The organism is Streptomyces crystallinus, from assembly GCF_039521265.1.
In the GTDB taxonomy this organism is placed as follows: Bacteria; Actinomycetota; Actinomycetes; order Streptomycetales; family Streptomycetaceae; genus Streptomyces; species Streptomyces crystallinus.
In genome coordinates this window covers 56,862-169,746 of the sequence record NZ_BAAACA010000004.1, presented here as the reverse complement: position 1 = coordinate 169,746, position 112,885 = coordinate 56,862, and the positions used below count along the sequence as shown (strand labels likewise).

Below are 112,885 nucleotides of genomic sequence, written 5' to 3'. Positions count from 1 at the left end.
CGCTATTTGAGCCTGCGGCTGCGCCTGCCGGACCGGCCGGGGGCCCTCGCCGGGCTTCTCAGGTCGTTGTCAGTGGTCGACGCTAACGTCCTGGATGTGAGCCACGTACGGACCGACCCGCGGCTCGGACTCACCGAAGTGGAGGTGGAGTTGCACCTGGAGACGAAGGGGCCGGAGCACTGCCTGGAGGTCGGGGTGGCGCTGCGGGAAGAGGGGTACCAGGTCATCTCCTGACCATGGCGGCCCCCGCCCGCACCCAGCGTCGTCAAAGGTCGTCAAACCCCTTGAGTAAACGCGATACATCGCGTTAGTGTGTGTTCCGCGCCACAGCACCACCGGGCATCACCTGCCCGGCAAATCTAGGCTTTGTTGTACGAAACGACACCCGACTCTGGGGGTACCCAACATGCCAGGCGCCATCTATGCCGAAGGCCTGGTGAAGACGTTCGGCGACGTAAAGGCTCTGGACGGCGTGGACCTCGATGTCCCCGAGGGCACGGTTCTGGGCCTGCTCGGCCCCAACGGCGCCGGCAAGACCACCACCGTGCGCGTCCTGACCACCCTGCTCCGGCCCGACAGCGGCCGGGCCACGGTCGCGGGCATCGACGTGCTCAAACATCCCAACGAAGTGCGCCGCGCGATCGGTCTGTCCGGCCAGTTCGCGGCCGTCGACGAGTATCTGACCGGCCGTGAGAACCTCCAAATGGTGGGCCAGCTCTACCAGATGAAGGCCAGGGAGGCGAAGGCCAGGGCGGCCGAACTCCTGGAGAAGTTCAATCTGGCGGAGGCCGCCGACCGCCCCGCCAAGACGTACTCGGGCGGTATGCGCCGCCGCCTCGACCTGGCCGCCGCGCTGGTCGTCTCGCCGCCCGTGATGTTCATGGACGAGCCGACGACCGGCCTCGACCCGCGCAACCGCCAGCAGCTGTGGGAGGTCATCCAGGAGCTCGTCGCGGGCGGCACCACCCTGCTGCTCACCACGCAGTACCTGGAGGAGGCCGACCACCTCGCGCACGACATCTGCGTGGTCGACCACGGCCGGGTGATCGAGCGCGGCACCGCCGACCAGCTCAAGGCCCGCACCGGCGGCGAGCGCGTCGAGGTCGTGGTGCACCAGCACGAGGAGATAGAGCCCGCCCGCGCGGTGCTCGCCGGGTTCGGCAAGGGAGAGGTCTCCGTCGCCGAGCACACCCGCAAGCTCACCGTGCCGGTCACCGGCGGCGCCAAGCTGCTCGCCGAGGTCATCCGCGAGCTCGACAACCGCGGAGTGGAGATCGACGACATCGGGCTGCGCCGCCCGACCCTCGACGACGTCTTCATCTCCCTCACCGGCCATGTGGCCGAGCAGAAGGACGAGGACGAGAAGGAGGGCTCCAAGTGACCGCCGTCGTCGAATCCCCCCGGACAGCAGCCCCGCAGCCGCGCGGCGGCGTCGTCCAGTCGGTCAACGACTCCCTGGTCGTGGCCAAGCGCAATCTGATCCGGATGATGCGCATCCCCGAGATGATCATTTTCGGGCTGATCCAGCCGATCATGTTCGTGGTGCTGTTCAGCTACGTGTTCGGAGGCTCGGTCAGCATCGGCGGCTCACTGGACCCCAAGGGGTACCGCGAGTTCCTGATGGCGGGCATCTTCGCGCAGACCGTCACCTTCGCCACGGCAGGCGCGGGCGCGGGCATCGCGGACGACATGCACAAGGGGCTCATCGACCGCTTCCGGTCGCTGCCCATGGCCCGCGGCGCGGTCCTCACCGGCCGCACCCTGGCCGACCTGGTGCAGACCGCGCTGACCGTGGTGGTGCTCGCCGTGGTCGGCCTGCTGGTCGGCTGGCGCGTCCACCACGGCATACCCAAGGCGCTCGGCGCGTTCGCGCTGCTGCTTCTGCTGGGGTACGCGTTCTCCTGGATCGGCGCCCTGATCGGCCTCTCGGTGCGTACGCCGGAGGCGGCCACCTCGGGCGGGCTGATCTGGCTCTTCCCGGTGACGTTCGTGTCCAACGCCTTCGTCGCCACCTCCGGGATGACGCCGTGGCTGCGGCACGTGGCCGAGTGGAACCCGTTCAGCGCCACCGTCCAGGCCTGCCGTGACCTCTTCGGGAACCCGGGCGTGGTGCCGTCCGACGCCTGGCCGATGCAGCACCCGGTGATCGCCTCGCTGCTCTGGTCGCTGCTGATCATCGTGGTGTTCCGCACCCTGGCGGTGCGCAAGTACCGCTCGGCGACGGCCTGACACACAGGCCTGACACACAGGCCTGACACACAGGCCTGACTCCGGCGGATACGACGAAGCCCCCGACGGCCCTGGGAAGGGCGGCCGCCGGGGGCTCTCGACCTCGTACGGGAGCGGGCTCAGCCCGTGTACGGCGTGGCGGCGAGGATCTTCACCGAGGCCTTGCGGCCGTTCGGCAGCTCGTACTCGGCGTCCTCGCCGACCTTCTTGCCGTTGACGCCGGAACCCAGCGGGGACTGCGGGGAGTACGTCTCGATCTGCGTCGACGCGTACTCGCGCGAGGCGAGCAGGAACTCCAGGGTGTCGTCCTCGTCGCCGTCGAAGGCGATCGTGACGAGCATGCCGGGGGCCACCACGCCGTCCGCGGCGGGCGCCTCGCCGACCTTGGCGTGCTCCAGGAGCTGGGTCAGCTGGCGGACCCGGAGCTCCATCTTGCCCTGCTCCTCCTTGGCCGCGTGGTACCCGCCGTTCTCCCGGAGGTCACCCTCCTCGCGGGCCGCCGCGATCTTTACGGCGATCTCCGTGCGCGCGGGACCAGACAGGTACTCCAGCTCGGCCTTGAGCTGGTTGTACGCCTCCTGGGTCAGCCAGGTGACGTTGTCGCTGGTCTGGGTCACAGGTGCTCCTCGTCGGTACTGGGAATACAAGCGCATCGCCCTACCCAGAAGGATGTGCCTTCTCGGGCGGGCGAAACCACGAGCCTAACAATTCAGGGCGGGAAGGGGGAGGACGAAAACCGCAGGGAAATCGTCGGCGCAGGTCAGCGCGGATGAGCTGGGGGGTGGGCTGGGGGAGTCGGCCCGTGCCGGACCGGCCCCGTACCGGAGCGAGTGGCTCCGCCGGGTGGGCCGCCCGTGTCGCGCCCGTACCGGAGCGAGTGGCTCCGTCGGCCGGACCGCTCGTACCGGCGCCGGCTGCTGCGTCGGTCAGACCGACTTGCAGCCGACCAGGTCGACCGCGGTGGCCCGCGAGGTGGTCTGGACCGTGATCATCTCGTCGATCCGGCCCTTTCGCTGCTCGAAGCGCACGTCTTTGCGGCCGACCTCGTCGCCGTCGCGCTCCAGGGCGCGCAGGGTGCAGACACCCGTCTCGCCGCTGCCCTTGTGCACTTCCAGATGGACGTCGACGGCCTTCGCGGAGACCACCTTGAACGTGATGACCTGGGCGGACACGGACTGGCCGCCCACGTAGTCATAGCCGATCCAGCCGACCACACCGAGCAGCGCGACGCCCAGGACCGAGCCGATGATCTTGAGCTTACGGTCGGCCCGCTGGTCCGCGGTGCGCCCGTAGCGCCCCTCGGGAAGCGGTTGGCTTGCCGCGGCCATGGTCGTCCTCCTGCTGCTGGGGGTGCCGGAATTTTCCGCCCCCCGATTCGGTCACTATAGAAGCCGCCCATCGCGCCGGATCACAGAGGGCAACACCCAGGGCGCCGAATCACTGAGGATCTTGTCTTGACTGAGCAGCTGCGACTGATGGCCGTGCACGCCCACCCCGACGACGAGTCGAGCAAGGGCGCGGCCACCATGGCGAAGTACGTGTCCGAGGGGGTGGATGTGCTGGTGGTGACCTGCACGGGAGGCGAGCGCGGCTCCATCCTCAACCCGAAGCTCCAGGGCGACAAGTACATCGAGGAGCACATCCACGAGGTGCGCAAGAAGGAGATGGACGAGGCCCGCGAGATCCTGGGGATCAAGCAGGAGTGGCTCGGTTTCGTCGACTCGGGCCTGCCGGAGGGCGACCCGCTGCCTCCGCTGCCCGAGGGCTGCTTCGCCCTGGAGGACGTGGACAAGGCGGCGGGCGAGCTGGTCCGCAAGATCCGCGCCTTCCGTCCGCAGGTGATCACCACGTACGACGAGAACGGTGGCTACCCGCACCCGGACCACATCATGACCCACAAGATCTCCATGGTGGCGTTCGACGGGGCGGGTGACACGGAGAAGTTCCCCGAGGACGAGTTCGGCCCGGCCTACCGGCCGAGCAAGCTCTACTACAACCAGGGCTTCAACAAGCCGCGCACGCTGGCGCTGCACCACGCGCTGCTCGACCGTGGCATGGAGTCGCCGTACGGGGAGTGGCTGGAGCGCTGGAAGGAGTTCGAGCGGGTCGAGCGGACGCTGACCACGCACGTTCCCTGCGCGGACTTCTTCGAGATCCGCGACAAGGCGCTGATCGCGCACGCCACGCAGATCGACCCCGACGGCGGCTGGTTCCGGGTCCCGATGGAGATCCAGAAGGAGGTCTGGCCGACGGAGGAGTACGAGCTGGCGAAGTCGCTCGTGGACACTTCCCTCCCCGAGGACGACCTCTTCGCGGGCGTACGCGAGAATGCCTGATATGAGCGCAAGCCTGGCAATGACGCACTTGGTCCCGCTGGCCAAGGAGATCGACAACGACAAGGTGACGCCCGGGGTTCTCGGCTTCATCGTTTTCGCGGCGTTGGCCGTGGGGGTGTGGTTGCTGATGAAGTCCATGAACCGGCACATGGGGAAGGTCTCCTTCGAGGAGGCGCCGGAGTCCGGGCGGGACGCGGGCGCCTCCGGCGAGGGTGCGGCGAAGTAGGCCCGGTCTTTGGCTGCGGGTGCGTGGTGGGCTGGTCGCGCAGTTCCCCGCGCCCCCTAGGGGGTCGGGGTCGGGCTCGACGGGCAGTTGGCCCGGGCGCCCCTAGGGGGTCGGGGTCGGCCCTGGCGCAGGACCGGCCCCTACCGGCTTGACCGCGGTCAGCGTTCCGCGCCCACCGGGACCCCCATCACCTCCCGGGAGTGGCGGGTCGGGACCAGGCCCAGGGGCCAGGCCTGCCAGCCTGCCTCCAGTTCCACGCCGCGCTCCAGCATCAGCGCGTACGCCTCCGCGCAGTCCTCCAGCTTGCTGTCGCGGGTGGCGTGGTGGGCGCGGATCAGCTGGGCGAGCTCCTCCTGGGCCACCGCGACGCCGATCTCGGAGCCGCCCGCCGAGGCGTACGGCAGCAGGGTGCAGCGCAGGAAGCGGGCCCAGTCGCCGCCCCGGCGGTCCCCGTACGAGTCGAACAGCTCGACCGCCTCGTCGCACAGCCGCAGCGCCTGGGGCGCGCGGTTGTTGCCCGCGTCGATCAGGGCCAGCTCCAGACAGGTCCAGGCCTCGCCGTGGGCGACCCCGATGCGTTGGAAGTCGGCGCGGGCGTCGACCAGGAGCTGACGGGCGAAGCCGGAGTTGCGCAGGTTGCCGGTCTGGGCCGCGCGCTGGTCGCGGGTGACCCGGCCGGAGTGGTGGCGGGCGCAGGCCAGCCCGTACACGTCACGCATCCGCGAGAACATCGTCCGGGCCCGCTCCAGCTCGCGGACCGCCTGGTCGCGGTCGCCGCGCTCCTCCAGGGCCTGGCCCAGGTAGTACAGCGTCCACGCCTCGCCGCGCGCGTCCTCCTGGTCCCGGTGGCGGGACAGGGCCTGGCGCAGCCCGTCGACGGCCGGCGAGGGATCGCCGTCCACCAGGCGGGCGCGGGCCAGCTGGGTCAGCGCCCAGGCCTCGCCGCGGCCGTCGCGGGTGCGGCCGTACAGGTCGAGCGCGGTGCGCAGGGCCTCCTCGGCGCGCGGCACGTCGCCCATCCGCAGACACACCTGGCCCAGCTGGAAGTGCGTCCAGGCCTCGCCATGCAGGGACTCGCCCTCGCGGTGCAGGGCCAGCGCCGTGTCCAGCAGGGTCAGCGCCTCCGCCAGGTTCGCCCGGTCGCGCTCGACCGCCGCCAGCGCGTGCAGCGACCAGGCCCGGTCCTCGTCCTGCTCGGGCGCGGCCTGGAGGTCGATGGCCTCGCGCAGCTTCGCCGCCGCCTCGGTGAGGTTGCCCTGGTGGTGCAGGGTGATGCCGAGCGAGGCGAGCGCGAGCGCCGCGCCCGCGTCGTTCTGCGCCTCGCGGTAGAGGCCGACCACCGAGGTCAAGGTGGTGCGGGCGGTGTCCAGCTCGCCGAGCTGGCGGGCCGCGATGCCGGTGCGCCAGCGCACCGAACGCTCCAGCAGGCCCTGGTCGACGGCCTGGGACAGCTCGCTGATCTCGCCGAGGCGGTAGAGGTCGCCGCGCAGCAGGCAGTAGTCGCACAGTGCGCCCAGCAGGTTGAGCACCGCCTGCTGGTTGATGTCCTCGGCGTCGCGCAGCGCGGCCGTGATGAAGCTGGACTCGTCGTCCAGCCAGCGCAGGGCCGCGTCCAGCGAGGTGAAGCCGTGGCTGCCGAACTGCCCGGCGCGGGTGGAGAGTTTGCCGTCGACCATACGGATCACCGCGTCGGCGAGCTCGGCGTAGTTGCGGATCAGCCGCTCCTGGGCGGCGGTGCGCTCGGCGGCCTCCTCCTCGTCGAGGAGCCGGGCCCGCGCGAACGCCCGTACGGTGTCGTGGAGGCGGTAGCGGTCGGCGCGGACCCGGTCGACCAGGCCCGCCCGCGCCAGGTCCTCCAGCAGCCGGCCGCCCTCCGCCTCGCCGGTGGCGAGCAGCGCGGCCGCGGCCGCCGCGCCCAGCGAGGCCCGTCCGGCGAGCGCCAGGCGCCGCAGCAGCCGGCGCGGCTGCTCGCCCTGGTCGGTGTAGCGCAGCCACAGGGCGCGCTCGACGGGCGCGACCGGGCCGTACGCGCCGAGGTCGGCCGCCAGCGCGCGGGCGTCGCGGGAGCCCAGCGAGGAGCCCGCGACCCGCAGCGCGAGCGGCAGCCCGCCGCACAACTCCCGTACGAGCACGCTCGCCTCGCCGTCGTACGGTTCCTTGAAGTCCTCCTGGGCCGCCTCGCGCAGCAGCTCCTCCGCGCCCGCCTCGTCCAGCGGCTCCACCGCGAGCTGGTGCACCCACGCCGGGAAGTCCTCGGGCAGCTCCAGCGGCCGCGCGGCCGTCACCAGGACCAGGCTGTCGGAGCGCTCGGGCACCAGGGTGCGCACCTGCTCGGCGTCGACGGCGTCGTCCAGGACCACGGTGACCGGAAGACCCGTCAGATGCTGGTGGTAGAGCTCGGCGAGGCGGCGCACCTGCTGGTCGGCCGAGGACCGCTCACGGAACAGGAGCTGCTCACGCGGCGCGCCGAGCCGGTTGAGCAGGTGCAGCAGGGCGTCGCGGGTGGACAGCGGCGGCTGCGGGCCCTGGCCGCCGCCGCGCAGGTCCACCAGGCAGGCGCCCCGGAACTGGTCCCGCAGCTGGTGCGCCGCCCGCACCGCCAGCGTGGTGCGGCCCACGCCCGCCGGGCCGTGCAGCACCACCACGGTGGGGCGGGTCTCGGTCGCGGCGCGGGCCGAGTGCACCCACTGGGCGATCCGGGTGATCTCCGCGCGCCGCCCCGCGAACGGCCCGTGCGGCTCGGGCAGATGGCCGAACGACTGCTCCAGGACCGACCGGCGCCGGGCCGCCGCGCTCTTGTCCGTGCCGCGCAGCTGGGTGGGCACGGACGCGCTCGTCTTCTTGCCGGTACGGGCCGCCGGGGCCGTCATCCGCTGCTGGTCCAGGAACGGGCGGATGCCCCGTACGTCCAGGGCGGTCAGCCACTCCAGCCGCAGCTGCTCGGCGCCGCCCGGCCGGCCGAGCTCGCCCGCGCGCCGGTGGGCCGCGGGCCAGTGCGCGGCCGTCACCCGCAGGACGGTGGCCGCGGCCCCGGCGACGGCCACCGCCGCCCCGGCGCCGACCGCGGGCCCCGCGCCGGTGCCCAGCGCCGTGTCGGCGACGACCGCGGTGACCGCCGCGACGGCCGTCACCAGGAACGCCGTACCCGCCCTCTCCCGCGCGAACCGGGCGCCGAGCGTCGGCTGCCCGGCCTCCGCCTCGTCCAGCGCCCGGGTGTATGCCGCGTACTCCTCCTCGGCGCTCGCCGCCAGCGATTCCAGCGCGGAGCGCCCGCGTGTCAGCAGCGCCTGGGCGTCGGCCCGGCCACCCGAGCGCCGCACCTCCTCCTCCACCGCGCGCTCCAACAGCCGCTCGGCCTCCGCCCGATGGCCGTCCCGCATATGCGTCCCCCTCCGAGAGCGTCAGCCAAGCCTTGAGTCCTGGTCGAGTGTGCCGCCACTGTCAAGTGTCCTGCGCGGCGCGCGTCGGCGCGAGGGAGTCGGCGGATCATCGTGCGGGTGGGGGAGGATGGGCCCATGCCGAACCGCCTGGCCCATGAGACGTCCCCGTATCTGCTCCAGCACGCCGACAACCCCGTCGACTGGTGGCCCTGGTCGCCCGAGGCGTTCGCCGAGGCGCGCGAGCGCGGGCTCCCGGTGCTGCTCAGCGTCGGGTACAGCAGCTGCCACTGGTGCCACGTCATGGCCCACGAGTCCTTCGAGGACGAGACGACCGCCGCCTATCTCAACGAGCACTTCGTCAACGTGAAGGTCGACCGCGAGGAGCGGCCGGACGTCGACGCCGTCTACATGGAGGCGGTGCAGGCGGCGACCGGGCAGGGGGGCTGGCCGATGACCGTCTTTCTGACGCCGGACGCCGAGCCGTTCTACTTCGGGACCTACTTCCCGCCCGAGCCCCGGCACGGGATGCCCTCGTTCCCGCAGGTCCTGGAGGGGGTGCGGGCCGCCTGGGCGGACCGGCGCGAGGAGGTGGGCGAGGTCGCCGGGAAGATCGTGCGGGATCTGGCCGAGCGCGAGCTGGTGTACGGCGGGGGCGCGGGCGTGCCCGGCGAGGAGGAGCTGGCGGGGGCGCTGCTCGGGCTCACGCGCGACTACGACGAGCGGCACGGCGGGTTCGGCGGCGCGCCCAAGTTCCCGCCGTCGATGACACTGGAGTTCCTGCTGCGCCACCACGCCCGCACGGGCGCCGAGGGCGCGCTCCAGATGGCCGCCGACACCTGCGAGAAGATGGCGCGCGGAGGCATCTACGACCAGCTGGGCGGCGGCTTCGCCCGCTACTCGGTGGACCGCGAGTGGGTGGTGCCCCACTTCGAGAAGATGCTCTACGACAACGCGCTGCTGTGCCGCGTCTACGCCCACCTGTGGCGGGCCACCGGCTCGGAGCTGGCCCGCCGGGTGGCCCTGGAGACCGCCGACTTCATGGTGCGCGAGCTGCGCACCAACGAGGGCGGCTACGCCTCGGCCCTGGACGCCGACAGCGACGACGGCAGCGGCCGGCACGTCGAGGGCGCGTTCTACGTGTGGACGCCCGCGCAGCTCGCCGAGGCGCTGGGCGAGAAGGACGGCCAGGCCGCCGCCCGGCACTACGGGGTGACCGAGGAGGGCACCTTCGAGGAGGGCGCCTCGGTCCTCCAACTGCCCCCGGACGGCGGCCCGGTGGCCGCGGACGTACGGGAGCGGCTCTTCGCGGCCCGGGAGCGGCGGCCCCGCCCCGGCCGGGACGACAAGGTCGTCGCCGCCTGGAACGGGCTGGCGATCGCCGCGCTCGCGGAGACCGGCGCCTACTTCGACCGGCCCGACCTGGTCGAGCGGGCGACCGAGGCGGCGGACCTGCTGGTGCGCGTCCACATGGACGGCCGCGCGCGCCTGTCCCGTACGTCCAAGGACGGTCAGGTCGGCCCCAACGACGGCGTGCTGGAGGACTACGCCGACGTGGCGGAGGGCTTCCTGGCGCTCGCCGGGGTGACCGGGGAGGGGGCCTGGCTGGAGTTCGCCGGGTTCCTGCTCGACATCGTCCTGGACCAGTTCACCGCCGAGGGCGGGGTGCTCTACGACACCGCGCACGACGCCGAGAAGCTGATCCGGCGCCCGCAGGACCCCACCGACAGCGCCACGCCGTCGGGCTGGACGGCCGCCGCGGGCGCGCTGCTCTCGTACGCGGCGCACACCGGCTCCACCGCCCACCGCGCCGCCGCCGAGGGCGCGCTGGGCGTGGTGAAGGCGCTGGGCTCGCGCGCCCCGAGGTTCATCGGCTGGGGTCTGGCCACCGCCGAGGCGCTGCTCGACGGCCCCCGCGAGGTGGCCGTGGTGGGGCCCGCCGGGGGCGAGCTGCACCGGGCCGCGCTGCTCGGCCGGGCGCCGGGCGCGGTGGTGGCGGTGGGCGAGCCGGGCAGCGGGGAGTTCCCGCTGCTGGCGGACCGCCCGCTGGTCGACGGGGGCCCGGCGGCGTACGTGTGCCGCCACTTCACCTGTGACGCGCCGGTGACCGGCGCCGACGACCTGGCGAGGGCGCTGTCCTGAACGCGCGGAGGGGTTCCCCGTGCCCGTGCGGGGCGCGGGGAACCCCGGCGGCTCAGTTGTCGTTCTTGTAGATGCCGAGGTAGTACCAGTCACCGCGGTCCGGCGACATCCAGGCCGGGACCCACTCGTCCTGCGAGCCGAGCCACTTGCCGCCGCTCTGCCCGCAGTTCCTGTCGGTCCACTTGCTGAAGTGCATGGAGTCGCGCCACCACCAGCCGCCGAAGCGGGTCTCGTAGCCGGGCGTGGCCAGGCACGCGTGGGCGGGGCGGCCGTTCTGGTCGAAGCCGTCGATCTTGATGGACGCCACTCGGTGGGTCTCGTCGTGGATGACGATCTGCTGCCCGTTGGTGCCCGCGTACGCGGTCCCGCCCGTGGCGGCGACGCCGGCGACGGCCAGTGCGCCGGTGGCGGCGGCCATGGCGAACTTCTTGCCCATGTCCATGAGTTGCTCCCCCTTGGTCAAGCTTGGTCAAGCACGAATGATCTTGTGCCGGGAGATCGTACGACACGTCGGACACCGCTCGCGTGCAGAGGAAAGCGGTTGATCATTCAGTTATGATCACCGCACCGACGGTGGTCGACGGGGGAAACCGACGCCGTGGTGATGCGGGGAAACAGCTTCCACAGAACGGTCGTTCCGTGCTGCCCACCAGGGCGGTCAGACGGGCGGCCTTCGTCGGAATGCCTTGTTCCGCCATCAGGATTCACGCACCCCCGAGTCCCGAGCCCCGCTCACCAGAGAGAGAAACATGGCGGACGAGAAGGTCCTTGCTGCCCAGAAGTGGGTCAACTCCACCTATGCGGCCACCCCTGGCTACGTACGGTGCCCGGAGGACGGGCGCACCGGCTGGTCGACGATGTTCTCGCTGACCATGGCGCTCCAGGCCGAACTCGGCATCACGCCGCTGGTCGCGAGCTTCGGCCCGGGCACGCTCGCCAAGCTGGCGGCGCGTGGCGACATCAACGCCAACGAGCCGAACGTCAACATCAAGAAGATCGTCGAGCACGCCCTGTTCTGCAAGGGCTACTGGGGCGGCGACGGAACGGGCGCCTACGGGAGCGCCACCGGCGGTTCGGTCATGGCGCTGAAGAAGGACGCGGGCGTCGACGCGTCCAACGGCTGGGTCCAGCCCAAGATCTTCAAGGCGCTGCTGAGCATGGACGCCTACGTCTCGGTGCCCGGCGGCACGGACCGCGTCCGCGAGGTGCAGCGCTGGCTGAACAGCCGCTACTACACCCGCTCGTCGTTCTTCATCGGCCCCGCCGACGGCGTCTACTCGCGCGATGTGCAGAAGTCGCTGATGAAGGCCATCCAGTACGAGATAGGCATCGCCGACGACCAGGCCACCGGCTCCTTCGGCCCCGGCACCCAGGCGGGCCTGAAGGCGCACACGGTGAAGGAGGGCGACTCGGGCATCTTCGTCCAGCTCTTCTCCGCGGCCTGTGTGTTCAACTCGCCGATCGTCACCGGCACCAGCAACATCGAGACGACGTTCCGCGCCACCTTCGACTCCAAGCTCACCGAGTGGGTCAAGGCCTTCCAGTCGTTCTCCGAGCTCGACACCCGTGACGGCCGCGGCGACTACCGCACCTGGGCCCAGCTGCTCGTCTCGACCGGCGACCCGGACCGCGCGGCCTCCGCGTGCGACACCCGCTTCCGGATCACCCGCCCGCGCGCGGACGCCCTGTACAAGGCGGGCTACCGCCAGGTCGGGCGCTACCTCTTCGACCCGCCGGGCAGCACCCTCGACAAGGAGATCAAGGACGGTGAGCTGGCCGACATCTTCGCCGCCGGTCTGAGCGTCTTCCCGATCTACCAGGACAACGCCCGCCGGCTCGCCGACTTCACGTACAGCCAGGGCTTCGAGCACGCGCTCAACGCGCACGCCCGCGCCGAGGCCTACGGCTTCAACCGGGGCACCGTCATCTACTTCGCGGTGGACTACGACGCCACGGCGGAGGAGATCAGCTCCAACATCGTGCCGTACTTCCAGGGCGTGCAGGCCGGACTCGCCAACAAGGGCAAGCGGTACCTGCACGGCGTCTACGGCTCGCGGAACGTCTGCACCCAGGTCAGCAAGCACACCGACGCCCGCTACTCCTTCGTCTCCGGCATGTCCTGGGGCTTCTCCGGGAACCTCGGCTTCCCGCTGCCGCCGAACTGGGCGTTCAACCAGATCAAGGAGTTCAAGTTCATCTACAGCGGTGACTCGTTCGACCTGGACAACGACGCGCACCGCACCGGCAGCGACAACGGCCAGAACACCGTCCGCGCCAACTCCTACCCGGCGGACGACTTCATGCGGTACATGGAGACCGTCTACCCGCTCGCCGTCCAGTACCCCAAGGGCGACCCGAACGCGCACACCATGCAGTACGCCCGGCACGGGCGCTACAACACCGTGCAGTGGAAGGCGCTGATCGGCGGGGCCGACGAGGAGTTCATCGCGTTCGCCGAGAGCAAGGGCGCGTCGCTGCTCGACGAGTTCACCGACCCGGTCACGGGTCTCATGCTCGACAGCCAGCACCTGATGGCGGCCGCCAACGGCCACTACGCCAAGCCCCAGAGCGGCTCGAACATCCGGACCGTCGGCGCCGGCGACGTCACCGGCTGGGGCGGCGACCTCATGACGCTGTACGCGGAGTGGCGCCGGGACGTGAAGTCCTACCCGTCCGGCTACGGGTACTGCAAGGAGAAGTTCGCCAAGCTCGGGGTGAACTCCACCTTCCCGCTCAACGACCTCATCGAGGACGCGGACGGCTACCTCATCGGCAGGCGGGTGGAGCAGGGGCAGCACCTGGTCGGCGTGGTGCGCGAGCACTACGGCAAGGGCGAGCGCGAAGCCGGGGCCCTGACCCGCTTCCGGGACTTCTACGAGCAGCGGTTCGGCGGCAGCGTCGACAACGTCGTGGCGATGGCCAAGGGCATGCTGACGACGACGATCGACCCGGTCATCTCGGCCGGCCGCGCGTACCTCATCACGAGCATCGCGGGGGTGCTCACGACGATGCCGCAGGAGCTGCCCGAGCAGGAACTCCTGGACTTCTGCCGGGGCTTCGCCGAGGTGCTGAACGAGCGCGTCCAGCAGGAAGCCAAGGCCCAGGGCCACTAGGTCCGTCCGGTACGAGAGGGCGAGAGGGATCGAGAGGGATGAGGAACCGAACCATGAGTGATGTCCTGACGCAGTCGACGGGCCTGGGCCGCCGCCGCTTCCTGGTGGCCGGCGCGGGGGTCGCCGGTGGCGCGGCGCTGGTGGCCGGCGGGATGCCGGGGACTGCCGTCGCCGCCCCGGCTCCGGCCGTGCCCGCCGTACCCGCCGCCCCTGCGGCGAAGGAGTGGCAGGGCCGCACCTCCGCCAACGGCTGGCCGGTCGTCGGTACGGCACCGTCGCACCGGGTCGAGGGCGCGGGCGGGGTGAGCTTCGCCTCGCTGGACGGCGACGTCGCCACCGTGCTCACGCATGTGGTGCGCCGGTACCACTACGAGATCCACACGCTGGGTGTCCACGACCTCGCCGGCCACACCACCGGCCGTGCGGTGGCGGCGCCGTACGAGAGTAACTACCTCTCCGGTACGGCGGTCGCGATCCGGCCGCTGCTGTATCCGGTGCGGGCGCGGGACGGGTTCTTCCCGCACGAGCTGGTCGTCGTCCGGGACATCCTGGCGGATCTGGAGGGCGTGGTGAAGTGGGGTGGGGACCTGGCGGTCCCGAAGGAGTCGCACTTCCAGATCGATGTGCGGCCGGGTGACTCGGGGCTGCGGCGGGTCGCGGCGAAGCTGCGGGGGTGGGAGCTGAAGCCGGGGGAGGGGGCGGGGGCCGTCGATGCGCTCGCGCCGGGCCGCCTCAAGGCGGCGAAGGCCCTGGCGGCACGCCAGCGTTGACCGCCCCGGGGCCCGGGGCGCGCCCCCCGGACCCGTCCGCTTCCGGCCGCGGGCCGGTGGTGGTGCCCGGTCTTTGTCTGCGGGCCGGTGGCCGCTTCTCGCGCAGTTCCCCGCGCCCCTCAGGTAGTCCGCCGTGGCCTGGAAACCCAGCTCGGCCGCAGGCTTTTAGGGGCGCGGGGAACTGCGCGACCAGCCACCCACTCAGCCGCAGCCGACAAACCACCTAGGGGCGCGGGGAACTGCGCGAGAAGCGGCCACTCACCTGCAGACGAAGGCCGGGCGCAAACAGGGGCGCGAGTAAGCGGTCACTCACCCGCGGGCGAGGGCCGGGCCCCCTACAGCCCGTTCTGGACCGTGTGCAGGGCTCGTTCCAGCAGGTCCACCAGCTCGTCCTCGTGGTCGCGTTCCGCCCAGTACACCGTGGTCTCGTAGAGCGCTCCCAGGACCGACATGGAGAAGACCCGGACCTCCAGGTCGTTCTCCGTGCGGCCGGTGCGCTCGGCCAGGACCGTGCAGAGCAGCCGGCTGGTGAGGGCCATCGACTGCATCATGCGGGCGCGCAGCGCCGGCACCTGGACCAGCAGCGTCGTGCGCTGGATCATCTCGTCGGGCTCGTGCTCCAGGGCCAGCCGGGTCGCCTTGGCCACGACGTGGCGCAGCGAGTCCAGGACGGGCTCGTCCGCCGGGCGGGCGCGCAGCTCGGCGACCATGATCGGGTCGTACTCGTCCGTGAGGACGATGTCCTCCTTGGTCGGGAAGTAGCGGAACACCGTGGACGGCGACACCTCCGCCGCCTCGGCGATCTGCTCGACCGTGGTCGCCTCGTACCCCTGCTCGGCGATCAGCCGGTACGTGGCGCGCCGGATCGCGACGCGCGTCTTGAGCTTCTTGCGTTCGCGCAGCCCGAGCTGCGGCTGCATGTCCTCGGCGAGGGAGTCGAGGGACCGGGTGCGGTGCGTGGCGGGCATGTCGACATTCTCAGGCATCCAGGGGGGCCGGCGCGTCCACCGGCGCTCCCGCCGCGTCCCGCACGGCCGGTTCCGGCTCCTCGCGCCCCGGCAGCAGCGCCGCCGCGAGCAGCGCGGTGATCAGCGCCGCGACCCCGCAGACCAGCAGCACCGTGGTCATGCCGTGGACGTACGCGGAATCGGCCGAGGCCGCCAGCCCGGTGTCGCCCAGGCGTTCCGCGACCAGATGCGCGGCCACCACCGAGTCGCCCGCCCGGTCCGCGAGGGGGCCCGGCAGTCCGCCCGTGTCGAGGCGGTCGCTGAACACCCCCGCGAGCAGCGAGCCCAGCAGCGCGATCCCGATGGCGCTGCCCACCTGACGTACGGTCATCAGCAGCCCGGAGCCGCTGCCCGCGCGGTCGGGCGGCAGGGTGGCGAGCGCCGCCGTCATCGCGGGCACCATCGCGAAGCCGAAGCCGAGGCCGGTGAGGGTGAGCCACAGCGCGGTGAAGCCGTAGCCGCTGTCGACCGTCGTGCGGCTGCCCAGGAAGGCCGAGAAGGCCAGCACCACCAGGCCGGCGCTGATGGTGCCGCGCGGCCCGAACCGCGCCACCAGCGGCGCCCCGGCCCTGGCGGCGACCATCAGCCCGCCCATCAGGGGCAGCATCCGCAGCCCGGTGCCGAAGGCGTCGTTGCCGAGCACCGCCTGGAGGTACTGCGGCAGGACGAACATCAGCCCGGCGAGGATGAACATCACCAGGGTCGCGGCCAGGGTGTTCAGCAGGAACGGCCGGTGGGCGAGCAGCTTCATGTCGAGCATCGGCCGCGGCACCCGCCGCTCCCGTACGACCAGGGCGGCGAGCAGCAGCGCGCCGGCCGCGAGAGCGGCGAGCACCAGGGGGTCGCCCCAGCCCCGGGTCGGCGCCTCGATGATCCCGTAGATCAGGGAGCCGAGGCCCGCGGCGGTGAGCGCGGTGGAGAGCGCGTCGACGCGCGGCGAGGCCGGGTCGCGGGTCTCGGGGAGCAGGAAGGCGCAGGCGGCGATGCCGATCGCCACCATCGGCACGTTGATCAGGAAGACCGAGCCCCACCAGAAGTGGTTGAGCAGGAAGCCACCGATGATCGGGCCGAGCGGCAGGCCGAGCGCGGAGGAGGCGGTGACGAGCGAGACGGCCTTGGTGCGCTCCTCGGCGGGGAAGAGCGAGGGCAGTACGGCCAGCGCGAGCGGCATCACGAACGCGGCGCCCACGCCCATCACCGCACGGGCCGCGATGACCGCCCCGACGCTGGTGGTCAGCGCGCCTATGAGCGAGCCCGCGAGGAAGATCCCGAGGCCCGTGATCAGCATCCGGCGGCGGCCGAAGCGGTCGCCGAGCAGGCCCGCCGGGAGCATCAGGGCGGCGAAGACCACGACATAGGCGTCGGCCATCCACTGCTGCTGGCCGGTGGTGGCGCCGAGCTGCTGGGCCATGGTCGGCAGCGCCACGTTGAGGATGGTCATGTCGAAGCCGAGCACCAGCATGCTCGCGACCATCGCCCCCAGCGCCCACCAGCGCCGGGGATCGGGACCGGACACCTGCGTCATGGCACACCTCCGTAAGAGTTACTGTCAAGTGACAGTAACTCTCAAAAGAAGGTGACCGTCAAGCGTGGCGGTCGGGAGTGGCGGTCGGAAGTGACGGTCAGGCGTGCTGGTAGGCGACCAGGGAGATCCCCACGTAGTGGACGACGAACGCCGCCAGCGTCAGGGAGTGGAACACCTCGTGGAAGCCGAACCAGCGCGGCGAGGGGTTGGGGCGCTTGATGCCGTAGATCACGCCGCCCGCGCTGTAGAGCAGCCCGCCGACGATGACGAGCACGAGGACCGCGATGCCGCCGGTGCGCATGAAGTCGGGGAGGAAGAAGACCGCGGCCCAGCCCATCGCTATGTAGCAGGGCGTGTAGAGCCAGCGCGGCGCGCCCACCCAGAAGACGCGGAAGGCTATCCCGGCGAGCGCCGCCGCCCACACCGCCCAGAGCAGCGTCTGCCCCTTGGCGCCCGGGAGCAGCAGCAGGGTGAGGGGGGTGTAGGTGCCCGCGATGATCAGGAAGATGTTGGCGTGGTCGAGGCGGCGCAGGATCGCCTCGCCGCGCGGCCCCCACTCGCCCCGGTGGTAGAGCGCGCTCACACCGAAGAGCAGACAGGCGGTCAGGGCGTAGATCCCGCAGGCGACACGCCCGCGTGTGGAGTGCGCGAGCGCGGTGAGCACGAGGCCGGAGACGACCGCCGCCGGAAACATCCCGGCGTGCAGCCAGCCGCGCAGTTTGGGCTTCAGGGGCTTGGTCGGCAGGAGCGCCGTCACCTGATCAGTCATGTCCCGCATGCTACCTACGCCTCCGTAAGTTACGGATAGGGGCGGCCCGTAACCGTATGCCCCGACCCCGTTCCACGGAAGCGAACACACGATGACGAGTGGCGATGCTCACGTGAGAGTGCCTCTGGACATATGGGCGAACGGCACGGATGATCAGATGAGTGCGGTCGGCACCGGATGAGCGCCAGGTAACACCGAAGCGTCCGGGTCGCAGCCCCCACGGGGCAACGAACGAAGAGACCCTCACAAGGGAATCACCGAACCCCTCTACAAGGAGCGATCGTGGCGCGCGACATCGCGGCTCCCACCTCTGTCCCGACGAACCACCAGGAACTGATCTCCTGGGTAGACGAGATCGCAGCCATCACGCAGCCGGACCGGGTGGTCTGGTGCGACGGTTCCGAGGCCGAGTACGAGCGCCTGTGCGAGGAGCTCGTCGCCAAGGGGACGTTCAAGAAGCTCGACCCGATCAAGCGCCCGAACTCGTACTACGCAGCGTCCGACCCGACCGATGTCGCACGGGTCGAGGACCGCACCTTCATCTGCTCCGAGAAGGAGGAGGACGCGGGGCCGACCAACCACTGGAAGGCCCCGGCCGAGATGAAGGAGATCTTCGCGGGGGAGAAGGGGATCTTCCGGGGGTCGATGCGCGGCCGCACCATGTACGTCGTGCCCTTCTGCATGGGCCCGCTCGGCTCGGACCTCTCCGCCATCGGCGTCGAGATCACCGACTCCGCGTACGTCGCCGTCTCCATGCGCACCATGACCCGGATGGGGCAGCCGGTCCTCGACGAGCTCGGCACCGACGGCTTCTTCGTCAGGGCCGTCCACACGCTGGGCGCTCCGCTGGCCGAGGGCGAGGCCGACGTGCCCTGGCCCTGCAACTCCACCAAGTACATCTCGCACTTCCCGGAGTCCCGCGAGATCTGGTCGTACGGCTCGGGCTACGGCGGCAACGCCCTGCTCGGCAAGAAGTGCTACGCGCTGCGCATCGCCTCCGTCATGGCGCGCGACGAGGGCTGGCTCGCCGAGCACATGCTCATCCTCAAGCTGACCCCGCCGCAGGGCGAGTCCAAGTACGTCGCCGCGGCCTTCCCGTCCGCCTGCGGCAAGACCAACCTGGCCATGCTGGAGCCCACGATCTCCGGCTGGACCGTGGAGACCATCGGCGACGACATCGCGTGGATGCGGTTCGGCGAGGACGGCCGGCTGTACGCGATCAACCCCGAGGCCGGGTTCTTCGGCGTCGCGCCCGGCACCGGTGAGCACACCAACGCCAACGCGATGAAGACCCTGTGGGGCAACTCCGTCTTCACCAACGTCGCCCTCACCGAGGACGGCGACGTGTGGTGGGAGGGCATGACCGAGGAGGCGCCCGCGCGTCTGACGGACTGGAAGGGCAACGCCTGGACGCCCGAGTCCGACACCCCGGCCGCGCACCCCAACGCCCGGTTCACCGTCCCGGCCGGCCAGTGCCCGACGATCGCGCCCGAGTGGGAGGACCCCAAGGGCGTCCCGATCTCCGCGATCCTCTTCGGCGGCCGCCGCGCCTCCGCCGTACCGCTGGTGACCGAGTCCTTCGACTGGAACCACGGCGTTTTCCTCGGCGCCAACGTGGCCTCCGAGAAGACCGCCGCCGCCGAGGGCAAGGTCGGCGAGCTGCGCCGCGACCCCTTCGCCATGCTGCCGTTCTGCGGCTACAACATGGGCGACTACATGGCGCACTGGGTCAAGGTCGGCGCCACCGCCGACGCCGCCAAGCTGCCCAAGATCTACTACGTGAACTGGTTCCGAAAGAACGACGCGGGCAAGTTCGTGTGGCCCGGCTTCGGCGAGAACAGCCGTGTCCTGAAGTGGATCGTGGAGCGCCTCGAAGGCAAGGCCGAGGGCGTCGAGACGCCGATCGGCATCCTGCCGACCAAGGAGTCCCTGGACACCGACGGCCTGGAACTGGCCGAGGCGGACCTGGAGTTCCTGCTCAAGGTCGACACCGAGGTCTGGCGCGAGGAGGCGGCGCTGATCCCCGAGCACCTCAACACCTTCGGCGACCACACGCCCAAGGAGCTGTGGGACGAGTACCGCGCGCTGGTGGCCCGCCTGGGCTGACCCGCCCGCCCGAGACTCGTGGCGGGCTGCCCCGAACACCGCCCTGACCAGTGGGGTCACGACGGTCCGCCACGTTCGCGTCCGGCCCCCGGAGCCCCCTCACGGCTCCGGGGGCCGGACGCATTCCCGGGACTTCCGCCGACAGCCGTTCCGTGACCTTTCCCGGGACTGTTTTTCGCCAGGGCGGCTGTCTGGGGCGCGCGTTCGCGGGACACTCGGACCCGGAGCGCGTTGGCCGAGTGAGGGGGCGCGAAGCGTGCGCACACCGGTGAGTGATCCGATGCGGGTGGGTCCGTACCGCATCGAGGGGCGGCTGGGGTCCGGCGGGATGGGCTGGGTGTATCTGGGGCGCTCGCCCGCGGGCCGGGCCGTCGCGGTCAAGGTCGTGCGTCCCGAGCACGCCGCCGACGAGGAGTTCCGGCGGCGCTTCGCCCGCGAGGTGGCCGCCGCGCGGCTGGTCGGCGGGGCCTTCACGGCGGCGGTCGTGGACGCCGACCCGGAGGCCGAACTGCCGTGGCTGGCCACGGCGTACGTACCGGGGCCCGCGCTCTCCGAGGCGGTCGGCTCGGACGGGCCGCTCACCGGCGGCCAGGCGCGCCGGCTCGGCGCCGGTCTGGTGGAGGCGCTCCAGGCCATCCACGCCGCGGGCGTGGTCCACCGCGACCTCAAGCCGTCGAACGTGCTGCTCGCCGCCGACGGGCCGCGCGTGATCGACTTCGGTATCTCGATGGTGGCCGGGGCGACCGGGCTCACCCGGGCCGGGACGCTGATGGGGACGCCGCCGTACATGTCGCCCGAGCAGATGACCGGCGCCCGGGTCGGGCCCGCCAGCGACGTCTTCTCCCTCGGCGGGGTCCTCGTCTACGCGGTAGCGGGCTACGCCCCGTTCCGGCACGGCGCCGGGGTGGCCTACCGGGTGGTGCACGCCGAGCCCGAGCTCGACGACGTACCCGCCGAGCTGCGGCCGCTCGTCGAGCGGTGCCTGGCCAAGCGGCCCGAGGACCGGCCCGGCCTGGACGCGCTGCTGAGCGGGCTGCTCGGCCCCGACGCGGGCTCCGCCCGGGCGCTCACCTGGCCGCCGTCCACCGTGGCCCGCCGGATCCGGGTGCGCACCGGCGAGATGGACGTCCGGCGGGCGTCCGGCAGCCGCACCTCCCTGCCGTCCTGTCTGCTGCTGCACGCCCAGACGCTGTTGGACGCGGGGCTCAGCGACGCCATGGTGATCGAGGCGGTGGGCCGTGCGGCACTCTGAGGGGGCCCCGGTGGGCACCGCGGCCGAGCTCGGCGTCCAGTGGCGGTCGCTGGTCCACGCCTGGGCGTCCGGGCGGCACTTCCACTGCGAGCAGGACACCGTCTCCGTCTCGCTGCGCTTCGACCTCGCCGACGCGGGCCGGTCCGTCACCGTCCGGTTCATGACCACCACCAAGCTGCTGGTGGCGTTCATGACCGACGGCCGGTTCCTGCGCGGCGACCAGCTGGCGACGGCCGCCGCCGCGGCCAACGCGTGGAACACCGAACAGCTGGTCCCGATGCTGTCGGTGTGGGACGTCCGGGGGCCCCGGCCCTGTATCGCCGGGGTCTGCACCCTGCCGCTCAACTGCCGGATGAGCCAGCCGGAGTTCGACGCGCTGGCCGGTGACTGGGTGGAACAGGCGAGGCAGATGTTTCTCAGGTGCCACCAGGTGTTCCAGTTGTAGGAGGGTCTTGAGGGAATGGCCCAGGAATGTCCAAAACCCTTACGTGCGGCGGCCGGTGGCGTCATATTTGCGATGTGCTTTTCCGGGGGGCGGGGAGGTCTTCGCACATGGGGCTGGTCTGTGGGCCGCGCGGTGCGCGGCGGCGGTGGGCGCTGACCGGGCTGCTGGCCCTGGCTCTCCTCGCGCCCGTACTCCCGGCCGCCGCCGAGGACGGGTCCTGTACGGGGAAGCTGGCCGAGCGGCTGGGCTGCTGGGCCGACCGGGTCGGCGGCCAAGGCGCTGCCGTGCTCGTCACCCTGCACGCGCCGCTGGCGCTCGACGGGAAGCCCGCGGACTGGAAGCTCTCCGAGCGTGTGACCACCTTCGACCGGGGCCCGCTGGTCGCCATGGCCCCGGCCGGGCACGCCACCGGCGCGGGCGGCACCCTGCTGCTCGTCCTCGCCGGGGACCGGCTGGTCGACCCGGACGCGGAGATCACCCGGCTCGACGAGAAGACCCTGGGCTCCTTGAAGGACGCGGGCGTCTGCAAGGCCAGGCCGGGGCTCTGCGAGATCGTCGCCGACGGCAAGAAGGCCAAGCCCCTGCGCGGCCAGGACCTGCTGAAGGCGAAGCTGGCCGACGACCTCGGCCTCAACAGCGACAGCGTCGGCGGCCCGGGCGGCGGCTCCTCGCTGCTCGTCCCGGCGCTCGGCGTGGCCGCCCTGCTGCTGCTCCTGCTGACCGCGCTGGTCTTCGCCGTACGCCGCTCGCGGGGCCCGCGCCTGGCGTACGCCGTGCCCGCGGCCAGGGGCCCGGCGCCGCTGCCCGCCGGCCGTACGGGCACCTCACCGGCGCCCGGCAGACACCGCGCGCCCGGCCGCGAGGTCGCCAGACCGGCCGCGCCCGGCCGGTCCGCCGTCGTCCGCACCGCGCTGCGCCCGCAGGGGTACGTCGAGCTCGACCAATGCCTGTACCGGGCGGTCTGGGCCGAGCCCGGCACACCCGCGCCCGCCCCCGGCGCCCGCGTCGAGGTGAGCGAGGGCCGGGGCGGGGACGCCGGGATCCTGTACGCCCACGCGTACGCCGGGGACGGACGCGATGTCACCAGCAGGGCGCCGCACGGAAGGTGACGTACGGCGAGAAGGCAACGAGGACGGGGAGAGGTCAGATGCGCAGGCAGCAGCCGACGAGGACGCTTCCGGCGGAGTACGCCGACATCGAGTTCGAGAACAACGCCCAACGGCTGCCGCTGGTGCTGTGCCTCGACACCTCCAGCTCGATGGCGGGCCCGCCCATCGACGCGCTCAACCAGGCGCTCAGCGAGTGGACCCGCGAGCTCCACGACGACGTCAGCCTCAGCTACAGCGTCGAGGTCGCGGTCATCACCTTCGGCGGCCAGGGCGTCACGGCCTGGCGGGGCAGCCAGCCGCTCCAGCCCGGCTCGCCGGTCGGCCCGTTCGTCGCCGCCCACATGTTCGAGGCGCCCCGGCTCACGGCCTCGGGGGTGACCTTGATGACCGAGGCCCTGGAGCTGGCCATGCATGTGGTCGCGGCCCGCAAGACGGAGCTGCGCTCCCAGGGCTTCCAGTACTACCGGCCGCAGATCTGCCTGGTCACCGACGGTCTGCCGACCGACGGCACCGGCCATATCAGCCGCACCTGGCAGCGGCTGGTCCCGGTGCTCGCCGAGGAGCAGGCCGCCCGCCGCTTCCGGCTGTACGCGATCGGGGTCGGCGGCCTCACCGACCTCGCCGAGCAGGTGCTCCAGGCGTACGCGCCGAAGTTCAACGCCCGGCTCCAGGGCTTCCCGTTCCGCCAGCTGCTCCAGATGATGTCGGCGAGCGCCAACGCCGAGACCAAGGGCGCGGGCGACGAGGTCTTCGAGAAGATCTTCAGCCAGTTCAAGACGCAGCGCCCGGCCTGGGAAGCCTGAGCGGGCCATGGGGGCGCGGGCGCGGGGGAGCTGGCGGGTGCACGGGCTGAGCGTGGAGGGCTACCGGCACCGGCGGGACGGTGTGCCCTGCCAGGACGCCTGGCGGTGCGCGACGGAGGGACCCGTGACCGTCCTCGCGGTCGCCGACGGCGCGGGCAGCAGACCGCGCTCCGGCGAGGGCTCGCTGCTGGCGGTCCGCCTCGCGGTGGAGCACTTCGGCCGGCTGCCCGCCTCGGGGGCGGACGGCCCGGCCGCGCACCGGCTGCTGCGCCAGGGCTTCCAGCGGGTCGTGGACGACTTCCTCGACCGTACGGGTGCGGCGGCCGCCGACCACGCGACCACCCTCACCGTGGTGGTGCTCGCGCCCGGGTGGCTGGGCCACGTCAGCGTCGGCGACGGCTTCGTGGTGCTGCGGGCCGGGACCGAGGACGGTGAGCGGCAGTTCCATCTGCTGCCGCAGCCCGCCGCCGTGAGCGAGTACAGCAACGAGACGGTGTTCCTCAGCACGCCGGACGCGGGGCGCTGGATCCGCACCGACTGCGTACGGGACGAGGGAGTCGACGGCGTCCTGCTCTCCACCGACGGCCTGGCGCAGGCCGCGCTCTCCTGGTCGCAGGGCGCCCCGCAGGCGCCCAACGAGTCCTTCGCGGCGGCGGTGCTGCGCTCGCTCGACACCGAGGACGCCTCCGGCGACGAGGACGAACGGCTGGCCGCGCTGCTCCGGTCCGACCGGCTGACCGCGCTCAACGGCGACGACAAGACGCTGCTGCGGGCGGTGCGGACGGGAGGCGCATGAGTGTGACCGAGGGCGGGCCCGGGGGACGGACGGTGCTGCTCGGCGGGGTGCCGGTGGTGCTGGCCGCGGCGCCGCTGAAGGGCGGCGGCCAGGCGGCCGTGTACCCCGTCGAGGGCGACGACCGGGTCGTCGTCAAGCTCTACCGGGATCCGCCCGGCCCCGAGCAGGAGCGGCGGCTGACCCGGATGCTCACCATGTCGCCGCTGGGCGGCCGGCCCACCGACCGCTCCCAGCGGCCCGAACTCGCCTGGCCGACGGCGTCCGCGCGGGCGCCGGGCGGGGAGTTCCTGGGGTACGCGATGCAGCGCTTCGGCGAGCCCGAACACGTCCAGCTGGTCGGCCTGTTCACCCGCGCCCAGCGCATCCGGCTCTTCCACGACCGGGCCGACTGGCGCTTCATGCTCGGGGTCGCGTGGAACCTGGCGTTCATGACCGCCCGGATGCACCACGAGGGGCTGGTCATCGGGGACTTCTCCAGCAGCAACGTGGTGGTCGACGCGAACGGCTTCATCACGTTCCTGGACTGCGACTCCATCGCCTTCACCGACGCGGCCACGGGGGAGCTGTTCCCGTGCCTGATGCACACCACGGACTACTCGGCGCCGGAGCGGCAGGCGGGCGGCCCCGCGACCCGTGAGAGCGACGACTTCGCCCTCGCGGTCCTGGTGTACCAGCTGCTGACGGCCGGCAACCATCCCTTCGGCGGGGTGCCGCACGACAGCGCGCCGGAGTCCACCGTCCAGGACAACATCGCGGCGAGCATCTCGTACGTGGTCAGGCCGGAGCAGGTCGTGGTGCCGCGGGGGACGGTGGATCCGTCGGTACTGCCGCCGGAGCTCCTCGGGCTCTCGCGGGCGGCGTTCGGCCCCGGGGTGCTGGACCCCGGGGCCCGGCCGTCGGCGGAGGACTGGCTGCGGGCGCTGGATCGTGAACGGGTCCGTGTACGGGTGTGTCCGGACCGGCCGCGCCATACGTACGGGTCGCATCTGGCGGCGTGCCCGTGGTGCGCCCGGGCGTCGGCGACGGGCCACGACGTCTTCAACCTGGGGCCGGTCCCGACGGCGCCGGGCGCGTCGGGGACGCGGGGGGTGGTGCTGGTGGGTTTGGTGCTGCTGATCCTGTTGGTGCTGATCCTGGCATCACACTGAGCGCCCCCTTTTGTGCCCGGCCTTTGTCTGCGGCTGAGTGGCGGGCTGGTCGCGCAGTTCCCCGCGCCCCTGGGTAGGACGGCCCGTTCGGGCGGTCCGCCGGGCCCCGGAAACCCGTTTTCGTCTGCGGGTCGTGGCCGGTTGCTCGCGCAGTTCCCCGCGCCCCTGAAAAACCTCGTCCGTCTGCGGGTCGTGGCCGCTTCTCGCGCAGTTCCCCGCGCCCCTGAAGGCTGGTGGCTGAGCTGGGTTTTCCGGGTGCCGGGGGCTGCCTAGGGGCGCGGGGAACTGCGCGACCAGCCATCCACCGGGCCGCAGACAATAAACGGCCGCAGGTCCCGCCCCCGGAGGGTTTGGGGAAGGGGCGGGGAGGGGCTCAAATCGCCAGGCTCAACAGACCCGCCACCCCGAACCCCACCACCGACAGCACACTCTCCAGCACCGTCCACGACCGCAACGTATCCCGCTCACTGATCCCGAAGTACTTCGACACCATCCAGAACCCCCCGTCGTTGACATGCGACGCGAAGATCGACCCCGCCGAGATCGCCATGATGATCAGGGCCAGGTGCGCCTGGGAGTAGCCGCCGCCCTCCACCAGCGGCACCACGATCCCCGCCGTCGTCACGATCGCGACCGTCGCCGAGCCCTGCGCCACCCGCAGGGCCACCGAGATCAGCCAGGCCAGCACGATGACCGGCAGGCCCACGTCGTGGAAGGTCCGGGCGAGCGCGTCCGCGATCCCGGACGCCTTCAGGACCGCGCCGAACACCCCGCCCGCCCCCACCACCAGCAGAATGTTCCCCACCGGCTTCAGCGACGCGGTCGAGACCGTCTCCAGGGACTTGCGGGACCAGCCCCGCCGTATCCCCAGCAGGTAGTACGCCAGCACCAGCGCGATCGTCAGCGCCACGAACGGGTTGCCGAAGAACTCGATCACCGAGCGCGTACGGGACGGGTCGAGCGCGATCGACGAGAACGTGGCCGCCAGGATCAGCAGCAGCGGCGTACCGATCACGGCCAGCACCGTACCCAGCGGCACCGGCTTCTCCGCGGACACCGGCGGCAGCCCCGCCGCAGCCCGCTCCGAGGCCACCGCGGCCCGCGCCTCCTCGGCCGCCTCCACCATGTCCTGCGGCACCTCGACGAAGATCCGCCTGCCGATCCACGCCGCGTACGCCCAGGCGGCCAGCACCGACGGCAGGCCCACCAGGGCGCCCATCAGGATGACCCAGCCCAGCGAGACGTGGAAGAGACCGGCGGCGGCCACCGGGCCGGGGTGCGGGGGCAGGAAGGCGTGGGTCATCGAGAGGCCCGCCAGCAGCGGCATGCAGTACAGCAGGATCGACTTGCCGGACCGCTTCGTCGCCGCGTACACGATCGGCGCCAGGACGAAGATGCCCACGTCGAAGAAGACCGGGATACCGAAGACCAGACCGGTCAGACCCATGGCCAGTGGCGCGCGCTCCTCGCCGAACAGCGCGAGCAGCCGCGCGCTCAACACCTCGGCCCCGCCGCTGACTTCGAGGATCGCGCCCAGCATCGTCCCCAGGCCGATGATGATCGCCACATGGCCGAGGATGCCGCCCATGCCCGCCTCGACGGTGGAGACGGCGGCGGACTTCTGGACCGTACCGAACAGCTCGGTCACCGACAGGCCCGCGCCCAGGCCGACGGCTATGGAGACCGCGAGGAGCGCCACGAAGGGCTGGAGCCGGATCCGGATGATGAGGTGGAGCAGGAGGGCTATGCCCAGGGCCGCCACCGTCAGCAGGCCCGTGGTGCCGCCGATCAGGGGGAGGATGCCGCCCGTGTGCGGCGGGGGAGGCGTGGCGGCAAGGGGGAACGACATGCTGCAACTCCGTTGGTTCGCAGGGCTGTTCCAGGGCGTGGGGGACCGCGGGGCGGCGCCCCGGCGGTCCGGGGCGCCGCTCCGTGCGGCGGGTGGGGCGGTCGTACTAAGAACATGCGCGGATCAGTGGGATCAGTTGGGTCAGTCGTCCAGGACGGCCAGCGCGTCGATCTCGATGAGCAGCCCCTTGGGCAGGCCCACGTACACCGTCGTACGCGCCGAGGCGGGGGCCTTGAGGCCCTGCTCCTCGAAGTACGCGTTGTAGATCTCGTTCATCTCGGCGAAGTGGTCGACGTCGGTGAGGTAGACGCGGGTCATCATCACGTCGTCCCAGGTGGCGCCGCCCTCCTCCAGGATCGCCTTGACGTTGGCGAAGGTCTGGAGGGTCTGCTCGCGCAGGGTGGGCCCGGCGACCGCCGGGGGCTGCCCCTCGACGGCGGGCAGGAAGCCGACCTGCCCGGCGACCTGGAGGATGTTGCCCTTGCGCACACCGTGCGAGAACCTCGCGGGCGGGGTGGTGTGGGTGGCGGGGGTGAGTGCGACCTTCTCGGTCATGGACTGCCTTCCTGTTCGGTGTTGTCGGGGAGGGTGCCGGAGTACTCCCGGCTGACGGCGGCCGCGGTGCGGCGCACCAGCGGGAGCAGGCCGAGGAGCTCCTCGGCGGTGACGACGACATTGGGCGCCGAGACGGACATCGCGGCGACGACGCGCCCGTCCGTGCCCGTCACGGGCGCGGCGACGCAGTTGATGGACTCCTCGTGGCCGCCGAGGTCGGTGGCCCAGCCCTGTTCGCGTACGGCCGCGAGCTCCTTCAGGAACGCGGCGGCGTTCGGCGTCGAACGGGAGGTGTACATGGGGTAGTCGAGCTTGTCGGCGACCGACCGGCGCTCCGGCTCCGGCAGGTCGGCGAGGAGCAGTTTGGCGACGGCGGCGACGGTGATCGCCACCGGCTTGCCGACCCGTGAGTACATCCGCACCGGGTACCGGCTCTCCACCTTGTCGATGTAGAGCACCTCGCCGTCCTCGTACACCGCGAGGTGCACGGTGTGCCCGATCCGCTCGTTGAGCGCGACCAGGTGGGGGTGGGCGATCTCCCGTACGTCGAGGTTCTCCACGGCCTCCTGGGCGAGCGCGAACAGGCGGGCGCCGAGGCGGTAGCGCTGGTCCTCCTGGCGGTAGACGAGCCCGTGCTCGTGCAAGGTGCGCAGCAGCCGCAGGGCGGTCGACTTGTGCACTCCGAGCCGCTCGGCGACCTGCCCGAGGTCGGCGGGCCCCTGCGCGAGCAGCGGCAGGATGCTCAGCGCCCGGTCGACGGTCTGGCTCATGACGTACGTACCTCCTGCTCCGTCCCCGTCCACCCGGGGCCGAGTCGAAGTCTCCCCCAGGCCTCGTCGTCCAGGGCGGCAAGGCGGTTCGCGTGGGCGCGGGGCGGCGGAGCCGCGTGGTCGCCGGGGACGGTGAGCACGGCGGCGGCGAACAGGTGCCCGAACCGTGCCCGCTCCCGTGTCCCCAGCCCCCTCAGCGTGGCGTCCAGGAACCCCGCGGCGAAGGCGTCCCCGGCCCCGACCGGAGCGACGACGTCCACGCGGGGAGCGGGCACGGTGGTGACGTTTGGCTGCGGACCGTGGTGGGTTGCTCGCGCAGTTCCCCGCGCCCCTGGCAACCTAGGGGCGCGGGGAACTGCGCGACCAGCCATCCACGGTCCGCAGTCGACCGGCGACCGCCGGAGGCTTTCGGGAAGGGGCGGGGTGGGGCCCTCGAAGACGGTCACCCCCTCCGCGCCGCGCTTGACCACCACCACCCCCACCCCCGGCAGAGCCTCCCGCACCGCCCAAGCCCCCCGCACCCCCCACGCCTCTTCCGCCTCGTCCTCCCCCACGAACACCACGTCCGCCCCCCGCGCCAGCTCCAGCGACACCCGGGGGTCGGTGCCCGAACGCCACAGCCCGGCCCGGTGGTTGACGTCGAACGACACCAGCGGGCGCCCGGGCCGCCGCGCCAGCAGCGCCCGCATCAGGTCGAGGCACTCGGAGGACAGCGCGGCCGTGATGCCGGACAGATGCAGCACCCGCCCGGACCACACCGATCCCCACGGCACGTTCGCCACGGACATCGCGGAGGCGGCGGACCCGGCCCGGTAGTACGCGACCTCGTGCGACCCGGCCGCGCGGTCGTCGGCGGTACGGAAGTACACCCCGGTCGGCCGCCCGGGATCCCGGCGCACCCCGGAGGTGTCCACCCCGTACGCGCCCACCGCCGCGACCAGATGGTCCCCGAAGCCGTCCGCGCCGACCCGGCTGACCCACTTCACCGCGTGCCCGGCGCCCGCCAGCGCGCACGCCACGTTGGACTCGGCGCCACCGATCCCGCGCTCGAACGACGGCACATCGGCGAGGCGCCCCGGCCGGGTGGGCAGGAACGCGACCATGGACTCCCCGAGACAGACGACATCCACGTCCACCCGCTGCCGCTCCTTCCACCATTGACCCGACGTTGGCCCGGATGTTAGACAGCGGTCAGCGATAGACGCAACGGACGTTGCACATACTGCAACGCGCCCGTCGCGACACCGATCAGCACCAGCGATCACGGAGGCTTCCATGGGGTTCCTGGCAGGACCGGCCGAAGAGCGCGTCGACCACCGCTTCAAGGGGCTCCCCCCGGACGCCGAGGGCCTGACCGTCGGTGAACTCGCGGCCCAGCGCCGGAACCTGTTCACGGACGGCTTCACCACCCCCGTGCTTGCCCTCTCCGCCGAGCGCCTGGAGCACAACCTCGCGCTGATGGAGACCTACGCGACCCGGCACGGCCTCGCCTTTGCCCCGCACGGCAAGACCTCGATGGCCCCCGAGCTCTTCGCCCGCCAGCTCGACCACGGCGCCTGGGGCATCACCCTGGCCGTGCCCCACCAGGTACGGGTGGCCCGCGCGTTCGGCGTCCGGCGGATCTTCCTCGGCAACGAGCTGGTGGACCCGGCGGCCCTGAAGTGGCTCGCCGCCGAGCTGGCGCACGACGCCGACTTCCGGTTCATCTGCTACGTGGACTCGGTGCGCGGGGTCGAGCTGATGGACGCGGCCCTGGCCGGCGCGGCCCGCCCGGTCGACGTCGTCGTGGAGCTGGGCGCGGGCGAGGGCGCCCGCACCGGCGCCCGTACCGAGGCCGAGTGCGTCGCGGTCGCCGACGCGGTGGCCGCCACCCGTACCCTGCGCCTGGTCGGCGTCGCGGGCTACGAGGCCGAGGTCCCCGGCGCCACCCCGGAGCGGGTCACCGCCTGGCTGCGCAGGCTGACCGCGCTCGCCGCCGAGTTCGACAAGGCGGGCCGCTTCACGGGCACGGGCCTCGACGAGATCGTGGTCAGCGCGGGCGGCAGCGCCTGGTTCGACGCGGTCGCGGAGGTCTTCGCGGAGATTCCCGCACTGTCCCTGCCCGTACTGAAGTTGCTGCGCTCCGGCGCGTACGTCTCGCACGACGACGGCCAGTATCGAAGGGTCACCCCCTTCAACCGCATCCCCGAGGAGGGCGCCCTGCACCCCGCCTTCCGTCTGTGGGCGCAGGTCGTCTCGCGGCCCAGCCCCGACCAGGCGTTCGTGAACGCGGGCAAGCGGGACGCGGCGCACGACCTCGACCTGCCCGAGGCGCAGGTGGTGCGCGGGGCGGACGGCGTCGAGCGCCCCGCCACCGGGATCGAGGTCACCGCCCTCTCCGACCAGCACGCCTGGCTGCGCACCGGGCCGGAGGCGGAGCTGGAGGTCGGTGACTGGGTGGGCCTCGGGCTCTCCCACCCGTGCACCAGCTTCGACAAGTGGCCGCTGATCCCGCTGGTGGAGGCGGACGGCACGGTCGTCGACTACATCCGCACCTACTTCTGATGGCCTCGATGGACCTGGTCGTGCGCGGCGCCCGGGTGGTCGACGGCAGCGGCGGGCCCTCGTACCGCGCCGACGTGGGCATCCGAGGCGGCCGCATCGCGGAGCTGCGCCGAGACGGCGGGCCCCGGCTGTCCGGCGCCCGCGTCCTGGACGCCGACGGGCTGGCGCTGGCCCCCGGCTTCATCGACATGCACGCCCACTCCGACCTGGCCCTCCTACGCGACCCCGACCACAGCGCCAAAGCCGCGCAGGGCGTCACCCTGGAGGTCCTGGGCCAGGACGGACTCTCGTACGCACCCGTCGACGACCGCACCCTCGCCGAGGTCCGCAAAGCCATCACCGGCTGGAACGGCGACGGATCGGACCTCGACATCGACTGGCGCACGGTCGGCGAGTACCTGGACCGCCTCGACCGGGGCTTCGACGGTGAGGGCATCGCGGTCAACGCCGCCTACCTCATCCCGCAGGGAACCGTCCGGATGTACGCGATGGGCTGGGAGGACCGCGAGGCCACGCCCCGGGAGCTGGACCGGATGCGGCAGTTGGTGGCCGAGGGCCTTGCGCAGGGCGCGGTAGGCCTGTCCTCCGGGCTCACCTACACCCCGGGCATGTACGCCCCGGACGCCGAACTGACCGCGCTGTGCGAGGTGGTGGCCCGCTACGGCGGCTACTACTGCCCCCACCACCGCTCCTACGGCGCCGGCGCCCTGCGCGCGTACGAGGAGATGGTGGAGCTCACCCGCGCGGCCGGCTGCGCGCTCCATCTGACCCACGCCACCCTGAACTTCGGCGTCAACGAGGGCCGCGCGCCGGAGCTCCTCGCCCTGCTGGACAAGGCGCTCGCCGACGGCTGCGACATCACGCTGGACACCTACCCGTACACCCCCGGCTGTACGACGCTCGCCGCGGTGCTGCCGAGCTGGGCGGGGACGGGCGGGCCCGAGGCGGTGCTCGCGCGGCTGCGGGACGCGGAGACGGCCGAGCGGATCCGCCACGACCTGGAGGTGGTGGGCGCGGACGGCTGCCACGGCGTCCCCGTCGACTGGGAGACCATCGAGATCTCGGGGGTGAGCGACCCGGCGCTGGCGGGCTTCGTCGGCAGGACGGTCGCGCGGTCGGCGCGTGAGCGTGGCGAGGCCCCGTGGACGACCGCCCGGCGGCTGCTGGTCGAGGACGGTCTGGGCACGACGATCCTCCAGCACGTGGGCCACGAGGAGAACGTCCGGGCGATCATGCGCCACCGCGTCCACACCGGCGGCAGCGACGGCATCCTCCAGGGCGCCAAGCCCCACCCGCGCGCCTACGGCACCTTCCCGCACTATCTCGGCCACTACGCCCGTGACCTGGGCATCCTGTCCCTGGAGGAGATGGTCGCCCATCTGACCTCCCGCCCGGCGGCCCGGCTGCGGCTCCCGGACCGGGGCCTGGTCAAGGAGGGCTACCGCGCGGACGTCGTCCTCTTCGACCCGGACACGGTCGCGGCGGGCGCCACCTTCGAGCGCCCCCGGACCCTGCCCACCGGCATCCCGTACGTCCTGATCGACGGGAGGTTCGTCATCGAGGACGGGCGGCGTACGGACGTGCTGGCGGGGCGGGCGGTCCGCAGGGCGCCCGCCCCGGTCAGCAGCTGACGTACGGTCAGAAGACCCGCACGTTACGGGCGGTGTCCCACAGCATGTCCGCCCACGGGCCGCCGATGCCGCCCTTCCCGTCGCCGTGGTAGGCGAACAGCTGGTAGTCGATGGGCCGCATGAGGTCGGAGATCCCGTCCCCGTTGACGTCACCGGTGGCCAGCACCGGGGCGTCCGCGGGCCAGGCGTACGGCAGCTTGGTGCGGTTGCCGAAGGTGCCCCGGCCGTTGCCCGGGTAGAGCCACAGGTTCCGGGAGCCGTCGCGGGCCGCCAGGTCGGCCTTGCCGTCGCCGTTGAGGTCGCCGGGGGAGGCGAGCTGGTTCATGGCGTTCCAGCCACCGCCGACCTTCACACGGTTGCCGAAGATGCCACGGCCGTTGCCCGGGTACGTCCACAGCACCCCCGAGGTGTCGCGGGCCAGCAGGTCCCGGCGCCCGTCACCGTCGAGGTCGCCCGCCGCGCTGATCTCGCGCATCGCGTTCCAGCCGCCGCCGACCCTCACGCGGTCGCCGAAGGCGCCGTCGCCGCGGCCCGGGTAGAACCAGAGGGTGCCGGAGCGGTCGCGGGCGTAGATGTCCTCCTTGGCGTCCCCGTTGTAGTCACCGTGCCGGGCGAGCTGGGTCATCGCGTTCCAGCCGCCGCCCACGAGCCTGCCCTTGGTCACCCAGTTGGCGTCGCCGACGCCCGACAGGAACCACAGCCGCCCGTCGTCCGCGCGCTCCAGCAGGTCGGGGCGGGCGTCGTTGTTCAGGTCACCGAACTGCGCCACCGCGGGCAGCCCGGCGGGCCGCTTCTCCTCGTCCTGGACGAACCAGTCCATCCACGGCACGCCCTGGGTGACCTCGTAGTCGGTGGTCGCCACACGGAGGGAGCTGACCTTGTTGTCCCACTGCCGGCCGATGCCGCCGCCGGAGAGGTCGTTGGGCCCGCTGTGCGGGGGCATGTAGTAGCGCTCGCCCTCGTAGTTGGCCTCCATGGCCATGGAGAGGTAGAGGTCGCTGTTGTTGACCACCGACGAGATCGAGTTGTTCCAGATGCCCAGGGTGGGGCGGCTGGACGAGATGATCTCCATCTTGCCCTTGAAATCCCCGTACTGGAACACGCAGAGCTTGCCCGCCGGGCAGCGGTCGTAGTTCTCCGCGGCCGCCGCCTGCGGAGCCGCGGTGAGAAGGGTGGCCAGCGACGCGGCGACGGCGGTGGCCGTACCGATCAGGCGCCGGGCCGAGGTGGTGCCGAGCATGGGCCGGACTCCGTTCGAGGTCGTGGGGTCAGAAGACGAGGTGGGTGGAGCGGGCCTGGGCGTACTGCCGGGGCGCCCGCAGACCGCCGTCGGCCGCACCCGTGCCGGGGTAGACGCGCAGCGCCTTCTCCCCCGGCGCGTGCGCGAGCAGGTCCGGGCGGCCGTCGCCGGTGACGTCACCGACGCCCGCCAGCTCGGTGAGGCCGTTCCAGCCGCCGGTGCCGATGAGCCTGCGGTCGCCGAAGGTGCCGCGGCCGGTGCCGGGGTAGAACCACAGCTTCCCGGCGGTGTCCCGAGCCACCAGGTCGGACCGCTGGTCGGAGTTCATGTCGCCCGCCCCGACCAGCTCGTTCATGACCTTCCAGCCCCCGCCGACCTTCCGGCGGTCGCCGAAGGTGCCGTGCCCGTCGCCCGGGTACGTCCAGAGGGTGCCCGTGCTGTCGGCGGCGAGCAGGTCGGCGCGGCCGTCGCCGGTCAGGTCGCCCGCGGCGGCCAGGTCGCGCATCGCGTTCCAGCCCCCGCCCACCTTGACCCGGTCGCCGAAGGTGCCGTCGCCGCGGCCCGGGTAGAACCACAGGACGCCGGAGCGGTCGCGGGCGAACAGGTCCTCCTTGGCGTCCCCGTTGTAGTCGCCGTGCCGGGTCAGCTGGGTCATCGCGTTCCAGCCGCCGCCGACGACCCGGGTGCGGCCCTTGCTCGCGTAGGTGTGGTCCGTCCACAGCTGCCCGAACTTGTCGCGCGCGTACAGGTCGCCGAAGCCGTCGCCGTCCGCGTCGCCGAACGCGGCCGGGGCGGGCTGCCCCGCCGGACGCTTCTTGTTCTCGAACTCCCACCAGTAGGTGGGGAAGCGCCCCTCCGTACCGCAGAAGTAGTCCGCCTCGCGGTCCAGGTCGAGCGAGCTGACGGCGTTGTCGAGGTCGGGGCGGGAGCTCTCGTCGAAGGAGACCTGGCCCGAGTAGTAGTGCGTGGCCCTGGCGCGCTCCGGGTTGCCGTCGAGGTCCGGCTCGCTGTTGAAGCAGACCGGCATGTCGGAGTAGTTCGCGAAGGAGCTGATGCGGTTGTCCCAGGAGCCGAGCCGCAGCATGGATCCGGTGACGACCAGCATGTCGCCCCGGCCCAGCGGTTCGCTGAAGACGCAGAGCTTGCCCCAGGCGCAGCGGTCGTAGCCGCTCGCGGCCTGGGCGGGCGCGGTGGTGACGGTGGCGAGCAGCCCCGCCGTGGCACCGGCCGCGAGAGCGCCGTGGAGCAGGCGCGAAGAAATGGACCGCACGTGGTCCCCCCCGGGTGTGCGCGGATGCGTGGAAGAGTAATTGCGTGGCAAAGCCAGCGGATCATAACCGTCTTTCGGTCACGGGTTCGAACCGCTCTCACCTTGCCGCCGTCACGCCTTCGCCGTGCCCGCCCGGGACTTGGAGCCGGGGCGGTGACGGGCCCGGCTCCACCGTCCCCGTCACTGCCCCGGCTCAGTTCATACGGCGGGCAGCAGATAGCCGAACACCGTGTCCGCCGGGCCCCGGTCGTCGATCTGGACGAGGCCCGCGCGTACGGCCTCGTCGAAGTTGGCGGCGAAGTCCGCGCCCGGGGCCAGCAGCCGGTCCAGGGTCTCGCGGGTGAGGACGATCGTCGCCTGCGGCTTGTCCACGCCGGGCGGCATGGTGTCGCCGCGGGTGTCGGTGTAGACGAGTACGCCGTCGCGCAGGACCGTGACGCCCCACTGGCCGGTGTTGGTGAAGTTCCAGAGCAGCACGACCGGGTCGCGCAGTTCCGCCGCCCTCGGGCCGTCGAGGCGGGCGGCGAGGGCGGCGAAGTACTGGGCGGGGCCGGCGTAGTGCACCAGGTCGGCGACGACCGGGCGGGAGCCGGCGGGTCCCGGGCCGGGGCGCAGATCGCGGGCCGCCGTGAGATAGGCGTTGCGCAGCGGGCCGTACTCGGCGAGGTAGCCCAGCTGGGTCAGCGCCAGCGCCTGGAGGGAGGTGGCGGCGTCCAGGACCGGGGGCGCGACCGTCGTCGGGTCGCAGGCGGCGGCCACCACGTGGTCGAGGAGCTCGACGACCCGCTCGTACCGGGGCGTTTTGGCGTCGTACTCCTCGCGCGCCGCGGCGAGCACCACCTCGGCGCCGCCCAGGGCCACGACGTACCGCTTGGCGGTCCCGGCGGAGGCGGGGGTGGCGGCGACGGCGTCGGTGGCCGCGACGAACTCGTGGCCGAGCAGGCGCAGCCAGGTCTGGCGGGCGGCCTGGGTGGCGGTGCCGACGTAGCCGGGGGCGTAGAACGGCTGGTTCGAGGGCTGGGTCTGGCGCCGGACCCAGGCGTCCCGGCGCGCGGCGAGCCGCGAGGCGACGGCCTTCGAGCCCCAGCCCGGCCACTCGTAGGCCCCGGCGACGATCTCCGCGACCCCGCCGAACGCCTTCAGCGCCTCGTCGAGGTGGCGGGCGCGGACGTCCCCGAGCCCGCCGAGCAGGCCGGGGGCGGTCAGATAGAGGACCTTGCGGTCGGGCAGGTAGACGTTCATCTCGGCCGGTGACTGGAGACCGGCTGCGGGCTGGAGGACGAGGCGGACGCCGTCGGCCTCGACCTCGCCGGAGATCTGGTGGGTGGGCGGTACGAGGGTGGCCTCGCCGGCCGAGACGGTGAGCCCGGGGCCGCTGTCGATCAGGCCGTACGGGCCCGCCTCCAGCCGGGTGCCGTACGTGTGGTCCACCAGGCAGGCCGTGGCGAGGCCCTCCACGACGTGGCGTCGTACCGCGTCGTCGAGGAAGCCGTCGGGCGCGTACACCGCGAGGTCGTCGGGGACGGCGTCGCCGCGCTCGGCGAACAGGCCGCGCGATCCGCCGAAGTGGTCGACGCAGCTGGCGGTGTAGACGATCGCCTTGACCGGGCGGCGGTCGTCGGTGGTGGCGCGGTAGAGCCGCAGCGCGTACTGGGCGGTCTCGTACGAGCCGAGGGGGTCGATGACGATCAGGCCGGTGCGGCCCTCGACGATCGTCATGTTGGCCAGGTCGTAGCCGCGCACCTGGTGGACGCCGCCGCCGTCGTCGTCATCGGCGGCGCGGGTGACCAGGTAGAGGCCCGCCAGGGCGTTCATCCGGCCCTGGCGCCAGACGCGGGCGTTGACGGAGGGCGGGATCTCGTCCTCGTCGCGCAGGAAGTCGAACCGCCCGAAGTCCCAGGCCGTCCCCCCGTCCCGGGCCGGGATCATGCGGACGTCCGGCCGTGCGATGAGCCCCTGGGAGCAGTTGCGGAACTCGGATACGTCGGAGGGCACGCCCTGTACGGCGGGGCGGTTGCTGTGGACGACGAACGGGGTGGGCTCGACGGGGTGGTGCGCGCCGTTGGTCATGGTCCTGCCTCCTCGGGGAGCGACGGGGGGCCGGGAACGTAACGCTGTGGGGGGCGGGGCGGGAAGGGTGCGCCGTCCCCGCTGGCCGAGAACGCCCCTGTTTGTGCCCGGCCTTTGTCTGCGGCTGTGTGGTGGGTTGCTCGCGCCCCTTTTTGGCCCGGTGTTCGTCTGCGGCTGTGTGGTGGGTTGCTCGCGCAGTTCCCCGCGCCCCTAGGTAGGACGGTCCGTTCGGGGGATGCCCGGGCCCCTGGGCAGCACGGGCGGTTCGGGCGGGTCTCGTGCTGCCGAAACCCCTCTTTCGTCTGCGGGTCGTGGCCGCTTCTCGCGCAGTTCCCCGCGCCCCCAAAAAGCCTGTGGCTGAGCTGGACTCTCCGGCTGACCCCGAACCCCTAGGGGCGCGGGGAACTGCGCGAGCAACCGGCCACGACCCGCAGACAAAGGCCGGGCAAAGGAGGGGCGCGGGGAACTGCGCGAGCAACCGGCCACGGTCCGCAGACGAACGAGCGTTTCCAGGAACGCGGGGAATCGCCGGAGGAGCCGGACTACCTAGGGGCGCGGGGAACTGCGCGACCAGCCCGCCACGACCCGCGACAAAGGCCGGGCAAAAGAGGGGCGCGGGGAACTGCGCGGGCAACCCGCCACTCACCCGCAGACAAAGGCCGGGCCGGAACCGTGGCGTATCTCACCCCACCACCCCCACTCCCGTATTCCAAGCCCCCATCCCCACCCCCGCCACGCAATCCCACGGCCCCACCCCCGCGCCGCATGCCGATGGAAGCCCGCGCTCCGGCCGGACGGGGGGCCCGGGGGCGCCGGGGACGCAAACACCGCGCGCCCCCCGAAACGCGCCCGTAAGGTGACCGTCATGCAGGTGATCCAGTCGACCAAGCTCGCCAATGTCTGTTACGAGATCCGGGGCCCGGTTCTCGAAGAAGCCATGCGGCTGGAGGCGGCAGGTCACCGCATCCTCAAGCTCAACACCGGCAACCCCGCCGCGTTCGGCTTCGAGTGCCCGCCGGAGATCCTGGAGGACATGCTCCGCAACCTCTCCGGGGCGCACGGGTACGGCGACGCCAAGGGCCTCCTCTCGGCGCGGCGCGCGGTGATGCAGCACTACCAGACCAGGGGCATCGACCTCGACGTCGAGGACATCTACCTCGGCAACGGCGTCTCCGAGCTGATCCAGATGTCGATGCAGGCGCTGCTCGACGACGGCGACGAGGTGCTGGTCCCGGCCCCGGACTACCCGCTGTGGACCGCGTCCGTCTCCCTCGCCGGCGGCACCGCCGTGCACTACCGCTGCGACGAGCAGTCCGACTGGATGCCGGACCTGGCCGACATCGAGCGGAAGATCACCGACCGTACCAAGGCACTGGTGATCATCAACCCGAACAACCCGACCGGCGCGGTCTACGACGAGGAGATGCTCCGCGGCCTCACCGAGATCGCCCGCCGCCACAACCTGATCGTCTGCTCGGACGAGATCTACGACCGGATCCTCTACGACGGCGCCACCCACACACCGACCGCCGTGGTCGCCCCGGACCTGATGGTGCTGACCTTCAACGGTCTCTCCAAGAACTACCGGGTGGCCGGATACCGCTCCGGCTGGATGGCGGTCTGCGGCCCCAAGGCCCACGCCTCCTCGTACATCGAGGGCCTCACCATCCTCGCCAACATGCGGCTGTGCGCCAACATGCCCTCGCAGTACGCGGTGGCCACGGCGCTGGGCGGCCGCCAGTCGATCGAGGACCTGGTGCTGCCGGGCGGGCGGCTGCTGGAGCAGCGCGACACGGCGTACGACCTGCTCACCCAGATCCCCGGCGTGACCTGCGTGAAGCCCAAGGGCGCGCTGTACCTCTTCCCGCGCCTGGACCCGGCGGTCTACAAGGTCAAGGACGACCGCCAGATGGTCCTGGACCTGCTGCGGGCCGAGAAGATCATGGTCGTCCACGGCACCGGCTTCAACTGGCCCGAGCCCGACCACTTCCGCATCGTGACGCTTCCCTCGGCCCAGGACCTGGCCGCGGCGGTGACCCGGATCGGCAGCTTCCTGGACGGCTACAGCCAGATGTAGCCAGCTTTCTGTGCCGGACTCAACTTTAGACAGAATCTAAGATAGGATGGCATCCTGCGGCAGAAGGAGGCCATCTCATGTACGAGCCGATCCGTACGAAGTCGGTGCACAGCACGACGGCCGCCGACGCCGCGCGTATCCCGCACCGCTCCCGCGAGGAGGAGCTGGACATCCAGCTCGCGGGGCACCTCGCGGCGCTGCTCGCGGTCACGGACGAGCTGGGGCTGACCGAGGCGGGCGACGCGATCGCGCGCCAGGTCGCGCGGCTGCGCGGAGGTCTGCCGCCGGTCCGGCACGCCGGTCTGAGCCGGGCGGGCGCGCCCGCCCTGCACGACCGGGCGCACGCGCTCGCGGGCCGTGCGCTGGTGGTCGCCGCGTCGCGCGCGGACACGGCGGCGGCGATCCTGGCGGCGGAGCGGATGGATGCCCATACGGCGGCGCTGACCGCCCTCTGATCGGCCCCGGTCCGCGCGCCGCGGAGGTCCGCGGACCGGGTGCCACGTTCCGCTTGCGCGGGGGTAGTGGCCCGGCCCTTGTCTGCAGCTGTGTGGTGGGTTGCTCGCGCAGTTCCCCGCGCCCCTGGGTAGCACGGTCCGTTCGGGCTGGTCTCGTGCTGCCGAAACCCCCCTTTCGTCTGCGGGTCGTGGCCGGTTGCGCGCGCAGTTCCCCGCGCCCCTGGGTAGGACGGTCCGTTCGGGCGGGTCCCGGGCTGCCGAGAACCCTCTTTCGTCTGCGGGTCGTGGCCGGTTGCGCGCGCAGTTCCCCGCGCCCCTGAAAGCCGGTGGCTGAGCTGGACTCTCCGGCTGACCCCGACCCCCTCAGGGGCGCGGGGAACTGCGCGAGAAGCGGCCACCGGCCCGCAGGCAAGGCACCTCCCAGGGGCGCGGGGAACTGCGCGACCAGCCATCCACTCAGCCGCAGACGAAGGCCGGGTACGCGAGCAGCCCACCACCGGGCCGCAGACGAAGTCCGGGCACAGACATCACGTGCAGTACTGCTGCTCCTTGCCGATCGACCGGTACATGCAGTCCGCGTTCTCCAGCAACTGCAACACCGCATCCCGGTTCCGAGCCGTCTCCCGCTCGATCACCTCGTCCGGCGGGTAGAACCCGCCCCCCGCACCGGACTCGCCCGGATACATCTCGAACGTGAAGTCGAAGATCTTCTGGACGCCCCAGAGGTAGTCGTCGATCGTGCCGTCCGTGATGTACAGGTCGCTGGACTGCTCCGGCGTGTACCCGTTGGACGCCGCCATCTTGCCGCCGACCGCCGCGAACGCGTCGTGGTCGTCCTGCGTGAGGCCCGGCGCCGTGTCGTTGTACGTGTAGCCGAACGGCCACAGCACCAGCTCGCTGTAGGTGTGGAAGTCGATCCCCGCCTTGATCTGCTGCTTGCCACCCACCACCCGGCTGCGGGCGAAGTCGGCGACGACCTTCACCTCGGGCGCGGACTCGGCGGCCGCCCCGCGGTACGTCTCGGAGCCCTTGCTGGAGGAGGAGCCGCCGCAGCAGCCCCACTTGTAGTTCCAGTTGCGGTTCAGGTCCGTACCGACGTACGAGGAACCGGAGTTGGGCTGGCGGTTCTTGCGCCAGCTGCGGTACGAGCCGGTGGCGATGTCGTACTCGCCGCCGTCGGGGTTGAGGTCCGGCACGATCCAGATCTCGCGGTTGTTGACCATGTTGGTGATCCGCGCGTCCTTGCCGTACCCCGCGCCGAACTCGCGCAGCAGATACAGCGCCATCTCCACCGTGAGGTGCTCCCGCGCGTGCTGGTGGAAGGTGAACAGGACCTCCGGCTCGTTCTCGTCCGTCGCCACGTTGTCGCTGACCTTGATCGCGACGATGTCCCGGCCCTGGTACGACTTGCCGATCACGCGCTTGCTCATGATCGAGGGGTACTGGGCGAGCCGCTGGTCGATCTCCGCCGTCGCCTCGGCGTAGTTGTGGTAGCCGGAGTCCGCCGGCGGGAAGTCGAAGGGCTGTGCCTTCGCGCCGTTCGAGCGGTTGGGCGGCCCGGGCAGCGCCTTGAGGGTGTAGCCCAGCGTGCGCAGGTTCCTGGCCTGCGCCGCGTCGGCGCTGACCACGACGGTGTGCTCGCGCACCGCGTCGATAGAGACCCCGGTGGCCGCGAGGGCGGTGCGCGCGGCGGGGGTGGCCGGGCCGTGGATCTCGTACTGGACGGTGGCCTCGTCGGCGGCCACGTCCGCGCGCTCGCGCGGGGAGGGCGCCGGGGACGCGGTGGCGTGTGAGGTCAGCGGGGCGGCCAGGGCCATGGCGAGGAGGGCCGCGAGGCCCGCCGAGCGTCTGGCACCGCCGCGCGGCGCGTGGGTGGCGCGCATGCGCGTACGAAGTCGCATGAATGCTCCTGGGGATCCAGAGGTGGGGGTGTTCATGTCGACGTTGCTGATGGTGAAGCGTCGCTGCGATGGGTGTCGCGTTCCGAGCTTCGTGATATGGCATGTCAGCGTCAAGGGCTGCCGTCTCGCGGCCTGCCCGGGTGGGTGATATCCCGTCAAGGTCCTTCTCGGGCGGCTCCATGAGGGGAATGGTGCGCGGGCAGTCGGGGGATCCGATCGTCCGACTGGCCCCGGTGGGCCGTACGGGCGTACGGGATTCCCCCGGGGTGCCTCTTCCTGGAGCGGCCGTGCCGCGCGGCCCCGCTGATCCAACTGGCCCGAACTCGACGGTTGCCCCCGGGGGTTGGCGCGCCCAACAATGCGCATGACAAATTCAGGAGAACCCACTCCTGAATCCCTTCAGAGGGGAACCCCCACATGAAGAAGCCTCTCGTCGGCACGGTGCTCGCGCTCCTGCTCGTCGGAGCGGGCGCGGCCCCGGTCGTCGCGGCGCCGCACACCCACAGCGGCGCCAAGGCGACGGTCAAGGCGGTCGACTTCGCCGGAACGGTCGCGCTCAGCAACTGTTCCGGGTCGCTGATCCGCACCCCGAGCTCCCAGCCGAACGACCCCGCTCTCATCCTCTCGAACGGCCACTGCCTGGAGACCGGCTTCCCGGCCGCCGGCGAGGTCATCGTCGACCAGGCCTCCTCGCGCAGCTTCTCGCTGCTCAACGGCGCGGGCAGCAAGGTCGCCACCCTGCGGGCCACCAAGGTCTCGTACGCGACGATGACCGACACCGACATCACGGTCTACCAGCTGAGCAAGACGTACGCGCAGATCCAGAGCCAGTACGGGATCGGCGCGCTCACCCTGAACGACCAGCACCCGGTCGCGGGCACCGCCATCAAGGTGGTCTCCGGCTACTGGAAGCGGACCTACAGCTGCAACATCGACGGCTTCGCCTACCGCCTCAAGGAGGGCGACTGGACCTGGAAGGACTCGGTCCGCTACACCTCCGCCTGCCAGACCATCGGCGGCACCTCGGGCTCCCCGGTCATCGACACGGCCACCGGCAAGGTGGTCGCGGTGAACAACACCGGCAACGAGGACGGACAGCGCTGCACCGAGAACAACCCGTGCGAGGTGGACCAGAACGGCAACGTCACCGTCCGGTACAAGATCAACTACGCCCAGCAGACGTACATCATCGTCCCCTGCATAGGCACCGGCAACAAGGTCGACCTGAACCGCCCGGGCTGCACCCTGCCCAAGCCGTAGCACCCGAGAGGTGAGGGATCCCCGCGCCCCGGGTGGGGCGCGGGGATCCCGCCGGGTCGGGGAGCTACGGCAGCGCGTGGACGTGCGGCGCCACCGCGTTCGACCAGGCGTTGCCCGACCTGGCGTCCCAGTTGGTCGACCAGGTCATCGCGCCCCGCAGCCCCGGCCACGTACGCGAGGGCTTGAAGGAGCCGCAGTTGGTGCCGGCGGTCAGGCAGTCCAGGGCCGCGTTGACCACCGACGGGGAGACATAGCCGCTGCCCGCGCCGCTCGTCGAGGCCGGCAGGCCGAGGCCCACCTGCGACGGGTCGAGACCGCCCTGGAGCTGGATGCAGGCGAGCGCGGTGAGGAAGTCCACCGAGCCCTGCGAGTAGACCTTGCCGTCGCAGCCCAGCATCGAACCGCTGTTGTAGTACTGCATGTTGACGACGGTCAGGATGTCCTTGATGTTGAGCGCCGTCTTGAAGTACTCGCCCGACGTCGACTGCATGTCGATGGTCTGCGGCGCCATCGTGATGACGAGCTTGCTGCCCGCCTTCGACGACAGCGAGCGCAGCGCCTGTGTCATATAGGTCGAGTTGAGGCCGTTCTCCAGGTCGATGTCGACGCCGTCGAAGCCGTAGGTCTGCATCAGCGAGTAGACCGAGTTGGCGAAATTGGTCGCGGACGTGGAGTCGTTGATCGAGACCGTGCCGTTCTGGCCGCCGATGGAGATGATCACCGACTTGCCGGCCGCGTGCTTGGCGGCGATGTCGGCCTTGAACTGGTCGACGGTGTAGCCGCCGAGGCCGTTGGTGTCGAGGTTGAAGGTCACCCCGCCCGGAGCGCCGGTGGCGTCCGCGAAGGAAACCGCGATGATGTCGTAGGCGGCGGGCACATCGCTGATCTTCTGGACGGTGGCGCCGTTGTTGAAGTTCTGCCAGTACCCGGTCACCGCGTGCTTGGGCACGGTCCCGCCGCCCGGGTTGCCGGCGGGTGAGGTCTTCGCGGTCACCGCCGCCGACTTGGCCGATTCCCCGGCGGCGTTGGTGGCGCTCACCTGGAACTGGTACGAGGTCGACGCGCTCAGCCCGGTCACGGTCGCCGAACTGCCGCTCACCGACTGCACCTTGGCGCCGTCGCGGTAGACGTTGTACCCGGTCGCGTTGGAGACCGCGCCCCAGGACAGGTCCACGGAGGAGGAGCTCACCGAGCCGACCGCGAGCCCGCCGGGAGCGGCCGGGACGGTCGGGGCCGGGTCGCCGCCCCCGCCGCCGTCTGGGCCGAAGACCGAGATGTCGTCGGCGTAGTACGCGGGCTGGCCGTACCAGCCGTGGGTGTAGATCTGCACCGAGGTGGTGGAGGTGCCGGTCTTGAAGGTGGTCGACAGCTGGTTCCAGCCGCCGCCGGTGCCGGGCGTCCAGGTAGAGACGTCGCTGGTGCCGGTCCCGCTGGCCCCCAGGTACACGTACGAGCCCTGGACCCAGGAGCTCAGCGTGTACGTGGAGTTGGGCTTCACGGCGACGGTCTGGACGCACTGGCCGGTGTCGGAGCCCGACGGGGACGCCTTGAGGGCGGCCGAGCCGCCGTGCACCGGCGAGGAGACGGCCGAGCCGCTCCCGGCCGAACAGCTCCAGTTGGCGAGCCCCGACTCGAAGCCCGCGTTCTTGGCGTTGTTGACGTCCGCCGCGTGGGCGGTGCCGGTGAGCCCGGCTATGGACAGGGCGCCCGCGGCGGCCACGGCCAGGCCGACTCTGCCGCTTGCTCGTTTCACTTGCTGCCTCCGGTGGGGGAGTTGGGAGGACGGTGGGGAGGTGGCGCGCGCTGTGCGTACAAGTTGGTCCAGACCAATCCGGTTGTCAAGACCTCTGGCGCCTCTCGTGGCATCACAGAAACGAGAAGACTGTTCACCCGCAGCTATCTCCTGGATACAGTGCTGCTTCAGAAGGGGAGTGCGGTGATCACCTACGGCTGAGTGGGCCCACACGGGCCGAGGGAACGGGGACTTGATGTGCCAACCGCGATAGCCGTCACCAGCCCGGACCTGGTGTTACCCGCGGCCGATCCACACACGCCGCCCGCGGCGGTCTTCTCGTCCCCGGACGTCCAGCCGCTCGACGCCGCCCTCGCCCACGCCCACCGACTGCTCGATCTGCACGGGCATCTGGTCGTGCTCTTCCCCCAATCCCTTCCGGCCGCCCACGAGCAGCGGCTGCACACCGTCCGCTCGATCCTGGAGAGCGACCGGATCGCGCTGCTGCGCTCCCCACTGCCGCCGCTCGGGATCGCCGTGCTGGCGCGCCAGCTGTGCCAGCTGTCGGTGTGCGACTTCAGCCCCGGCGTGCTCGCCTCGGCGGCCCGGCTGCTGGCGCACTACATCCACGCGGGCGCCGTGCTGAACTCGGTCACCCGGCTCGACCGCGTCCCCGTCGGCCTCAAGACGCACGCCAAGTCCTGGCTGCCCGGCAGCCAGTTCGCGGTCGTCGCGCACCCCGAGCCGCAGCTGGTCAGGATCGGCACGGGCGAGCTCGACGGGCCCGAGTACGCCTGCCATCTGCTGGTGGCGAGCGCGGGCGCGCCCTCCGAGTGGGTCACCGGCACGCTCGCTCCCGGCTGGCAGGTCGGCGCGGTGCTGGAAGCGCCCCTTCCGGGGTACTCGCCCGACTGGTGGGGCACGTCCAAGATCACCGAGTTCGCCGCCCATCTGTCCGAGCTGTCCGTCCTCTACCAGCTCGTGGCGTCCGTACGACGGGAGTCGTGCCGCTGGTGCGGCATGGAACTCATCGGCGACCGCTGCGGGTTCTGCGCCTCCCCCGTCCCCGCCCCCGAGCTCCGGCTGCCCGCGGGCGGCACATACAGCTAGCCGCCGCGCAGCCCGCCGGTGGCCCGTCCGCCCAGTCCCACGTCATCGAACGAGGTCGTACGGTCAATGAACTCCCGTCAGCGCCGTGGCGTCATCCTTCTCCTGGTCTCGCTCCTGTGCGCGGCCGGGGCCTTCGCCGGGGTCCTCTCGGTGATCCACGACGCCAACTCGAAGGTCGGCCCCGAGGTGACGGCATACCGGGTCAAGGACCGGATCGAGCCCTACAAGGAGCTGAAGAGCAGCCAGTTCGAGAAGACCTCGATGCCCAAGCGGTGGTTGCCGGACAACGCGGTCACCGACCTCTCCGCCATCCGCGGGATGATCGCCGTGACCCGGCTGCGGGCCGGTTCGCTGCTCCAGACCGACATGATCGTCAAGCGGCCCGAACTGCGGCCCGGGGAGCAGGAGATCGCCATCATGATCGACGCCGCCACCGGCGTCGCGGGCAAGATCAAACCGGGCTCCTCGGTCAATATCTTCGCCACCTTCGCCGCCGCCAAGCAGGGCGACACCCCCCAGTCGAAGATCATCGTCTCCGGCGCCCGGGTCCTCGACGTAGGCGAGCTGACCCCCCTCGACCCCGGCCGCGACGACCGCAACAAGACCACCGAGGCCGTGCCGATCACCTTCGCCCTGGGCACCCTCGACGCCCAGCGCGTCGCGTACGCGGAGTCGTTCGCCCAGCACGTGCGGCTCGCGCTGGTGGCGCCCGGCGGCGACTTGCCGGTCCCGCCCGGCGACCGTACGTACCGCCTCGAGAAGGACCAGTGAGGAACGGATGACCACCAGGATCCTCCCGGCCGTCCAGGACGCCGACGCCGCCCGGTCCGTCACCACCCTGCTCAGCCAGCTCCCGGACGCCGAACCCGCCGCGCCCGTCGCGGACTCCACCCAGCTCCTGGACACCCTCGCCCGGCTCGCCGGGGACTCCCTGGACGAGCTGCCCGAGGTCGTCCTGGTCCACGAGCGGATCGGTCCGGTGCCCGCGCTCGACCTGGTGCGCGAGGTCGCCCTGCGCTTCCCCGCCGTCGGCGTCGTCCTGATCACCTCGGACGCGGGCCCCGGCCTGTTCGCCGCCGCCATGGACTCCGGCGCGCGCGGCCTGGTCACCCTGCCGCTGCACTACGAGGAGCTGGTCAGCCGGGTGCAGGCGGCCGCCCAGTGGTCGGTCGGGGTGCGCCGCCACCTGGGCGGCGGGGGCGAGGCGGCCGGCGGCCCCGGCGGCACGGTCGTCACCGTCACCGGCGCCAAGGGCGGGGTCGGCGCCACCGTCACCGCGGTCCAGCTGGCGCTCGCGGCCCGGGCGTCGGGCCGCACCACGGCACTGGTCGACATGGACCTCCAGGCCGGTGACGTGGCCTCCTACCTCGACGTCCAGTTCCGCCGCTCCATCGCGGACCTCGCCGCCATCACCGACATCTCGCCCCGGGTCCTCCAGGACGCCCTGTTCACCCACGCCACCGGCGTCGGCCTGCTGCTGGCCCCGGGCGACGGCGAACGGGCCGAGGAGGTCACCGACCGCGCCGCCCGCCAGATCCTCTCCGCCCTGCGCCACCGCTACGAGGTGGTGATCGCGGACTGCGGCACCCAGATGAACGCCGCCAACGCCGCCGCCGTCGAGATGGCCGACACCGCCCTCCTCGTCACCACGCCGGACGTGGTCTCGGTCCGGGGCGCCAAGCGGATCGTCCGGATGTGGGACCGCCTCCAGATCCGCAAGGCCGAGGAGACCACCACCGTGGTCAACCGGCACTCCCGCGCCACCGAGATCCAGCCCCCGCTGGTCCAGAAGGTCACCGGCACCCGCATCACCCGCACCGCCGTCCCCGCCGCCTTCAAGGAGCTCCAGGCCGTCGTCGACGCCGGCCGGCTGCACGACCTGGACGCCAAGTCCACGGTCAAGCAGGCCCTGTGGACGCTGGCGGGCGAGCTGGGCCTGGTCAAGGGGGTGGGCCCGGCGCCCGAGAAGAGCGGCCGCGGCACCCTCGTCCTGCGGCGCCGGAGCCACGGATGAGGGGCATACGGACCCCGGCGGACCGGGACCGGGGCCAGGTCGTGGTCGAGTTCACCGGGATGGTGCCGATCATCCTGGTGACCCTCGCCGCGATCTGGCAGCTGGTGCTCACCGGCTACACGTACACCGTCGCCGGGCATGTGGCGGACGAGGGGGCGCGGGCCGGGGCGGCCAAGGGCGGCGGGTCCGGCGCCTGTGCGGCGGCGATGAACGCTGCGGCCCCGGACGGCTGGGACGTGGGGCCGGGCTGCGGCGGGGGCGGCGACCCCGACGTCTTCACGGCCACGGTCTCGATCAAGGTCCCGGTGCTCTTTCCGGGCGCGCTGTCGTTCCCGTTCACGGTGCACGGCCGGGCGGGGGCGGCGCGGGAGGAGACACCGTGAACGTACCGGGAACGGGTGTGGCGGGGGCGGGCGCCGGGTCGACGGGAGCGGGTGTGAGAGGGACGGGAGCGGGTGCGACGGAGGCGGGCGCGGGCCCGACGGGAGCAGATGTGGCGGGGGCGGGCGTGGAGCCGACGGGAGCGGGTGTCACCGGCGCGGGCGCGGGCCCGAGGCGAGCGGGGCGCCTGCGGCGCCTTCGCGCCGGGGGCCGCGACCGCGGCTCCGCCGCCGTGGAGTACCTCGGCTTCCTGCCGCTGCTGCTCCTGGTCGCGCTCGCCGGGGTCCAGCTGGGGCTCGCCGCGTACGCCGCCCAGCAGGCGGGCACGGCCGCCCGGGCCGCGGCCCGTACCGGCGCGCAGAGCGAGCGGTCCGCCGGCGCCGCCCAGGCGGGGAAGGCCGCCGTCAGCGACTGGGTCGGCAAGCGCGCCGACATCGGCGTGGCCGGCTGCCCCGGATCCACGGTGACCGCCACCGTCACCGTCTCCATCCCGTCCGTCTTCCCCGGCATCGGCGACTTCGGCCCGGTCCACAAGAGCGCCACCATGCCCTGCGACGACAGCGACTGACCGAGGAGGCTGCCCACATGAGCCTGCGGGCCCGTATCACCGCCCCCGAGGAGAACCGCGGCGGCGAGGGCGACGCGCACCTCGTCGCCGCCTACCGGGGCAAGCTCCTGGAGGAGATCGACCTCGCCGAGATGTCCTCGCTCGCCGCCGCCGAGCGCAGGGCGCGGCTCGAACGCGTCCTCGGCCACATCCTCAGCCGCGAGGGCCCGGTCCTCTCCACCGGCGAGCGGGCCCAGCTGATCCGCCGGGTCGTCGACGAGGCACTCGGCCTCGGCGTGCTGGAGCCGCTCCTGGAGGACGCGTCCGTCACCGAGATCATGGTCAACGGCCCCGACCAGATCTATGTGGAGCGCGGGGGGCGGGTCGAGCGGCTGCCGATGCGGTTCGCCTCGCACGAGCAGCTGATGCAGACCATCGAGCGGATCGTGTCGACCGTCAACCGCCGCGTCGACGAGTCCAACCCGATGGTCGACGCCCGGCTGCCGTCCGGTGAGCGCGTCAACGTGATCATCCCGCCGCTCTCGCTGACCGGCGCCACCCTCACCATCCGCCGCTTCCCGCGCTCCTTCACGCTCCCCGAGCTGATCGCCTTCGGCTCGCTCGACCAGCCGATGCTGATGCTGCTCGCCGGGCTGATCCAGGCGAAGTTCAACGTGATCGTCTCCGGCGCCACCGGCACCGGCAAGACGACCCTGCTCAACGCGCTCTCCGGGCTCATCCCCGAGCACGAGCGCATCATCACCATCGAGGACTCCGCCGAGCTCCAGCTCCAGCAGACCCATGTGATCCGGCTGGAGGCCCGCCCCGCCAACGTCGAGGGCAAGGGACATGTCTCCATCCGCGACCTGGTCCGCAACTCGCTGCGGATGCGCCCCGACCGGATCGTGGTCGGCGAGGTCCGCGGCGGCGAGTCCCTCGACATGCTCCAGGCGATGTCCACCGGCCACGACGGCTCGCTGGCCACCGTGCACGCCAACAGCGCCGAGGACGCCCTGATGCGGCTCCAGACGCTGGCCTCCATGTCCGAGATCAAGATCCCGTTCGAGGCGCTGCACGACCAGATCAACTCCGCCGTCGACGTCCTGGTCCAGCTCACCCGGCACGCCGACGGCTCCCGCCGGGTCACCGAGATCGCCCTGCTCGACTCCTACGGCCGCGACCCCTACCGGCTCGCCACCGTCGCCCGCTTCGACCCCCGCCCGATGGCCGCCGACGGGCGCGTCCACGGCGAGTTCCGCCACTTCCCGCTCCCGCGCCGCGTCGCCGAACGGCTCTACCTCGCGGGCCAGCCCGTCCCGCAGGCGTTCGGCATCGCCTCCTTCGACGAACAGCTCGCCACCCGAGAGGCCAGGTAGCACCGCCCATGTCCGCACTCACCCAGCTGACGACCGGGGTCGCGCTGCTCGCCTGCACGGCGGCGGTCGTCGGCGTGCACGTGTACGCGACCGGGCACGCCCAGCGCCGGGCCCTGGTCGAACGGCTCTCCACCGCCGGGGAGCCGGCGCCCACCGGCCGGCGGCGGCCGTTCGCCGGGGTGGACCGCAGGCTGCGCCGCACCGCCGTCGGCAGGCGCATCGAGCGCAAGCTCGCGGTGACCGGCCTGGACCTCACGCCCGGCGAGTTCTTCGTCTACGTCCTGGCCGCCGTCACCGGCCTGTGGGTGGTGGCGGCCTCCGTGCTCGCCTCCTTCTTCGGCCCGCTCGCGGCGCTGGCCGGGCTGTGGGCCGCCAACACCTTCCTGAACTGGCAGCGCACCCGGCGTACCGAGGCGTTCATCAACCAGCTCCCGGAGATCTCCCGGGTGATCGCCAACGCCACCCAGGCCGGACTCGCCCTGCGCACCGCGATCGCCATGGCGGCGGACGAGCTGGAGGCCCCGGCCGGCGACGAGCTGCGGGCCGTCGCCGACCAGCTCGCCGTCGGCCGCACCCTCGACGACGCACTCGGCGAGCTGGCCAAGCGGCTGCCCTCGCGCGAACTGGTCGTCCTGGTCTCGACGCTGATCCTCTCCAACCGGGCGGGCGGCGCCGTCGTCAACTCGCTGCGCAACCTCACCACCACCTTGGAGGAGCGCAAGGAGACCCGCCGCGAGGTGCGCACCCAGCTCTCCCAGGTGAACACCACGGCGTACGCGGTCCCGGCGATCGGGGTCGGTGCGATGCTGCTGGTCAACCAGATCGCGCCGGGCTCGCTGGCCAAGATGACCGGCACGTTCTGGGGCCAGGCAGCGGTCGTCGTGGCGCTCGGGCTGTACGCGCTGGGCTTCGTCGCGATCCGCCGCATCTCCAAGATCGACGTCTGAGGGGGCGGGCATGGAACTGATCCTGGGACTCATCGGCGGGCTCAGCGTCCTGGGCGCCTTCCAGGGCGTACGGATGTACCGCGCCGAGGCCAAGCTCCCCGGCGACCTGGCCCTCGCCCTGGAGGTCGGCGCCACCCGCACCACCCGCACCGGCGGCGCCATCGACCGCCTCGGCATCCGCTACGCCCCGCTGGTGCTGCGGCTGATGGGCCCCAAGCGCGTCAGCGAGAAGCGCCGCAGGATCGACATGGCGGGCAACCCCGGGGGCCTCACCATCGACCGGTACGCGGCGCGGCGCGCGGTGTACGGGGCGCTCGGCGCGGTCGGCGCCGTGGTCATGGTCTCCGGCGGCAATTACCTGCTGGCGCTGCTGATGGTCGCCTTCGCGTACTACTGGGTCGAGGTCGGCATCTGGGCCGCCGTGCGCCGCCGCCGCGACGACATCGAGCGCACCCTGCCGGACTTCCTCGACGTGCTCGCCGTGGTCGTCTCGGCGGGCCTGGGCTTCCGCCAGGCCCTGGAGCGGGTCGCGGAGAAGTACGAGGGCCCCTGGGCCGACGAGGTGCGCATCGCGCTGCGCCAGATGGACATGGGGGTCAGCCGCCGCCAGGCCTTCGACGACCTGCGCCGGCGCAACGACTCCGAGCAGGTCGCCATGTTCGTCACGGCGCTCCAGCAGGGCGAGGAGCTGGGCGCGCCGATCGTGGACACGCTGATAGCGATCGCCACCGACATGCGCCGCACCGACGCCCAGAACGCCCGCCGCAAGGCCGCCAAGGCGGTGCCCAAGGCGACGCTGATGGTCACCACGTTCATGGTGCCCGCCACCATGATCCTCATGGCGTCGGCGATGCTGCTCGGGTCCGAGGCGGACATCGGCTCGCTCACGGGGAAGTGAGGGGGCCACCATGGGCAAGCAGCCGCAGTCGCCGTCGTCGTCGCCGCAGGCGGGCGAGTCGGCCTCGTCCTCCCCCTCGCCCGAGTTCTCCCTCCAGCTCAATGCCCTTCAGGCGCTCTGCCGCCAGGTCTTCCTGTTCCGGCTGGCGATGACAGCGCTCGGCACGCCCTTCGCCCTCGCCAACTCGGCGCGCGGGATCGCCACGTGGCTGGTCTCCGGGGCGGTGCTGATCACCTTCATGGGCTCGTACGTCCTCTACCGCGACTGGGAGCGCTTCGGCCCGCTGCTGCTCCGCCACCCCTGGCTGCTCGGCGTGGACACGGCGTTCGGCGCGCTGCTGGTGTTCACCGCGACCCCCGACTCCCCGCTCGGCTATGTCGTCGTGTGCACCCCGCTGCTGGCGGGTCTGGTGTACGGGTGGCGGGGCGCGGGCGTCTTCGCCGGGCTCCAGTGCGTGGTCCTCGCGCTCGCCTACATGGCCCAGCACCGCCACCACCAGCCGATCGCCCCGGCCCTGCTGCTGCCCGGCTTCTGCGTGCTGGCGGGTGCGGCCGGGGTCGCGCTGCGGGGCCTGCTGCTGCGGTTCGGGAGGGCCTCGCGGGCGCTGACCGAGGCCCGGGCGAGGCTGGCGGTGGAGGAGGAACGGGCCCGGCTCGCCCGCGAGTTGCACGACTCCGTCGCCAAGACCCTGCACGGGGTGGCGCTCGCCGCCGAGGGCCTGGCCGCCTCGGCCGACCGCACCGACCCGGCGGCGGTCCGCCGGGGCGCGAAGTTGGTGGCCCGCTCGGCGCGGCGCGCCGCGGCCGAGTCCCGCGAGCTCCTCGCCGACCTGCGCCGCGAGCCCGGCCCGGACGGGGGAGTGGACGTCCTGGCGGAACTGGCCGCGCGGGTGCGGGACTTCGCCGACCGCGGCGAGCTGGGCGTGAGCTACCGCCCCCTCTCCCCCCACGACTGCCCGGCGCGGGTCCCGTACCCCGTCGCCCGCCAGCTCCTCACCATCGCCACCGAGGCCCTGGAGAACGCCCACCGCCACGCGGGCCCGGCGCGCGTGGACGTCTCGGCGGGCGTGGTCGGGGACGTGCTCCGCATCAGCGTGTACGACGACGGGCGCGGTCTGCCCCCCGGCACCACCCTCGACGGGCTGCGCCGGGCCGGCCACTTCGGCCTGGTCGGCATGGTCGAGCGCGCGGCGGACCTCGGCGCGCGCATCCGGATCGGCCGGGGCGCGGCGGCACGGGGCACGGAGGTCCGCCTCGACCTGCCGCTGGCGGCGCTGGAGAGGGGCGGGGTGTGACCCGGGTACTGGTGGCGGACGACAACCCGGTCGTACGGGCAGGGCTCATCGCGCTGCTCGACGGCCGCGGCGCCACCGTGGTCGTCGCCGAGGCGGCGGACGGCCGCGAGGCGTACGAGGCGGCCCTACTGCACCGGCCGGACGTGGTCCTGCTCGATGTGCGGATGCCCGGCGTGGACGGCCTCGCGGCACTGCCCCGCCTGGTGCGGGTGGCGCCGGTGATGATGCTGACGTACAGCGCCGAGCCCGGGACCGTACGCGAGGCGCTGCGGCTGGGCGCGCGCGGCTATCTGGTGCACGGCGAGTTCACGGTGGAACAACTGGTCGAGGCGGTACGGGAGGTGGGCGCGGGCGGCTCACACTTCTCGGCGACGGCGGCGCGGGCACCGCGTGCCACGGACGCGGGTTCCCCGGCCGCTCCTGCGGGTGTCGTGTCCCCGTCGATTTCATTAAATCCGAACGAAGAGGCTTCGCGGATGCAACCGGATGTGGGACAGTCGACAGCGGGACGCCGGAGGCAAACTCCGCTCTCGCGCAAGGGACTTGGGGTGCATCGGCTGAGCAGGAGGGAGGTGGAGGTGATGGAGCTGATCGCGGTGGGCATGAACAATCAGCAGATCGCCGCCGCCTGCTTCATCAGCGAGAAGACGGTGAAGAACCACATCAACCGGATCTTCGCGAAGCTACACAGCAACAGCCGCACCCAGGCGGTGGCGACGTGGCTGGGTACGCGGGTGGAGCGGGAGGTGGCGCGATGAACCGCCGTGCCTTCAAGCGCTTGTCCCCGCCCCGGAATTGGGCCCAGGGGCCCTGTGCCGGAACCGGAGGTCCCGGGTACGGTGCGGCTGTCGAGCGCGGCACCGCCGTAGACCCCGGAGGGGACCACCATGAACGACAAGCTCCTCAAGCCCGCGACCGCCGCAAGGATCCGGGTCCACGGCTGGCTGAACACCACGGCGACGGCGCTGCGGCGGCGGGGGGACCGGGGGCAGGGCGCGGTCGAGTACATGGGGATCATCATCGTGGTGGTGGCGATCATTCTGGTGCTTACGCAGACGAATTTCGGGACGACGATCGCCGGCAAGATCACGGCGGCCATCAACAAGATCAACCCCTGATCCCACCCGTCACCCGCCGCCTCACCGGCGACCGAGGGCAGGCTTTTCCCGTCTACATCACGGCGGTGGCGGGCCTGCTCTTCCTCGCGTTCGCGTACTTCGCGGTGGGCCAGGCGGCGATGAAGCGCAACGAGGCCCAGACGGCGGCGGACGCCGCAGCCCTGGCGGCGGCGCAGGACTTCCGGGACGAACTCAGGCACGGCCTGCTCGACTCCTTCGACCTCGTCCGCTGGCAGCAGCTCCTGGACGGCGACCGGGGTGGGCTGATCAGGCCCGATTCCTGCTCGGCGGCGTACGATCTCGCCTCGCGCAACGACGCCACCGCCGACGCCTGTGAGCTCCTTTTCTCGCCCGAGCCCACCTACAAGGTGTCCGTGCAGACCAACAGGACGGCGGGCCACTCGGTCGTCGCCGCCACGGAGAACCACAAGGGCGTGGCGAAGGCGGCCGCCGTGGTCGTGCCGCGCTGTCAGCTCAAGGAGGGGTCCGGGACCGGGCCCACCACCCTGCCCGCCGAGCCGGGGCCGGGCCCCGCCCCCGGCGAGTCCCCGGGGCCCGGCGGGCCGGGGGAGGAGCAAAAGGCGTACCGACTCGTGTGCGACGGCAAGCCGGACGTCGAGATCGACCCGGCCCACCTCGACCTCCTGCCGAAGGCGTCCGACCTGTTCTCCGTCCATCTGGCCGACAAATAAGCGTATGAAGTGCGCAGCGCGAAGGACCGAGGGGGCTTCACTCATGGACAAGGCCAAGAGCAGGGCGCGGAGAGGCACGGTGATCGCGGCGGCGGCCGCCACCTTGGCGCTCACCCTGACCGCCTGCGGCGGAGACGGCGGGGACAAGCCGAAGGCGGGCGACAAGGCCTCCACCCCCGCGACGGCGTCCGGCGGGAACAGCTCCCCGGCCGGTGGTCCGTCCACCCAGAGCACCGAGGTCCTCGCGACGATCAGCGGCACCGACGGCGTCGAGGTGGTGATCAACTCGGCCAAGCGGGACGCCGGAGGGTTCGTGACGGTGCAGGGCATCGTCAAGAACGGGTCCAAGAACCTCTTTTCCGCGCCCGGCTGGCAGGGCAGTGAGCAGGAGCTGAGGAGCAACGGCGCCTCCATGGCGGGCGCGGCACTTGTCGACAAGGCGGGCAAGAAGCGGTATCTGATCCTGCGCGACACGGACGGCCGCTGCCTGTGCTCGCAGTTCACCACGGGCATCCAGGCCGGCCAGGAAGCCCCCTTCTACACACAGTTCCCCGCACCCCCCGCCCCCGTCCAAGAAGTCGACTTCCAGCTCCCCACCATGCCCACCGCCACCATCAAGATCTCCGGCTGAGGCACCCCATGCAGGCCACCCAGGCACCACCCGTGACCCCGGCCCGTAAGCCTGTCCGGTCCGTCGTGTTCGTTGTCGCCGCGCTGCTGCTCGTCGGGGCCGGGGCGGGGCCGGTCGTCGCCGACGAGCCGAATCCCACCGCCGTGCCCGCCGCCGCCCCGCCCGTGAAGGTCGACGCCAACGCGCCGGGGCTGAAACTCTCCGACGGGGCGACGCTCGCCGCGCCGAGGGTGCTGGACATCAAGTCGGTCGTCGAGGACATGGGCGGTGAGGAGCGCCGCTCCGACACCAACGCCGACATCTCCTTCGCCCTCCAGGCCGAGGTCCTCTTCGGCAAGGACAGCGCCGCGCTCTCCGCCGAGGCGACCGGCCGTATCCAGGCCATCGCGGACGAGATCAAGAAGCAGAAGGCCACCAGCATCCGGGTGTTCGGGTTCACCGACAACCTCGGTACGCACGAGCACGGCGTCGTCCTGTCCAAGCAGCGCGCGGACGCCGTCCAGGGCGCGCTCGCGCAGGCGGTGGGCGGCGCGGTCACCTTCGACATCCGGGGGTACGCGGAGGACTACCCCATCGCGGACAACTCCTCGGAGGACGGCCGCCGCAAGAACCGCCGGGTCGAGGTGTCGTTCCCGCGCGGCGCCGCCCACTAGGCGGAGGGCGGGCCCGGCCGGCCGGGTGGAGGTGCGGTCGGCCGGGCCCCGTATGCGCGCGGGCCCCCGTCAACGTCCGTGGGAAGTGACGCTCCCGCGCACCACAGAGACTGCCAGCGGGAGCCGGCCGGGGACTTGGAAAAAAGCGCACGGGGGTGGGCTGTGGCCGGGAATCGACGGTATGACGCGAACGCGGCGGCGCCGGGGAACACTTGCGGCCGGTGCTGGTGCGAGGCGCACCGGCACCGGCCGGAAGGGTGAGACGAAGGTCGCGCTATGAGCTGGCGCCGCCGCTGCCGCCGCTGCCGTACGGCTTGGTGATCATCTCCATGGCGTGGCCCGACGGGTCGAGGAAGTAGACGCCGCGACCGCCGTCGTTGTGGTTGATCTCGTCGGGGTGCTTCATGTACGGATCGGCGAAGTACCGTACGCCCCACTGCTTGATCTTCTCGAAGCCGGAGTCGAACTCGTCCTCGGAGACGAGGAAGGCGTAGTGCTGCGGCACGATCTTGTCCGGGTCGCCGGTGGCGAAGTCCAGGGTGACGCCGTTGCCGGTCTCGACGGGGATGAACGGTCCCCACTCGTCGCCGACCCGCAGTCCCAGGATGTCCGCCAGGAACTCGGCGGAAGCCCGCTTGTCGCGGGAGTGGATGATGGTGTGATTCAACTCGACTGACACGGTGGAATGCCTCCAACAGGCATCTCACGGGCACCTCCACGCTCACCCGGCCGGTGACCAACGCGCGATGCCGTGCTCATGATCGTAGGCAGGGGCGGTCGGGGCGGACAAGGCGAGTTCCGGCATTACGTCACCTCGCCGTGCAGATGCACGCGCACCTGCACACCGGGCCGTACGCCCCAGCCGGCCATGGTCCCCGCCTCCGCCTCCAGGATGCGGCGGGCGCGCAGGCGGGGGGCGGTGAGGCGGTTCGGGGGGACGGTGTGGACGGCGATGACACGCAGCCGGCGGTCGAGGTAGGCGACGTCGAGGGGGAAGCGCATGCGGAAGGTGTGGACGGAGGCGGCGGGGGTGAGGAGGATGGCGCCGTGGAGGTGGTCGCGGCGGAGGAGTCCGCGGGTGCGGGCTCTGTAGGACGCGGCGACTTCGAGGGGTACGGGTGCGCCGCCCCCCACCTCCAACTCCCCGCACCCGTCGCGCCACGCCACCATGCGCCCAAGGTACAGACCCCCACACCACCGATGGCTACACCCCCGGCCCCCCGGCCAGGGCCTGCGGCCCCCGCACCCCCCTACGCGTTCGTCCGCGACCCGGTCCGCCCACCTGCACCCCGCTGCGCGTTCGTCTGCGACCCGGTGGCGGGCTGGTCGCGCAGTTCCCCGCGCCCCTAAAAGATCGGTGGCTGAGCCGAGTTCTCCAGCTACCCCGACCCCCTAGGGGCGCGGGGAACTGCGCGAGAAGCGACCACAACCCGCAGACGAACGGGGTTTCAGGGGCGCGAGGAACGGCGCGAGCAACCACCCACTCACCCGCAGACGAAGACCGGCCCGAACAGGGGCGCGGGGAACGGCGCGAGCAACCACCCACTCAGCCGCAGACAAAGACCGGGCACAACAAGGCGCGCGGGGAACTGTGCGAGCAGCCGTCCACCCGTCCGCAGGTGAACGCGCAGCGCCTGGGGCCGGGGCCCAGCCACCCCCCCCACCCCCCGGAGGGTTAAGGGAACGGGCGGGGTGGGGGGAAAATCACTCCCGTGTACCTCGCGCTGCTCGCCGCCGCCTACGGCGCCACCCTGGGCCACTTCGTACCCCGCGCCGCCTACCGCCTGGCCGTCCCGCAGGGCGACCCCCCGAGGGACGCCTGCCCCAGGGGGCACCCCCTCGAAGGGTGGCTGGGCCCCCCGCCGTGCGCGACGCGCGGAACCCGGTGGGCCGTGGCCACCGCCGTCGCCGCCGCCGGCCTCGCCCTCACCACCGGCCCCCGCCCCGAGCTCGCCGTCTGGCTGCTCCTGCTGCCCCCCGCCGCCCTCCTCGCCGCCGTCGACGCCCGGGTGCACCGGCTGCCGGACGTGCTCACCCTCCCCCTCGCCGCCGCGGCCGCCCTGCTGCTCGGCGCCGCCGCCCTCGCGCCGCACCCCGAGGGGTCCTGGCGCGACGCGCTGCTCGGTGGACTCGCCCTGGGCGGCGCGTACTTCGTGCTGTTCCTCGTCAACCCGGCGGGCCTCGGCTTCGGCGACGTCAAGCTCGCCGTGGGCCTCGGCGTGGCGCTCGGCTGGTACGGCTGGGGCATCCTCTTCACCGGCGCCTTCGCGGGGTTCGCGGCGGGCGGCGCGTACGGCCTCGGGCTGATCCTCGCGCGCCGCGCCGGCCGTCGCGCGGCCATCCCGTTCGGCCCCTTCATGATCGCCGGAAGCTACCTCGGCCTGCTCCTCGGCGGCCTCGCCGCGTAGCCGCCGGGTGGATATTGGGCCCCTTCCGCCGCACAAGACGCGTAGGGTCCGCAACATGGCGCAAACCATCCGTAACCACAACACCCGCACCTTCGAAGACCTGATCGACGAGGCGGCGGCCGCCCCCGTGGACGGCTGGGACTTCTCCTGGCTGGACGGACGGGCGACCGAGGAGCGCCCGTCCTGGGGGTACGCCCGTGCCATGGCCGCGCGCTGGGGCCGGGCCACGGCCGCCCTCGACGTGCAGACCGGCGGCGGCGAGGTCCTGGCGGCCGTGCCCCAGCTGCCGCCGCTCGCCGTCGCGACCGAGGGGTGGCCGCCGAACCTCGCCCGGGCGACCGCCCTGCTCCACCCGCGCGGCGTGGCGGTGGTCGCCGACGCCGACGAGCCGCCCCTGCCGTTCGCCGACGGCGCCTTCGACCTGGTGACCAGCCGGCACCCCGTCCAGACCTGGTGGACGGAGATCGCCCGGGTCCTGACCCCGGGCGGCAGCTACTTCTCCCAACAGGTCGGGCCCGCCAGTGTGTTCGAGCTGGTGGAGTACTTCCTGGGTCCGCAGTCCGCCGACGTCCGGGGCCGGCGCGACCCGGGCAAGGCCCGTGCCGAGGCCGAGGCCGCCGGGCTCCAGGTCTCCGACCTGCGCCAGGAGAAGCTGCGCACCGAGTTCCACGACATCGGCGCCGTCGTCTACTTCCTGCGCAAGGTGGTCTGGATGGTGCCGGGCTTCACGGTCGAGGAGCACCGGGACCGGCTGGCGGAGCTGGACGAGCAGATCCGTACCGACGGCCCCTTCGTCGCCCATACGACACGGTTCCTCATCGAGGCCAGGAAGCCCCTGCGGTCCTCCTGAGCGGCCTAGCATCCGACCATATGGAACGGATGCGGACAACCACCACAATCAGGGTAGTCAGTAGCGAAGCGCCCCCTCGGCGGTCCCTCGCCGCCGCGCTCTCCGGCTGGAAGGACACCCACGCCGGGCGGCCCGCCCTCCTCTGGTGGGGGTGGGCCGCCGCGCTCTTCCTGCTGTACGCGACCGTCGGCGCCCGCCGCCAGGCGCTGATCCGCACCACCGGCTACGACCTCGGCATCTTCGAGCAGGCCGTGAAGGCGTACGCCCAACTGCGCGCCCCCGTGAGCCCGTTGCGCGGCGAGGACTTCAACCTGCTCGGAGACCACTTCCACCCCGCGCTCGCCGTGCTCGCGCCGCTCTACCGGATCGCCCCCTCCCCGTACACCCTGCTCTTCGCCCAGGCGGCGCTGCTCGCCCTCGCCGTGGTGCCGCTGGCCCGCCGCGCCCGGCAGGCGCTGGGGCGGCGCGCCGCCCATGCGGTCGCCTTCGCGTACGGGCTGAGCTGGGGCATCGCCTCGGCCGTGGCGTTCGACTTCCACGAGGTGTGCTTCGCCGTGCCGCTCGTCTCCTTCGCCCTGGAGGCGCTGGCGCTGCGGCGCTGGGGCCTCGCGGTGGCCTGGGCGGCGCCGCTGCTGCTGGTCAAGGAGGACCTGGGGCTCACCCTCGCCGCGATCGGCGGGTACATCGCCTGGAAGGGGCGGCGCCGGCTGGGCCTGGTGACCGCCGCCGCGGGGCTGCTCGGCAGCGCCCTGGAGTTCAAGGTGCTGATGCCGTTCTTCAGCCCGGCCGGCACCTACGCCCACGCCGCCAACCTGGAACCCGCCCACGGCTCGCTGCTCGCCACCCTCGCCTTCGCGCCGCTGGACGCCGTACGCCCCGAGGTGAAGGCCACCACCCTGGTCCTCGTCTTCGCCCCGGCGGCCCTGATCGCCCTGCGCTCCCCGCTCGCCTGGATCGCGGTGCCCACGCTCGGCTGGCGGATGCTCTCCCAGAACCCCTTCCACTGGGGCACCTCGTTCCACTACACGGCGGTGCTCATGCCGGTCGTGCTGGCCGCCATGACCGACGCCCTCGCCCCCTACCGGCGCTCCGGCGATGCGCTCGGCCGCCGCCATGTGCGCGCCTCGCTGGCCACCGTCACCGCCGTCACCCTCGTCCTGATCCCGTCGTTCCCGCTCGCCCAGCTCGTCCACCGCTCCACCTGGCGCACCACCGCGCACATCGCCGCCGCCCGCGACCTGCTGGCCCGCATCCCCGACGGCGCCACCGTCGCCGCCTCCAACCGGCTGGCGCCACAGCTGACTTCGCGTACCGACGTGGTGCTCTTCCCGACCTACCCGGTGCACTGGCGGCTGTACGACACGGGCGCGCAGGTGCCCCCGCCGAGCGCCCAGTGGATCGTGTACGACCGGGTGCCCGCCGAGTCCTGGCCGTACCCGCCGGGCTACTGGCCCTACCCGAAGGAGCGTCAGGAGGCCGAGCTGGTCAAGGCCGAGCAGGCCTACGGATACCGGATCGTCGCCCAGCGGGACGGAATCACCCTGCTCAGACGTTGAGCCCAGGGACGTACATCAGGGAAGAGGGAGAGGGGCCACGGCCATGGGCAGGCACACCAGGGGCGACATCAGCTACAACTGCGGGCTCGACGCGGCGGTCGACGTGGTCGGCGGGAAGTGGAAACCGCTGATCCTGTGGGCGCTGCACGACGGCACCTACCGCTTCGGCGAGCTCAGGCGCCAGGTCGACGGCGTCACGGAGAAGGTCCTCGTGCAGCAGCTGCGCGAGCTGGAGGCGGACGGGATCGTGCACCGCGAGGTCTACGGGGAGGTGCCGCCCCGGGTGGAGTACTCACTGACCCCGCGCGGCCAGGCGCTCAACACGGCACTCACCCCCCTGGGTGAGTGGGGCGCGGCACACATGGAGTGGATCCTGGACGTGAAGTCGGCCGCGCGGGGTGCGGCCTGAGCCGGTGCGCACCGCGCTGACCTGCACGGTCAAAGAGGCGTTCCGCCGCCGGGTCACCCTTGTGGGGGTAGCCCCCACGGTGGCCGCGCGGTGCCCGGCCGGTTTCGGAGCGTAGTTTCGGCACGCCGTGGCACCCAGCATCACTTACGAAGGGTTATGGTGGAAACCCCCCCTCGGGCCGGTCCGTATCCCCCCCACGGACCGGCCCGTTTTTTTGGGGCGGCCGTCCGGCGGCGGCTTCCTGTGGATCCGCTGTCAGTTGGCGCTTGCCCCAGTGATCAGCCGCGCCCGGCCCAGATGTTGGTGCCCGCCGTGTCCACCGCGAAGGTGTCGATCTCCTTCAACTCCTCGGCCGTCAGCGGCGGCCCGGCGAGCGCGGCCACGTTCTCCTCCAGCTGCTTCACGCTGGACGCGCCGATCAGCGCCGAGGTCATCCGCGGGTCGCGCAGCACCCACGAGATCGCCAGCTGGGCGAGCGACTGGCCGCGCCCGGCCGCGATGCCGTTCAGCCCGTTCAGCCGCCGGGTCACCTCGTCGCTGAGCAGGTTCGGGTCGAGCGACTTGCCCTGGGTGGCCCGCGAGCCCTCCGGGATGCCCTTCAGGTACTTGTCGGTGAGCAGCCCCTGCGCCAGCGGCACGAAGGAGATGCACCCCATCCCCGCCTCTTCCAGGGTGTCGAGCAGCCCGTCGTCCTCGGTCCAACGGTTGATCATCGAGTACGACGGCTGGTGGATGAGCGCCGGGACACCCATCTCCCTGAGGATCCGCGCCGCCTCGGCGGTCTGCTCGCTGGTGTACGAGGACACGCCCACGTACAGCGCCTTGCCCTGCTGGACGGCGGACGCCAGCGCGCCCATCGTCTCCTCCAGCGGGGTCTCCGGGTCGAAGCGGTGCGAGTAGAAGATGTCGACGTGGTCGAGGCCCATCCGGTTCAGGGAGGCGTCGAGCGAGGACAGCAGGTACTTGCGCGAGCCCCACTCCCCGTACGGCCCCGGGTGCATCAGATAGCCGGCCTTGGTCGAGATGATCAGCTCGTCCCGGTACGCCCGGAAGTCCTGGCCGAAGATCTTCCCGAAGTTGAGCTCGGCGGAGCCGGGCGGCGGGCCGTAGTTGTTGGCCAGGTCGAAGTGGGTGACGCCGAGGTCGAAGGCGCGGCGCAGGATCGCGCGCTGGGAGTCGAGGGAGCGGTCGTCGCCGAAGTTGTGCCACAGGCCCAGCGAGAGCGCGGGGAGCTTGAGGCCGCTGCGGCCGGTGCGCCGGTACTCCATGGAGTCGTAGCGGCTGTCGGCGGCGAGATAGTGGAGGGGGAGGGATTCAGTCACGTTTCCCTGCTTATCACGGACTTGTGACAGGCCGAGTTGGGCCGCTGTGACCCGTCCGCAGTACTGTGCCTTCCTTGGGGGTGCCCTCAGGCCGCGCAGGCACTGGGGTTGGGCCGTATGCGGTGCTGCGGCGGCTCCCGGAAGCAACGAGAGGGTGGAATCGGTGAACTTGCGCGACCTGGTGTACGGGCTCTACGCACGCCGGGTGGAAGGTCGCCTCGACCACGACCAGGCGCCCAAGCACATCGGCGTCATCCTGGACGGGAACAGGCGCTGGGCCAAGGCCTCCGGCGGCAGCCCCGAGCAGGGGCACCAGGCCGGCGCCAGCAAGATCCACGAACTGCTCGGCTGGTGCGCGGAGACGGACGTCGAGGTCGTCACGCTGTGGATGCTGTCCACGGACAACCTCGACCGGCCCGACAACGAGCTGGTCCCGCTGCTCGGCATCATCGAGGGCGTGGTGCGCGACCTGGCGGCGGACGGGCGCTGGCGCGTCCACCACGTCGGCCAGATGGACCTGCTGCCCGGCCGCACCCAGTCGGTGCTCAAGGAGGCCGAGCAGGCCACCCACGACGTCGGCGGGATACTCGTCAACGTCGCCGTGGGCTACGGCGGCCGCCAGGAGATCGCGGACGCGGTCCGCTCGCTGCTGCTGGACGCCGCCGCCAAGGGCACCAGCTTCGAGGAGCTGGCCGAGACCGTCGACATCGACAGCATCTCCGAGCACCTCTACACCCGCGGCCAGCCCGACCCGGACCTGGTGATCCGCACCAGCGGCGAGCAGCGGCTGTCCGGATTCATGCTGTGGCAGTCGGCCCACTCCGAGTACTACTTCTGCGAAGTGTTCTGGCCCGCGTTCCGCAAGGTGGACTTCCTGCGCGCGCTGCGCGACTACGCGGCGCGCCACCGGCGCTACGGCACCTGATCCGTCCGCTGTGCCCCAGTACGTCACGATCCGTCCCGGCGGGTCCTGACCGGGAGTCAATCCCTTTGGTCCCCACCAAGCGCATATGCCTGTGCATGGCCGCGCTTGTTCGAGGGAATACCCCCTCCAGTTGAACGGCCAGAAGTGGCCGCTCACCCGGGAGGCCCTTTGCACCAGGACGCGCGTGCACTGTGCACGTACGGAGCGGAGGGCCGGTGCTCGGCCCGCGCAGCGTGGCCACAGCCCGGCCCCCACCCCCGCGACGCCGTCGCACCCCGACCTCTTCCGAGGGGGTACGTCCTTCCGTGGTGACCAGCACAAAGCGCCGCATGCCCGACCGGCGCACCTACGTCCTCGACACCAGCGTCCTGCTGGCCGACCCCAACGCCATGACCCGGTTCGACGAGCACGAAGTGGTGCTCCCGATCGTCGTGGTCACGGAACTGGAGGCGAAGAGGCACCATCCGGAACTCGGCTACTTCGCACGTCAGGCCCTGCGCCTGCTCGACGACTTCCGGGTCCGGTACGGCCGCCTCGACGCCCCCATCCCGCTGGGCGACCTCGGCGGCACGCTCCGCGTCGAGCTCAACCATTCCGATCCCGGCGTGCTGCCCGCCGGCTACAGGCTGGGGGACAACGACTCACGGATCCTCGCCGTCGCCCGCAACCTCCAGGCCGAGGGGTACGACGTCACGGTCGTCTCCAAGGACCTGCCGCTGCGGATCAAGGCGTCGTCGGTAGGCCTGCTCGCCGAGGAGTACCGGGCGGAACTGGCCATCACCGACTCGGGCTTCACCGGGATGTCCGAACTGTCGCTCTCGGGCGAACAGGTGGACCTTCTGTACGAGGAGGAGACGCTGTACGTGCCGGAGGCCGCGGACCTGCCGGTGCACAACGGCCTGGTGCTGCAGTCCGAGCGCGGCAAGGCGCTCGGCCGCGTCACGGCCGACGGCAACGTCAGGCTGGTGCGCGGCGACCGGGAGGCGTTCGGTCTGCGCGGCCGCAGCGCCGAGCAGCGCATCGCGCTCGACCTGCTGCTCGACCCGGACGTGGGCATCGTGTCGATGGGCGGCCGGGCCGGCACCGGCAAGTCCGCGCTGGCCCTCTGCGCGGGTCTGGAGGCGGTGCTGGAACGCCGCCAGCACAAGAAGGTGATGGTCTTCCGCCCGCTGTACGCGGTGGGCGGGCAGGAGCTCGGCTATCTGCCCGGCTCCGAGGCCGAGAAGATGGGCCCCTGGGCGCAGGCGGTCTTCGACACGCTCTCGGCGGTCACCACCCGCGAGGTGATCGAGGAGGTGACCTCACGCGGGATGCTGGAGGTCCTGCCGCTCACCCACATCCGCGGCCGCTCGCTGCACGACGCGTTCGTGATCGTGGACGAGGCCCAGTCGCTCGAACGGAACGTCCTGCTGACCGTGTTGTCCCGGATCGGGGCGAACTCGCGGGTGGTGCTCACCCATGACGTGGCCCAGCGGGACAACCTCCGGGTCGGCCGGTACGACGGAGTGGTCGCCGTCGTCGAGAAGCTGAAGGGCCATCCGCTCTTCGCGCACGTCACCCTCACCCGCTCCGAGCGGTCGCAGATCGCCGCACTGGTGACCGAAATGCTGGAGGACGGCCAGATCTGATCCTGTACGCCCGAATTGGCGCCGCCCGGGAAGCCGTTGAGCTTAGCCGGGCGGCGCTTCTTTGTGGGGCGGATCCGGCAAAACCCCTGGGGCGCAGGGGGTGTGAGGTTTCACACGCAACGGGGAATTGCCTTGCGGCCTCGCTCTCCGGCAGAGTCTTGGATCCGTCAGGCCCCGCATACGGCACACCTGTACCTCGTAACTCAATAGCGTCGCCGTATGCCGCCCGAGCACCACGCGGCGCTCCCGTCAGGGAGTTGCCCACCGGGTCAGTTCCTCCCGTGACCTGAGCAGTTGGGAGGAGAGAGCCAGGGGCACGATTGCGTCCGTGAGGTCACCAGTGCGGGCGCTGCTGGAAGGAAACCGTGTGAGCCGGATCTCGGTCCGGGGATTCGCGGTGGCATCTGCCACTGCGGTCACCACCGTCGGTGCCGTCGTCGGCGTTGCCTCGGGCGCGCCGCAGACCTCGAACGACAACAACGTCGAGGCGACCGCCGCCGACACGACGCTTCTCGCGGACATACCCGCGGGCCAGCAGGCCCAGGTGCAGACCGCGTCCCTGACGCAGCAGGCGGACGCCCAGTCGGCCCAGGCCAGCGCCGCGGCGAAGAAGTCCGCCGAGGAGGCCGCCCGCCTCCAGGCCGCCAAGGACGCCAAGTCCAAGAAGGAGTCGGCCGAGGAGAAGGCGAAGGAGCGCGAGCAGGAGCAGATCGCCAGCCGCTCCGCCACCCGCGACCCCGCGTCGTTCCCGGTCCAGGGCTCGTACACGGTCGAGCAGGTCAAGGCCATCGCACGGCAGATCGTGCCGGCCGACCAGTTCCAGTGCTTCAGCAACATCGTGAACCACGAGTCGACGTGGAACTACCAGGCGGTCAACGCCGGTTCCGGCGCGTACGGCCTGGTCCAGGCGCTTCCGGGGTCCAAGATGTCCTCCGCGGGTGCCGACTGGCGGAGCAACCCCGCCACCCAGATCAAGTGGGGCCTGAACTACATGAACGACCGCTACCACAGCCCCTGTGGCGCGTGGTCGTTCTGGCAGGCCAACAGCTGGTACTAGATCCGCGACTTTCCCACGCGGCTCAACCTTTCGAAGCCCCTCACCGTCCTTCGGTGAGGGGCTTTGCCCGTGTACGGTCGGAGGCGACGACTCCGGGTGTGGGGGGAGTGGTGGGGACGCTCAGCGGGGGAAAGGGAAACGGCAGCATCATGTCGAAAGTGCCGGGGCTGCTCGGGGCGCTGGGCGCCGGTCTGACCCGTATGGGCCAGCGGCTGGACGAACGCCGGCTGGAGACGGAGGCGCGCTCGGCCGAGGAGGCGGGGCTGGACGGCTCGACGCCGACCGCCGACCGTGTCCGGAGCGCCGACCGTGTCCGCAGTGACGATTCACCGGCCCCGGTACGGGGCGCGACGGTGACTGCGGATCCCCCGTCCGCCCAGGACGAGGCACCGGCTGCCGATTCCGCCGGGTCCGCCGGGTCCGCCGGGACGACGGCCGTGCCCGAGCAGGTCCCCGCGCCGCCCGCCTACGCCCCCGCCGTGGCCGCGCGGCCCGATCCCGTGGCCGCCGTGCCGTGGGGGATGCGGGTCGCGGCCGAGATCGGCTGGCGCCTGCTGGTGCTCGCCGGCACGCTCTGGGTGCTGATGCGGGTCATCAGCGCGGTACGGCTGGTCGTCCTCGCGTTCGTGGCCGCGCTGTTCATCACCGCGCTGCTCCAGCCGACCGTCTCCCGCCTCAAGCGGATGGGGCTGCCCAGGGGCCTGGCCACCGCCGTGACCACGATCTCCGGCTTCATCGTGATGGGCCTGATCGGCTGGTTCGTGGTCTGGCAGGTCATGGACAACCTGGACACGCTCTCCGAAAAGGTCAGAGCGGGCATCGACGAGCTCAAACGCTGGCTCCTCAACAGCCCCTTCCATGTCACCGAGGACCAGATCAACCAGGTCGCCAAGAACCTCAGCGACACGATCGGCCACAACACCAACGAGATAACGTCGGCGGGCCTCCAGGGCGTGACCGTCCTGGTCGAGGTGCTCACCGGCATCCTGCTCGCGATGTTCTCGACGCTCTTCCTCCTCTACGACGGGAAGAACATCTGGCACTGGGTGCTGCGGCTGGTCCCGGAGCAGGCCCGGCCGGCGATGGCGGGGGCGGGGCCGCGCGCCTGGCGCACGCTCACCGCGTATGTGCGGGGCACGGTGATAGTGGCCCTGATCGACGCGATCTTCATCGGCCTCGGCATCTACTTCCTGCACGTGCCGATGGCCGTACCGCTGTCCGTCTTCATCTTCCTGTTCGCCTTCATCCCGCTGGTGGGCGCGGTGATCTCCGGGGCGCTGGCGGTGGTGGTGGCGCTGGTCACCGAGGGCGTGTTCACGGCGGTGATGGTGCTGGTGGTGGTGCTGCTCGTGCAGCAGATAGAGGGCCATGTCCTCCAGCCCTTCATCCTGGGCCGCGCGGTCCGCGTCCACCCGCTCGCGGTGGTCCTCTCGGTCGCGGCGGGCGGCCTGATCGGCGGCATCGGCGGCTCGGTGGTCGCGGTTCCGCTGGTCGCCGTGACGAACACGGTGGTGGGGTATCTGCGGGCCACGGCGAAGGAGAACGCGCTGCGGAGTGCGCAGGCGCCGGAGCAGTAGTTTCGTCTGCGGGCCGTCTGTGGCTGGTCGCGCAGTTCCCCGCGCCCCTGGGTATCCCGCCGCACCGTACGTACGAAGGCCCCCGCCGAGAGGATCGGCAGGGGCCTTCACACGTACAGCGCTATGTGGTGCGGCTTTTCAGGGGCGCGGGGAACTGCGCGACCAGCCACAGACCACCCGCACCGTACCTACTCGGCCAGTACGGACTCCGCGTCGAGCGTGACGCCCACCGCCTGGACGACGGAGGCGATCTTGAACGCCTCCTGGATCGTCTCGCGGGAGACGCCCGCCTTGCGCAGCACCTGCTCGTGCGAGTCCAGGCACTGCCCGCAGCCGTTGACCGCGGAGACGGCCAGCGACCACAGCTCGAAGTCGACCTTCTCCACGCCCGGGTTGCCGATGACGTTCATCCGCAGACCGGCCCGCAGCGTGCCGTACTCCGGGTCGGAGAGCAGGTGGCGCGTGCGGTAGAAGACGTTGTTCATCGCCATGACCGCCGCGGCGGCCTTGGCGGCGGTGTACGCCTCCGGCGACAGGTTGGCCTTGGCCTCGGGCTCCAGCTCGCGCAGGACCTTCGGCGAGCGCGAGGCGATCGCGCAGGCCAGGACCGTGCCCCAGAGCTGCTGGGCGGGGAGCTCGCTGTTGCCGATGACCGAGCCGAGGTTCAGCTTGAGGTCCTTGGCGTAGTCCGGCAGGGCGGACTTGAGTGCGTCGAGAGCCATGTCAGTTCAGCTCCCGCTCACTCGCCCGAGAGGAGCGCGACCGGGTCCAGGGTCTCGTCGCCCTTGGACCAGTTGCACGGGCACAGCTCGTCGGTCTGCAGGGCGTCGAGGACCCGCAGGACCTCCTTGGGGTTACGGCCGACGGAACCGGCGGTCACCATGGAGAACTGGATCTCGTTGTTCTGGTCGACGATGAAGACGGCACGCTTGGCGAAGCCGTCCTCGCCCTCGATGCCGAGGTCGCGCATGAGCTCGTGCTTCGAGTCGGCCATCATCGGGAAGGGCAGGTCACGCAGGTCGGCGTGGTCCTTGCGCCAGGCGTGGTGGACGAACTCGGAGTCGCCGGAGAAGCCGAGGACCTGGGCGTCACGGTCGGCGAACTCCTCGTTCAGCTTGCCGAACGCGGCGATCTCGGTCGGGCACACGAAGGTGAAGTCCTTGGGCCACGCGAAGACCACCAACCAACCCTTCTCGTCCCGGTTACGCTTCAGCCACTCTGCGTCAATCTGCTCAAACTCCTTGCCCGGCTCCAGCGAGACGCAGGCAGTCAGGTCGAACTCGGGGAACTGGTCACCGACGTTGAGCATTGCACTCCTTGTTGCGCCGTATGCCCGTTCTAGGGCATACGTGAGGGGTTGGACTGACATCCACCCTGTCACAAGGGGCATTGATCAGGGAAATAGCTAGGCGTAGTCAGACTGATCGAGGTTGCCTATCAGGGGTGCAAGAGAAGGGCGCTCTTGCGCAGGGAAAGATCAGTAAAGTCGGGCAGCGCCTAGGTTCGACGGCTCAGCCAAGCCGCGATGTGCTGGGCAATCGGTTGGCCGGTGTCCAGTTCGACGAAGCCGAACTGTCCGGATGGGTTGCACTCCAGGAACCAGCTCTCGCCTGCACGGTCAACCGCGAAGTCGAACGCTCCATACGTCAGGCCATACGCGCGCATGAAGGAGGACACCTTAGGTGCAAGGCTGCTCGGCTCTGGGGCGGGCTGCCAAGGGGGCGTGGCATCGTCGAATCGCCAGTCCTGTTCCGCTTCGATGCGAGCCCAAAACTGGGTCTCCCCGATGACTGTCACTCGTAGGTCGGCGACCTTGTCGACCCGTCGTTGAAAGCAGGTCGGCGCGGTAGCTACCGAAGCGAAATCGGCATCTGGTGGGACGATGCTCGTCGGTAAGGCCATCGGCGGGTCGAATGGCTGGCGGCCCGAGACAGCCTTGATGACGGCCGGACCGTCCTTACTGAACCGTTCCGCGTCCTCGGGACAATTGGTTACTAGCGTCTCGGGCACAGCGAACCCCGCCGTGCGGGCTGTAGCAAGCTGTGTGATCTTGTAGCGGGCTGCTGCTTGAGCATCAGGATGGTTCATCCAGCGCACACCGGGGATGGCGCGCAGCGCCCCGTACAGCGCGTGCTCGGATTCGTGGGCTACCCATGCTGCCTGTTCCACATCCTGGAGGCCAGGGCGGCCGGGACGGCGAACCCATACTGACTGGATCGAGGGCAGGTCGACTGAGCGGGAACCGTCATCGATACGGCCAGTGACGTTGTCTGCCGCCCAAGTGGTGGAGAGTTCGACCCGGCCGGGAAACCCGGCCGGGTCGAGACGCACCACCCGCACGTTGCCGAAGTGCTGCACCACCATGTCAGTGGTGAGGTCCTCGGGTGCCGTGAGGATGAGAACGGTCATGTCAGGCCGTTCAGTCCGTGTCGTCGTTGTGGGTGGCCGAGCCCGCCGTGGACTGCGTGGCGGAGCCGAGAGTGATGATGTCGGCCTCCGTGACGGCAGGGGCACCGTTGGGCAGGACGTTGAGCTGCATCCCCGAGTCATACGTGAACGGGGCGACCGGCTGTGCTGGTGCCGGCCGGGCAAATCCAAGTGCGAAAGGCTGCTGCATTGCTGTGCTCTCCTTACGATGGAAGAGGCGTACAGGTCAGCGGTGATCGTTGCTCACGGGGGGCGGGGCCGGGGTACCAGTCGCCGCGACTAGTACCACCTCCCTCTCACGCAGATGCGCCCCCAGAGCCTCGAATCCCTCCACGTCGAGTCCGAGGTGCGCCGGGTCATATGTGGCGATCACTTCAGCGGCACCGCTGCTCACTGCGGCGAGGACTTTGGCCCACCCCTCACGAACCTCAAGGGGCCTCTCCGGCGTGGTCTCGATGACAGTTCCTACCAACGGCCAGCCCCGTACCGAGGCGAACGAACGACAGACGTTCGCTCGTGCTTCGGCTTCGGCGTCGCTCTGGGTCCCGCTGACGTAGACGATTGTCGGCGTAGGACCGTGGCGGCAGGGCCGGTCCGGGTGGCATCCCTGCATCTTCACGGACATGCGGTGCTCCTAGCTTCGACTCCTTGAAGGGACTGTCTCACGCGGGCGGCGCCCGCTGAAGGCCGTTCATAACCGCTCTCCCCCTCTCGTGTGCTCTCACGCTCGTAGGGTCTTGCAGGTCGCTCAAGAAGCCGCAAGGCCAAGATCAGTTGTGGAGCTCCTCGGGAGGTAAGGCCTTAGCGATCTGCTCAAGACGGTCAGCCACCCTGTTGACAACGCCCAGCCGGTAACTACCGAGGGAAAGCATGACTACCTGCGTCGGGCAGCAATGACGGTGCGTACAGGGCTCATCCAGCTCAACGCTGTTGAGATCATCGAGCCCGAGTTCTTCGAATGCCTTGTACAGCCGTGCCCCCGCGGAACCGAGCTTGTCGCGGTCCTCGGTGGCAAAAAAATCATTACCGCACATGTGTCCCCCTTGCGCTCTGATGTGAGTTCCGGAGCATCCTTGACGGAGGCTGGCGGTTCGGCCGATATCTCATCTACGGGCAGGGCGCGCCTAGGACGCTTCGGCGGCAGCTTTCTGAGGCGTTCGCTTGGCCTTGGCGTACTCGAAGCTGATCAGCTCGTTGAAGGTGTGCGCCTGGACGCGTCCGCCGTCCTCTTCAGTTCGGTAGGCACCCGCTCGTTCCCAGTAGCGGCGTCCGTCCTCGGACTCCATCAGAGTTCGCGCCAAATGGGCCACCTGATCACTGTTGATCACTCCCGTGAAGTACTGAAGCCACCACAGTGACACAACACCATTGATGTGCAGGTGAAGCGCTCGTTCGGACTCCGAGAGCTCGGGGAATCCCGACCACAAGGCAGTCAGTTCGGGTCGCTCAATGCCCTGGGCTAACCACCGCTGGTGCATCAGGCCCGTGGTGAGGGCCGCGTACTCGGAGCGAGTTCGTACGGCCTCCAGATGCCGTTTGCTGGTGACCAGCAGGTGAGCGGCCCCCAGTGCCATCCCCGAGAACGCTGCGAGGGTCGACAACTTCATTGGCGTATGCCTCTCTGTAAGGGTGTGGGATGGAGCGCGCGTACTGGAGAGCGGAGGTCACCTGTAGTGCGCTGCCACGCCAATTACGAAGCCGCATGACGAGCTGATGAGGATGACCATCAGAACGCCGGTGAAGCGCGCGATGGGTGCCAAGAACCGGCTCATGTCCATACCGGCTTCGCGGGCACTGCCTGTTGGGTCTCCGTGCGTGTGAGTTCGGCGAAGTCGTCGAAGGATCGGCGGAAGCAGGTGTGACCTGTCTGCCGCATGTGATCACGCATCCAGTCATCTGCTTCCTCAGCATGGAGGAACGAGCCAGATGCAGCCGTGCAGAACCGTTCGTCACCAGATACGCAACGTGCTCGGTATTCGGGTTCAACAGTCGGGTCTTGTCTTGTGGTCCAGTTCTCGTAACGAAAGATGCTGGGGCTCACGACTTGTCCTTGCTGATGCCGAGAGGGTGAGCCCCAGCCATGCCGTCGACCGTGACGTCCAGGGCGGCATGGCTGGGGTGACCTGCCCCTCCAGGTGGACCATCCCCGCCGATCGTTCTAGGAATGGAATGCCTGACCACCGAAGAGCCAGGTAGCTACCTGAACCCAGAGAGCTGTCCGTCTCTACGCAACGCGACTGCGGAACGGTGGCCTCTGCGGCTCAGGAATCTACGGAGTGAAGTACCAGGCGAGAACCGAACCGGCTGCAACGCCGAGGGCGGCAATCGCCAGGAGTGTGCCGAGGAGCTTCACGTCAGCAGTCAGCCGAACTCGCCGGTGATGACGCGGATGGCACTGGAGGGTACGAGGGCGGCCTGTTCGGGCATGCTTGCCGGGCGGCACTGGTGCCTCTCCTGCTCCCAGTGGAAGGGGCCGCTGGCAAGCGTGACCTTGGTGCCTTCCATAGCGATGACCTCTCCAACTCGAAGCGTCTCGGCGTCAGTTAGTGGATCTCCGACCTGAATGATCACGACTTCCTCGCAGCCCTGAAGATGCCCACGGCGAGACGAGCGGTGTGGGGTCCGAACTCCCACACGTACTTGTCCTGCTCTCGGTACAAGGTGGAGGCGCAGAGGCCGGCGTCCTGGATGGCCGCGGTGAGGTGTTTGTAGAGGACGGCGTGCTCGTCCTCGGTGAGGCGGGACGGCTGGTCGATGGTGGGCGCGGGGGAGGAGTGCATCAGCGGGGGCTCTCTTCCTTGGGGGTTCCGCTTTCTGGCCTCCACCATGTCCCTGTAGCCGTACGATCACCAGGAGTTGAGTATGTAGACGGGGAGGTGACTACGGGGCATATGCCAGGAGCCGCAGACTTGACCCCTTCCGAAAGCCTTGAGGGCTACTTAGGAGGACTCGTTCGCGCAGGTCGCGAGCGGTTAGGGAAGGAGTGGACACAGACGTACCTCGCAGGCCGTATCTTCGAGAATCAGTCTCTGATCTCCCGAATCGAGCGCGGTCAGACGCTGCCGCAGCCCCGGCAGGCGTACAAACTAGAGCAAGTACTGGGGCTGTCACCAGGGACTTTGGTCGACCTCGTGCTCATCAGGGAACGGCAAACGGTCCGCGACTACGCCAAGGACTTCCTGGCTGACCAAGACCGAGCTACGGCGTTCTACACCCTTGCACCCGTCGTACCAGGGCTGCTTCAGACAGCCGACTACGCCCGTCGCCTGATGATCGCGGGACAGACGGACCCGTATGAGATCGAATCCTTCGTCCGGCAGCGACTTGAGCGGCAACGAGTCTGGGATCGGAAGACCCCACCGTGGATGAATGCCGTGCTCGACGAGGCAATACTGCATCGAAGCACAACAGCTCAGTTGCAAAGACTCATTGAGGTTCAAAAGCAGCCCAACGTGACCATCCGCGTTCTGGAGATGTCGCAGGGGCCGATCCTCGGGACAGTCGTGATCCAGACCCTCCCGAACGGCCGTCGAGGGGCCTACACGGAAGGCTTCGAGACCGGTGCCTACACGAAGGATGAGGCGCAGGTCCTCCACTATCAGCGGGTCTATGATCAGGCAGCCAACAGCGCGTTGACGGCTGTAGAGTCCACAGAAGTGATCACGCAAGCCCTGAAGAGGTACAAGTGACTGAGACCCTGAACTGGCACAAAAGCAGCTACAGCAGCGGCGGCACGAACGACTGCGTTGAAGCCGTAACCGATGAGCCCGTGGTCTACGTCCGGGATACCAAGGATCACGGTATGGGCCTCATCAAGGTTGGCCCTGCGGCGTGGTCGAAGTTCGCCGCATACGTCAGCCGTTGACCTGACTCGACTCCAGGGCCCCCTCCACTCGGAAGGGGCCCTGCGCGGTGATCGAAACTTGCGTGTAGCCGAGGCGCCGGTCGGCCATAGACTCGGGGCATGGCTCAACGAATCGTTACCATCTACACCGACGACCTCACAGGCGAAGAGTCCTCCGAGGCAGCCACACATCAGATTGCGATCGATGGTGTGGCCTACGAGATCGACCTCAGCCCCGAGAGCTACGACAAGCTCATGGACGCTGTAAGCCCCTTCCTCACGGCAGGTCGACGAGTCCGGGGAACCCGCGCAAAGGCGGCCCCTGCCCGCCAGGCCGGCGGGAGCAATGACACGGCAGCTATCAGGGCCTGGGCCAAGGAGAACGGCTACGACATCAATGACCGCGGTCGTGTAGCAGCAGAGATTCGCGAGGCTTACAACAAGGCTCACTGACCCAACGAAAGCCCCCCACGATGGACCTTGCGGGGGGCTTTTGCATGTCTGTACGCCTCAGCAGACTGTCGAGGAAAACGGCGTCAGGGGGGTGACTCAGCCCATGTTTCGGGGCCTCCACCACGCCACTCGAAGAGCACATCGTCAGTCAGGTCGACGTTCTCGGGGTCGGGGTACCCGGCAAGCCTCAGAAACTCAACGATGTCACTCGCCCGATATGCGGTGCCGAGGATCCGGCCGTCATAGCGCACCCTTCGCCATCCTCGGTCATCCGGCGGGTACACGACTACACGTCTCTCCATAGCCTCAGCCTCAGTCAGGTGAGTCCGCTCCGCACCTTGGATATCCACGGCCGTGGCCGATGGCCGGCCGAGGAGCAGTCGGGAGGGGGCCTTGAGAGAGGGCAGTCCTTCCTCCTCCTAGGCCAGGAGCCCGAGGCTTGTGAGCACCAGGAGCAAGAGCGTGAGGGAGCCCCCGAAGGCCACGGTGCCCCGCGTGATGCGTGCGGGCAGAGGGTTCCCATCGAGGCGGGCGAGCATCCCGGCCAGCATCCCCACGATGACCGATACCAGCGCCGCCGCCAAGACGATCAACAGCTTCACGCTGAACGACAGTCCCACCTCAACGTCCCTTCGACACCCCAGACTTGATACAGGCAATCGTGTGGACGCAGAGCCTGATGTGCCAGCAATCTGGACTAACTTGAGACACCCCAGGACTACGCAGGACTCAGGGAGATAGCCATGCCCCGCCCCCTTCCACCGCTCGACCCCACGAAGCCGCGGCATAGCTTTGCAATCGAGCTTCGAGAGCTGCGGGACTCGGCTGGTAGAGCTGGTGAATGGAACCTGACGTGCAAGAGACTAGGTATCGCGAAAGGCACTCTCTATGCCTGGCTGAACGGGAAGCACATTCCCGGTAGGGACAACCTGGAGAACCTAGCAAAAATTTGGGGAGCAAATCCCCAGTATTGGGTGAGGCGTCGGCGAGAAGCGGAAGGTTCGTTCGTGGAGCCTCCCGCGCCGGACTTGGAAGCGGATGACCTTGTGCTGGACTGGGAATTCAAGATTGAGGCGGAACACGACGAAGATGTTCCTTTCCCAGGTATCCCCAAAATGTTTGAGCGGGGGGTGCGAGACGCTTTCGCAGAGGTCTACGTGGCGGCTGGCAACCCAAGAGTGGAGCTGGTAGCGAGCAGAACGGAACACGTCACGGCACGCCAAATCATATCGGTTCTGACCGGAGTAGACGACGGTTCGCCTTCAGAATTGCGTACAAAGCGAGCAGTGATCCTAGATGCCTTGGCTACCTATCTAAAGCCTAACGACGAGGAAGGGTGGGGCAAGGTCCACACATGCATGGAGGTCATCCATTCCTCATGGAATATCGCTCTCCTCACTACGGGAAACGTGCCAGAAAGATAAGTAGATCGATGCTTACGCCGGAGTCCCAGATACGTACATCGTCCGAGGAAGGGCCTCGGCTGGCGGTTCCGACTGAGGTAGAAAAACATTACCCCACCTAACCTTCGACTTATTAAACCTTTTGATTTAAAAACCTTCGCGGCCTAAGTCTTGAGTTGCCTAAGCGTTAATGGCTTAACGGCCCGGGAAAGGTAAATAGATCGGCAGGGGTGCAGGGGCTAAATGCAGGGGTCGGCCCCGGTGTGACTTCATAAAGCCGGATGGCCCATTTGGGGGTCTGGGTGCGTCTCTAAGCGCCTTTCGCTGGTGACTGGATATCCTGGATCATGGCGGGAATTCGGGAGCGGGAGAGGGCCGTTAAATTGATCCGAAGTTTCTACGCTTCGAGTTACTTAAGTGTGCTCCGATGAGCTATAGTTAAGACATCGCCGAGAGGGAAGGGCGAAAACCGGGGCCGAAAGGCTCTGGGGATCACCTCAGCTCTTCGTGATAAAGCGTTACCGATAATGCCCGGAGGGGCGTGGATCGGCCTGTGACGCGGTGGTTGGCTCGGCTATAGGCAAGTCGGGTTGTGTGACGCCACCGTACGAGGCTGCCTGAGTGAAGCGTCGCAAAGGAAGCATCTGTTTCTTGAGAACTGAACAGTGTAGCTGACATTCGTGGGCGCCCGTGTAGGCGAAACCCCATGCTGGCAGATAGGTGGAGTGCGCCTTGAGGCGGGCTCTCCTTGACTAGCCTTCTTTGAAAGTGACTACCTGCATCCAGGTCGTTGAGCGGGATTCACGCGCACGTTTGTCTTTCTCCAATTTCTTTCTTTCTCTCTTTGCACTTCGGTGCAGCGTGGAGGACAGGTCGGGGTGTGCATCTGCCTAGGTGCGCCTCTTATGCCAGTCCTGTCCTCGGCGCTGCCCTGGTAGTCCATACGGCCTACCGGGTGTATCGAGTAAGACGCTGTGTATTTTTTTGGCTACTTACTTAAGTGTGCATGGAGGTTAGGGATGGACTGCTGGGATTGCCGGGACGGTCGACTCCTGTGTCTAGACGATCGGTCGGACACGTTTAAGAGCTGCACGTTCATAGCTCCCGGGAGTATGGCGGAACAGGCTATGGGATACCTTGCCGAGGACCAAGAACCCGTGTTTGACGGTGACTGGTGAATGCCTTAGAGGGCTTCCATTGGCACTGCTACTACGTCTATGACTGGCCGGAACCTGGCTTCGTAGAGACGTGGCACGCGCCATATCGCACTGAGTATCTGGCGCGTGAGTTTGCCGCGATACGCGCTGCCTGGCTGCTGTCTGGCCAGGCTCGGAAGCACTATGAGGGTAAGGCCGAGGCCATACGTCATGTCATGGCTCTCTTCCTCGAAGATGGCCCCTTGCCGTTCGTTCGTTTCTTGCCCGACTACGGGCTTGGTGTCCAGGTGTCGAGTGACGCCGATTGCCAGTTCTGTGATGTGCCGAAGTGTCGATGCCTGACCTGCGTTAGGCGCCGCAATGGGACATGGGCCGCGTTTGTGGGCCTGTAAGGACTGGTCGAAACTCCTCCTCCTCTCGCTGCCGGCCAGGGGAGAAGTGTGTCCGCGGAAGGTGGCCTATCCGTACTACGGAAGGCCGGAGAAAGGATGTTTTTGGTGTTCGACTTGGACTCGAACTCTGTAGTTCTCGCCAAGGTCATACGGCGCAAGGTCTTCGTTCTGGGTGATTCCAGGATCCTGGCGCGCAAGTATGCGGCTCTGCTTGACAACGGGGATGTTCGCGTTGTCTCAGAGCACCGCGAGGGACGTGTAGTGAGTGAGCGCCTTTTCGCTACCGATTTTGATACGGCGGTTGAGCGTATTCGGTATTTCGAGTCGCGTTACACCACTGCGGAGCTTCCGGAGTGGCGTCGTATCTAGCCGAAACACGGCATGCCTGTCAGCGGGTGTGTCGTGTCCACGGGAGTTCGCCTACCCGTGTTGAAGAGGCAGGCGTCGAGAAAGGAGAAGTAGTTGCGAAGTGGACCGATGTTATGCGGACGGTGCAGTACAGGCATGTTCGCGGATGTGAGGCGCTTCTATTACGAGTGCACCGAGTGCGGGCACAGGCTGACCCCGAGGGACATTGTTCTTGACCCGGGAGAGTCGACCTATCTAGTGCACAGTCGCCTCTACATCCAGTACAGCGAGTCGTATCTGCCGGAGGCGACCGACGGTGAGTAGTTCCTTGATGTTCTATTACCGTGTGGCAGTTTTGAAGAGGACTTACGGGCCTGGTGTCAGCCACAAGGAAGCGATCCGTCAGAGGCAGCATGGAGCGCGCCTCACGGTGCCCAAACATGAGGCCCGACGGGTTGACCGCGTATCCGCAAAGTACTCCAGGGAGTTCCTCTACCACTTTGGTGATGTCTCCTACGGGTTTTCCCTGTTCAGTTTGGCGCGGGGGTCTGGTAGTGGGTACAAGGTCTCTGCTTATTGGCCTGGCCGCGAAGACTCTGCTTTGAGTCAGTGCTATGTCTTCCGCAGTCGGCGGGAGGCGATACGCGCGGCTCAGCATCGAATGGTTCAGGAGACAGCGGCTCGCTGGTATTCAACCGATCGTGCCTGGCGTCGTGCTGCGAGGCGTCGCGAGTTCTGTGACGACCCTTTCACGCGAACGGTTCGCTGGCACAACACCGAGGAGTGGTGATGTAACAAAAAGCCCCGGATCACCCATAGGTGAAATGGCCATGTGCAGGTTCGATTCCTGTCCGGGGCGCCGCAGCCACAACGGCTGCGAGAGAAAGAACAGGAAAAACATGGAATACAGAAACGTCGCTTTCGGGTACGTCCCACAGGCTGGCTATGTCCGGTTGGAGTGGAGCTACGAGGGCGGCATACGGGCTACCCGTGTGTTCACAGGTCAGACCATGGTCCTGTGCAGGGAGTGTGATTTTGCGATACCGCAGGATGCGGAGCCGCAGGCTCTGTTTCACGCCCTGGCCTACTGCAATGAACACAGCCTGTTTGGTGAACCGGCAACCTGGTCCCACTACGAGGCCCTGTGGGGCGATGAGTCCATGCACCGTCGCGCCCGCCATCCCCATGGGATGGGCATCAGCTCAGATGGTCTCCTTCGAGTCCTGCAAGCGGCAGCCAAGTTGGGCCGTATCAGGGTCGAGGTGGAGCGCCTACAGGGGCCGCGAGTTTGGCAGGCCCGCATGTGGGTGCGTCACCCCGACGAGCACCAGGAGGCCGAGCTCGGGCCGGTGCAGGTTGATGCCGGCGACGTGCGCACGATGCTGCGTGCTGCCAGCTACCTCATGCCCAAGAACGGGTACGCCGAGGCTGAGCTGAGCAGCCTGATGAGTCCAAACCCTGGATATGCCGCGCAGGAACTATATATGGACGATGCCGACGTAATCCTGTGCCTCGCAATGTTTGGGCACGTCGACGTTGTTGCCGGACCTTTCTGATTCTACTGATTTAAATCAGCCCCTACCCCGTCCGGGGAGGCGTACCGGTTCGATTCCGGATAGGGGCGCTGTGGCCTGCCTTGGCCACGTTGAGAGAAGAAGGAGAAGTGTGAATCACGACGACTTGAGGTACGGCAATCTCAAGCACATGCAGACGGCGTGGAGTGAAACAACTCCGGGCGTCGTGCATGCCTCTTGGTCCGGTCATCTCGCTGCTTGTGGGAAGCCAGTGATTGAGGCGAAGCCTGTCTACGAATCGCACCCGCGTGACATTACGTGCGCGGAGTGCGGAGCAACAGCAGTATTCGACCTCAACACTGCCCGTGAGTGGGCGAAGGCTCTCACCGAGACGTACGAGGAGTCGGGCCTACTTACTAGTGGAGAGACGTTCCGTCTTCGAGAGGATGCCATAAAGGCCATTGCGCCTACGGCTTTCAAGCGGCGACGTGCGGGAGACTCGTGGAACGCTATTTCCACGAACTTCCTCATGAGCGCGGGCGCCGCAACAGAGAAGGACGGAACATCTATCTTCGTTGGAAAGATAGGTCTGGCTGTGATTGACGGACTGAAAGCTTCCGAGTTCCAGGGAGGCTACTGATGTGGGTGTATGTGCGGTATCACGGACGTGACGTTGATCCTATCGAGCCGCTGAATGAGATGGTGGCGGAGATAGAGAAGTACGGCATCGTGTGCCACCTGCGTCCTGCGCGGCCAGATGTTTTCATTGCCTCCGGTGATTGGGCGAATCGGATGCGGATCTTCTACGACAACAGTCGAGGAATTTTCGTATCTGAGATCATCCCGCATGGTGAGTGCGAGTGGCGGCAGGCAGGATTCCTTCCTCCGACATCGAACGCCCGCTATTTCGCGCAGCGAACCTTCCGAGAATAGGGGGAATCCGTGCGGACGCAGGTGATCAATTCCAACTCGCTCGTGTTAACGGAAGAGCTGGGCGGGAATTGCTCTGTCCAGGTCCACATCGACCGACTGGGCTCACGCGTGAACCAGAGTGATGTGACCTTCTGGATTGGCGACAAACCATTTGATGGCGGTCCGTGCCCGGCAAGACCAGGAGAGAACTGGGAAGCTGGTTTGAAGAAGGTCACATGGTGGCTCTCTGGAAATGTGAAGTACCGAGCGAACATCGTACTGCCAAAACACGGCTACTCGGCCATGTATTGCACGAATCAGCCAGGCTGTAACTGTGAAAATCACGCGAGTTAGATAAGTACTCGCAGCCCTCCTAGGTGGATCAGGCCGGTTGCAAATGCCGGTCGGGGCACAATGCTGCCTTTTTCGGGTAGCAGAGAGAGAAAAGGAGAAGGTCATGCGATGTGGACCCTGCGCAATCGAGGGAACCATCACCGATGCCGTAGGTCTGCTCAGCATGACCTTCGGCAGTGTAGCCGAGACCGGAATGTGCCAACGCCATGGAAAAGCCCTGTGGGACTACTTCATGCAGGCATTCGGTTCGGTTGCCGTGATCGACGGAGAGGAACAATGAACGGATCACGGGACGTAGAACTCTACGGACCCATAGGCGAGGCAGTGAAGCGCATCGCCCCGTACGTTGAAACAGATCCTGTAGGCATCTACGCGGCATGCCTGTCGATGTGGTCAATGGCCATAGGCGACCGGGTGTTCATGGACGCCGGCCGCAGGCGTAGCCCCCTTGTGTCTACAGCGCTCGTAGCTGATACGGGCACGGGTAAGGGCGTTGCGCTTGACGGAGCTCGACACATCATGGCTGAGTCAATCGGCCGAGATATCGAGATGCGGGAAACCTCTGGACTGACGTCGGGCGCCGCCTTGGTAGACCACGTATACCGACAGGTCGAACTGACCGAAGAGGCATACGGAATCGCTGATGCTCGGGTCCTCGTCGTTGAGGAGGAGTGGCGGGAAATCTTGGAAAGGACTTCCCGAGACTCGTCTTTCACCTCAAAGATCAGGCATTGCTGGGACTGTGCGACGCTGCGGAACACGACTAAGAAAAAGTCAGCGAATGATGTTCCGCAAGAGGTTCGTAATGCGCGTGTGGTCTTCCATACGCATATCACGCCTTCAGACTGGCGAAAGTTCGTCAGCTTCACTGATGCGGCAGGCGGCTCCTTCAACAGGATCCTTCCAGTCGCCTTGGATGATGTGCCGTTGCTGCGGAAGCGCAAACTTCCAGCGGTGAATACCGAACGCCTCGTCGAGGCGTGGAGTTGGGCCTCCAGTGAGCGCCACATCATGAAGCTGACGCCCGGGGCTGAAAATCTGAACTGGGCTTTGCGCCGAGCGGAACGGATCCTTCTGAAGACTCTGCCCGCGCATCAAGGTGACTTCGTCGCCCGAACTGCCGAGCAGACGACGAGGGTTGCCGCAGTACTGGCAACCTCGGAGGGAACTGACCGGATCACTCGTAAGCACATGGATGCAGCGGTGACGTTCGTCCGGCACAGCGTGCAAACCGTCCTCGACCTTACGAAGGACGGCCCCGGCAAGAAGGCGAAAAGTACGCCGGAAGACCGGGTGCTGAGTGAACTCAGCAAGCACCCAGGGGGGATTCGCTCTGCGGTTCTGCAACGCGCGTCTGGGGCTCTTGCCTTCGACCTTCAGAACATGGAGCAGCGCGGCTTGATCACGCATCGCGAGATCAAAGACGGCCCGGGACGTCCGGTGAAGCTGTATCAGCTCGTTGGTAAGACCAGTGTGCTACCGCGGCCGGCCACGGGCACACCTATGCCTTCGTCCGCGAAAAGCAATCCGTTCCTGTTGGCGCTTCAAAGCGCCTGACCCTCCGTCGTATTGTCCTGCCCTAGCCGAATCGGTTCGGGTGTACCGCTATAGATCACAGGGAGAAAAGAATGTTGTTCAAGGCTCCGACTGGCAAGGTCCATTCCTCGCTGGTCGACCACGACCGGTGCGTCTTCATTCGTAACAACGCGAAGACGGATTACTCGGCTTTGGCTGAGCTGCCGGTCCATGAGTACGAGGCCGGGGACGATTGCATGAACTGCGAGTCGGCTATTGAAGCGGAAGTTGGATCGGTCGAGGCCTCCGACACGCCGGTTCTTTTCTCGCAGGACGGCACCCCGGAAGTCGATGGCAAAGACATCGAAGAGGATGACGACTGGGAGGACGAAGACGACTTCGTTGCCGACCCGGAAAAGAAGGAAAAGGCAGAACGGGACCTTGGTATCCGCGATGCCGATACTGCGATCGAGCAGTGGGAGCTGCTTGCCGAGCGGACGCAATCGGACAAGGGTCGGTTGTTTTGGGAAGCGAAGATCGCTGATCTGAAGTCGCGGATTGAGTTTGTTCCCGAGTCAGACAAGCCGGAAGCCCCCGGGGTGTCCGAAGAGGAGACCCCAGCCGTGGAGCCGGAAGAAACTAAGCCTGTCCGGCGTACCACAAAGAAGTCCGCCCCTGCCTCAGTCAAGTAAGACGCAGCCCGCCTAGTTGGGTCAGCCGTGGTGCAAATCCACGGCCGGGCGCCATACCAGCTAATTGGCTGGTAGCAGAAAGAAGATAGGGGAGATCCATGGCTAGCAGTAGGCGCACAGTCATCGACTACACCGACGACATGACCGGGCTTCCCATACCCGAAGATCTGGTGGACAACTTCTGCTTCTCCATTGACGGTGTCGACTTCAAGATGGACACCGACACGGCTCTCGCAAATGAGATCCGTGAGCTGCTTGCACGGGCAACCGCGAATGCTGAAATAGCGTACTGGAAGCCCAAGGTCGTCGAGCCCGCCAAGGCGCCACGCAAGAAGACAAACCCGGAGCGCAGTCGCCTACTTAAGAAGATTCGGTTCTGGGCGAATGAGAACGGAAAGAAGGTGGCGCCGCAGGGGCGAATCCCGGAGGACGTTGTGACTTCTTACCGCACTGCTAACCCCGGCGTGGACATGACGCCGTACGACAACAGCTAACCGCATAGTTGGCCTCGATAGGGGCGCGGTCGCCCAGCGGGGTGGTCGCGCCCTTTGTCGTGGCTGCCTAACGCAGGTGGCATGGCAGAGAGGTAAGAGATGGACGAGATACTGAAGATCCTGGACGAACTGATCCATAGGGATGAAATAGCGGAAATCCGCGCACGGCATGACGCCGTGTGGCCCGGTCCTCATTTTGTTGAGGAGACTCCTTATCCTCCGGAAGGTCCAGGGCCCGTGGTCCACACCGACTTTGAGATCCAGACCGTGGATGGCGCCCGCTTGGCAGAAGTGTCTTGTGCGCACGGGCCGACCGATGTGGATGACCCGGCAAAGGCCGTTGAAGGGGCCAGGGCAGACGCGACGTTCTTCGGTAACGCCTGGGCTGACATCAAGACGCTTCTCGACGTGATCGACGCACTGAGAGCGCGACGCTAGTTCCAATAGTTGGTCTCGATAGGGGCGCGGGTATTCAAGTGGATGGTCGCGCCCTTTGTCGTGGCTGCCTATCGGGGCAGTTCGGAAGAGAGGCAAACCGTGGGAACTTGGAAATATGAAGTGTGGAAGTGTACGACGGGATACACCCGCGCACACGACCATGACGGAACATGCGGCAGTTGGGAGAGAACAGCTATCTGCTGGGACTCCCTGTGGTTCACCGCATTCGAGAAAGCGTCCACTCAGTCACATGCCTTTGTTCAGGCTGTTTATGCCGTGAACGGCAGAACCCGAACCGTCTATGAGCACGTGGAGGGTGGGGGACTCTGCAAGGGATGCTGGCACAGGCACGAAAACACTCATACACACGCGATAACGAAGGAAACCGGCCTGTGCATTCCCTGTGTCCGAGTGCAGAACCGCAGAGGCCCACTTACCCGAACACCGTTCGGCAACGAGTTCATGTGTGACGACTGCCGAAGCGGGTTCCGGCGCGTACATCTTCAGACATGCCGAGCTGACGGCCGGGATCCCGACAAACGGCTGTACCGGCCGGTGCTCGACTTCGCTCGTGAGGACGCCCGTGTACACGGCTGAGTACTGGCGATGGCCAAGCGACCTCTACACGGCCACTGCCTGTAGCCCGTGCGCGGATGACCGGTCCTGGCCGCAGTACGCGGAGGCTTCGGCGTGGGGGCCGAGCAAGCGCACCCCCGCCAACAACCACGAGGGCGGGCGCCGAACCTACTGCCACTACTGCGGGCTGGAGCTCGATCGTGAGTGATGGAGACCGGGAGTCAGTTATTGAGCGGGCCGTGGTCGCGATGTTGTGGGTAGGCGACGGCCCCGTACGACAAACCCATCTGATCCAGTCGCTGGGCGTCACAGCTAGGGATCTCCTCGACCTGGAGGGCCAAGGCCTTGTCATCTCCGAACTGGTGGATGCCGAGGGGGCAGGTCGGCCTGTGCGTGTGTACCGGCTGCCCTACGCGCCGTTGGACCCCGAAGCGGTGCGGTCCTACACGGTGTCCAAGGGACTCTGCAACGCAGACGACACGGCTCCTGTGAGCCCCCCGGAGTTCAGGAACTACGAGGCCTACCTTCGGCACCAAGACGGCATGGCCCGAGCGGCTGAAGCACGGGAGCAGAAGGAGGCTGCCGCAACGCGACGTCGTCAGCGCGCGGACCTGATAGCGGGCTGGCCGCACACGAGAATGCCGCGCATCCGGGCCTGGGCCAAGCAGCAAGACTTGGACGTCGGTCTGCGAGGACGCCTGCCGCGCTGGGTGGTCGACAAGTACGACCAGGAGGTGGACGACCAGGCGGAGCTTCATGCCGCGCTCAAAAACCTGGGCCTCTCCGATGGGAGCAGAGAAGGGGCGGACACGGATGTCTCATAGGCGGGGCCCTCGCACCAATGAGTACATGCTCAACGGACATCACATCGTGGTGCGGCACTACGACAGCCGAAGTGTCGGCGTCGAGCTGCAAGGGCGGGAAGTGGTCCGTGGGGATGTGGCATACGTGGAGGAGCTCATCACGCGGGTGATCTATGAGGCAGGTCAGGAGGGGAACACGATCCGGTTAGGTTCCACCACTGCGTGGCTTTCACCGATCCTGCTCAACCGGGAAGACGTGTGGTGCCTGGTCTTCCGCAACGGATCCGGCTCCCGAGCACACCTCATCGCTCATCTTGATCAGATCCAGAAGTTGCTGGATGACGTGAATCGGTAGAACGCAGAAAAGGCCCCCAAGGCACGCTGTGATGGCGTGCCTTGGGGGCTTCTATGCTCGCTGAACAGGTCGCGTTACTCGATGGGCGCGGACTCGATTCCGGCGGTCGCCGTCTTGGTGTCCTCTGTGCGCTGGACTGCCTCACCGGTACCGAGGATGGCCGCTGCAAGGGCCAGGATCAGGGCGGAGGGGAGATCGGGGAGGTAGTGCACGACCAGGGCCAGGGCGGCGACCAGGACGGCGTAGATACGGGCAGGGTGCTGCTTGATGAACTGCAAAGAGATCCTTCGTCAGTGACTGTCTGTTGATCGAGTGAGTAGCTATACGACCGGGCGAACGTTGGACATGGCGGACGCCCGGTGTGCACGCTGCGTGTTGATACGGGGCCGCGTCGCTCCGAGCTGGTCCCGGCAGACCGGTATCCAGTGACGGGCGGTGGCTAGACGGCGGGGACCTTCAGTGCGTCCCAGGTGGCGCGCCCCGGCCACCCATCGGCATCCGTGCCGGAGAAGCCGCGCTTGCGCTGCCACTTCGCGTAGCTCTGGCGGTCCGCGTCGGTCCACTGCGGACCCGGCCCCTCGGAGTAGGCCGAGCAGCCCTCAGCGACCAGGCGCTTTCCCATGGCCTCGATCAGGGCCGAGCGCGGAGCGCTCTGGAACCAGGCAGACCCGGGAAATGCGGCGTACACGCTCGGGGTGCTACTGCCCCTCGGGATGTCGGACGGGCTCGCCTCGTGCCCGAAGTACACGACACCCTTGCGGCCCTTCCATGCCGGGTCAGCCACGACTACACCCTCGGGGAAGTCGGGGATGCCGTAGCCGTACACGTATGAAGACTTGCGCTGGTAGGTCTTCACGTAGACCCCATCGCCTTCGGCGGAGCCGTTCATGTTCGTGTTCCCGGAGACCGTAGTCACGGTGGAGTCCGTGTAGGAGATGACGAGACCGGTGTGCGTGCCTCCGCCCGGTCCGAAGAAGATCTGTCCGCCGATCACCGGGTACTGACTGAAGCGTCCACGAGCCCGGAACCAGTCGACGCCTTCGGCGCACGATGCCGTGCGCGGGTACAGGGATGAGGCGCCGGCCTGCATGGCAACCCATGAGGTGAAGACGCCGCACCAGGGCTCTTCGTCGTCGCTGACCCATGCCATGCCGGGCACCTGCGCGGCGTACTTCTCGTGGTTGGTCCAGTGACCGTTGCTCCAGCTTTCCTGATAGCCCTCCTCGGCCTTGGCGATACGGATGACGTCCTGAGCGATGGACAAGGGTGTGTGTTCCTCTGTTGAAGGGCATGAAAAAGGCCCGCCAGGAGCGGGCCGTTCAGCTACGTATGGATCTCGATGTGTGGCTTAGCTGCGTGTGATCTGCACAAGGGCAACAATCGCGGACGCGGTCGAGGTGATTACCGATGCGGAGATGGCGTAGCGCCATTTCTCGATGCCACGGATGCGGGTCTCGTGGTCGTCCAGTCGGTTTGCGTTGGAGTCCATGACCTGTCCGATTCGCTGTACCTCGATTGACAGCACCCGCAGTTCGCCGTAGATGTCGCGTGCCGTGATGGTCACAACGGCGTCTGTACTGTCGGGCAATTACGGCCTTAGAGAGTGGTGGCGCCGGGCGCCACAAGTGTGAATGACGCGGCGTTGAGCTGTGTACTGGGTCGGCTTCCGGAGGAGATCTCCCAAGCCCCAGTCCGTGCGGGCGTATTGGCACGCAGGGTGAGCCGGTCGCCCTGGACGGCGAAGATGGGGCCCCGTAGTGAGCAGGTGAGGTAGGTGCTCGGCACGAGCGCCAGGTTGTACGAGCGCAGCCATTCGCGTTCCCCTCCCTGTACCTGCTGGTTGACGCATACGAGGCGGAAGGCCGGTCCCTTGCTGATGTCGGCTGGCACGAGGGCCGTCACACTCGCAGATGCGAGGTAGACACCGCTGGTCGGCACGGTAAACGATTCATTGTCGTTCGTGGTCCATCCGCCGTATTGGTCGGCGCTATCCCACTTCAGAGGTTTGTATGTGCCGTCGTCTGGGATGCCACTTATCTTACTCAATCCGCTGATAGCGAGCCGCGGTGGATTGGATAGGCCGCGAATGTTGTCGCGGACACGGGCGTTCATCTTGGCTGCATCTGCGAGTTCGCGCGGATGCCATGCGCTTATGTCGACTGCGCTTACCCCTTCATGCTGATCGCGGATGGGCCAAGCATGACGGCGCCAAATGCGTGCCATCCGTCATTGCTGGGTTCGGGCCGCCACGTCAGCCCCGTACCTGTGCCCATAAGTTCAGTAGAAACGGTGTCGCCCGCCGCGAGGAACAGAACCTCGCTCAAGGGAATGGCGGTTGAGTAGCTGATGCGTGTGTTCTGCCGTTGGCGTACGGCGAAGGGCTGGCCGTTGCGCAGCAGGTTCACTTGGTAGGAGCCGTAGGGACCTTGTGTGCCGTCGCGCTGGACCCCTGTGAACGCGGTGACGAGGTAGATACCGGACCGGGGAACCGTGAAGGTGGTGCCGTCGCCGCTCATCCTCCAACCCCCGCACTCCTCCACCGTGGCCGTGCCCCATGGAATGAGCGTGCGCTGTCCGGAGGGGGAGGCGTAGGAGGCCACCATGCGCGTCAGGATGCGCGCGGGACTGTAGAGGGTCTGTAGGGGAGTAGTGATCCGTGCTGTCATGTCGGCCGCTGTAATGACGGCCTGGTCCGCCCAGTCGGCCAGGGAGCCGGTGGGTGAAGGTGCTTCACTGAAGGAGGCTGCTCCGGGTCCACACATGAGCGCGCTGAAGTGGCATTCCCATTCGCCTCCCTGGATGGCGTAGGCGGGATTGGGCGAGCCGGAGTCGAGATAGGACGCTACTGCGACGGCTTCACCTGCCCGGAGGTGAACCACCGTGCAGACGGAGACGACTTGGACAGATGCCTGTAGGGCGAGCTCGCGGACGGCGGCAATGGGGGAGATCGTTCCGTTCGCTGCGCGGCGGTCCACGTACATGACGACGCCATCTCCGTTGGCTGCTACGGCCGTTGTGCCGACGCTGAGGGTTGCGGAGAGGACGTAGATGCCGGTGTCCGGCGCGGTGAACCACGTGCCGTCAGTGCTGGCGAAGCCGGTGAGACTGGGGGATGTCCACCCGACATAGATTTTCTTTCCCCGGGGGATCTTCTGGCCGGCCGCGGCGCCCCGTGCAGCCATTCGGGGAGGGTTAGATAGATAAGTCAGGGGGTTGAGGATGCTGCCCAGCTTGTCAGCTGTGATGACTTCGCGCTGAGCCCATGTGGGTAGAGACGGTACTGCTATGGGTCACTCCAGGTAGGTGGTCTTGCCCAGGATCGAGGCGGCTTGGTCTCCGAGAATCCACACGCCGTGTCCATCCGGGTTGGCGCGGCCGGGGATGGTGATCAGCGCGACGCCCAACTGGTCGACTGTGGAGTCGAGTTGCAGGATGCCGGGTGATGCTGGGGCGCCGACGGTGTGGGAGGCCATCATGTGCACTTGCAGGTCACCAAACCGACCGAAGGCCTCTGTGGTGTCCGTGAACCCGGCGGGCCACTGGGTTCCGGTGAGATCGCGGGAGAGTGCGACGGCCACGTACAGGGAGGTGTAGTCGCTACCGGACTGGAGTGTCATGCGGTCGGTGGTGGTGGCGGTCTTGTAATCGACGAGCGGTTCGACAGGGAGGGCGGTGTTGTCTGCCTGCCGATAGGCCAGGTTCATCACGACTGCTCCGGCGTCCTTTCGGCCGGAGACTCGCCAGGACACCGCACGGCCCTTGGATGGATGCCAGGCGAACATGGAGACCTTCAGGCGGAGCTTGGTCGGGTCGAGCACCGTAGCGAAGGCCGAGCGGAGGGGCGAGAACTCGGTTTCCACACCCCTGTCCTGCGGGGAGTCACTGGCTAGCATCAGCCGGGGCGTGGGCTCCGATGCGCCGTAGGAAGCGCAGATGGACACCACGGTGTCATCGAGGCGAATCGAGTCGGGTAGGGGGACAGTAGCCACATCGGCATCGGTGAATGTGCCTGTCGTGCTGGCGCTGTACCGGGGGAACTCGACGGCAGGAGGACGGGCAGTGCGCCATTGGCTTCCGTCCCAGATCCGCGGTGGACCTGCTTGCTTCCAGGACGTGCCGGTCCGGGCCTGGATAGTGCATGGCTTCCATATGGTGCCGTCCCATCGCAGGGCGCTATTCGGCATACGCCACCCACACGTCCCCAACCTGTGGATTGCTTGGTGGGGTCGCACCGGAGAACACCCGGGCTTTGCCGATGTTGGTTGCGGTGACGGTCCCGGCAGATGTCACGGAGCCGTCGGCGGCGACAGTGAAGACGCTCCCTGCGGTTGCTGGTGTTGATCGCCCGGGGTGCGCGGTGATGAAGGTACCTCCCGCTGTTGCGCCGAGAGCGAGAGAGGTGGGGGCTCCCATGGTGTCGATGTGGAGTGCGCCGTTGTTGAACAGTCGCGTGAACGCGGTGGTGCCATCCGTGAGTTGATAGACGGTACCGATGCCATCGCCGGTGACTCTGACGGTGAGCCAGTCCTGTTTTTCTTGGGCGGTAACTGTCCCGCCGGCCTTCGGTAGAGCACGGTCGGCAAGGGAAAGCGCATAGCTGCGGTCGCCGTGTGGGTCGAGGCCCTGGACGTGTTCATCGAGGCGCGTGACGGTGTCGGTGGGCAGCATCATGTACCGCCCTGAGCCGAAGTCGACCCAGAGGTACCGCGCGCCGTCGGGGCCGTAGAAGGCCGGAACCATGCCGTTCTTGTCGGCGGTCAGCATCGACATGGGATTGCCATTGATGTCGATGAGGTCGGTGTGCTGAGTGGCGTCAGCGGCTCCAGAACTCCACACCGTTCCCGTTGCGTTGGGGAGGCGTGCGCCGGTGGCTGTCTCGGCTGCGGTGTCGGTGGTCCCGCCGAAGAGGTATCGCATCAGACGTTCCCCTCACGGAAGTAGTCGGCCACGTACACGCCCGTGACGATCAGGGTGGAGTCCACCGGGAAGGTGCCCCACCAGTCGCCGCCGTTGATGGGTGAGCCGGTGGTTTGGAACACGGGCTGACAGGTCGATCCGCCGTAGGTGTAGGCGCTTCCGATCGTGTAGTTGGGCATGCCGCCATTGCCGTCCGCGTGCTCGTTGTTCATGAGCGCGCAGGTGAGAACCTGCCACATGCCTCCGCGGGACTTCGTGGGGAGAGTGACGTTCAGAGCGTCGGTCTTCCACGTCTTCCCGCTGGTGTTGCGGACGTTGATGGACACGGCCATCGAGTTTGAGCTGAGCCACTGGTACTGGCCCTTGGCGCTGTAACTGCCCGCCGCGTAGCTGAGCTGTGGTGTGTAGCTCATGGCCTTACCGAGGCTTGCCGCGATCGACCATCCACCCCGGGCCGCGTACATGTGTAGTTCCTCAGCACCCGAGTCCTGGCTCTTGTAGTAGGCGAGATCACCGGGGGTGGGGTTTGTCGGCACATTTGTAGCAGCGACCGCGGGAGGCCTGCCGGAGTCGAGCAGAGTACGTACGTCGCGGATGGTGTCCACTGCGGTCTGTCCTCGGCGGACAGTGACTTGCGCAAGTGGGTATTGCCATATGCCGCCGTCGATCTGCCGTACCCCGGGTGCTACTGGCACTGCGGCTGGCTGGCCCTTCAGGATTCGAAGGGATGCGGAACTGTTGGGGACATCGAGCTCGACCACGACGAGATCGATCCGGGGATTCGGCTCGGTCTGCGTGTTGAGAGGGAGGGTGACAGGCTGGTCCGTCTGGTAGATGAAGCCACGCACGAAGGCCCTGCCCGGGGCTACGTCAACGGCGCCGGCCTGCGAGGGAGAGACGGACACGGAGAGAGCGGCATCTCCCCACCGTCCGACCACACCACTCGGCGATCCCGCCGTAGTGAGGGACTGCCAGCGCGTGGGATCTACCCGCTGTCCGTCGCCCGTACCGAAGGGCCAGGAGGACTCTGCCAAGGGGTTCCTTAAGAGTTAGCCCCCGATGTAGGAGAGGTAGCGGGGGACGTGGTGCAGGCGGATGAGAGTGGTAGGGCCAACGCCCGAGGCGGTGACCCGCAGGCGGTTCTTGCCGGGGCGCAAAGGCCACAGGGCCGAGTCGGTAGTCATCTGCGGCCAGGCATTCGCGCCGTCGAGCTGTACGGACTTGATGCCGGGCCGAGTGTCGATGACCAGCGCCTTGCCCGCAGGCACGCTCACGTTGTCCCGCAGACGGAAGCTCTGGCCCGTGGTGACGTTCTCCAGGGCCAGGCCGGTCAGTGGTCCTGTGACCGTCCACACGGGCCATGCCTCGACGGAGGAGTCGTTTGGTGCGTCGACCAGACCACCGGAGTTGAATGAGGCGCTACTGATCCGCATGGGGAAGAAGCCGGGATAGGTGGCGCTCGACAGGAATGGCACGGCGGTACCGGTATCCAGGTGCCAGTCGTATTGGCGCTCCGCGGAGGAGTACCAATAGGGGTCCATGGCGCGTAGCACGAGGGCTAGCTTGATCCAGTTGAACCCGGCGTTCTCCTCAGTCTCGGAGCCTTCGGCCCCAGATACGTAGTAGCACTCCAGGTGCCGGGCGATGCCGTCGCCCTCGGTCGCGGTGATCCACCCTGGACCTGCTTCCGGGTTGAGTGCGCGGAGTAGGCGGTTGTGCATCCTGGTGAAGCTGACACGGTCCACGCCCCGGATGATCAGGGGGATGGTGATGTCTCGGGTGGTGGCTCTGTTGGATCTGAAGAGGCCGCCAGGCAGGTTGGGTAGCTGGTCGGCCTTGAGGTCGAACGTCGGCATTCCAAGCCCGGCAGGTCCCTTGGTAAGCGCAATGCCGGCCGGAGTATTGCGGCCGGTGATGTCGCCGGTCAGCGGGATGATATCGCCGTTGGAACCGCTCCAGGCCAGAAAGGTGCGAGGCCATGAGACCGGGGTATAGGCCGCGTCATCCGGCTGTCCGATGTCGGGTCGGTCGTTGTATGTCGCCGGGATCGGCATCGGTCACATCCTGGTGGAAAGCTGGTTGATCTTGCGCCACAGTGCCTTGATGTCACCGAACACGTTGGTGGGCTGATCAGTGCCCTGGTTGCCGATGCTCGGCGTAATGGATGAGCCGTCGGCTGAGTCAGTGATGGTTACCTGACGAACGATGTCCTGCTGCACCACGCCGTCCACGACACACGTGACTCGGTCACCGAGGCGCCAGTGCACACCGAAGGTCTGGGAAGGTGTGTCGATGGGATACACCTGCATGTTGCCCACGGCCTGGCCCTCGTTAAGAGCTGCCACAGCGCGTTGATCCATGGTGGCTTGGACAGCGGCAACGGTCGTTCCCGGTTCGGTATTTGGGGCCAAGGCAGCATTACCGTCCTTGCCCTTCACGAGTGGGATGTCCCGAGCATCAACGAACTGCTCCGCGACCATGCCCCAGTACGCTTCGGCATCGCCGTCGACGTACTGCTTGATCCACCGGTCCTTCCCTTCGCCCTGTGCGGCCACGATCGCACGTGTGACCTTCGGCGCGGTCTGGCTGTAGACGACCTGCTTTAGGTTCCCGAGGTCAGGGCTGAAGCGGACAGCGTCTGTGCGGTCCTGTACCTGGTAGGTCTCCAGGCGGATCGTTCGGGATTCGGGGTCATACACGTTGCGCCATCCCAGTTGGCCGGCGTCGGCAATGGGGCGGATGACGTCCCGCAGGTTGTCGAACCGAGCGGTGAAAGGCGTCTTCGGCCCCCAGCGGTCGTAGGGCCACGTTGCCCCATCGGGAGTGCTGTATCCGGTCGTTCGACGGTCGCCGCGGGCATGTGATCCCGCGTTCCAGTCGACGAGGGATTCCAGCGCGTATGCAGACTCACGATCGGCCGCACTGTCGGCGGCCCGAGTCTGCTGGTCCACTGGATTGCTCGGGTCGGGAAAGGCGAGCCGACCGGCAATGATGAGGTTGTCATCAGCGCCGGTGATCCACAGAGCGCCGTCACCGGAGTCTTCATCGACGGTCCAGTACTTCTGAATCCCTTGGATGGGGCCGCTCATGATGGGGCGCGCTACACCCTCGCGATACACGGCGATGCCGCATCCAGGCTGGAAGAGCCGAGCGTGAGGGCGCCCGGCGTTGATCTTGAGTGTCCACTGGCCGACATCGTTGAACTTGGCGACCATCTCCAGGGAAAGGTAGTCGTCGACCATGCCGATCGGTGTCAGGTGGGCGTCGCGGACGATCACTCGGTACTCGCCCATGGCTCCCTACTCGTGGTGTACGGCGGGGCAGGAGACGTTGTGTCATCCCGCCCCGCCGTCGTTGTGCCTCTACAGGCCGTGCATGATGTGCGCTCGTTCCAGGGCTCGGAGGATGGTCTCCTCTGTCGGTACATCGGGAGCCGCGTGAACGTTCACCGTGATGTTCCGGCCGCCCATCATGGAGGCGGTGTCACGAGCGGAGAACACCCGCTCACCGCCCTGCATCTGGATCAGCTCCGGCCCTTGCTCGCCCACCAAAGCCAGACCCGGGGAAGCGCTCCTGGTGCCCTTGGCGTACCAGTGGTTCCGCTTCCAAAAATCCCAGGCCGCCGCCGGATCCCCGTAACGATCCTTGATGTAGCCCAGGCCCCACCGCTCCTGAGTGACAGGGTTGGTGAGCCAGTCCGGTCCTGCCGACGCCATCTTGCTGGCGGGCAGGGACTGAGGGATGCCGTACGCCCCCGAAGACGGGTTCTTGGCGTACTGGTTCCAACCGGACTCCCGCGACCACATGGCATCGAGGTCCCCGAACTGGGAGCCCCATCCCATCTGCGCGAGGAGCTGCCTGGCGACACCCTTGTTCTGCTCCGGAGTGCCACCGTCGAGGCCTCCCACAGAAGGGATGCCTACGCCGGTTGCGTAGGCGCCAGGCCATCCAGAGAACGAGGCTCCCTCGACCTGACCACCCTTTGGGCGGAACACGTGATCTGGGTCCGACAGCGCCCGTGTGAGGCGCCGGACGGACGGACCCGTGTTGCCCTCGATGGTGTGAAGGACGCCATTGGCAACCGACTCCACCAAGCCGATATGCCCGCCGTTCCGGAAGGAAACAACGTCGCCGGCCCGCGCCTGAGATGCGGAGATCTGCGATCCCGCGGCTTCTGTGTTCCAGGTGGAAACACTGGGCCACCGATTGCCCGGAGTGCCCTGCGGACTGCTCCAGTACGACGCGTTCGCGGATGCCTTGTCGACCACCCAGGAGAGGAAGTCGGCACACCATTCCTCGCCGTTGAACCCGTTGTACTTGACCATGTTCGGGCCGGTCTCGGTGTAGCCGAGCTCCTTCTGTGCCTGCTTCACCACGGCAGAGGCGCCGCCCACGTGGTCATCGAGGTACTTGCCCCAGGACAGGACCGAGCCCTTGAAGTGCTCGACCGTGCCAGAACTCACGACACCCGCACTAGCGAAGGTGTCCTTCACCGTGCGTGTCATCACCTCGACGACTGCCGACCAACCATGCTCAAGAGCATCGGCATAGCCGGAGAAGGCATCGTTCTTGTGCGCCCCTACCCATGTGCTTCCGGTCGGGGACTTCCAGCCGATGGGCTGGACGATCCCGCCGTTCGCGAACGTATTGCCGCCCAGCCGCGCGGCACGGTTCCATGCGTGAATGACGTCCGGCCCGAGGGCGCGAACGACCTCGGGGCGAAGGATTCCCTCACCGGGACTTAGGACGGCTGGCACCGTGTCATTGCCCGGCGAGTAGCCAGGAACAACACCACCCCGCGCGAACCGCAGAGGCTTCAACGGAGCCGGAGCACCCGCAAGCGATGCCATGGCCGAAGTCATCGCCACCACACCGGCGTTGTAGGGGCCGGTGAGGACTGAACGGGTGGAGGAGTCCACGTAGGACATGGCGGAATGCCACGAACTGGTGATCTCCGAGCCCGCCGAACCGAAGGTGTCCTTCAGCCCGCCGAGGCCGGATGCCAGTGACCCGAACGACGACAGGGAAGCCGCCTTCGACTGGTCAACCTGCTGAGCAGCGGCCATCCACACACCCTGATGCGCGGTGAGGAACTCCCGCTCCGAGGCAGTGAGGTCACCGCGCACGCGCGAGGACCAGGCGCTCATCGACGGAAGTGCATCGTTCTCCCATGCCGCCCGTACCGTCGTGCCCACAGTCGTCCAGGTGTCCACGCTGGTGGCCTTGAAGGTCTCCGTGGTCGGGCTGAGGTCGGTCTTGACCTCCTGCGACATGGACACGAAAGACGGCTGGATGAGCGTGCGCCACATGCGCTCGATCAACTCGGCCAGGCCCTGGAAATTACCGGCCCGAGCAGCGGCGTTCATGCCGTCGATCTGATCGGTACCGAGCATGCGCGTGATCTCAGGACGCAGAACGGCTTCGCCGGGACTGAGCATGGCGCGGACACTGTCGCGGCCCGGTGCGAATCCCGGAACAACGCCACCCGAGGCATAGCCCTTGGAGAAGTCGAACAGACCCGTCAGGTTCGGCAAAGCATCCTTCAGGCCCTGGAGGAGATCGTCGAGGACCTCCTTTGCGTAGCCGGAAGGGCTGGACGCGATGGCGTCGATGGCCCGCCAGGCGTCGGAGAACATCCCGACGAACCCCGAGAACTGCTCGCTCGCCCAGTCCTTCAGATCACTGACCACCGAGCCCGGATCGGTGATGAACCGGCCTGCGAGGCCCAAAAGTTCCTTGACGCCCGTCCAGAGATCCTTGATCAGGTTGAGCAGATTGTCGAACACCTGACCGACCGTATCGAGGCTGAAGACGTCCCCGGCCATGCGCTTAGCACGACCGACAATGTTGCCGTCACCGTGGTAGACCTGCGACATGAACGCGTCGCCAACTACCGGCGAGACAAGCCCTGTCGCGAGGCCGGCGAGCTGTGTCCAGGGGGCGCCTTCGGCCTGCTCAATCAGCGCAGGCGGCAGCTTCTTCGTGACCCACTGAACGAGATTGTCCGGCAGACCCTGGAAGCGAGACCCCGCCCACGTGACCTTGCTACCCACGAACTCACGGATGGTCGCGCCGGTCTGACCCAGCTTGGTGGTCGCACCGTCCACGCCGAGTGCGGCGGTCGCGGTACGGGCCAGACTCGACAGATCGAGCATGCGGCGGAGTTCGTCGAACTGACTGAAGATCGACCCCAGTCGACCACTACCACCGCTATGAGCTCCTGCTCCTGATGCTGCGGAAGCACGCGCCATGCTCGGCGCGGCCATGAGGGAGAACCCTGCACGTCCAGCCGGAGCCGCTACGGAAGGACCAGCGCTTGCAGCCGGGCCACCACCGGCAGACGCGCCGATGGCACCGCCACCAAACGAGGCGTGAACACCCGTGTCAACGAACCCGCGGACCATGGGGCCAGGCGCGGAACGGGTCTTCTTACCCCCGCCCTTCCCCTTACCACTACCGCCTCCGTTACCACCCTTGGAGTCCCCTCCACCGGTGGCTTCGTCTACCGACTTCAGGGCCAGGGCCAGAGCGCCAGTGGCCTCGGTGACCGCCTCGACCTTCTTCTTCAGGTCGTCTAGCTTGCCCTGCACGGTCTTGAACTCGACATTATTGATCTTACTCAGCGCCGAGTTCAGGCCCGTCTTGGACGTCGGAAGGCCCGTCGCATCCTTTACGTCATCGACGGAGGACCTGAGGCTTCCCGGCCCATTGAACCGTGCTTTGATCGTCTCAAGGCTGATGTCCGCGACGTTGCTGATAGCCGAAGCGAGGCGGGAGACGGACTCCCGTGCTCCCTGCGCGGCCGTGCGAACACTGCCTTCCGCGCCATCGAGCTGGCCGCGTACCTGAGCGGTCGAGGCTCCCTGATTAAGATCAGTAAGAGCAGAGCCCGCTCCTCGTACGTTGCGTTCCGCCGCAGATGCGGAGGAGGCAACGGACGTTGTTTCCCCGCTGAGTTCGGACTGTGCATGGCCCAGAGTCGTGGTGTTGAGCGGGTCCAAAGCCTGGTTCTTGATGGCCTTGATCGCGCTCTCGGCCTTGGCTGCTGATGCCTCCAGAGAGGCGCCTCCATCGAGGCCGGCCAGGCGACCGCGGAGCGCGTTGACGTCCGCGTTGTTCAGCGGGGTGATACCGAGTGTGCGGATGTGGTCAATGGCGTCCTGTGCTCGGACTGCCACGTGGGAGATCGACTGCGGCTGACCATCGAACTCGCCCTGTACGTGCGAAAGACGCACGTCATTGACACGGCGCAAGTCGAGGTTGAGAGCCTTGATCTTCTCCTGGAGCTGCTTGATCGCGGTCTCCGCTTCGGAGACGTTGATCCGGATCCGCTCATCCTGCGACTGCGGAACCGCAGGCAGGTGATCACTCGCGGTTCGTCGTGCAGTACGGCGCCGATCGCGTCCTTCTTCGCGCCGCTGATTGCGGAGCTGACGGTTGAGAAGAGCGCTTTCGTCGTCGGAGAGGTCGCCGCGGTCCCGTGCCTGGGATATCCCCGCGCGAGTCTCCTGCCGAGAGGCCCTTGCCCGCTGTCGGGGCGTGCGGCGGTTCTCGCGGTACTGACGCCGGTTCTCGCGGAGATCCCGCTCATTGCGCACCAGCTCAGGACCGTTCGCGGCGGTCTGCGGTGTGACGTTGCGGAACTGCCGAAGAGCCTGGTTACGGCGCTGGAAGTCCTGGCGTGCCCGTGCTCGCCGGTCGCGCTCATCGAAGTCGATCAACCCGCCCGAGGCGTACTGGGCCGTTGCACGGCCGTAGCCGCGAAGCGTCGCACTGCGACTGTCACTCCACCGGCGCCGGGCATTGTCGCGGCTGTCACGAAGCTGGTTCGTCCAGCCCCAACCGTTTTCCCGGGCCGCATTCGTACGGCTGCGGGAGGCCTGGTAGCCGCCGGTGAAGCTTCCTCCATTGCGGCGGGAGATCGCACCGGACGCGGTGTGCTTGATGCCCCGCGAGATGCCGAGGCCGGCGCGACCGATGCCCTTGGACAGACCAAGCGATGCCTTGGCGAGCACCTTGCCTGATCCGACAAGGCCGCTGACCATGCCACCGAACTTGCCGAGCACCTTGGCCGCTACACCGAAGGCGATCAGCAGCGGCAGGGCCTTCACGGAGAAGAGCGCCATGGTCTTCAGTGCACCGGCAAGAGCTGGGTGATCACGGACGAACTCGACCGTGCCGGTAGCGATGGCGATGACCTTGTTCACGCCGTCAACGAAGGCCTTCGCAGCGACTTTCAGGCCAGGAAGGCTGACCTTCCACAGGCCTTGCAGGCCATCGAGGACTTTGAGGACCTGCTTGTACAGGTCGGTCTGCACGTGCGTGAGCATCCCGGTGGCGGGATCGCGCTGGACCTCGAAATTCCCATCCTTGTCGCGCTTGGCGAAGAGGCCCATGAGGTCACGCTGCGCGTTCTCCTTCATGGCCTGGAGACGGCCCTTGATCGTCGCGTTCTGCGCGCGCTTGGCCGCGTCATCGATGCCAGCCCCGGACTTGATCAGGGCCTCAATGAACTCGTGACCCGAGGGCGCGGCACTCTTCGTCATTGCCGCCATGAGCTGAGCGGACGCGCTCTTGCCCTTGGTCGGAGTGCCCTTGTCCTCTACATAGGTGGCCTTGCCGTCCTGGAAGCCGGACTTGATGAACTTGCCGTCGTCGTCCTTGACCCACTTACCCTTGACCTGGCTGAAGTGCTGGCCCTTGGCCTTGGTAACACCCCCGCCGGGCGCATCCTTGTACCCGAGCATGGTCGCGATCTGCTGCATCGACATATTTGTCGCGTTCTCAAACGGCTTGAGATTGCGCAGTGTGAGCTTGTCGGTGTCAAGGATGTACGCGATCTGCTGCATGGCCCGCGAAAGCTTCTCTGGGTCGGTGATCCCGCCCTTGGCCGCGTTGTTGGCGATGGCCTTGATCAGCGCCTCGGACTGACTGGCTGCCGCATCGGGCTTGGTGCCGTGAGACGTCAGAATCCGCACGTACTGGGGCGCGAACTCGTTCATATCGTCCAAGCTGAACGACGAGTTGATGGCGAACTGCTGAAGGTCGTTGAGGAGCTTCTTCGTGCCCGCGAGAGACACGCCGAGGCCGCCCAGGGAGTTGGCCGCTTTGTCGAACGAGTCGGTCGCCTTCACGCCGAACACGGTCGCCATGCCGCCTGCGGTCGCAAGCGGGGTAACAATGTTCCGGTTGATCAGGGCCCCGAGTTCGGCGGACTGGGTACCCATGTGCTCGATCTGCTGAGAGCCACGCTTCCAGCGGGTGGCGGCCGTCGCGAAAAGCCCGGCCTGAGTCGCTGACGCGGCCTCCTGAGCCCGAGTGGCAGCAGCCAGCTCGGTACGGAGAGCGGTCAGACGCTCCGTCAGCTCGGCCTTGTAGGCGAGCGTGGCCTCACGCTCGGAGGCGATTTCCTGTGCCTTTGCCGCCTTGTAGTCCCGCAGGCCCTCGCGAAGGTTCGCAGTGAGAGCGGCTTGGTTCTCCCGAAGGAACGCCTTGTACTGGAAGCCGGTTTCTTTGAAGAGCTCCTGCTTGCGGGCCTCGCCGAGCTGGTTCGCGCGAACCATCGACTTGACGGCGGACTCTTCATCAAGGCCCATCGTGGACAGGATGCGCTTGTGTCGGGCGCTCAGGCCCTGCATAGCCCGGTACCGCTCGTCGGCCGCGTTGAAGGCGAGCTTCACGACGGCAGCGACGGCCTGGCCCTCCTTCTCAACCACCCACTCAATGGCGCGAGCCTGTGCCTGAGATGCACGGGTGGCAGCGGCCTTGAGAGCGGACTCGGAGCGGCGGCCGGCCTCGGCGGAGTTGAGTACAAAGCCCTCCAGGGCCGCATCAACGCGCGGTACGAACCCGCGGTCGAATGCCGTTCCTGCACCTTCACCGGCCTGGCCCATGGCGCGCTCGACGGCGGCCTTCATGCGCCGAGTGCCGGTCTCGTCCAGCGTTGGCGTTACGGGGACCTTGGCCCGCGCTACGGGGATACCCGCGTCTTCACCAGCCAAGTTCAGTTCCTTAGAGCGAGTTCATTTGACCGAACCAGACCGCCACATCGGCACCGGATGCCGTCACAGGGGGAGGGGGTTCGGAAGGTTCAATGCCGGGCCGCCACATCGGCTCGGGTGCCTCCAGGGCCTCGTCACCTGCCGAGTTGGCACTGATGAACAGCCAGTTAGCGGCCTCAAGTGCGTCAGAGATGCGCGCGAGGATATGCGCCTCGTGGGTCCAGATAGCCGACTCATCGATGGCAGCAACCAGGGCGCCAGTACCTTGGCGTGCGAGGAGAGACGTGATCAGCACGTGCAGGCGACGCAGAGAAAGCCCACCCGTCCAAAGGTCCAGCAGGTCAATGCTGAAGACCTCTAGCAGGTCGGCTTCCAGGGCGTCACTGTGGTCCCTCACCACGGTGAGGGTGCGGATCAGTTTCCCGCATCACCGAACCCGGCCGCCTCGGCCACCGCCTGGGCGAACTCCTCGAAGTCCTCGATGGTAGGGCGGGTGTCCTTGAACGCTACCCACTGCTCGGGGCCAACGATGGAGCGGATGATCGCGACCTCGCTTCGGTCATCGTCAATGGCTTCAAGGACCTCGAACGGCAGCTTCTTCGCAGACGGGATGGTGAACTCAACGCTGTTGAACTCAAAGGTTGTCGGGGCGTCGGTAGCCTCGGCCTTCTTCGCGGCGGTGGTCTTCTTCGTGGTGGTGGCAGCCATGGTCATACTCCGTAAGCAAGGGTGATCAAAAGAGGGGGCCGGAGCACTTTGAGCCAGCTCCGGGAAGACTTTGAATCAGTAAGGTCGATGCGCTCAGGCAACGATCGGCTCGTTGCCTCCGCCGATGTCGAGGGGGTTCTCAATCGGTGAAGTCGTCCCGCCGGCGTCGGGGAGAGACTTCGGGGCCGGAGGAATAACAGGCGCGGGAGTCGGAGAGATCGACGGGTCGTCGCTCAGGAGGAAGCCCAGAAGGCCGTCCGAGTCGAGAGCATCGATCGTGAGCTCCAGGGCCTGATTCTTCGTGCGCGTCAGAGAGATGGAGCCGCGGTCGGAGACCATCGCCCGGCCGATCACCGCACGGTAGGAAGCGGCGTCGTCGGACCAGTCGACGGCCAGAGAGATTTCCGCGAGGTCGGGATTGGACGCCAGGTCGAGGCGGTACTGATCGCGGCCGTTGGCCGTCTTGGCAGTGGTCTTGACCCATTCGGCGCCGTAGAAAAGGCGCGTGGTAGTTGCGTTGACCTGCTGAAGCGTGGCCTTGATCTGGAAGCTAGCGGACTTCACGTACCGCAGTACAGGGACGCTGGACTGCCACACGGGCAGCTCGTCCGTTTCGATCTTCGGAGTGATCTCCACGCCATCTTCCGACGTGTAACCGAGCTCGATAAAGCCGGTTGCCGTCAGGTCTTCGTCGACAGCCTTGGGAAGAGAAGCGGCGGGAAGGGCTCCGAAGTGGACGGAGAGCTTGCCCTTGGGGGCGAAGCGAATCTGGGCAGCATTGTTGGCATTGGCCACAGGCGGGTAGTTCCTTACGAAGTCTGGGCATGGCTGCGGGCGGTCCGGCTGGACCGCACAGGTAGATGACGTGGGGAGAGGAGGCCGTACGCGCTTGCGACCCCGTTCGGCGCGCTCACAATGAAGGGCGGTTACTGGTGGGCGGTACGGCCCCCTGGGTGCCGCATGACCCCAGAGGGCGCCCCCGAGCAACGCGGGGGGCCTCCGGGAACAGAGCACGGGTGCGGGGTAGGAGCGGGTGAACCACGGCCCATAGGCTTGGCCTCATGGACGAGCTGATCGGGTACGGGGGCACCGCCGAGGGCTGCCCAGTGTGCATTGACGAGCACTGCGCAACGCTGCTGCCATTCGCAAGCGACGCTGCGGCGGTGGCTCATATCAGGCAGCACAGCCGAGAGGAGTTGGCCTTTGCGCTCCTCACGCACAAGGCACTTGTACAGCGGTTCTTGGTCGCCGCAGATACGCCCGAGGGCGTCCAAACCGAGCAGCACGCAGAAGAGCTGATCGGTGATGTAGAGGGCACCGCGATGCGCTCCCCTGCCCGTCTACGGCAAGCGTGAGTTGATCGGACTGCACCCCATACGCGTCCGAACTCCGTACGCGTCTTCAGCCCATGGCATCCGTGGCACAACACCTGAACGATGTATCTACGTCCTCGCTTCCGAGGAACAGCGGGCGCACATGGTCCACGTTCACCTCGTCTGCGGAGAGAATGAGGACAGCAGCGCATCAGAGGCCTGCCTCGGTGAGGTAGAGCGCGATGGCGGCGACGTAGCGGTACTCACCGGAGGTCATGTCGGCCAGGAAGAACGGGCTGTGGACCTCATCGACGTCGAGCACCAGGCCGCCGCCGGCCACCGTGCCGGGAAGGTCCTCAAGGAGCCGTTCCCGCAGGGTGTATGCCAGGTCGGCGGCCTCGCGCATGGTGCGGTGATACGTGTTGATCGTGAAGTCGGCGCGGTCGGCTCGATGGCGTACAACGCGGTGTCCGCCAGTGCCGTCAAGGATCACGGACGGCTGTCCTTTGATTCGATCAACGAGTGAGGCGGAGACCGTGAGCCCGGCGGTTTCGGGGAGTGCTGTGAGGTAGGCGTGGAGGACGCGCATCGGATCAGTCCGCATGTGTCGTCCGCTCGCGCATCACAGCATCCCGAAGGAGGTGCCTAGCAGGCGTCTTGCTGGTGCCGTACTCCAGGTGCATAGCGTGGGCCGCACCGCCGGGTACGTCGGAATCGGGGATGACGAGACCTACCGGCTTACCGTCGGCCCACACGATCCCTGTGCGAACGTTGATGGCTGCGGCTGTGCGGTTGCCCATGGGGCGTCGTCGGTTGTAGCGGGCCAGCATGGCGCGGTATCGGCGTGCGATGCGCAGTGTGGCTTTCTCGACCTCGGCCGCGGCTTGGGTGCTGCCCTCAAGGCGGACCATTGCGCGGTTGTCCCACTCGATCTCGTAGGGCTGTCGACTCAGTGAGTCACCCCCCACAGGCGGATCTTCACATGCCGAAGGCGTCCCTTGTCCCACCGCTCGGGCTCGCCCAGCACCTCGTACCAACGACCGTTGTAGAGGACACGATCAGCCGAGTCGGGCTCTGCCGATACAGGGAGGTAGGCGTTCAGCATGGTGCTGGCGGTCTCGTTGTTCGGGTTTCGGTCCTCGTACACCTTGAAGGGCTGCACGCTGGCCGGCCCCGACCAGATCCGGCGCGCTCTATCCCAGTCGCGACGCCGCGTGTAGGCGTCCTGCACGATCGGAGCACGGTAGATGTCGAGGACATCGTCAAAGCGCATGAGACCTCCGAACGTGAGTGGATGTGACACGGCGCCGGTAGTTGCGAAGGGCCTGCTCGGCGGCTGGTGACAGGCTTTGCGTAGGGGCTGCTGTGCCGTAGTGGGTCTCCAGCTCGCCAACCTTTTCGGCAGTAACGCCGGGTTGTACGGCAAGCCAGCGGATAACTTCGGTGCAGACCACAGCGGTCACCGTGAGGGGTACGGACAGGTAGCCGTAGGAGGCCCGCACCGTGAGCGTGCGGGCCTTCCCACCGGCGGGAGGCTGCCACCCCCCAGCACGCCATAGAGAGCGGCGGCTGTAAGACCAGTCAGTAACGGCCGTACCGTCCCCCCATCGGACTTCGGTGATGGAGGCGAGCGGGAGCATGAAGCGGGGGAGTGGAAGCTCCACCCCGGCTACGGGGTCGAGCGGGACCAGGTCGTCATTGTGGTGCTGAAAGTCCGTCCCGCAGTAGTCGACTACGAGGGCGGAGACATCGAGGAGGAAGGCGCCAATGCGCGGTCTTTCCTCATCCATGAGGGGGCGGCCGGTCCGGGCTGCCACGTCCTCAATCGTCGCGAGACTCGGCATCAGCCTCCTTGGGAACGGCCTTCTTACGGGCCCTGCGAACCGGCTTCTTCACCGCGGGCGGCTCGGTGGCATCGCCCTCTTCCCTGCCGTCAATCCGCTCTGCAACGCGCATGGCGGTTACGGCACTCCTCGGGGAGAGGGTCAGGAAGAAGGGCCTGCCGGCTTCGGGCCAACCGCGATGAGCTGCTCCGGGCGGACGATCTTCGCGTCGAAGTGCACTCGGCTCTTGATGGCGTCGGTGAACTTCTTCTCCGGCTTGTATGCCGCCATCTCCACGTGCGGAATGACCACGGAGACGCAGTTGGTCGCACCCAGGAGCATGTCGACGTTGCGCAGGTTGTCGATCGCGGGCTTCACCAGAGGCTTGGAGGGGGTCTTGACCGTGCCGAGTTGGTTGGAGACGTACACCGGAACACCGAGGATCTGGCCGATGTGACCGGTGGGGATGACGGGCTGCCCACCGTAGAAGGAGGCGTTAATGAACTGCGGATCCTTCAGGAGCTCCTTGCGGAGCGACGGCGAGATGATCAGATACCGGTCTTCCGGCGCCTCGATGTAGTCGAGCTGCATGATCGCCTCAAGCACCATGTCGTACGCGCTGTCCTTGGCGGTCCGCGTGATCATCTCGACCTTGGAGTGCAGGTCGAGCATCTTGGTCTCGTCGGTGATGCCGGACTCGGCGCTGTTGTAGTCCTTGCCGTTCATGGCGTGGACGATCGTGTCAGCCACAAGCTTGTCCAGGCTCTTCGCGGCCTGCTTGCCACGCTGGCGCACCAGGTTGGTCATCTTGTCGATGCCGGGCTGGGTGAAGAGCTGGTCAAGGCTGTCGATCTCGATGTGGAAGGACGAGCCCTTCTGCACTGTCATGCGGATGTAGTCGAGCTCCGCGTGGTCGGCTTCACCGATCTCGCCGTACGACTTCACGACGCCCTTGTCCTCAACCGTGTCGAGGAAGTGGGGAATACGGATGGTGTCACCGCCGCGCTTGAACTCACCCTCGTAGGTCGAGTTCACGATGAGCGGGGAGGAGAGGATGGAATGCTGCTCCAGGTCCTCCAGGAGCTGAGCGGTCCAGATCTCGGGGGAAAAGGTGCCCTGTACGCCAGCATTGAGACGCTGGCCGGCGTCCTTGTAGAAGCCAGTAGCCAAGTGGAGAGACGTTCCTTCTGAGTGTTAGAGCTCCCCGCGCATGAGCGCGTCCAGGTGGCCCTTGGAGCGGGCGGCGTTGATCTGGGAAGCGGTCATGCGGGAGAGGTCGGAGCGGGTGAGCTGTCCTGCCTGGCTGGTGCCCTGGCGTCCGAGGCCGATGTCCTGCTTGTACTCAGGCTGGGGCGGTGCGCTCTGGGACAGCGTGGTGACGAAGGCGTTGATGGCCTTGGTGTCCGGCTGGCCGTCCTCACCAAGGAAGCGCGCGAGGTTCAGATAATCGGGGGCCGGGAGCGTGGCGCCGGTGCTTGCAGCCTGAGCGCGCATCTCTGCGGCCACGAGCTGGTTGCCGACTTCGGAAAGAACGGCCGTGCGGGCCTCGGAACGGGCAGCCTCGATGGCGCGTTCCTGCTCGGTCATGGCGGCTTGGCGGAAGGTCTCAAGCTCCTTCGACGCATCCTTGAAGGCCTTTTCGTTCTTGCGGCTCATCGAACGCCACTTGTCGACCTCGGCCGCGAGAGCAGTCGGATCCGGCGCATGCTCAGAATCCGAAGGGGTCGGGTTCGCGGCAGGCTCGTTGGCGGATGCGGGGGCGGGAGTCAGCTCGGTCATGGGGCTATCAGTCCGTTTCGGAGGTACAGGAGGCTTCCGTTGCAGAAGCCTCGGGAAGGCGCTTTATCGGCGCGAGCCGTCATCGCCCGCGATCTTGCGTGCAGAGTTTCCGGCATTGCCCTGGGGGGCGGTAGCGGCCATCTCGGCTGGATCGGCGGGCTTGTCAGCGCCGGAGGATCCGCCGCCGGAGATGGCAGAGGGGTAGGAGCCAATGAGCTCCTCCTGGTCCTCCAGCAGTGCGGGGAAGCGGTCGATCTCCTGGGGAGTAAAGCCCGCGCGCTCCCACAGCACTGCGGCAGGCACACCCAGGGAAAAGAGCTTCACCAAGGCATCCATGTGCTGTGCTTCGGAACGGTTCTCGACGTCGGCCCAGATGACAGACGCGTCAAAGGCACCGGCCCGAGGGTCCTGCTTGACCTTGAAGCAGAGGCGCATGACCTCGACCCAGGCCCGCCCGAAGTGGAGGATGCGTTCCTTGATCTTGGCGACCAGGCCGTATTCGGCGGCCTCGGCGCCTTCGCCCGTTGCGGGCTGTCCCGTGGAGTCGATCATCCAGTGCGGCAGGCGCGCGATGCTCGCGAGGTGCTTGGTGAGCAGGTCAATCAGGCTGCCGTAGTTCGACAGGTCAGCGGCCTGGAACTGTCCGAACTTGGCGTTCGGGTCCTCGGCCTGGAGGACCTTGTCGATAGCAACTCGGAAGGGCTCGATGGGGTTGCCGTCGGAGTCCTCGGCGATCTCCAGACCGGTGACGAAACGCGCCGGGAAGGCCGCCATTTCGGACGCCACCAGGGCATCCGTGATCGTCTTGTTGATCGCGTCCTGGAGGGGAATGATGGCCTTGAGGTCCGACTGTGCGGTACCTGTCAGGCGGAGCCGGTTGGAGATCGGCACGACAGGAACGACGCCCAGCGGGTTGGGTGCCTGCACAGGCTCAAGCCATCCGTGCTCGTCAGTCACCGAGGTGTAGAGGTACTCCGGGGTCCATAGGGTGACGTGTTGGCGCCCCCAGTCGTCCGTGAAGTACTTCGCCGCGGCGTCCAGCTCGGTTCGGCTGCCGGGCTTGTACTGCACCACTACGTTCTCTGCGGACTCGCAGGAGATGACGGGTTCGCCATCGAGGCCGGCCCACACAATGGCGTAGGACTCGCCGTGAATCATCGCGTCGAGGTGTGCCGCACTGGACTGCACGTCCATGTGATTGCGCTGCCAGATCGCGTGAGCGTCCTCGTCGGCATCTGGGTCCTTCGTCATGCGGAAGCCGATGACACGAAGGCGTTCGTTGACCGCGTCGATGATCAGGGCACAGAAGTTGTCGGACCAGGAGCGGAAGGTGTCACCGAAGGCGGTGTTGTAGATGGCCTGGGAGAACGGCATCACCTGCTGGTCACCCTCGTAGTACTCGGCATAGCGCCGGATCTGTGCGAGTTGTGAACCGTGCTTGCCCTGGAGGTAGTTGATCCAGTTCAGGGCCGTGGTGGGTGGAGAAGTGAAGTTACTGATCTTATCCAAAGCCGACTACGCGTCTCCTCTTTCGTGTCATTCGCCCGTCGGCTATCGCATCGGCCCGTGCCTCGAACGCCAAGATCGCGCACACGGCAAGGTCGATCTTGCGCTTCGACTTGGGGGAGTCCTTGCGGATGAGGACACCTTGGGGAACCTCGCGGGCCACAGCGTTCAGCATGTGGCGGGTCAGCTTGGTCTCGCCGGAGTGGCTGAGGTCCTTGGTGGTCACCGCGGTGCGGAATCGCTCAATCGCGTTGACCATGCGGCTGGGCTTATTGGTCCAGTACTCGAAGACCTTGTCATCGCCGTAAGCCAGTGCCCACCGGCCAATGGCTTCCTGCCAGTGCGGCGGATCGGCGTACATCCACTCAACCGAGTAGTCCTTGAAGGCTCGTTGTACGGCGGCCTCGACGGCTAGGACGTCGACCTCCCAGTCAGGGCCGGCGTTCTCTGGCTTCTCCCATACGCCGATGGTGAAGAGGCGTCCATCCCGCAGGCGAACCCCGACGATCCCGGTGGCATCGTGGAAGAGGCTTCCGTCGAAGCCGATTGCGATCTGATCGCCGGGGCGGATCGGATCATCGTTGGCAAAGCAGGCTTCCCACTCGGTCTTGCTCATCCATGAGTCGGCTGACTCCGCGATGTTGTTCAGGTAGAACCGGTAGTCGTGGGCGGGGTTGGTGCCGTACACGATGACGCTGACGAGTTGGTCGATCGGCGCCCACCAGGAGTCCCCGTAGGCCTCGACCAAACCCGCCCGTACCGCGTCCGGATCCTTCAGATCGATGCCGGGCGACGCCTCGCGGCAGTCGTAGAGGATCAGCGGGTTGCCGTTCAGCACCTTCTCGTGCGTGAGCTGGGCCACCGATGCCTCGTTGGGGTCGTAGGCGTTCGTCGTCTGGACGACCCGCGAGCCCTGCGACAGCGTCTTGTTGGTGTTGCGGCCCAGAGTCTCGAAGAACCCTGGACCCGCGTTGCTGTGCACCCAGTGGTGCGTCTCGTCAGCTACGACGAACGCGACGCGGCCCCGGCAAGCGGATTGCTCACCGGGGCCGCGCAAAGGTGGGCCTCGCCCCCTCATTGCCTCGGGTCGACGACGTAACGGGCGTGATCTTTCCAGGGCGATTGCCCTTGAACTGGATCATCGTCTTCGAGATGTCCAGGTCGTATTCACGCTCAGCCGGCGACTCGGAGAGCATGCCGCGGATCATGTCCATCGTCTGGGCCGTCTGGTCCAGGGATGTCGCTGCGAGCTGCACCAAGGGAAGGTGGACAGGCTTGCCCACCGGGATCAGCGTTCCATTCTTCGCAGTCTTGATCTGGCCCGTCCACCGGCATGGACCGATGAACTCAATGATCGCCAGAGCAGCAAGAAGGGGAGTCTTACCAAAGCCCTTGGCACGTCGAAGAGTTGCCTCGGTATAGACCCAGCCACCATCAGGCTTGAGGGCATAGAGCCAGAGAATTAAGTGGCGCTGCTCGGAAGTGAACCGCCATGGCGCTCCGGCATTCTCGCCATCTGGCTGGACAATGTAGCGCTCAGCCCAACCCAGGATGTGATGACCGAGGGTGAGGTCGGGCTCATGCGCGGGAAGATTTCCCGTCTGCGGCACAGCCCTCCCTCGATTTATTTATCCAATCAGGTCGTCCAGGACGTCATCACCGGTCGACTGTTCACTGTCCTTCTTCACCTTCATCCGCAGGCGTTGACGGTCGAGGACCGTGCCACCGAGAAGGGATTCTTGCTGCCGAAGTTCCGCATAGGCCTTGAGGTCTGCGCCTTCCATCTCGTAGATGCGCTGGACCAGAAGCACAAGGATTTTCAGGCGCTGAACGTCCGTGGGAAGGAACTGTTCAGCCTGTGCTGAATGGCGCCAGGTGTCCCACCACTCCCGTACTGCCGGAAGGTAGCGCTCGGCGTTGGGGAGCTCGGGGACGATGCTGGAACCGGCACCGGTGAGGGGTGCCTCCATGTGCTTGTTGCGGCGTACCGCGTTGGACTTCGGCGGCACACCCCTGCCAGCCATGCAGGCTCCTTTAAGTAAGATAAGTCAGTATCCGTAGCGGCCTCGGCGGGCCTCTCGCCGGGTCTTTTCCCGGTGGCATGTCCCGCAGCATGCTGCAAGGTTCAAGGGTGCTTCAGTTCCGCCGAAGGCGACAGGAACGATGTGATCCACCTCGTTCGCTCTCGCTCCGCAGAGGTAACAACGATGGGCGTCCCTGCGGAGAATGGCAAGGCGGACCCTGTTCCATCCCGTGGAACGAGATTGGTTCCGCTGAGACTTGTTGGCCCAAGGCTTTCTGTGATCCACGTACTTAGGCGCGTGCTCGGCGCATCCGCCGGCCTTGATTGCTATCCGCGGGCACCCGGACCGAAAGCAAGTCTGTCGAGCTCTGGGCAATGGAGTTCCTTAGGGGTTCGCCCCGGGTGAGACCAGACTGCACAGCCTCAATCGACGTGGTGGAATCTCACCCGGGGCAAGAAACCCCGCAAAGGTTCTCTACCTATCAAGGGAGCATCAACTTTGCGGGGAGTATTTTCAGTGACCTAAGAGAGAAGATATTTAAGTTCTTCTCACCGTGGAAGGTTCTTTTTTTTCTTATCTCTCATACTTGGAGGCGTGGTCACGAACGACTGTTCCGTACCTTGATGCAGTGTGACGCCCGTCACACTAGGGCAGGTTGCAAGACCGTGCACACTTAAGTAATGTTCTCGATGTCGCCGCCCCGAGAGGGCACAGACAGCCCCGGCTCACCCGGGATTGATAGCTGAAGAGCAACAACCCGAGGCCACCCCGAGAGCGTGGGAGGCCTCACCTGAACTTCCGACGCCAACCGTTGGCGTCCGGTCGGCAGGCGGCAAGGCTCGCCGCTCCAGGGACTTCTACCTCACCCGCCGGTTCGCCGGACGCCCAGTGCAGGCGCTTCATCGCACCGGTCGTGAGGGATGACGAAGCCTTGGGAACAGGGAAGCTTTGCCGCCGGCTCTACCCCACATCTGAGGGCTTTGCGGGTCTCCTCACTTGTACGAGTAGACGCGCTAGACCCTCAGTGCACTAACGAGGATCAAAATGAGCAACCGGCACCACAAGCGCGAGAAATGGCGTGAGAAACGCCGTGAGGGAAGGGAAGAATACAGAGTGTTCTCGTCCAGTAGACCCGCGCTCAGAAGTTCCCCGTCGGGATCACGTAGTACGTTCCAAGACTGGTCCGCCATAGGGATGGACGTCTACAAGGCAAATAACATGGCCTCCCAGTCCGCCAGGGAGGGGCTTGAATCACTTCGTGATTGAGGGTGAAGACTTCGCCCGAGCCGCATACAATGCTCTTGCGTTCACTCCAGCTCGATCAGTCGTTCCTGCGGCCCTCCTTCGCCTGAAGGATTCAGAAGGTTACTTCCTGGCCACGGACACCTATGCAATCGGACGCGCGAGCATCGGCCCCCTGGAAGGCTTCTCCTCGTCAGTCGAACTTGAGCTAGCAAGAACTGACCTTACGGAACTCGACAAAATCGGCCGGTCCTGTAAAGGCCAGCTCAGAGTCACCGTCAAAGACGACGGAGGGCTCATTGTGTCTGGAATGCAGATGAACGTGCAGGCAGCTATTTCGCCACGCTCCCTTGAGTACGACAAGGGCGTGTGGAAACTCTGTACGTCACTGCTGGAAAAGCTTGATCGTGAAGACGTAAATGTTCCTGAGCTCTTGGCTCTAGACCCCGGTCTCCTGTCCCGATTCGGGAAAATAAAGACCCCGAAGGGGACTAGTCCGATGCTGGACTTAAGGATCACGGCACACGATGAACCCATCCTCATCAAATGCGGTCCCCAGTTCACGGGGGCCCTAATGCCGGTCGATCGTGACGTAGCTGAAAAGTCTACCGCGAGAGGCGTAGACTTTCTGTGGTGAGGGAAGTGAGCATAACCAGCATGTATTTGATGAACGGAGCGCACTCATGGGTACTGGCAAGGATCTGCCCTCGGCCAAGGAACTATCGAACCTTCTAGCCAATGGAACGTTCAAAAACGTTCGAGAAGTAGCCGAGGCCTATGGTGTCAGCGAGACAATGATCCGGGGGCGAATTCTCGCTGAGCCCTCCTATGATGGCGTAGGGCGACCAGCCAAATTGCCAACCGCAGGAGAGATATTCGTACTCCTGGCGAAAAAGGTGTTCGAGAATCAGAAGGAGATCGCTGAGTACTACGGAGTGACAGAAGCCGCAGTCAGTATCCGGCTGGCTCCTTTCAAGGACCCCAAGATCGATTTCCGCTCTCTGATGCCCTGGAAGGTTGCGTCCAAGCACCGCGGTGGCCCACCAGGCAGAGCGCTGAGATTGCACTTGAGGGCACAACTCGAAAACCACGCGCTCACCGAAAAGAACGCGCAGCAGCATACTGCCTGGTTGGCAGATATGAAGAAGCTAGTCGTGTCCTACGACACCACTGAAGGTTGGTCGTACATCGAGAGGAAGCCGGAACACGGCAACCTCCTCATTGCGCTGCCCGAAAATCATGGGCTACCGCCGGAAACCATTGAGCTATATCGAATGGAGTGACATCGTCGTACGTGCAGCATGCAACGAGCCGCCCCCTCGGGAAGCGGCTCGTTGGCGTTTCGTAAGGTGGTGTGAAGTGCGCCAGCTCACACCGATCAACTCACGGCAAGCACAACGCGGTTGAGGGCGTTACAAGATGCGGACACTAATGTTTATTGACGAACCGTTAGCGAGTGCATAGGTTAACGGAGGGCCTTCGCCGGGGCGGGAGGAGGCCGTTGGATGCGCGAGGAACATCTCGCGAAATCCCTGCTACAGCGGGGAAAGGGGATAGATAGTAGTGGCAACACCGACCGCGGTTTTCTCTAACTATCGGTCATTGCTCGAAGGGGGACCCGAGGTAACTCGGATCATCGGGGGGATGACTGCCGTAGCCGGCATGGTTGTGCGCTTCAAGCACAGCAATGGCGATCACATTGTCCACTACCACTGCGAAAAGACTGACGGGCGCCAGCACCGAGCCCATTTTGACGCGATCCCCGAGGGGTATCAATTCCTTCGCACTGAACGGATCGACGGATTCGAGTATGCACCCGTCGGTGGAGGAGAAAGATTTGCCGACGTCTACCGGCACCCACAAGCCGCGTAGCCACAGCCAATATAACCGCTACGCCCAATGCGGCGAAGCCTACAGACTGGAGCGTATAGAAAGGCGCCCCAGCACCCCGGCCGGATGGTTCGTACAAGGCACCGCAGTACACAGCGGAGTCGA

114 protein-coding genes (2 of these 114 only partly in view) are annotated in these 112,885 nt (G+C 68.0%); 60 read left to right on the top strand and 54 right to left on the bottom strand.

Features of this window, described 5'->3' with window-relative positions:
• The 3 genes from ilvA to ABD236_RS02810 form a co-directional block, all read left to right on the top strand.
• Window positions 1-234, top strand: the 3' end of a protein-coding gene (ilvA, locus tag ABD236_RS02820) for a threonine ammonia-lyase (RefSeq protein WP_344069636.1). It extends 996 nt beyond the left edge of the window; the window shows 234 of its 1,230 coding nt (coding positions 997-1,230); its start codon lies beyond the left edge, outside the window; its stop codon occupies window positions 232-234.
• Between the two features lie 172 nt (window positions 235-406).
• Window positions 407-1,381: an ATP-binding cassette domain-containing protein gene (locus tag ABD236_RS02815; protein ID WP_344069633.1), complete on the top strand. Its 975-nt coding sequence runs from the start codon at window positions 407-409 to the stop codon at window positions 1,379-1,381.
• Window positions 1,378-2,229 carry an ABC transporter permease gene (locus tag ABD236_RS02810; protein WP_344069630.1) on the top strand — a complete coding sequence of 284 codons (852 nt, stop codon included), beginning with the start codon at window positions 1,378-1,380 and terminating at the stop codon, window positions 2,227-2,229. Before ABD236_RS02815 ends, ABD236_RS02810 begins: the two co-directional genes overlap by 4 nt.
• A gap of 119 nt (window positions 2,230-2,348) precedes the next feature.
• On the opposite strand, the gene greA is transcribed toward ABD236_RS02810, so the two are convergent.
• Window positions 2,349-2,846, bottom strand: a complete 498-nt coding sequence (gene greA / locus ABD236_RS02805; protein ID WP_344069626.1) for a transcription elongation factor GreA — start codon at window positions 2,844-2,846, stop codon at window positions 2,349-2,351.
• A gap of 309 nt (window positions 2,847-3,155) precedes the next feature.
• Window positions 3,156-3,557 carry a DUF4307 domain-containing protein gene (locus tag ABD236_RS02800; RefSeq protein WP_344069623.1) on the bottom strand — a complete coding sequence of 134 codons (402 nt, stop codon included), beginning with the start codon at window positions 3,555-3,557 and terminating at the stop codon, window positions 3,156-3,158.
• A 126-nt stretch (window positions 3,558-3,683) separates the two neighbouring features.
• Between ABD236_RS02800 and mca the strand changes: the two genes are divergently transcribed.
• A complete protein-coding gene (gene mca / locus ABD236_RS02795; RefSeq protein WP_344069620.1) occupies window positions 3,684-4,565 on the top strand; it encodes a mycothiol conjugate amidase Mca in 882 nt (293 codons plus the stop codon).
• Window positions 4,558-4,791 (top strand): hypothetical protein, encoded by a 234-nt coding sequence (locus tag ABD236_RS02790; RefSeq protein WP_344069617.1) that lies wholly within the window; start codon window positions 4,558-4,560, stop codon window positions 4,789-4,791. The genes mca and ABD236_RS02790 overlap by 8 nt, the downstream gene beginning before the upstream one ends.
• Before the next feature lie 158 nt (window positions 4,792-4,949).
• On the opposite strand, the gene ABD236_RS02785 is transcribed toward ABD236_RS02790, so the two are convergent.
• The gene (locus ABD236_RS02785; protein WP_344069614.1) at window positions 4,950-8,171 is read right to left on the bottom strand and encodes a tetratricopeptide repeat protein; all 3,222 of its coding nucleotides are present in this window, start codon (window positions 8,169-8,171) and stop codon (window positions 4,950-4,952) included.
• Between the two features lie 135 nt (window positions 8,172-8,306).
• Between ABD236_RS02785 and ABD236_RS02780 the strand changes: the two genes are divergently transcribed.
• Entirely contained in the window at window positions 8,307-10,310 is a 2,004-nt protein-coding gene (locus tag ABD236_RS02780; protein ID WP_344069611.1) for a thioredoxin domain-containing protein, read from the top strand.
• A 52-nt stretch (window positions 10,311-10,362) separates the two neighbouring features.
• Here ABD236_RS02780 and ABD236_RS02775 read toward each other — a convergent pair whose 3' ends face one another.
• Window positions 10,363-10,752, bottom strand: coding sequence for a hypothetical protein (locus tag ABD236_RS02775; RefSeq protein ID WP_344069608.1), 390 nt, complete (start codon window positions 10,750-10,752; stop codon window positions 10,363-10,365).
• Window positions 10,753-11,059: 307 nt separating this feature from the next.
• Here ABD236_RS02775 and ABD236_RS02770 point away from each other — a divergent pair, with 307 nt between their 5' ends.
• On the top strand, window positions 11,060-13,423 hold the full coding sequence (locus ABD236_RS02770; RefSeq protein ID WP_344069605.1) for a glycoside hydrolase domain-containing protein: 2,364 nt from the start codon (window positions 11,060-11,062) through the stop codon (window positions 13,421-13,423).
• A 53-nt stretch (window positions 13,424-13,476) separates the two neighbouring features.
• The gene (locus tag ABD236_RS02765; protein WP_344069602.1) at window positions 13,477-14,193 is read left to right on the top strand and encodes a hypothetical protein; all 717 of its coding nucleotides are present in this window, start codon (window positions 13,477-13,479) and stop codon (window positions 14,191-14,193) included.
• Between the two features lie 335 nt (window positions 14,194-14,528).
• Here ABD236_RS02765 and ABD236_RS02760 read toward each other — a convergent pair whose 3' ends face one another.
• The 3 genes from ABD236_RS02760 to trhA all read right to left on the bottom strand — a co-directional run bounded on the left by ABD236_RS02760 (window position 14,529) and on the right by trhA (window position 17,503).
• On the bottom strand, window positions 14,529-15,161 hold the full coding sequence (locus tag ABD236_RS02760) for a TetR/AcrR family transcriptional regulator (protein WP_344069599.1): 633 nt from the start codon (window positions 15,159-15,161) through the stop codon (window positions 14,529-14,531).
• Between the two features lie 10 nt (window positions 15,162-15,171).
• Window positions 15,172-16,725, bottom strand: coding sequence for an MFS transporter (locus ABD236_RS02755; protein WP_344069596.1), 1,554 nt, complete (start codon window positions 16,723-16,725; stop codon window positions 15,172-15,174).
• Between the two features lie 97 nt (window positions 16,726-16,822).
• Entirely contained in the window at window positions 16,823-17,503 is a 681-nt protein-coding gene (gene trhA, locus ABD236_RS02750) for a PAQR family membrane homeostasis protein TrhA (RefSeq protein WP_425543805.1), read from the bottom strand.
• A 273-nt stretch (window positions 17,504-17,776) separates the two neighbouring features.
• On the opposite strand from trhA, the gene ABD236_RS02745 reads away from it, so the two are divergent.
• The 7 genes from ABD236_RS02745 to ABD236_RS02715 all read left to right on the top strand — a co-directional run bounded on the left by ABD236_RS02745 (window position 17,777) and on the right by ABD236_RS02715 (window position 25,153).
• Window positions 17,777-19,600 (top strand): phosphoenolpyruvate carboxykinase (GTP), encoded by a 1,824-nt coding sequence (locus tag ABD236_RS02745; RefSeq protein ID WP_344069590.1) that lies wholly within the window; start codon window positions 17,777-17,779, stop codon window positions 19,598-19,600.
• Between the two features lie 256 nt (window positions 19,601-19,856).
• Complete coding sequence (locus ABD236_RS02740; RefSeq protein ID WP_344069587.1) at window positions 19,857-20,852, top strand: serine/threonine-protein kinase; 996 nt, start codon at window positions 19,857-19,859, stop codon at window positions 20,850-20,852.
• Between the two features lie 10 nt (window positions 20,853-20,862).
• On the top strand, window positions 20,863-21,297 hold the full coding sequence (locus ABD236_RS02735; protein WP_344069584.1) for a hypothetical protein: 435 nt from the start codon (window positions 20,863-20,865) through the stop codon (window positions 21,295-21,297).
• A gap of 107 nt (window positions 21,298-21,404) precedes the next feature.
• Window positions 21,405-22,406, top strand: coding sequence for a hypothetical protein (locus ABD236_RS02730; protein WP_344069581.1), 1,002 nt, complete (start codon window positions 21,405-21,407; stop codon window positions 22,404-22,406).
• A gap of 38 nt (window positions 22,407-22,444) precedes the next feature.
• Window positions 22,445-23,209, top strand: a complete 765-nt coding sequence (locus ABD236_RS02725; RefSeq protein WP_344069578.1) for a vWA domain-containing protein — start codon at window positions 22,445-22,447, stop codon at window positions 23,207-23,209.
• Between the two features lie 37 nt (window positions 23,210-23,246).
• Window positions 23,247-24,005 carry a PP2C family serine/threonine-protein phosphatase gene (locus ABD236_RS02720; protein ID WP_344069575.1) on the top strand — a complete coding sequence of 253 codons (759 nt, stop codon included), beginning with the start codon at window positions 23,247-23,249 and terminating at the stop codon, window positions 24,003-24,005.
• Complete coding sequence (locus ABD236_RS02715; protein WP_344069572.1) at window positions 24,002-25,153, top strand: hypothetical protein; 1,152 nt, start codon at window positions 24,002-24,004, stop codon at window positions 25,151-25,153. Before ABD236_RS02720 ends, ABD236_RS02715 begins: the two co-directional genes overlap by 4 nt.
• A 373-nt stretch (window positions 25,154-25,526) precedes the next feature.
• Here the strand turns inward: ABD236_RS02715 and ABD236_RS02710 are convergent, their stop codons facing one another.
• The 4 genes from ABD236_RS02710 to ABD236_RS02695 all read right to left on the bottom strand — a co-directional run bounded on the left by ABD236_RS02710 (window position 25,527) and on the right by ABD236_RS02695 (window position 29,430).
• Window positions 25,527-27,002: a GntP family permease gene (locus tag ABD236_RS02710; protein WP_344069569.1), complete on the bottom strand. Its 1,476-nt coding sequence runs from the start codon at window positions 27,000-27,002 to the stop codon at window positions 25,527-25,529.
• Window positions 27,003-27,143: 141 nt separating this feature from the next.
• On the bottom strand, window positions 27,144-27,557 hold the full coding sequence (locus tag ABD236_RS02705) for a RidA family protein (RefSeq protein WP_344069566.1): 414 nt from the start codon (window positions 27,555-27,557) through the stop codon (window positions 27,144-27,146).
• Window positions 27,554-28,327, bottom strand: a complete 774-nt coding sequence (locus ABD236_RS02700) for an IclR family transcriptional regulator (protein ID WP_344069563.1) — start codon at window positions 28,325-28,327, stop codon at window positions 27,554-27,556. The genes ABD236_RS02705 and ABD236_RS02700 overlap by 4 nt, the downstream gene beginning before the upstream one ends.
• Entirely contained in the window at window positions 28,324-29,430 is a 1,107-nt protein-coding gene (locus tag ABD236_RS02695) for a sugar kinase (RefSeq protein WP_425543806.1), read from the bottom strand. Before ABD236_RS02695 ends, ABD236_RS02700 begins: the two co-directional genes overlap by 4 nt.
• A gap of 172 nt (window positions 29,431-29,602) precedes the next feature.
• On the opposite strand from ABD236_RS02695, the gene ABD236_RS02690 reads away from it, so the two are divergent.
• A complete protein-coding gene (locus ABD236_RS02690) occupies window positions 29,603-30,871 on the top strand; it encodes an amino acid deaminase (RefSeq protein WP_344069557.1) in 1,269 nt (422 codons plus the stop codon).
• A gap of 8 nt (window positions 30,872-30,879) precedes the next feature.
• Entirely contained in the window at window positions 30,880-32,502 is a 1,623-nt protein-coding gene (locus ABD236_RS02685; protein WP_344069728.1) for an N-acyl-D-amino-acid deacylase family protein, read from the top strand.
• Window positions 32,503-32,509: 7 nt separating this feature from the next.
• Here the strand turns inward: ABD236_RS02685 and ABD236_RS02680 are convergent, their stop codons facing one another.
• From ABD236_RS02680 to ABD236_RS02670, 3 genes are all read right to left on the bottom strand, one after another.
• Window positions 32,510-33,742 (bottom strand): FG-GAP-like repeat-containing protein, encoded by a 1,233-nt coding sequence (locus tag ABD236_RS02680; protein WP_344069554.1) that lies wholly within the window; start codon window positions 33,740-33,742, stop codon window positions 32,510-32,512.
• Window positions 33,743-33,770: 28 nt separating this feature from the next.
• A complete protein-coding gene (locus ABD236_RS02675; RefSeq protein WP_344069551.1) occupies window positions 33,771-35,012 on the bottom strand; it encodes an FG-GAP-like repeat-containing protein in 1,242 nt (413 codons plus the stop codon).
• Window positions 35,013-35,210: 198 nt separating this feature from the next.
• Window positions 35,211-37,082, bottom strand: a complete 1,872-nt coding sequence (locus ABD236_RS02670) for an alkyl sulfatase dimerization domain-containing protein (protein ID WP_344069548.1) — start codon at window positions 37,080-37,082, stop codon at window positions 35,211-35,213.
• An 865-nt stretch (window positions 37,083-37,947) separates the two neighbouring features.
• Between ABD236_RS02670 and ABD236_RS02665 the strand changes: the two genes are divergently transcribed.
• A complete protein-coding gene (locus ABD236_RS02665; protein ID WP_344069545.1) occupies window positions 37,948-39,159 on the top strand; it encodes a pyridoxal phosphate-dependent aminotransferase in 1,212 nt (403 codons plus the stop codon).
• A gap of 77 nt (window positions 39,160-39,236) precedes the next feature.
• Entirely contained in the window at window positions 39,237-39,614 is a 378-nt protein-coding gene (locus ABD236_RS02660; protein ID WP_344069542.1) for an SCO4983 family protein, read from the top strand.
• Window positions 39,615-40,141: 527 nt separating this feature from the next.
• On the opposite strand, the gene ABD236_RS02655 is transcribed toward ABD236_RS02660, so the two are convergent.
• Entirely contained in the window at window positions 40,142-41,515 is a 1,374-nt protein-coding gene (locus ABD236_RS02655; protein WP_344069540.1) for a M14 family metallopeptidase, read from the bottom strand.
• A 417-nt stretch (window positions 41,516-41,932) separates the two neighbouring features.
• Here ABD236_RS02655 and ABD236_RS02650 point away from each other — a divergent pair, with 417 nt between their 5' ends.
• Entirely contained in the window at window positions 41,933-42,775 is an 843-nt protein-coding gene (locus ABD236_RS02650; protein ID WP_344069537.1) for a S1 family peptidase, read from the top strand.
• A gap of 64 nt (window positions 42,776-42,839) precedes the next feature.
• Here the strand turns inward: ABD236_RS02650 and ABD236_RS02645 are convergent, their stop codons facing one another.
• Window positions 42,840-44,528, bottom strand: coding sequence for a chitinase (locus tag ABD236_RS02645; protein WP_344069534.1), 1,689 nt, complete (start codon window positions 44,526-44,528; stop codon window positions 42,840-42,842).
• Window positions 44,529-44,765: 237 nt separating this feature from the next.
• On the opposite strand from ABD236_RS02645, the gene ABD236_RS02640 reads away from it, so the two are divergent.
• The 14 genes from ABD236_RS02640 to ABD236_RS02575 all read left to right on the top strand — a co-directional run bounded on the left by ABD236_RS02640 (window position 44,766) and on the right by ABD236_RS02575 (window position 56,168).
• Entirely contained in the window at window positions 44,766-45,617 is an 852-nt protein-coding gene (locus ABD236_RS02640) for a hypothetical protein (protein WP_344069531.1), read from the top strand.
• 66 nt (window positions 45,618-45,683) lie between these two features.
• Window positions 45,684-46,388, top strand: a complete 705-nt coding sequence (gene cpaB / locus ABD236_RS02635; protein ID WP_344069527.1) for a Flp pilus assembly protein CpaB — start codon at window positions 45,684-45,686, stop codon at window positions 46,386-46,388.
• Window positions 46,389-46,395: 7 nt separating this feature from the next.
• Complete coding sequence (locus tag ABD236_RS02630) at window positions 46,396-47,631, top strand: CpaE/TadZ family protein (RefSeq protein ID WP_344069524.1); 1,236 nt, start codon at window positions 46,396-46,398, stop codon at window positions 47,629-47,631.
• On the top strand, window positions 47,628-48,014 hold the full coding sequence (locus tag ABD236_RS02625; RefSeq protein WP_344069521.1) for a TadE/TadG family type IV pilus assembly protein: 387 nt from the start codon (window positions 47,628-47,630) through the stop codon (window positions 48,012-48,014). The genes ABD236_RS02630 and ABD236_RS02625 overlap by 4 nt, the downstream gene beginning before the upstream one ends.
• Window positions 48,011-48,580 (top strand): TadE/TadG family type IV pilus assembly protein, encoded by a 570-nt coding sequence (locus ABD236_RS02620; protein WP_344069518.1) that lies wholly within the window; start codon window positions 48,011-48,013, stop codon window positions 48,578-48,580. Before ABD236_RS02625 ends, ABD236_RS02620 begins: the two co-directional genes overlap by 4 nt.
• A 17-nt stretch (window positions 48,581-48,597) precedes the next feature.
• Complete coding sequence (locus tag ABD236_RS02615) at window positions 48,598-49,935, top strand: TadA family conjugal transfer-associated ATPase (RefSeq protein WP_344069515.1); 1,338 nt, start codon at window positions 48,598-48,600, stop codon at window positions 49,933-49,935.
• 8 nt (window positions 49,936-49,943) lie between these two features.
• Complete coding sequence (locus tag ABD236_RS02610) at window positions 49,944-50,882, top strand: type II secretion system F family protein (protein WP_344069512.1); 939 nt, start codon at window positions 49,944-49,946, stop codon at window positions 50,880-50,882.
• 10 nt (window positions 50,883-50,892) lie between these two features.
• Window positions 50,893-51,780: a DUF5936 domain-containing protein gene (locus ABD236_RS02605; protein WP_067163528.1), complete on the top strand. Its 888-nt coding sequence runs from the start codon at window positions 50,893-50,895 to the stop codon at window positions 51,778-51,780.
• Window positions 51,781-51,790: 10 nt separating this feature from the next.
• Window positions 51,791-53,074: a sensor histidine kinase gene (locus ABD236_RS02600; protein ID WP_344069506.1), complete on the top strand. Its 1,284-nt coding sequence runs from the start codon at window positions 51,791-51,793 to the stop codon at window positions 53,072-53,074.
• Entirely contained in the window at window positions 53,071-53,832 is a 762-nt protein-coding gene (locus ABD236_RS02595) for a response regulator (RefSeq protein WP_344069503.1), read from the top strand. Before ABD236_RS02600 ends, ABD236_RS02595 begins: the two co-directional genes overlap by 4 nt.
• Before the next feature lie 129 nt (window positions 53,833-53,961).
• Window positions 53,962-54,192: a hypothetical protein gene (locus tag ABD236_RS02590; RefSeq protein ID WP_067163534.1), complete on the top strand. Its 231-nt coding sequence runs from the start codon at window positions 53,962-53,964 to the stop codon at window positions 54,190-54,192.
• A 65-nt stretch (window positions 54,193-54,257) separates the two neighbouring features.
• Window positions 54,258-54,884: a pilus assembly protein TadG-related protein gene (locus tag ABD236_RS02585; protein ID WP_344069498.1), complete on the top strand. Its 627-nt coding sequence runs from the start codon at window positions 54,258-54,260 to the stop codon at window positions 54,882-54,884.
• 43 nt (window positions 54,885-54,927) lie between these two features.
• Window positions 54,928-55,515: a hypothetical protein gene (locus tag ABD236_RS02580; RefSeq protein WP_344069495.1), complete on the top strand. Its 588-nt coding sequence runs from the start codon at window positions 54,928-54,930 to the stop codon at window positions 55,513-55,515.
• A gap of 8 nt (window positions 55,516-55,523) precedes the next feature.
• Entirely contained in the window at window positions 55,524-56,168 is a 645-nt protein-coding gene (locus ABD236_RS02575; RefSeq protein WP_425543804.1) for an OmpA family protein, read from the top strand.
• A 274-nt stretch (window positions 56,169-56,442) separates the two neighbouring features.
• Here ABD236_RS02575 and ABD236_RS02570 read toward each other — a convergent pair whose 3' ends face one another.
• Together ABD236_RS02570 and ABD236_RS02565 are read right to left on the bottom strand one after the other, a co-directional pair.
• Complete coding sequence (locus ABD236_RS02570; protein WP_344069489.1) at window positions 56,443-56,847, bottom strand: VOC family protein; 405 nt, start codon at window positions 56,845-56,847, stop codon at window positions 56,443-56,445.
• A 125-nt stretch (window positions 56,848-56,972) separates the two neighbouring features.
• Window positions 56,973-57,338, bottom strand: coding sequence for a DUF192 domain-containing protein (locus ABD236_RS02565; RefSeq protein ID WP_344069486.1), 366 nt, complete (start codon window positions 57,336-57,338; stop codon window positions 56,973-56,975).
• 542 nt (window positions 57,339-57,880) lie between these two features.
• Between ABD236_RS02565 and ABD236_RS02560 the strand changes: the two genes are divergently transcribed.
• Genes ABD236_RS02560 through ABD236_RS02545 form a run of 4 tightly spaced genes read left to right on the top strand, consistent with a single transcriptional unit; the run spans window position 57,881 to window position 61,391 of the window.
• The gene (locus ABD236_RS02560; RefSeq protein WP_344069483.1) at window positions 57,881-58,576 is read left to right on the top strand and encodes a prepilin peptidase; all 696 of its coding nucleotides are present in this window, start codon (window positions 57,881-57,883) and stop codon (window positions 58,574-58,576) included.
• Window positions 58,577-58,631: 55 nt separating this feature from the next.
• Window positions 58,632-59,426, top strand: coding sequence for a class I SAM-dependent methyltransferase (locus ABD236_RS02555; protein WP_344069480.1), 795 nt, complete (start codon window positions 58,632-58,634; stop codon window positions 59,424-59,426).
• Between the two features lie 20 nt (window positions 59,427-59,446).
• The gene (locus ABD236_RS02550; protein ID WP_344069477.1) at window positions 59,447-60,982 is read left to right on the top strand and encodes a DUF2079 domain-containing protein; all 1,536 of its coding nucleotides are present in this window, start codon (window positions 59,447-59,449) and stop codon (window positions 60,980-60,982) included.
• 43 nt (window positions 60,983-61,025) lie between these two features.
• Window positions 61,026-61,391, top strand: coding sequence for a winged helix-turn-helix transcriptional regulator (locus tag ABD236_RS02545; RefSeq protein ID WP_344069474.1), 366 nt, complete (start codon window positions 61,026-61,028; stop codon window positions 61,389-61,391).
• Between the two features lie 278 nt (window positions 61,392-61,669).
• Here the strand turns inward: ABD236_RS02545 and mgrA are convergent, their stop codons facing one another.
• Window positions 61,670-62,713: an L-glyceraldehyde 3-phosphate reductase gene (gene mgrA / locus ABD236_RS02540; protein WP_344069471.1), complete on the bottom strand. Its 1,044-nt coding sequence runs from the start codon at window positions 62,711-62,713 to the stop codon at window positions 61,670-61,672.
• 163 nt (window positions 62,714-62,876) lie between these two features.
• On the opposite strand from mgrA, the gene ABD236_RS02535 reads away from it, so the two are divergent.
• From ABD236_RS02535 to ABD236_RS02520, 4 genes are all read left to right on the top strand, one after another.
• On the top strand, window positions 62,877-63,638 hold the full coding sequence (locus tag ABD236_RS02535; protein WP_344069469.1) for an isoprenyl transferase: 762 nt from the start codon (window positions 62,877-62,879) through the stop codon (window positions 63,636-63,638).
• Between the two features lie 305 nt (window positions 63,639-63,943).
• Window positions 63,944-65,266: an RNA 5'-3' helicase PhoH2 gene (gene phoH2, locus ABD236_RS02530; RefSeq protein WP_344069467.1), complete on the top strand. Its 1,323-nt coding sequence runs from the start codon at window positions 63,944-63,946 to the stop codon at window positions 65,264-65,266.
• Between the two features lie 367 nt (window positions 65,267-65,633).
• Window positions 65,634-66,323, top strand: a complete 690-nt coding sequence (locus ABD236_RS02525) for an aggregation-promoting factor C-terminal-like domain-containing protein (protein WP_344069465.1) — start codon at window positions 65,634-65,636, stop codon at window positions 66,321-66,323.
• 149 nt (window positions 66,324-66,472) lie between these two features.
• Window positions 66,473-67,900 carry an AI-2E family transporter gene (locus ABD236_RS02520; RefSeq protein ID WP_344069462.1) on the top strand — a complete coding sequence of 476 codons (1,428 nt, stop codon included), beginning with the start codon at window positions 66,473-66,475 and terminating at the stop codon, window positions 67,898-67,900.
• A 188-nt stretch (window positions 67,901-68,088) separates the two neighbouring features.
• Here the strand turns inward: ABD236_RS02520 and ABD236_RS02515 are convergent, their stop codons facing one another.
• From ABD236_RS02515 to ABD236_RS02475, 10 genes are all read right to left on the bottom strand, one after another.
• Entirely contained in the window at window positions 68,089-68,622 is a 534-nt protein-coding gene (locus ABD236_RS02515; RefSeq protein ID WP_344069459.1) for an alkyl hydroperoxide reductase, read from the bottom strand.
• Between the two features lie 17 nt (window positions 68,623-68,639).
• Window positions 68,640-69,209, bottom strand: a complete 570-nt coding sequence (locus ABD236_RS02510) for a peroxiredoxin (protein WP_344069456.1) — start codon at window positions 69,207-69,209, stop codon at window positions 68,640-68,642.
• A gap of 188 nt (window positions 69,210-69,397) precedes the next feature.
• Window positions 69,398-70,309: an MvdC/MvdD family ATP grasp protein gene (locus ABD236_RS02505; protein WP_344069453.1), complete on the bottom strand. Its 912-nt coding sequence runs from the start codon at window positions 70,307-70,309 to the stop codon at window positions 69,398-69,400.
• 10 nt (window positions 70,310-70,319) lie between these two features.
• Complete coding sequence (gene tgmA, locus ABD236_RS02500; RefSeq protein WP_344069450.1) at window positions 70,320-70,517, bottom strand: putative ATP-grasp-modified RiPP; 198 nt, start codon at window positions 70,515-70,517, stop codon at window positions 70,320-70,322.
• 36 nt (window positions 70,518-70,553) lie between these two features.
• A complete protein-coding gene (locus ABD236_RS02495) occupies window positions 70,554-70,952 on the bottom strand; it encodes a recombinase family protein (protein WP_344069447.1) in 399 nt (132 codons plus the stop codon).
• A 145-nt stretch (window positions 70,953-71,097) separates the two neighbouring features.
• Window positions 71,098-71,361 carry a hypothetical protein gene (locus ABD236_RS02490; RefSeq protein WP_344069444.1) on the bottom strand — a complete coding sequence of 88 codons (264 nt, stop codon included), beginning with the start codon at window positions 71,359-71,361 and terminating at the stop codon, window positions 71,098-71,100.
• Window positions 71,362-71,451: 90 nt separating this feature from the next.
• Window positions 71,452-71,934, bottom strand: a complete 483-nt coding sequence (locus tag ABD236_RS02485; protein ID WP_344069441.1) for a DUF6082 family protein — start codon at window positions 71,932-71,934, stop codon at window positions 71,452-71,454.
• A 161-nt stretch (window positions 71,935-72,095) separates the two neighbouring features.
• On the bottom strand, window positions 72,096-72,368 hold the full coding sequence (locus tag ABD236_RS35140; protein ID WP_486387786.1) for a DUF7848 domain-containing protein: 273 nt from the start codon (window positions 72,366-72,368) through the stop codon (window positions 72,096-72,098).
• A gap of 320 nt (window positions 72,369-72,688) precedes the next feature.
• Window positions 72,689-72,898: a hypothetical protein gene (locus ABD236_RS02480; RefSeq protein WP_344069438.1), complete on the bottom strand. Its 210-nt coding sequence runs from the start codon at window positions 72,896-72,898 to the stop codon at window positions 72,689-72,691.
• Window positions 72,895-73,107, bottom strand: a complete 213-nt coding sequence (locus tag ABD236_RS02475; RefSeq protein ID WP_344069435.1) for a hypothetical protein — start codon at window positions 73,105-73,107, stop codon at window positions 72,895-72,897. Before ABD236_RS02475 ends, ABD236_RS02480 begins: the two co-directional genes overlap by 4 nt.
• Before the next feature lie 129 nt (window positions 73,108-73,236).
• Here ABD236_RS02475 and ABD236_RS02470 point away from each other — a divergent pair, with 129 nt between their 5' ends.
• From ABD236_RS02470 to ABD236_RS02460, 3 genes are all read left to right on the top strand, one after another.
• The gene (locus ABD236_RS02470) at window positions 73,237-74,016 is read left to right on the top strand and encodes a helix-turn-helix domain-containing protein (protein ID WP_344069432.1); all 780 of its coding nucleotides are present in this window, start codon (window positions 73,237-73,239) and stop codon (window positions 74,014-74,016) included.
• Entirely contained in the window at window positions 74,013-74,192 is a 180-nt protein-coding gene (locus ABD236_RS02465) for a DUF397 domain-containing protein (protein WP_344069429.1), read from the top strand. Before ABD236_RS02470 ends, ABD236_RS02465 begins: the two co-directional genes overlap by 4 nt.
• A gap of 99 nt (window positions 74,193-74,291) precedes the next feature.
• Window positions 74,292-74,624 carry a histone-like nucleoid-structuring protein Lsr2 gene (locus ABD236_RS02460; protein WP_344069426.1) on the top strand — a complete coding sequence of 111 codons (333 nt, stop codon included), beginning with the start codon at window positions 74,292-74,294 and terminating at the stop codon, window positions 74,622-74,624.
• Between the two features lie 419 nt (window positions 74,625-75,043).
• On the opposite strand, the gene ABD236_RS02455 is transcribed toward ABD236_RS02460, so the two are convergent.
• Window positions 75,044-75,226, bottom strand: coding sequence for a hypothetical protein (locus tag ABD236_RS02455; protein WP_344069423.1), 183 nt, complete (start codon window positions 75,224-75,226; stop codon window positions 75,044-75,046).
• A 141-nt stretch (window positions 75,227-75,367) separates the two neighbouring features.
• Here ABD236_RS02455 and ABD236_RS02450 point away from each other — a divergent pair, with 141 nt between their 5' ends.
• From ABD236_RS02450 to ABD236_RS02400, 11 genes are all read left to right on the top strand, one after another.
• Window positions 75,368-76,048 carry a helix-turn-helix domain-containing protein gene (locus ABD236_RS02450; protein WP_344069420.1) on the top strand — a complete coding sequence of 227 codons (681 nt, stop codon included), beginning with the start codon at window positions 75,368-75,370 and terminating at the stop codon, window positions 76,046-76,048.
• Between the two features lie 2,775 nt (window positions 76,049-78,823).
• A complete protein-coding gene (locus ABD236_RS02445) occupies window positions 78,824-79,480 on the top strand; it encodes a hypothetical protein (RefSeq protein WP_344069417.1) in 657 nt (218 codons plus the stop codon).
• A 109-nt stretch (window positions 79,481-79,589) separates the two neighbouring features.
• Window positions 79,590-80,078 carry a hypothetical protein gene (locus ABD236_RS02440; protein WP_344069414.1) on the top strand — a complete coding sequence of 163 codons (489 nt, stop codon included), beginning with the start codon at window positions 79,590-79,592 and terminating at the stop codon, window positions 80,076-80,078.
• Window positions 80,078-80,371, top strand: coding sequence for a hypothetical protein (locus tag ABD236_RS02435; protein ID WP_344069411.1), 294 nt, complete (start codon window positions 80,078-80,080; stop codon window positions 80,369-80,371). The genes ABD236_RS02440 and ABD236_RS02435 overlap by 1 nt, the downstream gene beginning before the upstream one ends.
• Window positions 80,372-80,807: 436 nt before the next feature.
• The gene (locus ABD236_RS02430) at window positions 80,808-80,984 is read left to right on the top strand and encodes a hypothetical protein (RefSeq protein WP_344069408.1); all 177 of its coding nucleotides are present in this window, start codon (window positions 80,808-80,810) and stop codon (window positions 80,982-80,984) included.
• A gap of 239 nt (window positions 80,985-81,223) precedes the next feature.
• Window positions 81,224-82,261, top strand: coding sequence for a DUF3987 domain-containing protein (locus ABD236_RS02425; protein ID WP_344069405.1), 1,038 nt, complete (start codon window positions 81,224-81,226; stop codon window positions 82,259-82,261).
• 71 nt (window positions 82,262-82,332) lie between these two features.
• Window positions 82,333-82,911 (top strand): hypothetical protein, encoded by a 579-nt coding sequence (locus tag ABD236_RS02420; RefSeq protein ID WP_344069402.1) that lies wholly within the window; start codon window positions 82,333-82,335, stop codon window positions 82,909-82,911.
• A 98-nt stretch (window positions 82,912-83,009) separates the two neighbouring features.
• The gene (locus ABD236_RS02415) at window positions 83,010-83,405 is read left to right on the top strand and encodes an Lsr2 family DNA-binding protein (protein ID WP_344069399.1); all 396 of its coding nucleotides are present in this window, start codon (window positions 83,010-83,012) and stop codon (window positions 83,403-83,405) included.
• A 99-nt stretch (window positions 83,406-83,504) separates the two neighbouring features.
• Window positions 83,505-83,843, top strand: coding sequence for a hypothetical protein (locus ABD236_RS02410; protein ID WP_344069396.1), 339 nt, complete (start codon window positions 83,505-83,507; stop codon window positions 83,841-83,843).
• Window positions 83,844-84,619: 776 nt separating this feature from the next.
• Window positions 84,620-85,243 (top strand): Lsr2 family DNA-binding protein, encoded by a 624-nt coding sequence (locus ABD236_RS02405; RefSeq protein ID WP_344069393.1) that lies wholly within the window; start codon window positions 84,620-84,622, stop codon window positions 85,241-85,243.
• Between the two features lie 25 nt (window positions 85,244-85,268).
• On the top strand, window positions 85,269-85,577 hold the full coding sequence (locus tag ABD236_RS02400; RefSeq protein WP_344069390.1) for a hypothetical protein: 309 nt from the start codon (window positions 85,269-85,271) through the stop codon (window positions 85,575-85,577).
• A 74-nt stretch (window positions 85,578-85,651) separates the two neighbouring features.
• On the opposite strand, the gene ABD236_RS02395 is transcribed toward ABD236_RS02400, so the two are convergent.
• The 14 genes from ABD236_RS02395 to ABD236_RS02330 form a co-directional block, all read right to left on the bottom strand.
• Window positions 85,652-85,855 (bottom strand): hypothetical protein, encoded by a 204-nt coding sequence (locus ABD236_RS02395; RefSeq protein ID WP_344069388.1) that lies wholly within the window; start codon window positions 85,853-85,855, stop codon window positions 85,652-85,654.
• Window positions 85,856-86,016: 161 nt separating this feature from the next.
• Window positions 86,017-86,841, bottom strand: a complete 825-nt coding sequence (locus ABD236_RS02390) for a peptidoglycan-binding protein (protein WP_344069385.1) — start codon at window positions 86,839-86,841, stop codon at window positions 86,017-86,019.
• Window positions 86,842-86,925: 84 nt separating this feature from the next.
• On the bottom strand, window positions 86,926-87,141 hold the full coding sequence (locus tag ABD236_RS02385) for a hypothetical protein (protein ID WP_344069382.1): 216 nt from the start codon (window positions 87,139-87,141) through the stop codon (window positions 86,926-86,928).
• A gap of 32 nt (window positions 87,142-87,173) precedes the next feature.
• Window positions 87,174-87,689 (bottom strand): hypothetical protein, encoded by a 516-nt coding sequence (locus ABD236_RS02380; protein WP_344069379.1) that lies wholly within the window; start codon window positions 87,687-87,689, stop codon window positions 87,174-87,176.
• Between the two features lie 53 nt (window positions 87,690-87,742).
• Window positions 87,743-88,759, bottom strand: coding sequence for a hypothetical protein (locus ABD236_RS02375; RefSeq protein ID WP_344069376.1), 1,017 nt, complete (start codon window positions 88,757-88,759; stop codon window positions 87,743-87,745).
• A gap of 108 nt (window positions 88,760-88,867) precedes the next feature.
• Window positions 88,868-89,437 carry a hypothetical protein gene (locus ABD236_RS02370; protein ID WP_344069373.1) on the bottom strand — a complete coding sequence of 190 codons (570 nt, stop codon included), beginning with the start codon at window positions 89,435-89,437 and terminating at the stop codon, window positions 88,868-88,870.
• 313 nt (window positions 89,438-89,750) lie between these two features.
• Window positions 89,751-90,494: a flagellar basal-body rod protein FlgG gene (locus ABD236_RS02365; protein WP_344069370.1), complete on the bottom strand. Its 744-nt coding sequence runs from the start codon at window positions 90,492-90,494 to the stop codon at window positions 89,751-89,753.
• A complete protein-coding gene (locus ABD236_RS02360) occupies window positions 90,494-91,399 on the bottom strand; it encodes a hypothetical protein (RefSeq protein ID WP_344069367.1) in 906 nt (301 codons plus the stop codon). The genes ABD236_RS02365 and ABD236_RS02360 overlap by 1 nt, the downstream gene beginning before the upstream one ends.
• Window positions 91,400-91,543: 144 nt before the next feature.
• The gene (locus tag ABD236_RS02355) at window positions 91,544-92,548 is read right to left on the bottom strand and encodes a phage distal tail protein (protein ID WP_344069364.1); all 1,005 of its coding nucleotides are present in this window, start codon (window positions 92,546-92,548) and stop codon (window positions 91,544-91,546) included.
• Window positions 92,549-92,551: 3 nt separating this feature from the next.
• Complete coding sequence (locus ABD236_RS02350; RefSeq protein WP_344069361.1) at window positions 92,552-93,787, bottom strand: siphovirus ReqiPepy6 Gp37-like family protein; 1,236 nt, start codon at window positions 93,785-93,787, stop codon at window positions 92,552-92,554.
• A 69-nt stretch (window positions 93,788-93,856) separates the two neighbouring features.
• A complete protein-coding gene (locus ABD236_RS02345) occupies window positions 93,857-100,495 on the bottom strand; it encodes an aggregation-promoting factor C-terminal-like domain-containing protein (protein WP_344069358.1) in 6,639 nt (2,212 codons plus the stop codon).
• 10 nt (window positions 100,496-100,505) lie between these two features.
• On the bottom strand, window positions 100,506-100,892 hold the full coding sequence (locus tag ABD236_RS02340) for a hypothetical protein (protein ID WP_344069355.1): 387 nt from the start codon (window positions 100,890-100,892) through the stop codon (window positions 100,506-100,508).
• A gap of 17 nt (window positions 100,893-100,909) precedes the next feature.
• On the bottom strand, window positions 100,910-101,203 hold the full coding sequence (locus ABD236_RS02335) for a hypothetical protein (protein ID WP_344069352.1): 294 nt from the start codon (window positions 101,201-101,203) through the stop codon (window positions 100,910-100,912).
• Window positions 101,204-101,296: 93 nt separating this feature from the next.
• Window positions 101,297-101,998 (bottom strand): phage tail tube protein, encoded by a 702-nt coding sequence (locus tag ABD236_RS02330; RefSeq protein ID WP_344069349.1) that lies wholly within the window; start codon window positions 101,996-101,998, stop codon window positions 101,297-101,299.
• A 266-nt stretch (window positions 101,999-102,264) separates the two neighbouring features.
• On the opposite strand from ABD236_RS02330, the gene ABD236_RS02325 reads away from it, so the two are divergent.
• A complete protein-coding gene (locus ABD236_RS02325) occupies window positions 102,265-102,558 on the top strand; it encodes a hypothetical protein (protein ID WP_344069346.1) in 294 nt (97 codons plus the stop codon).
• Window positions 102,559-102,727: 169 nt separating this feature from the next.
• On the opposite strand, the gene ABD236_RS02320 is transcribed toward ABD236_RS02325, so the two are convergent.
• From ABD236_RS02320 to ABD236_RS34980, 10 genes are all read right to left on the bottom strand, one after another.
• Window positions 102,728-103,009, bottom strand: a complete 282-nt coding sequence (locus tag ABD236_RS02320) for a hypothetical protein (RefSeq protein WP_344069343.1) — start codon at window positions 103,007-103,009, stop codon at window positions 102,728-102,730.
• A gap of 456 nt (window positions 103,010-103,465) precedes the next feature.
• Entirely contained in the window at window positions 103,466-103,789 is a 324-nt protein-coding gene (locus tag ABD236_RS02315; RefSeq protein ID WP_344069340.1) for a hypothetical protein, read from the bottom strand.
• A gap of 548 nt (window positions 103,790-104,337) precedes the next feature.
• Window positions 104,338-104,472 (bottom strand): hypothetical protein, encoded by a 135-nt coding sequence (locus tag ABD236_RS02310; protein ID WP_344069337.1) that lies wholly within the window; start codon window positions 104,470-104,472, stop codon window positions 104,338-104,340.
• 29 nt (window positions 104,473-104,501) lie between these two features.
• Window positions 104,502-105,509, bottom strand: a complete 1,008-nt coding sequence (locus tag ABD236_RS02305; protein WP_344069334.1) for a phage major capsid protein — start codon at window positions 105,507-105,509, stop codon at window positions 104,502-104,504.
• A gap of 24 nt (window positions 105,510-105,533) precedes the next feature.
• On the bottom strand, window positions 105,534-106,118 hold the full coding sequence (locus tag ABD236_RS02300; protein WP_344069331.1) for a hypothetical protein: 585 nt from the start codon (window positions 106,116-106,118) through the stop codon (window positions 105,534-105,536).
• A 63-nt stretch (window positions 106,119-106,181) separates the two neighbouring features.
• Window positions 106,182-107,627: a phage portal protein gene (locus tag ABD236_RS02295; RefSeq protein ID WP_344069328.1), complete on the bottom strand. Its 1,446-nt coding sequence runs from the start codon at window positions 107,625-107,627 to the stop codon at window positions 106,182-106,184.
• Complete coding sequence (locus ABD236_RS02290; RefSeq protein WP_344069325.1) at window positions 107,620-108,606, bottom strand: hypothetical protein; 987 nt, start codon at window positions 108,604-108,606, stop codon at window positions 107,620-107,622. The genes ABD236_RS02295 and ABD236_RS02290 overlap by 8 nt, the downstream gene beginning before the upstream one ends.
• Window positions 108,607-108,664: 58 nt before the next feature.
• Window positions 108,665-109,234, bottom strand: coding sequence for a hypothetical protein (locus tag ABD236_RS02285; protein ID WP_344069322.1), 570 nt, complete (start codon window positions 109,232-109,234; stop codon window positions 108,665-108,667).
• 18 nt (window positions 109,235-109,252) lie between these two features.
• A complete protein-coding gene (locus ABD236_RS02280) occupies window positions 109,253-109,648 on the bottom strand; it encodes a phage terminase small subunit (protein ID WP_344069319.1) in 396 nt (131 codons plus the stop codon).
• A 24-nt stretch (window positions 109,649-109,672) separates the two neighbouring features.
• Window positions 109,673-109,933 (bottom strand): HNH endonuclease, encoded by a 261-nt coding sequence (locus tag ABD236_RS34980; RefSeq protein WP_425543803.1) that lies wholly within the window; start codon window positions 109,931-109,933, stop codon window positions 109,673-109,675.
• A gap of 961 nt (window positions 109,934-110,894) precedes the next feature.
• On the opposite strand from ABD236_RS34980, the gene ABD236_RS02275 reads away from it, so the two are divergent.
• The 3 genes from ABD236_RS02275 to ABD236_RS02265 all read left to right on the top strand — a co-directional run.
• Window positions 110,895-111,527 carry a hypothetical protein gene (locus tag ABD236_RS02275; RefSeq protein WP_344069316.1) on the top strand — a complete coding sequence of 211 codons (633 nt, stop codon included), beginning with the start codon at window positions 110,895-110,897 and terminating at the stop codon, window positions 111,525-111,527.
• 46 nt (window positions 111,528-111,573) lie between these two features.
• Window positions 111,574-112,173 carry a hypothetical protein gene (locus ABD236_RS02270; protein WP_344069313.1) on the top strand — a complete coding sequence of 200 codons (600 nt, stop codon included), beginning with the start codon at window positions 111,574-111,576 and terminating at the stop codon, window positions 112,171-112,173.
• 539 nt (window positions 112,174-112,712) lie between these two features.
• Window positions 112,713-112,885: the 5' end (the start) of a RecB family exonuclease gene (locus ABD236_RS02265; protein ID WP_344069310.1), read on the top strand. 658 nt of this gene lie beyond the right edge of the window; 173 of the gene's 831 nt are visible here — the first part of the coding sequence; its start codon is at window positions 112,713-112,715; its stop codon lies off the right edge, out of view.

What these genes read in the sequence shown, in the direction of transcription:
- ABD236_RS02815 (WP_344069633.1), top strand. Translation starts at nt 407, where the DNA reads ATGCCAGGCGCCATCTATGCCGAAGGCCTGGTGAAGACGTTCGGCGAC.
- ABD236_RS02800 (WP_344069623.1), bottom strand. Translation starts at nt 3,557, where the DNA reads ATGGCCGCGGCAAGCCAACCGCTTCCCGAGGGGCGCTACGGGCGCACC.
- ABD236_RS02790 (WP_344069617.1), top strand. Translation starts at nt 4,558, where the DNA reads ATGCCTGATATGAGCGCAAGCCTGGCAATGACGCACTTGGTCCCGCTG.
- ABD236_RS02785 (WP_344069614.1), bottom strand. Translation starts at nt 8,171, where the DNA reads ATGCGGGACGGCCATCGGGCGGAGGCCGAGCGGCTGTTGGAGCGCGCG.
- ABD236_RS02780 (WP_344069611.1), top strand. Translation starts at nt 8,307, where the DNA reads ATGCCGAACCGCCTGGCCCATGAGACGTCCCCGTATCTGCTCCAGCAC.
- ABD236_RS02775 (WP_344069608.1), bottom strand. Translation starts at nt 10,752, where the DNA reads ATGGACATGGGCAAGAAGTTCGCCATGGCCGCCGCCACCGGCGCACTG.
- ABD236_RS02770 (WP_344069605.1), top strand. Translation starts at nt 11,060, where the DNA reads ATGGCGGACGAGAAGGTCCTTGCTGCCCAGAAGTGGGTCAACTCCACC.
- ABD236_RS02765 (WP_344069602.1), top strand. Translation starts at nt 13,477, where the DNA reads ATGAGTGATGTCCTGACGCAGTCGACGGGCCTGGGCCGCCGCCGCTTC.
- ABD236_RS02760 (WP_344069599.1), bottom strand. Translation starts at nt 15,161, where the DNA reads ATGCCCGCCACGCACCGCACCCGGTCCCTCGACTCCCTCGCCGAGGAC.
- ABD236_RS02755 (WP_344069596.1), bottom strand. Translation starts at nt 16,725, where the DNA reads ATGACGCAGGTGTCCGGTCCCGATCCCCGGCGCTGGTGGGCGCTGGGG.
- trhA (WP_425543805.1), bottom strand. Translation starts at nt 17,503, where the DNA reads ATGCGGGACATGACTGATCAGGTGACGGCGCTCCTGCCGACCAAGCCC.
- ABD236_RS02730 (WP_344069581.1), top strand. Translation starts at nt 21,405, where the DNA reads ATGGGGCTGGTCTGTGGGCCGCGCGGTGCGCGGCGGCGGTGGGCGCTG.
- ABD236_RS02725 (WP_344069578.1), top strand. Translation starts at nt 22,445, where the DNA reads ATGCGCAGGCAGCAGCCGACGAGGACGCTTCCGGCGGAGTACGCCGAC.
- ABD236_RS02715 (WP_344069572.1), top strand. Translation starts at nt 24,002, where the DNA reads ATGAGTGTGACCGAGGGCGGGCCCGGGGGACGGACGGTGCTGCTCGGC.
- ABD236_RS02710 (WP_344069569.1), bottom strand. Translation starts at nt 27,002, where the DNA reads ATGTCGTTCCCCCTTGCCGCCACGCCTCCCCCGCCGCACACGGGCGGC.
- ABD236_RS02705 (WP_344069566.1), bottom strand. Translation starts at nt 27,557, where the DNA reads ATGACCGAGAAGGTCGCACTCACCCCCGCCACCCACACCACCCCGCCC.
- ABD236_RS02700 (WP_344069563.1), bottom strand. Translation starts at nt 28,327, where the DNA reads ATGAGCCAGACCGTCGACCGGGCGCTGAGCATCCTGCCGCTGCTCGCG.
- ABD236_RS02695 (WP_425543806.1), bottom strand. Translation starts at nt 29,430, where the DNA reads ATGGTCGCGTTCCTGCCCACCCGGCCGGGGCGCCTCGCCGATGTGCCG.
- ABD236_RS02690 (WP_344069557.1), top strand. Translation starts at nt 29,603, where the DNA reads ATGGGGTTCCTGGCAGGACCGGCCGAAGAGCGCGTCGACCACCGCTTC.
- ABD236_RS02685 (WP_344069728.1), top strand. Translation starts at nt 30,880, where the DNA reads ATGGACCTGGTCGTGCGCGGCGCCCGGGTGGTCGACGGCAGCGGCGGG.
- ABD236_RS02680 (WP_344069554.1), bottom strand. Translation starts at nt 33,742, where the DNA reads ATGCTCGGCACCACCTCGGCCCGGCGCCTGATCGGTACGGCCACCGCC.
- ABD236_RS02670 (WP_344069548.1), bottom strand. Translation starts at nt 37,082, where the DNA reads ATGACCAACGGCGCGCACCACCCCGTCGAGCCCACCCCGTTCGTCGTC.
- ABD236_RS02665 (WP_344069545.1), top strand. Translation starts at nt 37,948, where the DNA reads ATGCAGGTGATCCAGTCGACCAAGCTCGCCAATGTCTGTTACGAGATC.
- ABD236_RS02660 (WP_344069542.1), top strand. Translation starts at nt 39,237, where the DNA reads ATGTACGAGCCGATCCGTACGAAGTCGGTGCACAGCACGACGGCCGCC.
- ABD236_RS02655 (WP_344069540.1), bottom strand. Translation starts at nt 41,515, where the DNA reads ATGCGACTTCGTACGCGCATGCGCGCCACCCACGCGCCGCGCGGCGGT.
- ABD236_RS02650 (WP_344069537.1), top strand. Translation starts at nt 41,933, where the DNA reads ATGAAGAAGCCTCTCGTCGGCACGGTGCTCGCGCTCCTGCTCGTCGGA.
- cpaB (WP_344069527.1), top strand. Translation starts at nt 45,684, where the DNA reads ATGAACTCCCGTCAGCGCCGTGGCGTCATCCTTCTCCTGGTCTCGCTC.
- ABD236_RS02630 (WP_344069524.1), top strand. Translation starts at nt 46,396, where the DNA reads ATGACCACCAGGATCCTCCCGGCCGTCCAGGACGCCGACGCCGCCCGG.
- ABD236_RS02625 (WP_344069521.1), top strand. Translation starts at nt 47,628, where the DNA reads ATGAGGGGCATACGGACCCCGGCGGACCGGGACCGGGGCCAGGTCGTG.
- ABD236_RS02615 (WP_344069515.1), top strand. Translation starts at nt 48,598, where the DNA reads ATGAGCCTGCGGGCCCGTATCACCGCCCCCGAGGAGAACCGCGGCGGC.
- ABD236_RS02610 (WP_344069512.1), top strand. Translation starts at nt 49,944, where the DNA reads ATGTCCGCACTCACCCAGCTGACGACCGGGGTCGCGCTGCTCGCCTGC.
- ABD236_RS02605 (WP_067163528.1), top strand. Translation starts at nt 50,893, where the DNA reads ATGGAACTGATCCTGGGACTCATCGGCGGGCTCAGCGTCCTGGGCGCC.
- ABD236_RS02600 (WP_344069506.1), top strand. Translation starts at nt 51,791, where the DNA reads ATGGGCAAGCAGCCGCAGTCGCCGTCGTCGTCGCCGCAGGCGGGCGAG.
- ABD236_RS02590 (WP_067163534.1), top strand. Translation starts at nt 53,962, where the DNA reads ATGAACGACAAGCTCCTCAAGCCCGCGACCGCCGCAAGGATCCGGGTC.
- ABD236_RS02580 (WP_344069495.1), top strand. Translation starts at nt 54,928, where the DNA reads ATGGACAAGGCCAAGAGCAGGGCGCGGAGAGGCACGGTGATCGCGGCG.
- ABD236_RS02575 (WP_425543804.1), top strand. Translation starts at nt 55,524, where the DNA reads ATGCAGGCCACCCAGGCACCACCCGTGACCCCGGCCCGTAAGCCTGTC.
- ABD236_RS02565 (WP_344069486.1), bottom strand. Translation starts at nt 57,338, where the DNA reads ATGGTGGCGTGGCGCGACGGGTGCGGGGAGTTGGAGGTGGGGGGCGGC.
- ABD236_RS02555 (WP_344069480.1), top strand. Translation starts at nt 58,632, where the DNA reads ATGGCGCAAACCATCCGTAACCACAACACCCGCACCTTCGAAGACCTG.
- ABD236_RS02550 (WP_344069477.1), top strand. Translation starts at nt 59,447, where the DNA reads ATGGAACGGATGCGGACAACCACCACAATCAGGGTAGTCAGTAGCGAA.
- ABD236_RS02545 (WP_344069474.1), top strand. Translation starts at nt 61,026, where the DNA reads ATGGGCAGGCACACCAGGGGCGACATCAGCTACAACTGCGGGCTCGAC.
- ABD236_RS02520 (WP_344069462.1), top strand. Translation starts at nt 66,473, where the DNA reads ATGTCGAAAGTGCCGGGGCTGCTCGGGGCGCTGGGCGCCGGTCTGACC.
- ABD236_RS02515 (WP_344069459.1), bottom strand. Translation starts at nt 68,622, where the DNA reads ATGGCTCTCGACGCACTCAAGTCCGCCCTGCCGGACTACGCCAAGGAC.
- ABD236_RS02510 (WP_344069456.1), bottom strand. Translation starts at nt 69,209, where the DNA reads ATGCTCAACGTCGGTGACCAGTTCCCCGAGTTCGACCTGACTGCCTGC.
- ABD236_RS02505 (WP_344069453.1), bottom strand. Translation starts at nt 70,309, where the DNA reads ATGACCGTTCTCATCCTCACGGCACCCGAGGACCTCACCACTGACATG.
- tgmA (WP_344069450.1), bottom strand. Translation starts at nt 70,517, where the DNA reads ATGCAGCAGCCTTTCGCACTTGGATTTGCCCGGCCGGCACCAGCACAG.
- ABD236_RS02495 (WP_344069447.1), bottom strand. Translation starts at nt 70,952, where the DNA reads ATGTCCGTGAAGATGCAGGGATGCCACCCGGACCGGCCCTGCCGCCAC.
- ABD236_RS02490 (WP_344069444.1), bottom strand. Translation starts at nt 71,361, where the DNA reads ATGTGCGGTAATGATTTTTTTGCCACCGAGGACCGCGACAAGCTCGGT.
- ABD236_RS02485 (WP_344069441.1), bottom strand. Translation starts at nt 71,934, where the DNA reads ATGAAGTTGTCGACCCTCGCAGCGTTCTCGGGGATGGCACTGGGGGCC.
- ABD236_RS02475 (WP_344069435.1), bottom strand. Translation starts at nt 73,107, where the DNA reads ATGCACTCCTCCCCCGCGCCCACCATCGACCAGCCGTCCCGCCTCACC.
- ABD236_RS02460 (WP_344069426.1), top strand. Translation starts at nt 74,292, where the DNA reads ATGGCTCAACGAATCGTTACCATCTACACCGACGACCTCACAGGCGAA.
- ABD236_RS02450 (WP_344069420.1), top strand. Translation starts at nt 75,368, where the DNA reads ATGCCCCGCCCCCTTCCACCGCTCGACCCCACGAAGCCGCGGCATAGC.
- ABD236_RS02445 (WP_344069417.1), top strand. Translation starts at nt 78,824, where the DNA reads ATGGAATACAGAAACGTCGCTTTCGGGTACGTCCCACAGGCTGGCTAT.
- ABD236_RS02435 (WP_344069411.1), top strand. Translation starts at nt 80,078, where the DNA reads ATGTGGGTGTATGTGCGGTATCACGGACGTGACGTTGATCCTATCGAG.
- ABD236_RS02430 (WP_344069408.1), top strand. Translation starts at nt 80,808, where the DNA reads ATGCGATGTGGACCCTGCGCAATCGAGGGAACCATCACCGATGCCGTA.
- ABD236_RS02425 (WP_344069405.1), top strand. Translation starts at nt 81,224, where the DNA reads ATGGCTGAGTCAATCGGCCGAGATATCGAGATGCGGGAAACCTCTGGA.
- ABD236_RS02420 (WP_344069402.1), top strand. Translation starts at nt 82,333, where the DNA reads ATGTTGTTCAAGGCTCCGACTGGCAAGGTCCATTCCTCGCTGGTCGAC.
- ABD236_RS02415 (WP_344069399.1), top strand. Translation starts at nt 83,010, where the DNA reads ATGGCTAGCAGTAGGCGCACAGTCATCGACTACACCGACGACATGACC.
- ABD236_RS02410 (WP_344069396.1), top strand. Translation starts at nt 83,505, where the DNA reads ATGGACGAGATACTGAAGATCCTGGACGAACTGATCCATAGGGATGAA.
- ABD236_RS02400 (WP_344069390.1), top strand. Translation starts at nt 85,269, where the DNA reads ATGCTCAACGGACATCACATCGTGGTGCGGCACTACGACAGCCGAAGT.
- ABD236_RS02380 (WP_344069379.1), bottom strand. Translation starts at nt 87,689, where the DNA reads ATGAACGCCCGTGTCCGCGACAACATTCGCGGCCTATCCAATCCACCG.
- ABD236_RS02375 (WP_344069376.1), bottom strand. Translation starts at nt 88,759, where the DNA reads ATGGCTGCACGGGGCGCCGCGGCCGGCCAGAAGATCCCCCGGGGAAAG.
- ABD236_RS02365 (WP_344069370.1), bottom strand. Translation starts at nt 90,494, where the DNA reads ATGCGATACCTCTTCGGCGGGACCACCGACACCGCAGCCGAGACAGCC.
- ABD236_RS02355 (WP_344069364.1), bottom strand. Translation starts at nt 92,548, where the DNA reads ATGCCGATCCCGGCGACATACAACGACCGACCCGACATCGGACAGCCG.
- ABD236_RS02350 (WP_344069361.1), bottom strand. Translation starts at nt 93,787, where the DNA reads ATGGGCGAGTACCGAGTGATCGTCCGCGACGCCCACCTGACACCGATC.
- ABD236_RS02335 (WP_344069352.1), bottom strand. Translation starts at nt 101,203, where the DNA reads ATGGCTGCCACCACCACGAAGAAGACCACCGCCGCGAAGAAGGCCGAG.
- ABD236_RS02325 (WP_344069346.1), top strand. Translation starts at nt 102,265, where the DNA reads ATGGACGAGCTGATCGGGTACGGGGGCACCGCCGAGGGCTGCCCAGTG.
- ABD236_RS02315 (WP_344069340.1), bottom strand. Translation starts at nt 103,789, where the DNA reads ATGCGCTTTGACGATGTCCTCGACATCTACCGTGCTCCGATCGTGCAG.
- ABD236_RS02310 (WP_344069337.1), bottom strand. Translation starts at nt 104,472, where the DNA reads ATGCGCGTTGCAGAGCGGATTGACGGCAGGGAAGAGGGCGATGCCACC.
- ABD236_RS02300 (WP_344069331.1), bottom strand. Translation starts at nt 106,118, where the DNA reads ATGACCGAGCTGACTCCCGCCCCCGCATCCGCCAACGAGCCTGCCGCG.
- ABD236_RS02280 (WP_344069319.1), bottom strand. Translation starts at nt 109,648, where the DNA reads ATGGCTGGCAGGGGTGTGCCGCCGAAGTCCAACGCGGTACGCCGCAAC.
- ABD236_RS02270 (WP_344069313.1), top strand. Translation starts at nt 111,574, where the DNA reads ATGGGTACTGGCAAGGATCTGCCCTCGGCCAAGGAACTATCGAACCTT.